This is a genomic window from Moorella sp. E306M (genome assembly GCF_006538385.1).
GTDB lineage: Bacteria > Bacillota > DSM-521 > Neomoorellales > Neomoorellaceae > Neomoorella.
Map to the genome: position 1 here is coordinate 831,583 of NZ_BJKO01000001.1, position 109,587 is coordinate 941,169.

Sequence of the window (109,587 nt, forward strand, 5' to 3'; positions counted from 1 at the left end):
AGCACCACCGGCGCCACATTGAATAGGGCGAAGTGAGATTTAATAAACTCGCAAAGGGTATATTTCTGCCAATCATCGCTGTAACCGAACTGCTTGACGGCCTCTTCATAGGTATAGCAGAGTACCGGCTTATTTACCGGCGCCGGTTCCGTCGCCAGGTTTACCGGGGCAGTCCCAAATACCACGGGCAATCCGGCGGTGGCCTGAACCGGAGGGGTAACGGAAGTAGGGATTTCCGTAGTGTAAACACCGTGCATGTAGGGCATTAATTATGCACCACCCTTCAAGATAAACTGCAAAGCTTCGTTAAAGAAGGCATTTTCCGGGGTCCCTCTGGTTGCAATTGCCTTCTCTATCCGGGCCAGTTCAGTCACCGGGACGAATAGCCTTTTGATTGCCGGGCACTTTGCAAAAAGATCCCCCAGGTGCGCCGGCAGCCCACCCTTATAGACGGTATAGCGCTGCAGCACACCGCCAGGAATATTAGGACCACAATAAATCAGCCGCTCCGGTTCTTTTGGAGCGGCCTTTGCAATTTTACTCATAGTCAATTCCCTCCAGTGCAGGTTCCAGTACCGGGTGAGCGACCGTCCAGGTGGTAGTCATTATACCCACCCAATGAGGATAAGGCTGGTCTTCCGGTATTTCAAACTTCATAGGGTACTCTACCCGGAATTTATTGCCTATTGTCCGCCTCTTGAACAGCTCCGTCCAGATGCGCTGAATAACATTGGCCACATCCTTCCATCCTTGCTGGCTGTCCCTGGAGTATGCACCTACGATTATATGAACCGTAATCGTCGCCCCATCCTGCTCATCGGTGCCGTCGGACAACCTCACAATTACAAAAGGAAAATCCGGATCCTCTTTGGTCGGGTCCTTGGGCGGTAAATAACCGGTAATAACCTGGGGTGGCTTGCTTGTCCCCATATTAGTCTCCAGCCAGTAGTTCTGGACAATTGGCTCAATAAAATCTCGCAGTTCGTCTACCAGCAAAACTGGTGTAATCATTTACCCACACCTCTTAGTAGCCTTTCGATTTCATGCTCCAGCCGGCTTTCCAAAAGTTCCTGCGCCCGTTCTTCGACATAGGTGACAACCGATTCATGCCCCAGCATTTGCGGTATCGAGGGGCCAAAGCGCTGGATAATCGGCAACCGCGCCCGGCCGGCCCGGTGGAAAACGCCAATGTGGCCGGACTGCATCTGAGCGACAAAGGCGCCCTTGACCGGACCGCCGCCACCCCGGACCACTCTGACAATAATGGGGTTTTTCCTACGCTTTGCCGGCGGTTTAGCAGGTGTGACGCGAAACTTTGATAGGGGTACCGGTTCCCCGGTGGCGTGGATAATCGCGGCCTGGTTATCAAGGGTAGCTTTGGTGATTTTGATCTCGGACCTTACATCCTGAGCCTTAATATAGTACCGTTCCCGCACCTTTCTAACAGCATCGGCCCTGGCGCTCTCAGCCGCCCGATTTAAGGCGGAAACGACGGCCTTAGAAACGCCATTTGGGACGTTTTTCAGCAGTACTTCGGCCCGGGCAAGCTGTTCGGCGCTTATTGTAATCACGATTCATTCGCCCCTAAAACAATCTCCAGGACGCCCATCTCTTCGTTACATTCGTCCACTAAGTAAGCTTTACCATCTAGCAGAATTTCCTGACCGAAAACCGGACGCATCGGCAGGTCGTCAGCCCTAACATAAACCGCAATTTCACTCCTATAAACACCGTCATATTGCTCCGTTTTATCGTTGCTCCGGGTCTTGAGGATATTGCTGTCTATTACGGCGGGAATTTTAAGCCCGTTGATATCATGGACATCGGCAAACTCCCCTAGGTTAAGGAAAATGCCGATGTCCTGCTGGATCGTATCTTTGAAGGTCATTTTTTCTTCTTACCGCCCTGGACTAAGGGATGGTCGGTTGCCGGCCCTTCTTCCTCCGGTGCAACAGGATTTTCGGTTGGACCGGCATCGGGAGCAGAGGCTTCCTCTACTCGAACCGCAACCGGGTATTCGCAAAACCCTTCTGCGACGAGTTTTTGTTCCACCTTGGGGTCCAGTCCTTTAATAGTTTCGCCGGGGAAATAAGTCTTTTCCCCGGCGCGAACACGAAAGGCTTTTACAATGACAGCCATGCTATCACCCCTTACAGGACCTTGGCGACAAACCAGTCGTCTACATCTTCCGGTTTGGGAACAGGGCGGCTGCTCAGCCGCAGCATACGCTGTTCGTTTTGATTATCTGCCCAGCTCTTAGGCACCCGGGCACCCTCAATGGTCACAAACTGGTCGCCTTCTAATTGAGTAATTGCACCATATAGAAACTCGCCCATGCCAGGCCGGGCTAGGAGGACATGATCGGTCGGCACCATGGGATACTCATTGCCATCGTCATCCAGGAACCAATCGTTATAGGTGTAGAGGTCAAGGCCCAATTCAGGCAGCCGGCCGATATAAGTTACAGCATCGCTCTGGATAACAGGATTGATCTGGCCGAGATACAGGTTGCGAAGGTCCATCTTCTTCTGGATGTCGGCGTCGTTCAGGAAAGCATCACAGGCTTCCTGGCCAAGGACGCAGATCGTAGGAGCCCGCCCGGACTTTTGGATGACTTCCAGGCGCCAGCGTTTTAGGTCGGCATAAATAGTGGCCCCGGACTCATTCCAGAGAGAACCCGTAGTGAGGACCTCTTTATTGGTGAAACCATAATCCAGTACTTGCTCAATATAAGACTGATTGTTCCTGTCGATGAAGCCCTTCATAACGATTTTCCCGTTGAAAAGCAGTTCCCGGCACATCCATTCTTCCCGGCGAGTAATCATCTCGTCCAATTCGGCCAGGTCGCGGCCTAAAAGCTCTGCCTGCCGATCGGCCGGGGTACGCTGGCTGAAAATGTTTTCGCCCATACCACGGATAACAAGGTCATCCACGGTCAGGGCACGCTGGGGGGCAATCTTAGGTGCCGTGTACTTATCAGTGCGGTAACCCTGCCGGTCCATTGTGATACCGCCTACCCGTGGGGCGACAAAGGGCGCCATCTTGCGCTTGCCCTTTTTATAGTCGAGCATTACTTCTTCGGTGACAAAAGTCAGGCTACCGGGAAAGAATGTGGAACGGAAAAATGTATGGACAGGCATTAACCTTTCAACGGCAGCGATAAGGGTCTGGGTGCGGTAAATATTGATGTTCAATTGCCTTACCTCCCTGTCAATTAGTACGGGATATTATCCTTGAGGAAAATCCCAAGCTCGCGCAGCCGGGTTTCATGGTTGGCAGCGGTGTCCGTACCGCCGAAGATCAGGGCCTTACGGTTGAACAAACCGGAACTGTAAGCAGTGGCAACGACATTGGTAGTAGCCCCAGCATCGCCGGTATCCACATCATCCGTTAGGATGCAGTCTGCCGACTGGCTGCCGTCGGTATTGGCGCTGTTAACCGGGACGGCCAATCCCGAGGCAGCGATGATGCCCAGGACGGTCCCGCGTTTGAGGATGCCCTGGCCGGCTTTAAGCGTTACAGACTTGATTTCCAAAGGGATGCTGGTCCCGGCGATTAAATTATCATAGGTGACGGAATCTGCCTGTTTGGTATAGAGATCCATTATTTCTTAACCTCCTTGGCACGTTTTTGGTTGGCTGCGGCAACAATCTTATCAATAAGGCTTTTTTCATCTTCGCCCCCAATTGGGCCTTCCGAAATTGCGGCAATGACCTTATCTGCACCGGAAGCCTTAATTTCATGGTCCCGGTCAATCAGGTACTTCCTCCCTTTGGCGGCATCTGCTTTCAGAGCCTCATACGCCAATTCCTGGGCCGTCATGGGTTCTTCGTACTTAGCCTTAGCTACCAGTACCGGGTCAATGGTGGCGGCAATTTCATCAATGGACTTAATGCGCTCCCGTTCACTGGCCTTGGCCTCAGTTACAAGCTGGTTACAAAGTTCGGGATACTGCTGTTTGAGTTCGTCAACGGTCTTGATTTCCAAGGTGTCATCACCCTCCTTAATAATTTCTTTTGACGCTTGTTTATTTGCTGCCAGGATAACCGGTTTAACACTTGCGGCAACGGTAATCCCCTTACCCAAAGAGGGCCTGGTCTGATAACGGCTTAGATCATGAAGCACCGAATTGACCACGAGGTAGCGCCCATCGTTTGTCGCCGAAGCATCAACACTTTCCTCGAAAAGGATCTCATCCACAAAACCCTCTGCCTTGGCCTCTTCTGCAGTCATCCATGTCTCGCGGTCCATCATTTTGGAAAGTTCCTTGCGGTCACGCTTGGTCTTGGCTACATAAGCATTTATAATGCTTTCCTTGACCGTATCCAGGACCTCGGACATTTTTTCAAGTTCCTCTGCTGAATAATAGCCAAAAAGGACTAAAAGAGGGTTATGGATCATCAATAAAGCGTTAGCCGGAGCTTTAATTATATCGCCTGCCATAGCCACAACGGTGGCTGCACTTAAAGCAGCCCCGTCTATCTTGACAGTAACATTAGCCGGGTGGTCCTTTAACATAGTGTAAATGGCGTTTGCCGCAAAGACGTCGCCGCCGGCAGAGTTAATCCGCACGGTAAGATTGCTGATATTACCGAGCGCCTTCAGGTCCTCGGCAAATTGCTTTGGGGTAACCTCATCCCCCAACCAGCTGGTCTCGGAGATGGGACCATAAAGCAAAAGTTCCGGTTCATCCCCGCCAATGTTTTTAAACCGCCAGAACTTATTCAAGCGGTTCACCTCCTGTTTCTATAATCCCGGCCTGCTGCATTTGGGTAGTCTCGCGGGCTAACTGCTTAATATTGCGGTCAAAATCGCCGCCGGTAATTTCAATGGTCTCGCGCTCCCGGGTAGATAGTCCCAGCTTGATGCGCTCGCCGGCCGCCTGGACTTCTTTCAGAGGATCAACCTGACCCGGGGCCGGCCCGTTCCATTCTGCGCTTGACCAGGCCCGCCGGATAGCCGGGTCGGAGAAAAAGCCTGGGGCCCGGATCCGGCCGATTGCCACGGCCTCCGCCAGCCACTCCTCATATACCGGCTGGCAGAAATCCTTGGCTATCCAGCTCCGCCGAGTACGGAACATCTTCCAGGCCTCCAGGAGGGCCGCACGGCTGGCGCTGTAACTCGACTGGAAGGATTTCTGTAAAAGCTCCTGGGGGATTTCTAGAGCAGCGCCGATATGGCGGCACAAGGCGTTGACAAAGGCATCGAAAGAACTGTTTGGCCTCTTAGGGTCGGCAACTTCAATATCCTCGCCCGGGTTTAATACGTTAATTGCCCCAACCCCCAGCTCATAAACAGTCTGATCGTCGGCGGCAATCTTCTGGTCATCAGGGATCATACTTCCCAAAGGCATGTCGCTCGATGGCCCTTGAGACTTAATAAATACGGTAAACATGCCGGCGATGACGGCAGCCATCAGCTCGGCTTCGGTATAACGGGTCAGTTGCTTCAGCGACTCTATGACCGGGGCCAGGTAAGGCACGCCGCGCCGCTGTTCGGCCCGTTCCGCATCCATCAGGTGCAGGACATTAGGCCGGCCAGTCTCGCTACCATAGGCCTCCACTCGCACCCACTCTTTACGTTTTGCGGCGTCCAATCCCGTTGTAATGGGGTAAGAATTACATATCCAGTAAGCGACGACCATCCCCTTATCGTCGATTTCAACGCCCGAGATAATTTGATTACCGTTCTCGGGATTTACCCCCTCAATGCTACCCAGGAGAACATTGGCCCAGGGTGTAGATACCCTGTCCGCCTCGATTAAATGCAGGCGGAGGGTATACGGCATCCAGGCTGTCGGCTGGTTTCTTTTAAAAAGAACAAAGGCATCGCCGTTCATCAGGCAGCCTAAAAAGGCAATACCCTGCAGGTCGTAGAAATCCGATATCCGCAACGCGTCACAATATTTACTTTCAGCCCACAGCGCAAATTCCCGCTCCACCTGGCGCTCCCAGGCGTCGGCCTGCTCTTCGGTAAGTCCCAGATATTCCGCATCAATACGCGCCTTCAGGCGCAGGCCAGGGCCAATAACGTTCGTCTTGGGCGTCTTCAGCGCGGCAGCACCCAGGGGAGTATTCATGAACAGGTCTCTGGACCGGGCTCGCAAGGTATTTAGATTAAGGTCAATATCGTCTTTAGGACTACCGGCCGCGGCCGTCCAGCCGCGCATGCTCTTCTTCTTGGTGGAAGCCCCGCCCTCGCTGTACCCGGCGGCAAGGATTTGGAGCATTTTACGCGCAGCAATACGCCGGACAGCAGCCTGGGGAGAAAAATAAGCTATAGTCCTATCTATCAGGTTCATCCCTCACCCCCTCCTCACAGGTCCCGGGGAACAACTCCAATGGTGCGGTTCCTGCCGCCGCCCGCCAATTTAGCCTGCTCGTTAGCAATTTCTTGCTCCAAATAACGGATCATATTGCCTATTTCACGGAGATTGGCTCTGGTAAGCCTTCTGGAGCCGATCATGTATTCCTGGGCGCCCGATAAAATAGCCGCCTCGCAGTTTAAATACTGTTGCAGGCGGCTCTGTAGCGTTTCAAGCCGGGTAGACAATAAAAATCACCCCGTTTTCGCCTATATTTCAATGCCTTTATATACTAATCCGGCCTTCTTTTTGGTGATTTTGGGTCCATTTTCGACGCTTTTTCCTGTAATTTCTAGTTGTTTTTTGAGTACTTCTAAAGGTGGATTGAGTATTTCAAAGGCCGCAGTAGCGTAATTCCGGATATCAAAAGGTTCGTTTCTGGCTCCAGAAGTCCGCTTTTCCCAGTGAATAACCGCTTTGCCTTTTGAGTACCGGACAACCCGGTGTTCGGCTGTCAGCCCCTCAAAATACGCCTGATCATAGCCTTTCTCGGGTTCGGCGGGGAAATGGCAGTATCCTGGTCCTTCAAATTGTACTTTTAGCCGGGATGAAACCATGTCTTTTCCTACATCCACGCCCACCCCGAAGAGCCAGACGCCGGCATCGTTACGCCTTTTGGGCCGCTGAATATAGGGCACCCCACTCCCGCCCTGGCCTTTTATCGCCCATACGCGCTGGAACTCGCGTTCCTTGCAAAATTCATAGACTTTCTTGGTATGGTGACCGCCTGAGTCAATGCAGGTTGTCATTATCTGCAGTATTTGGCCGTCTTTACGGATATAAGTCTTGTTTAATACGGCATCGAGCATTTCCCAGACATGCTCTTGACCGGGATCGCCCATAATGACCCCGTACTGGATACCCCAGCTTTCACGTTCCAGTCCCCAGCCGACTATTTCATATTCCAAGCGGTTATCCTGCACGTCCACGCCGCAGGTAAGGACCAGAACACCATTAGGTACCTCACAGTCATACCGCTCGCGGCGCTTAATTAAATCCTCAGCTTCAATCCCTTCCCCTTCTTCTTCCCAGGTTTCACCCAAGGTAGTATTGACCCAGGCTTTTAGCATTTCAATGTTGCCCTTCTTTTTTTCGTTGTAAGCTTCCTTGAATTCTTCGATAATCTTCTCCCACCGCTTCCATGGAGAAGCAAGCTCGTTCAGGTGGAAACCGCGTGTCTTTGCAGTAGGTTCCTTAGCTACCCATTTGCCCTGGCCGCCCTTCCATTCAAATTCCCCATGCCGGGCGCCGCAGTACAGGCACTCATGTGTGACGTCCTCAAACCGGATCTGTGCCCAGGTCAGAGGCTGGTACCGGCCGCAGCTGGGACACGGTAAGCACCATTCTTCTTGAGTAGAATTTAAAAAAGCCGCTTCTATGCGGCTTACACCTTTGATGGTAGGGGTGGATACGAATACTTTTTTCCGGTTCCAGAACGTCGTTGTACGCTTTTCGGCTAAAGTTAGGGGATCACCTTCAGTTCCGGCGCTGGCCGGGAAACGGTCCACCTCGTCGGCCAGGAGAATCCGGATGGGCCGGCTGGCAAGACTGGAAGGAGAGTTGGCCCCTACTAAGGTAATATGGCCACCAGGGAACTTCTTGTGTAACAGGGTATTGTTGCTGTCGCGGCTGCGAACATCCTTTACTTTCCCCCGTAGCGTGGGAGTATCCCTTATCATTGGAGCTAGCCTGTCTTTTGAAAACGCTTCGGCTAGCTTTTCCGTCGGCATGACCAACATGATTGGCGCTGGATCGTAGTCTATGTGGTAACCGATAATATTCAAAAGTATTTCTGTCTTGCCAACCTGAGAGCTGGTCATAACTACAACCGTTTCTACGGCCGGATCATTAACTGCATCCATTATTTCACGCTGGTATGGGGCCCGGTCTGTCCGCCATTGTCCAGGTTCTGCGGATGATTCTGGAGACAGCCGGCGGTAAAGGTCAGCCCATTGCGAAACCGTTAATTCCGGTGGCGGCGCTACAACCCGGGCAATCTCTTTAAATAGACCCAGAGTGTCATTTTTTGGCTTTCTGACGGCCACGCCGCGGCGTCTCCTTCGCTGGAGGCTCTTCTTTGTTATCTACTTCATCCTCGATTGCCAGTTTGTCTTTACTCCGGGCGTAGAACACCTCCGGGTCATAGTCTGATAGTTCCATTAGGGCCTCGTAAACTTCTTTTTTGATTATATCCTGGATAACCGCCAAGTCTGTTTGGCCCTGTAGACGCGGCGCCGCTTTAGTCGGTATGGCCAGGCACCGGGCCCTGAAAGCCCCCAGCATATCATTCATGACGCGCCGGACGTCCTCTGACCGGTGCAGCTCGCCGCGCATGATCTGCAGCTCCAGTTCTACTTTCTGGCGGTTGGCCCGGGTGAGAAGGGTCTTCTCTTTTTTGAGGTCTAGCTCTTCATCGGATTCGGTACTGCTGGCCTTTATCCAGGCTATGTATTGTTTCACAGATGCCGCCAGGTCAAATTTCCCGCGGGATAATTTACTAATAATCCCCGCCTGCTCAAGTTGGCGGATACGCCGGTCGGTCAAGCCAAGTATTTCCGCTAATTCAGATGTACTGTATATCCTTTTTCCTCCTTCACCCATGACTGCACCACCTTAATTTTTAATAGCGTAAACGGAAGCGGAAGCGTAATTTTTTTCGCTGTCGCTAGAAAATTTTCGGGGCTCGCGAGACCCGTGACCGCCGCTCCCTCCAGAAGGACCCGTGCTAAAAAGGCAAAAAAGAAAAGAGCTCGGCGGCTCTTTCTTTGCTCTAAGTAAGCGATGCAAACATATATTCTGTAATAGTATCATACACCTTAAAAAGGAGCTCTTCCATACGTTTATCTTTCATAAATTGTAGCTCTACTTTGTAACCCCCAGCTAAATTAAGTTTTATTTCGGCATCTAAATCAAAAGTACCAGCCGTTTCAATTGAGTACGTGACAATTGATTTATAAGGAATTGTGCAGTACTCAATCTTTTTCCCTGTAATTCCTTGCTTATCAGCAATTAAAATTCTCTTGTCGGTGAAAATCGCAACATCCCGGATAGTTTTTACCGCAAAAAGTGGCTTTTCTTGAGTGATTAACATTTTATTCAGGTGTTCTGGAATAGGTACTTCTTGGTAAAAACAATATTTAGTTGATAACGCATCAGCCATAAAATATGTCCCCCTTTTGCCTTTTTATCTACCATTATTCGGCAAAAGGAAGATAAATTCCTGTAATGACCTATAGAACTCGTTGGCATTATTATTCGCTATACTTCTCTATAAGTTCCTTAAGAGTATCGGGCAAGTAAGGCCAAACCTCGTTAGCACCATCAAAGAAACCATCTTGTTCTGCCAGTTCCCAATATAATCTTGCCTCTTCATAATAAGGGGTTTGTAATCTTCTAACAAAATTTACCCATTTGCGTATATTACTCGCTCTCGGTTTATCCAGTTTCGGATTTATATGTTGCCCTACGTCAATTAAACTTAATAGCCTTACTAAGCCTTTTTCTCCAAGGAAATGTTTTAAATCTAAATCAAGATCGTATCTGTAACAACCTTTTTCAAATTTTCCCTTTAAAGGCGAGGCGCTATAGTGATGTACTATAATAAAGTCATCATAATTACCATTTTCATCTTGATGAAACTGCACATACCCATCCTCTGGTTTTTGGATAACTTCTCCACAGGTATCACAAATCCACTGTCTTAATGGAGTTAACTTCATAAGTTTTCCCCCTTCCACCTACTACTATTCGGCAAAAGGGGATAATTTCCTGCAAACTAAACAGCCGCCCTCCCGGACGGCTCCACAGTTAGAGCATAACACATTTTAGGCTATTTTTTGTCCGCTTTTTGTTCGCTCTAAAAACTGGGCTGGCAGACAATCAAAGAAAGCCTTGACCACATATTGACGCATCTCATAGAATTTAGTTTTGCCAACAAACAGCATCGTTTCCCAAATAACCCAGTCCGGACGTACCTTTTCAATATACTTTGCTTTCACTAACTGAGCATACTGGCCATTCTCTGCCCTAAGCATTTCCATTACTTTTTCAAAATGGGCCAGCTGCTGTTCCCGGTCCCGGATTTGCTGTAATATCTCCTGCCGGCGTAAAGGATACTCATCCATAAATTCCAGCCACTTTTCTTGCTTGCTGTCCAAATTTCCGCCACGTACCGGTATCGCATTAGGATTACTCATCCAGGTAGGAGGTGAGGCTGCTTTCGTATCAAGCTTTTCTAGCTCCGATTTTAGATTTTCAATCGCTATTCTCATTCGTGGAATAGAGTATAACCATGCTTCGACCCTGCGAAATTCCTGTTTTGTCAACCTAACTACCTCCCTTTAAACAGCCTTCTCCCCCGGCAACAATCCACCCAAACCCGGTTTAGGCCGCTCTTCCATCAACCGTTTCAAAACCCCAAACCTCAGCCTGCCCATCACCCGGGCGCGGGCCACCGAAAATAACTCCCTAGACTCCCAGCACACTAATTCACCATATACTGCCGGCTGCTTAATCGCGATATACTCACCAATCGTTATCATATCGCACCTTCTTTCAGTGCCCAACGTCCATTACTGCACCAAAAACTTCTGATACTGCTCTTTGCGCCGCTCATTGGACAAATGAGCATAGACCTGGGTCGTAGCCGGATTGGCATGTCCCAACAACGACTGCACGGCAACTAAATCCGCCCCCTGGTTTAACGTAAGGGTAGCAAAGGTATGGCGATAAACGTGAGGATGTACGTTCTTCTGGATCCCGGCCCGTTCCCCAATCAACTTAATTTCCCGCTGGATAGCCCGCCGACTCAACCGCCGGATCGGTTTTCTCTCGGTCACAAACAGCGCTGGGTGGGCATCGTCCCGGCTCTGTAAATACTTTTTGAGGTAATGGATTGCTTTCCAGCTGAAAAATACCTCTCTTTCTTTGGAGCCCTTCCCGACCACCCTGCATGACCTCTGCTCCCAGTTAATATCCTGGCGGTTCAGCTGATGAATTTCGCCCAGCCGGCAGCCGGTAGAATACAGTACTTCCACCAGGGCCCTTTCCCGCGGCGTCCGGCAGGCCTCGCGAATCATTTCTAGTTCTTCAATACCCAAAGCCTTAGGTAATCTTTTCTCAGCCTTGGGCGGCTTAATCTTCCTCGTCGGGTCCCGGGGGATTATTTCCTCCTCAACCAGCCAGCCGAAAAAGCTTTTAAGGACGGACAGCTTCTTTGCTATCGAGCTCATTTTAAGGTGCTCAAACTGCCCCAGGAACACCCGGATATCGGCAGTAGTGATGGCTTCAACCGGTTTTTGCACATAGTTCCCGAAAATCTTTAAATCAAGGGCGTAACCATCAAGAGTATACTGGCTTAAGCCTTCTAGTTTTTTAGCTGCCAAAAATAACCTGGCCTTTTCAGCTATATCCGGATGCCCGGCCGTTATTACCGCTGGCTTAATATCGTATGCGGCTAATAACCCTGCCAATCTTACCCTAACCTGCATAGGGTCTATATTCGGGCAAAACTCCGTCATTACTTGGACAAGTTGATTTAATAATTGTTCCATGTTTCTCCAATCCTCCTTTGCAGGTAGAAGGTAGATTGGAGACCGGTCTCCTTTATTTATTTCCCGGGGTGATCAGGCCCGGGGGATATTACCCTGTTTTTTCTTCCTCCCTGATTACCGTCACCACGTCCCAGCCGCCAAACAAACTGGGCACGCATATTGCCACCAAGCCATCTTCGACGGGTACCTTCACCCCCAGCCGCTCGTTTGGCTTGACGCCTACCCTGAGCATCCCCTGCAGCCGGCGGGCAACTTTGTTACCGAGTTTTTTAGGGTTTTTCCCGCCGCGAATTTCTACCCGGTCCGCGGCGTGCCTAGTCATTCGTACTCGCTGGCTCATGGCGACCACACCCGGGTAAGCTCGTCACCTACCAGCTGCCATTCGGGCTCGGCGAAAAGCCTCTCGCAATTCATACACCGCCAACGGCGGATCTCATCGCCGAAAAACACCTCATGTACCGGGCCGCCGCAGCGAGGACAGATCAACGTTGCCCCATGTGGACCGCCTCCTCTTTCGCACTTTCTTTGAAATGCGCACTTAACAAATTATTCTAGCGTATTATATGCCCGCATTTCCCATCCACACTCTAAACACCGCCACCGTCGCCACCACGTAGGAAATTCACACACATCCACCTTGGTACTTCCACACTGAGGACATTTCCTAATGTCCTCTTCATCTTTACATGAGGAACATGCTTCGCTTATATAAACCATACTTGCTTCCTTCTTCGCAGTTTCTTTAGAATGCGTAATTAATCAGCCACTACAATTTTTGCTTCTTTCACTTCAATATGACCCCAAGACAACTTTCCTGTGAGAAGTTCTTCAAAGTCGTTCTTAATTTTTTCTTTTGTGCCATTGTCGTCTGTGAAAATTGATATTGTAACCAAATAAATTTTTGACATTTTTCTTCACCTCTCCCTTCGCATTCTAAACATACTGCCTAATAAGCCCTCTCCCGGCTTCTTTCCTCGCTGAATCCTTCAGGATACCTCTTCTTCAGCTTCTCGATATTCCGATCGGCAATCCTGTCTAAGTAAAGGTCGGCCGTATTAGCGATAGTGGCTATATACCAGAGCAAATCCCCCAACTCCTCGGCCAACTTATTCTTGTCCAGCGGGTGGCCGTGGAAGCAAACCTTTTTGAGGTAGTCCACCACCTCACCGGTTTCGCCGGCAAGGCCCATCGCGAAATTAACGTATCGCTGTTCCTTTGGTATTTGTTTAGCCGTCCGCTCGGCAGCCAGCTGGTACTGATAAAAATTCATAAATCCATCAATCCTTTCTAGGAAATTGGACCCGGCGCCGGGATTTGAACCCGGCCTCCCCCGCCGTGCTACGGAGACGCGTCCCCAGCGCCGCCGGGTCAATCTAATCAAAACAACGCTAACTGCTCGGATACTTGTTCTTCGTAGGTCTATTTTTTACACCGCCTCCCGACATGTCTGGCGATATTCGCAATCCCCTTCCTCATTCATACCCGGCACTTTCAGCCGCAGGAGTACATCACGGAGTTCGCACCCCTCCGCCTTATCCCTGCACTGCCTACACCAGCCGCCGATCGCGAAGTCGGCTAGTAGGTAGACGTCCTCCAGGTTGCTGCTCTTCGCAACGCCTTTCGGCGCCAAGACGACATCGCACTGCCCCGCCTGCTTCAGTATCCTTTGCCACGCCTCCGGCGGGATTTCTTTCGCCAGGGCATCGGTCACTTTCCACACGAAAGACTTCGCCGTTTTGAGCCACTTTCGATGTTCTTTATCCCGCATCTCATTCGCCTGGCACTCGAGCCACTCTGCCGTGCCAGCAAGCATAATAAACAACTCTCTCTGTGCACGATTAAGGTAATTTTTCATTATCCCGCCTTCCTCTCCAGCCGTCGTACCTTCACGCTGCCTTCCTTTAACTCCCAGGGGCTCACCGTTACCCGGTATTTCTCAAGCTGCACTATGGTGAACCTGGGATACACTTCCAGCACTGTGCCCCGGTGCCACTTTGTCGTATTAGCTTCTCCCCGCCCATAAGGCAGGCCTACCTCAAGTCTTTCTCCGGGGCTAAATTCAAGGTTATTTGCTATTGCAGGCCCGTTCGGGGGCAATCCTCTTATATTTCGCCAATCCCGGATACTACCCGGATGGCAGCCAACCACTTTAGCAATCTCGCTGTCCGTCAGGCCCTGGCGCCAAAGCTTTAAACGTCTTTCGTTTTCTTCGGGCGATAAAGGAGACTTGCGCTTGTTGACGATATTCAGTCCGGCCACTATATCACCACCCTCGTTTGCGATAGCGCCTGCTCTATCCTGGTCGCTTCAGTAGTGTATTTTGAACGCAGTTCTTCCAAGTTTGCAATTACTTCTCGCGTAAAAAATCGTTCACAAGCTACATCCTCCAGCAATTCTGTCAAGCACTTTACATTTTCCCTGGCCGCCTGAAGCCGTTGAAGAGCTTCGCTGACAGTAATGCCTTCCTGTTTTTCTGATTCTGATGGTTCTGCTTCTGCCGGTTCGGCCGGCCGCGCAGCTTCCTGGCCGGCAACGCCAGGTTTTTCTTGCCCCTTTTTGTGCAGCCCCCATTTCGTCAGCCGGTAATAAAAGGTGCCGACACTCATAAACCCATATAGCTTCATCATCTGTTTCTTGGAAATCCCAGCTGCTAACAACTTTTCTGCAACCTCTTTGGTCAGGTCTTCCGGTCGCATCTGCCGGCACTGATCTAGGGGGATACCTTTTTCCAGGGCTTCCAGGGGCGTAGGTTTTTTGCCTGCACTTCTACCTGTACTTCTGGGATTCCAGTGGACTCGATAGTTTCGGTCACGGTTTCTTCCTCCCTCCATATTGCCGGCGCAGCTATGCCGTGCCGGACCATTTCCGCTAAAAAATGCTTCCGACTTACCTTAAGCAGTCTGGCCGCCCCGGTCGGGCTTGTACTATGTTCCACCGCATAGATAACCGCCTTCCGGCTTAAAGGCCGTTCTCTAATTTTGACCGGCGGGCCGTACTTTGCCGCTATCTCCTCCGGATCGAGCCGATAGGTAACCACCGGCCCCGGGGAAGCGTAGCCGTCGCCCACAGCCGCGCTTTCATATGGCAGCCGGCAGCCCAGACGGCTTTTAGCTATGCTGGTGTTGTGGCCGCTCTGGCCCATACCTCCTCACCTCTATGCGGCCGTTTCTTTCGCTTTTTTAATGGCCTTTATGAGTTTCACCTGCTCCTGGGTCAGTCCCTTGATATCCCCCAGGACAGCCTGGCCGACTCTAGCCAGCACAAAGGCGTCCGCTTCGTCGCTGTTGTCAAACTCTATTCCCCACCTCTTGTAGACATCCCGGAGAATAAGTTCTTTGGCCGCGTTCCCCTTCCCCGTGGCAAACTTCTTTACCTGCGTCGGCGCCACTTCAATCCAGGGTACCTGCTTCTGCGTCAACAGCATCCGGATCATCCCGCCCAGTTCGCCCATCTGGTGGGCCTGGTTACTCCGGGCGAAGGCATATCCTTCGACTACTACCAGATCCGGTTTATATGCGACTAATCTCTCTTCCAGGATGTTTTGCAAGGTTAACAGTCTTGCAATTCCTTTTTCTTTTACCTCCAGGGTTTCGTGTAAGATAAGGTTTCCGTTTTCCAGGATCACCAGGCCGGTGCTGGTCAAACTGGGGTCTATACCCATGACGATGGTCAAGATTGAAACCCTCCCTATTTTCGGTTAAAACAACTTCCCTTGTTCTATTTCAGGTTTTAATCCCAGCCATTCCCTCACCTCTGCCGGCAAATCTTTTATTTTCACTTCTGTTGCCTGCGCCAGCATTAAAATCGCCTTTACCTCTTCCTTATACGGCCCCAGGTATTTTGCTGTCACTTGCCTCCACTCATCCTCCTTCCATTCTCCGGGTAGCAGCTTCAAATTTCCTGTAGGCATTTCTTGCACCCTGGCTCCACCGCACCGTATCCCATGCAGGGTACTATAAAGCTGCTCCAGCTTGGGGTCGCCCTGGCAGTACCAGTAGGCTTCGGTCAGCACCCTGATCCATAGTTCGTGGTCCTCGGCCAGGTCCGGGCGTGGGTCATGCCAGTAAGTCTCGCAATCCGGCGGCGGTTTGAGAGGGATAAACTTGAATTTGGGCGGCTGGCCGGCCGGGGTGTTATTGCTGCTGGGACCGGGGCCGGTATTGGTTTGCCCGGCGGACTGGCCCTGGAGAATCTGACTGTAGCGCCCCATACCTATACCCCCTATCATTTATTAATGGTAATTTTTAGGTGTTACCTGGACTTCATAAATTACCGGCCTTCTTATTGCTATGTTTTTGGGGTGCACGTTACCTCTGTGGATAACCAGGTAACGCTCGAGGTAACAGTAGCTTAGGCCTTGAAATCGCTCGTTTTAGTTACCCCATGAGGGTATTTTTGTTACCTCGTTACCTCTACAGCGGGAGGTAACATATTTTGGAGTGAGAAGATTTATTGAGGTAATCGGAGGGGAACCTGGTATACGCCCCTCTTTTTATCTCAAAAATTTTTTCTACCCTAATTCCAGGTAACAAGGTAACATGCCCTTAAAAAAACTAGTAATTTCAAGGTCTGAAGGGTGTTACCTGGGGCGTTACCTTTGCGTTACCTTAGAGGTAACGGAGGTAACGCCTTTTAAAAAGCTGGAGCCTGTTCCAGTGGTTTTTCTTTGGCTCTGATAGTTTCCACAAGGTCTAGTAAGACTTCTGGCATTTGAGCTATTTCAAGCATATGAACCTTCCGCGGCGTTCCATTTAATCTTTTATTGATTACTCCATCTTTCACATAATAGGGTTCCTTCTGCAGATACCCTAAAATAGATTGCTTATCAAATGCCTCCCGGCCCGTTTTTTGCCGGAAGTATTTCGCCCAGGCGTCATACAGACCCCTGAGATAAACCCCCAAGCGACCTGCTTCCCCTTCGTCTTCATACAACCCGAAGAAATTCAGGTAGTTTATTTCCCCGTCAAGCACCAAATAGTTGACATCGCTCCAGAACTGGTTCAGCATGTGTTCTTCCTCGCCGGCTTGTTTGATCTGCTTGCACGTCTCACCCACCCACCGGATAAATTCCTCATCCTGCAATACGACGGTATCAAAGGCCCCGGCGCAGATGGCCCAGTTCTCCGCTGTCCGGTCGCTGACGTCCAGAGCCAGCAATGCTTGCTTCAACTCTGCTATGTTGGCCAGGATCTGCGGCTTCAATCTTTCATAATTTGTAATCAGCCAGTACACAAATCCTGAAAATCGCTCTTTATTAGTGTTGAGCCAGTCGTACCAGGTCCGGTCGCGTTTATAAGCTGAAATCTGCAACGGTATGCACCGGGTAAATAAACCGTTGTCCTTTGGAAGTTCCTCGCCGCTGATCGCCACCGTAGCATGTACTGCAAACCCCCTTGCTTGGAAGGCTGTCGCCGTACCTTTGCCTGAAAGCTGTCGGTTGTAGGCCGACCTAAAGAAACCATCTTTCTGGGTTATCCTGGCCTCATTCCGGTACTCGTCGAACCATACCCCCAGGCTGCTGTAGTAGCTGAGCGCCCGGGCGATGTAATTTTGACTCGTCTCACTTAACCCCACGCCGTCATTTTCGATACCGAAGAAAGCCATGATCCACCGCATGAAGGTCGATTTGCCGCTTTCCCGCTTGCCGTGCGGGAATAGTATCGGCAGGCATTTATACTGCTGGAATATATCCTCGCTGAAGATAGTAGCTATCACCCAGCCTATCCCCATGTACGCCTCGTACCCGCCTATCGACTGCCGGAGCTTCTGGGCAATATCGACAATATCTACCGGCGTTTCCCGCAGGGCCGGGATGGCATCTTCGATGCTTTCTCCCCTGGCGCCGATCTGCAGGGATTGAGGTTTGTACCCCTTGCCGTCAATCCAGATGATGCCGTCGTTGTCTGGCCGGTAGACCTTGCCTTTGTGGATGGCCAGGTTGCCGAAAAGCCATAAATCTTTATTTATCCGGCCTATTCGGTCCGGCATGTAAATTAACTCTCCGCTGTCACGCAGAAACTCTAACTTCCACACATTTAACAAATCCTGGCTTGTCCCCTCAAAGACGTAATTTCCCTTGCTGAAACAGAACTTCTTAAACTCGTTCACCCCTGCCATGTTTTGCGGCTCCAGGGGGAATACTGCTGAAACTTCGCCGTACTCGTTAACCAGTTCTACGTTGCGTATAACGCCGTCTGGCGTGAAGAAAGAGGACTTGATATTAATTACGAAATTAGAAATCGTTTCTTCATAAGTCTCACTCCCCTTGTGCCTGGTAGCAACGTATTTATTAAATTCCCGGCGCACCGGCACCCTGGTAAAATGCCGGGTTATCTTGCGCCGGACAATCCTTTTTGCTTCTTCTGACAGGCTGTCCAGGTATTCCTCTGGTGGCAGTGCCCTGGCGATGACCTGCTCAATTTCCTGCCGGGTACGGCCCTGGGCCAGGGCGCCGTCAAAGTCGATCTTACCGTTAACCCGCCACTCGTCCGGCAGCCAGCCGACCCGGGCAATAAACCCCGCCCGGCCCAGCTTGTAGGCCATTATGTAGGACCAAAATTGAGTGTCGTAGCGGTCCTCGACTTTTTCTTTGAAGTTCGGGAAGGCCGGGTTATCTTTTATCTCGTTGTCAAAGATCACCGTAACCCTTTTAACCTGGAACTCCCGTAGCAGTTCTACCAGGCGATCCAAGTTTTTGCCGCCGAAGCTGCTTATTCCCGGAACAGCCAGGGCTGCGAAGCCCCACTGGTGCAGGGCAACCGCCTTGAATTCGCCCTCAGTCAAGATTATATGTTCCGGGTTACCGACCAGGAGTAGCCGGCAGTAAGGCTGGATGGGCAGACCTTCAAACCCTATCTTATGTGGCCGCAGGTGGTATACTATGCTGGTTTCGTCTAAGTAGGGTATTAGCACCAGGTCGTCCAGAAGTTGGTTGTTTGTTGCCAGGCTACCGTTAACCTCTACCAGGATGCCGCTGGTCTTAAGTTCTTCTTCAGGGAATTCTTCTCGGAGTTTTTCTACCGCCCCCTGCACCTGGGGACCACCGGAACGAAACATAAATCTATCTATAGTTTCATCCGTGAAACCGCGCTGGCTTTTTAGCTTGTTCCGGTGGGCCCCCGTCAGGGTTGTTAGCTCGATAAACCGCTGGTAAATGAAGGTGTTAACCTGGGATGGCCGGTCCTGGGTTGCCGGAGGGTTTTCCTCCTGCTTCCCATCTTTGCTGTTCTTGGAGTTTTTTTTATTACTCTTGCCTCTTACCAGGGTTAAACCAGGTTTTTGTGAAGAAGCCTCAGCCTTTTGTGCAGGCTTCTTGACCTCCCATTTGAGCCCGGCCATTTCAGCAAGTTCTTTAAATGCTTCCTTCCCGCTTATCCCCCTGGCCCTGGCCAGAAAGGAAGTAATGCCGCCTTTCTCGTTGCACTTATAGCAGAGCCACTTCCCGGTTCTTCTGTTGAAGTAAAAGTGTTTTTCTTCCCGGCAGAAAGGGCAGTCCGCTTCCCATTCGTCACCGTGCTGCTTGCGCAGGTTGACGCCGTTACCCCGGAAAACTTCTTCTACGTTTACGTTTGCAAGGATCTCGTCTATAGTAGCCAATATGGTTTCACCTCTCCCCGGGAATGGGGATTATCTCTTGGCGGCAGAAATTAATATCGTTAAACAGCTTTCTTTTGTTGTTCCTTGTCAGTGATAACTTCAAATTTGATTACGGCAAATCTGCCATAAGTGGGACGATAATCGCCAATCCCGATAAGTCTTCCTGCTTGCTGAATAACTTCATTTAATAACTGTGGCGTAATATATTCAGGCAATAATACTTGCATTAAAAACGTTGCCTTCCAGCCTGCCAGCATGGCAGGGCGAATCCGCGTAACCGCATTTCTTTGAATGACTACCCTGCTTTTGTCAAGGTAATCCCATTCTTTAACGCCTAAACTGGCCAGGGGGGTCAATGGAGCTATCCCAGCTTTAAAAAGGTCTTGCGCGCTTTTCCGTGGGCTTCTAGGGTCTTGCTTAAATTTGGCTGCTCCTATAATTGCCCCGTGAAGATACTTGCCAGGAATACAAATTTCTCCTTTTTCATTGCGATAAACATAAGCTTCCAAGTTGTCTGTTTTCTTAGCGGTACTGTTTTTAGCTGCATTGGCTTTAGCTTCTACATCTTCGTTACTCCAGCGGTGAAATAAAATATCCGCAGTTCCCTGGATGGTGACTTCGACTAAATAAGGTTCCATGATAGCCGCTGCTCCATCATTAGAAACATTATTGACGGCTGTAACTTTTTGGGTAGCCATGTTATGCTGCTCCTTTCTTTTAAATTAAATAAACCCTGCCACGCCGAGCCTGGCCTGGCCATGCCACACCAAGCCCCGCCCTGCTGCACCAAGCCCTGTCGCGCCACGTCCAGCCAAACCATTCCTGAGCCTGCCGCGCCACGCCAAGCCTGCCCCCACCCCACCGCTCCAGATCATGCCTCAACATATCAAACCTTGCCGTGCCAAGACATACCTTGCTTTACCTCGCCAGACCATGCCACATCTAGCCTGACCCCGCCCGACCGTACCAGGCCACGTCACACCATGCCACTGACTACATAACTTCGATTTATCCCGCTTTCAACAACTCTACCAACCTGCTGTTCCGCTTTATTGCTCTGTTATTCTTTACAGCTCTATCAACGGCGTCCTCCTGACAGACCAGTACCAGCTTCTTTTTTGCCCGGCTTACCGCTGTATAAAGCAGATTTCTTTCTAACATTATCCAATGCCCTCTGCTTAACGTTACAATGGCCACCGGCGCTTCACCGCCCTGGGCTTTATGCACCGTACTAGCATACGCCAAGGTAAGCAGGTCGGCGCTTTCATCATCGTCGCTAAAAAACACCGGCTCATCCGTGCCGTCAATATCCACCAGGATACCCCGCTCTTTGCAGGTTACTATTTCCCGTACTATTCCCAGGTCACCGTTGAATACTCCCAGGCGGTAGTCATTTTTAACTACCATTATTTTGTCGCCCTGCCGGTATTCTCCGCTGCTCAGCCGTATCGCGGGTTTATCTTCCCCGGCCGGATTCAGGGTTTCTCGTACCACCGCGTTCAAGTTAGCCACGCCGTCAACGCCCTTTTTCATTGGGGCCATGACCAGTACCCCCATCAGGCCGTACTGTTTAACTGCCGCCAGGGTTTTATTCCGCACAATCTCCGGTATTCGGTCTCGGTCCTCAACCATAATAACCTCCACGTCCGGTAGGCGCGTCCAGTTGGCCGGCAACCTGCCCTGCCGTACCGCATCGGCCAACAGAGCGATACCGCTACCCTCGGCTTGACGGTAGACGTAATTTAAGCGGGTGGTGGGCACTATGCCCGAGGTTATCAGGTCGCGGAGGACACTGCCAGGACCTACACTGGGGAGCTGGTCTACGTCGCCGATAAGGACGGTCTGCAGGTTGTCTGGTATGGCTCTGAATAAATCCCTGGCCAGCAGGAGGTCCATCATGCTTACTTCGTCTACAATCAGCAGGCCGGGGCCAGGCAAGGGATTTAGTTCGTCGTGCTCAAAACAGTCGTATTGCGGCTGGTAGCGTAATAAACGGTGAATAGTAGAGGCATAATGCCCGGTCACCTCCGCCAGCCGCTTTGCGGCCCGGCCCGTAGGGCTGGCAAGGTAAATATAATGATCCGGGTGAAGCTGCTTGTAGGCGGCCAGGATCCCCCGGGTAACGGTTGTTTTACCCGTACCGGGACCACCTGTAACAATGCTGAGATTGTAGGTTAAGGCCTTTAATATAGCCTCGCGTTGAGCATCGGCGTAGGTAATACCCAAGTTGCTTTCAGTGGCTGCAATCAAACCGGAAAAGTCCACTATTATTTGCCCCCTGTTCGGCTATTTCACCGCCCTGAGCCTCGGCTGTTCAAGGTTATCAGGTTCAAGGTTATTAAACAAACTTGGCCCGGTTATACTGTCCCAGTCAACGCCTTCATCCAGCAGATTAGGAATCCCCCGCATGGTGCTGGCCCAATCAGGGCCTAGTTTGTAGTGCATATTGGCCCAATCTTCAATGTCGTGTAAGATAATGTCCCCATCCGCCCCGATATGCCGCAGTTCATGGTAGACAAGGGCGATTATCTGCTCACGGCTCATTGTTTCGATGTTGCGCTTGTAAAACTCCATAATGTAGCTAAAACTCCGGCCGGTTAACTGCGTTATTATCTCCCGGTACTTTTCGGGGATTTTTCCGATCTGGGCGTTCTTGTACTTGTTTTTCTGCTTGCCTTTGTCCTCGGTATTGTCTACAAAGAGAATTTCATCCACCAGCTTAAACCGCAGTTCCGGGTACTTCTTCACCAGGGCCTCCGCGATAGGCCGGTAGGCTTCGTTGATGACGTACTTGCCGCCCCACTCGGGGAGCACTAACAAGCGGCTGGTATCAATGTCCATGATTATCCCCTCCGGTTTAAATAACTACCTTTAATCTAATACTTTAACTCTTACCATCTTTCGGCCCCACTCTAAGGCCTTCATCTTATCCGGGATATACAGGTCGGCCTTATACCCTTTTATCGCCCTGCCCACGTCGAGAGCTACTGTATACCCCACTTCCGGGATCCAGACCACCGAACCCAGGGGAATAACTCGCGGGTCTACCGCCAGGGCACCGCGGTCTACCGGCAGGCCGGTAAACATGATGCCCCTGCCGTCCATGCCCGGGTCGTTCGCAGTATAAGCCGTTATCTCCAAGACTAGTTCCCGGCTTTTTATCCCGCGGGAGGTTTCAAACTGATACCTTTTCACCCGGGCAGCTTCCTGCATAGCCTTTTCTAATGCTTTGGAGGCCTCATCGGCCGCTTGCGGGGAAGAATATACTGGTCCCACAGGTTCGCTCAATTCACCGTTCGTATCTGGGATAGTGATGATATCCCCCGGATTGAGCTCCTGTCCGGGTTCCAGGCCGTTGAGATCTTCCAGTTCCTTTAAAGCTTTCTGGTTGTCCAGCTTCGGCAATACTCTGCCGGCAATATCCCGCAATGTATCTCCGGGCTGGATTACATAAAGCGAATATCTTTTCGGTTCCTTTTCTTCTATCTCCAACCTGCCCGCAGCCGAGTAATTGCAGATTGCTACCAAAGCCACCACGATAATCGTCACAAATAGAAACCGACTACGGTGTTTCATTCCTGTGCCGCCTCGCTTCCAGATAGTCTTTCCGCCATCCCCCTCACCCTGCCTGCAAACTCCTTTTCCGCCTCGTACATGCCGGCATAGTAAATGCAGTCGCCCTCCCGGACAACCTCTCCCCGTTCCTGCAGGGCCTTTACTGCTTCCGCCACCGGGGCCACCTCTACCCTCGTTCCCAGGGCCTCCGGCAGCCTGGCTAAAATCTCAGAGGGCCGCAGGTAGCAGTGGCCGTCGTTGCCGGCTTCAGACAGCAGCCACTTTACCGCTGCCTCAAGCCGGTACGGGCTGTCTTCCGGAATCCCCACCGCCCGGGCAATACGGTCGGCCGTCTTAAAGCCCACGCCAAACATCTCGTCGGCCAGGACGTAGGGGTTGGATTTAACTATATCCAGGCTTTCCGCCCCGTACTGCTGGTATATTTTCGCCGCCAGCCTGGGAGTGATGCCCTGGCCGCAGATAAGGGAAGTAAGCTCAGCCAGGACGCGGTTCTCTGTTAGAGCCTTATGGATTTCCTCAGCCTGTTCCGGGGTAACGCCGGGCACCTTTTCCAGCACCCTGGGGTCAGCCTGGATTTTATCCAGGCAGTCATCCCCCAGGGTGTCCACGATGCGCCCGGCCTTAACCGGGCCGATGCCGGTAGCTACGGAACAAAGGTACTGTATAATCCCCTGCTTGCTGGAAGGCATAATTACCTCGTATCCAGAGAAAGCAAACTGTTTGCCAAACTTGGGGTGGCTTTTCCACGTGCCGGTGAACTCGTATTCGTCTTCAACCCTGACGGACGGCATGTAGCCTACAGCCGTAACATCCTGGCCGGGACAACGGACGGAAAGGACGCAGTACCCGTTGGCAGGGTTACTGAAAATGATCCGCATGACGCGGCCTTTTAGTTTTTCCATGCTCACCTCTTCTCTAGCTATTGCCGAAATCACCGATCTAGGCCCCCTCTAATCTGGCAAGCAGTTTATCTCGTTTCCTTTCAATCTCGATAAAGGTTTTGCAATATCCTTTATGAGGGCAGTCCCCGGCCGGCCAATCTTCAGGTTCATTCTGCGTGTCATCGACAAGGCAGCAGTAATCGCCACCGCAGTCTGGTATAAATCGTAATTCCTTTTTCAAAAAGCCGCGCACTTCCGCTACTTGATATTGAAGTTTGGCCAGTTCGTCAAGCACAGTAGAAACTGCAGCCACATCTCTTCGGGACCACATATAAAAACCAGGCAATACGTTCCCGTGAGGAAGTTTAAACTTATCTAGTCTATTATTGAGATGCTGGATAGCTTCAGTTTGTGTCATGTATTTCTCCCTCCCAGGGCTTCCCTGGCCCGGCCAATGCGGTTCAGGGCCTCCTTGACCACTGCTGCCGGCAGTTCCTCCCGTTTGGCAATGTCGTCGATAATCTCCTGGATCTCCAGGAACTTCGCTTCTCCTTCGGCGGCCAGGAGACCCAGGAAGCGGTTGATGCGTTCTTCCCGTTCCTGTTCGGCTTCGAGGTGATCGCGGGAAAGAACTTCGTAACCCGGCCGGGCTGATTGCAGGGGAATAAACTGGCATGTCATACCTGGCTTATCTTCGATTCCCGTATTGAATATTTCTGCCAGGACTACCCCGATAGGTCGGTCCATTTCCGCCGGAGTGGCCGCCAGCCGGCATAGGGCGCCGGGGTTGATAAACATTACTCCATCATCCCGGTCAACGCACATTGCCGGATGCTCAGGGAAACCCAGGTGGTAATGCCCGGATATGATTACATCAGCAGTTGTTTTGACATTTCTCACCAGAGTATGCCGCATATCAAACCCCGGTGGCTTTTCCAAAAGCATTGAGTGGACAACGTGTATTTTAAATCTAATTTCAGGATAATCGTCCGGCGGGGGGGTAAACTGCCCCATATCAACATCTGTTTCGGTATTGTAACCGTGACCAGTAATAGTAATAATCAGGTTATACTCCGGCGAAAATTCGTACGGTTCCATCTGTAAATCCCGGATTAATCCTAACCTTGCCAACAGGCCGTAAGGCGTCCGCCGCACCGTCTCCTGATTGCCCCCGGCTATATCGTGGTTACCCATGACTGTAAGTACCGGACAAGGTTGCTCGGTCAATAAAGATGCTAGGTCCGCTACTACGCTCCAGGAAGTATTGAAACTGTCGAATATGTCGCCGGGGATAATGATTGCCGTTGCTTCCTTGTCCCTGGCAACATGAAATACTTCTCGCAACTTGGCATCCAGGGCCTCCTGAAAATTGTCCAGCCGTCCTCGGGGATTACTTCCGCGGTAATGGAGATCTCCGCAGATTACTAGCGTAGCGCTCATACCCGCCGCACCTCGCTTATACCGTCCCGCTGGCTCACCTGGTAGCTCACATCGGCTACCTCGGCCAGCGCCGCCTGGTGTGTGATTAAAATTACCTGCCGTCCCGTCTTCCGGGCATATTCTTTCAAGAAGACCGCCACGTTCGGGGCATAATTGGCGGACACGTGCTTCCCTACCTCGTCCAGCAGTACCGGACCGCCGGGCTTCGGCCTGGCCAGTTCCATAAGCGCTAACCGCAGGGCCAGGCTCACCACGTCGGTTATGCCGCCTCCACGGCCGTCCTCGGGGCTGGCCGCTACAACCGTATCCCCATACCTGCTCACCACCTGCCAGTCGGCCGCCGGCTGGCCGGCCACGGTGCGCATCTCGATCCGGAACTCCAGGTCATCGTCGGCAAAAACGGCCTGTAGGGCTGCAGTGACGGTCTGTTCAACCCGGCGTTTCAGCTGCTCCCGGGCATAATCGGAAACCTTAGTAAACAACGCCTGTACAAGCTGCCAGACCCGGATATCTTCCTGGGCCTGTTCCAGGTCCTGAAGTTTTGCTTCTTTCTGCTTCTGCAGGAGGGTAAGCTGGCCGGCGGCCTGCTGGTATTGAGACCGCAGGGCCGCCAGGCCGGTTTCTATCCGGGCTAAGGAGGCGATGTCCATCTGCTTTGCTCCTCCTATCCCCGGAGCAATTCTTCCGCCCGGGCCAGGTTTTCGGTGATCTCCTGGTCCAGCCGGGCGATTTCCGCGTCCAGGTTTTCAGGGGTGACACCTAGTTCTGCCAGCTGGGCGATAATTTCATCCCGTTGTCTGGTATAACTTTCCAGGTTTGCCTCGGCGCGGGCCTTCTCCATTTTGCCGCGCTCGATCTGGGCTTTCAGGTTGTTTAAGCGGTTGGTGATATCGATGGAAGGCGCATTAACTGCCATTTCATATAGCCTCCTTGCATTTTTGGTTCCCTTGATTGGGGCAGTATTCAGGGTTTATCAAGCATTTCCAGCAAGCTAAAATGGGACACTTCAAACATGGGCAAGCCTCGTCACAATTTCTGTATGCCATCAGACAGCCTCCCGTAGTCTTTCCGGGTCTATGTCTCCACCACACAGCGGACACTTGCCAACCTTAATTAACTGTTCCTGGTAAGCAGCTTCTAGATTTACGATTTGCTGTCCCCACAGGACTACCGCTTCTTTAGCCTTCTTCTCTTCAGTTTCTGCCTGCCGCAGCCGGCCGACCAGTTCGGCAATTTTTTCCCGGCGCCCGTGGGCGTTTTGTGCCCTGGTCAGGAGTTCCTCAGCTTCATTCACTCCGGCCAGCCGGCGTACTGCTGTAGCCGCCTGGTTACGGGCCGCTTCTGCCTGGCGGTATAGGGCGCCGATACGGGCCAGGGTTGCCCGACGTTCTATTGCCGTGGTTACCTGCTCAGTTATTTTTTCTGCCTCGGATAGGCGAGCATGTTTTTCAATTGTTTTTCTAGCCAGACATAAGGTGTGTTCTATCCCGGCTAAGGAAGTATTATAAGACGCAATCTTATACAACCGTACGATTTCGGCCTCCATCTGCTGGGCGATTTCCCCTGCCAGCTCTAGTCCGGCAAGCCTAGCTATGGTATTTTCGGCCTGCCAAATCTCCCTGGTAACCAGTTGGAGCTTGCCGGCCAGCTGATGCAGCAGTTTTTTCTGTGCCTGGGCCTTCTCGGCCATGGCGAGGGCATACTCCGCCAGGTCAAGGTATTGCCAGCGCTGGATGGTAAGTCTCGCCGCGGTTATCCCCGCGGTCACCTGGCGGAGTGCTTCTTTTTTCTCGGCCAACTGCCGGCGGCGCTCCTGGGCCGCTTTTATCCCTGCGACGATCTGCTCTAAAGCTCCAATTCTAGCTGCCAGGGCAGGCAGGTAATCATACTGCTTCATTTGCTCGTCCAGGGTGGCGATTTCAGCAGTCAGCCGTTTCTCGTCCTGCCCCCGGCGATAAAGGTCCGTGGCCAGCTGCTTGGCAGCATAGTCTACCTCTTCGGTGCCGGCGAGCTTGCCCAGGACCTTGGCCCGGGCCCCGGCACTGATTGATTTTCCCAGAAAGGGGGCATCTAGTTGTTCCGACAGGTTGAGGGTCAATTCCAGGTCGCCGATCCGCGTTGGTCTTACTCCGGTTGTTTTCTGTATCTCTAGAGGGGGTGTATTGCCGAAGCCGGCAAAGACTTGCGGCTCTTTACTAACAGGCGAAACTATGCTATAAGTATTTCTGGATTTAGTTCTTTCGCGGATAACTTTGGTGCCATCTTCCAGGGTCAGGGTCACGCGGGAGAAGCTGCAACCCACACGGATAAAGTCGGTGCCCTGGGGAACGTTGTAGTAGAGCCAGCGGAGCGCCCTAATTATTGCGGTCTTGCCAGAGTCGCTGGGGCCTACGATGACGGTCAGCTGCCCTGGCGGCGCCGGCTCAATGGCTGTTTTTTGGTGGCTCTGGAAGTTTTCTATTGTCAGCAACTTGATATGCATTTCAATCACCCCTTCGGGGGGCCGGGCCGGTGAGGCCCGGCCTTTTTTGTGGTTAGAAGGGCTCATCGGCGCCAGTGGCTTCGGAAGTGGTAAAGTTTTCGCCGGTGTCATAGTAATCCTCGGCGTCAATGCCAGCCTTACGGGCCGCCGTAACGACAGCTTCACGCATCCGGATTAACTCCGGGATTTTCTGCAGAGGTGTATCCCCGATAACCTCCGGTTGGGCTAATGCTGAGTACCGGAAGCCCCGGCTTTCTGCAGTTTCTAATGATAGTTTGACTACCTTTTGGATAGGAGCCATCCGCTTCTGAGCTAGGGCTGTTACAAAGGCATCAAATTTCCCCAGGCTTGTGGGCGGCAAGCTAATCCTGGAGGGAATTATTTCATTTTCTTGCAGCAGGTAAATCCAGCGCATCTCCTTACAAGCTTTGCCGTGACCGTCTTTACCACTGCCAAAAACGTTTTTAGGGCATTTGGCGCAGGGATGCTCAATTCCATTTGCATCGATGCCGGTTTTACCGTCCATGGAGCTGCAGGTAGGTACCTGCTGCCCCTCGGTCTCCCAGTATCCCCTGGCTTTGTGATGGTACACTATAATCCCGGTTAGACTTTTCGCTGTTGAACCGTCCGGCATAAGGAATGACTGGGTTTCCCGTGAAATCTTTACCCGAGGCGGCCGGGGGTCAATGTTCTCCAGGGCCGTCTGGACCTCGTTTTGCAGCAACTGTGCAATTTGCTGCTCGTCCACTTCGGTTAACTGGAGATCCGAATTGTGGAGCACCAGATTGCTTTCCGGTATTGCCATTAGGAATCACACTCCTTAAGGTTTTATTAAAAGGGTTCTTTGGTCAGTTCTTCCTGGTCCTCATTAGCGCCGGCCGCCAGGAGGGCCAGTTCGCGGGCGGTAAGGTCAACAATGTAGCGGTAAGCCTTAAACTGGTCCTGCAGCTGCTCCAGGTCAAATTGCGCAGCGTTTAGCTTGGCTTCAGCATCGCGGACGGCCATGTCCGCAACTTGGTAATCAGGGTCCAGCTTTTTACGCCGGGTCAGTTCGGCTGCCCTGGCCTCAGCGTTGCTGTAAGCCGGCTTGCCGTTGTTAGGGTTCACTTCGGCAGCAATGGCGGCGATTAGCAGAGCTTCAGCTTCTACCCGGACTTTTTCCGCGTCGGCCAGTTCCCGCCGAGCCTGGGCAACCTTATCTTTCTGTGCCCGGATTAGGGCCGGAAATTCCAGGAGTTTTGCCTTAAGTATTTTCGTCTCGTACTGGGCCAGCAGGCCTTCTATTGATGTAAGCACTTAGTCCCCCTCCTATTGCAGGTATAACCGCATCATCAGCAGGAATAACCGGAAGTCCCGGACCTTACCACGATAGGCGAGTATTTTCATGCCGTTTCTTCCTCCCGTTTTAGTTCTTCCATCAAGTCTTTACATAATGCTTGAAAGCTTTGGGAGACACTGTTTAATCTGTTGATTAACTCGTCCATCCGCCGGGCAGCATAGTCCCAGTCCCTGACGGCGAAGCGAAATCTTTCAGCTGCATGTTGTGCATATCCCAGTTCCTCATGAACTATCTGTGCCAGCTTCTTAATTTCAGTCATTGTCACTTGCTTGCCCCTCCGATTGACGCCCCATTTTTTGCTGTGCTAAAATGAGGGTGTAGCTTAATTCTGGTTGCCGGCTTTAGAGGCCGGTCTTTTTATTTGTTGCTTGTTGTTTCATGGCTTTCTCACAAGCGGGACACAACCGACTGGGTTCCATTGGAGTATTGGATTCCCCTTGCCAAAGACCGCAGTTCCAGCATAAATACAATCTTCGCACCCCCTTTCTGATCTGGACTTTCAAATACGGCCTCCTTACATACCAAAAGTCATTGCCTGGAGATAAAGTTCACGCAGTACAAACTCGGTGAATCCGCGTTCGTTTTTTGCGTGGATTAACTCTGCCAGTTTCCTCCAGTCCCGTTCAGCCACTACCTCAATCGCTTCTCTTTCCTGGTCACAGGTCAACTGGATTATCACCTCCTTGCAATGATAGACAATCAATTTTTCTATAGTCCTCACAAAATTTTATAAAATGCGGATTACCGGTAAGAGCTTTTGCAAATATTCGTCCAAAGTCTTCTAATATCAAACTGGGATTATCGGATGTAATTTTTATGTTTTCTTCTATGACCTCTCCCCGATAATTTTTGCGGATCCGTACAACGGCAACGCTTAACATTAGGGTTTTCCCCTTTTCCCTAAAACCTCTAATAACCTGGCTCGCCCTTTTTCGTTGTACCGGAACGTTGCTACCTGTTTGTTGCTATACCTGGATTTATCCAAGATGCTTATCCCATACTCGGCAGTTTTGAGCCCATACTGATTGGCAATCCTACCAACTTTGTTAGCGCTAACGCCTGCTTCTCGGGCGATATCTTCAGCGCTATACGTTTTTTCAATTTCAGTTATGGGAAGAATAGGCTTGCCATGGGCAACGGCGGCGGCCAGGCCGACCAACTGCTGGATGGACTGTTCTGAAAGCTGCTTCCGAAATTCTTTGGCCAATCTGCGGTAGAGGTTAGCTTCCCTTACCCGGGCGTTTCGGGCTTTGGTCTCTAGTTCAAGTTGGATCTGTTCTGGAGTTTTGAACGGGCGAATTTGTTTGCCGGCATGGGTTAATTGGGTCTGTCCAGTTCGTAGACTTTCTAAGATGTCGTATACGAAGTCATAAAAGGCATCGGCTTTGGGTTGGCGTGACCAGCGGCAGATTTCGTAGACGCCTCTGGCGGAGTAAAGATATGTATCATAGAGTTTTCCGTCAGTACCGGACAGTTTGACCGTTACTGAAAATCTGTCTAACCTATCCCTATTCCTTTCGTGAATTTTTCTAATGGCGTCACCAGGATCGGCATACTCTAAAGCCCTTCCTATTTGCTCCCTGGTCATCCAGATCTCTTTGTTGTCACTGTAGAAATCACATTGTACGTTACCGAAGTTCGCTGATTTAATTAGAACGAGATTACTCACGTGATTACCCTTCCTCATTAACAAGATTACTCTTAATGCGTAATTATTTCCTAAAAAAAATATCGTCTAGAGAAATATCTAGCTCTTTAGCTATGGCAATTAGCGTATCTATACTGGGCTTTTTCCTTCCCGATTCAATGTCACATATTAATTGCGGGCTTCTACCAATTCTCGTAGCAAGCCTGGTTTGCGAAATTCCTTTTTCTCCTCGTTTTCTCCTTATAATAGAGCCAATGGTAGCTTCCATCTTTTATCCTCCGCCCTTAATTGTTACGCCTGATGAGTAAATCATACTACGCATTAAGCGTAATAACAAAGTCCAAAAATAACCATATTGTACGCTATAGGCAGATTAAATTAGCTATATCCTGCTATTCTATGTTTTTCGCATTATCTCTGTTTTTTACGCCCTAAGTGAACATTTACACTGATAGCGTAAAAAGTTATAATGGAACTAATCATCAACGGGAAGGGGGGTATACATGGAAATAGGGCTGAAAATAAAGCATCTACGAACTAAAAATAATTACACCCTAAAACAACTTGCCGAAAAAACAGGCCTTTCCATTTCGTTTATATCAGACATTGAAAATGGCCGAAGAAATCCTAGTATAGATAACCTATATAAGCTAAGCAAGGCGTTGGGGGTTTCTGTTGATATCTTATTAAAAAACCAAACAGGAATTCCCGACGATGAAGCTAATCTCATTAGGGAAGCTCAGGAACTAATTAAGGATCCCCAAATTCGAGCTATTGCTCGAGCCAGTCGCAAATTATCATTTGATAAAAAAGATCTTCTACAAAAACTCGCGGAATCCATGGCTGAAGAGGCAAAAAAGGATGCCAGTAAAAATAAATAAAGTACGTTATGATTATATTCGTCCTAAAATAGCTGAATTTATAGCTAAACAAAAAATCAATAGATTACCAGTTGACCCCATGCAAATAATAGCTCGCAATAAATGGACGGTACGAACTTATGATTACTACGCCAAGAAACATGGGGTGATGTTAAAAGACGTCATAGAGGCTTATGGAAGCGAAGATGCATTTACGATCTATCAAAACGGACTTTATTCAATTGCCTATAATGACAAAATCCGTTCTCCTGGAAGAATAAGGTTTTCTTTAATGCATGAAATTGGGCATATATATTTAAAGCATTTGGAAGAATTTGACCAAACCATTCTCGCCCGTGGTGGTCTTACCGATGAGGAGTATGATATCCTTGAAACAGAAGCAGATATTTTTGCTTCGGAAACCCTCGCCCCCTCTGAGGTACTATTAAGCCTCGGGTGGACTAACTATTCTGTTATAGAAAAGCGATGTAAACTATCCAGGAAGGCCGCCAAATTTAAGGCTTCAAGGCTCTTCGATTTAATATTTAATTGGGTTTACGTTGATCCAAGATCGCCGATTATAGCTAATTTTTATGATTTTATCTATCAAAAGAAATGTAATCACTGTGGATACGGCTTTATATCTTCTAAAGCAAAGTACTGTCCCATCTGTGGGAATAAGCTTATTTGGGGGGAAGGCAAAATGATCTATAATGATGGATATGATTTGGACGAAAATGGACGAGCTATAAAATGCCCCAGGTGTGACAATGAGGAGATTAATTATAAAGGTGATTACTGTACGATCTGCGGTACATACCTGATTAATAAATGTATTGATAAGACAGAAGTCGATATTAATGGCAATGAGTTTATTATAAAGGGAAGTTGCGGCCCCGTTCCTGGCAATGCTCGATACTGTCCCATATGCGGTAGCGAAACTACCTTTTACCGGATGAAGCTCCTGGCTCCATGGGAAAAAGCTAAGGAGATTCTTGAGACTCAAAGTAAAACAGCTGCTACAAAAGAAGATATTGAAATAGATGAGGATGACCTACCCTTTTAAGGAGGACGGCATAATGAAGAAAGCGGTCGCTTACGCCCGCTATAGCAGCGATAATCAACGGTCAGAAAGCATTGACGCCCAGCTCCATGATATCCGGGAATGGGCATCCAAGAACGGCTATCAGATTATCCGAGTCTATACAGACGAAGCCGAAACTGGCACCAGCGATGACCGGGATGGGTTTCTTCAGATGATTGCTGATAGCCGAAACGGCGACTTTGAGGCCGTACTGGTCCATAAATCAGATAGGTTTGCACGCAATAAATGGGATGCAGCTATCTATAAAAAAGCCTTACGGGAAAATGGGATTAGCATTATTTACGTCACTCAGCCCATGCTCTGTGATGATACCCCCGAAGGTTTTCTTATGGAAGGCATTTTTGAAAGCCTGGATCAATACTATAGCTTAAACCTGGGCCGCGAAGTTATGAAAGGTATGGCCGAAAACGCTCGTAACTGTAAACATAACGGCGGCCGGCCACCTCTAGGATACGATGTGGACCCTACTACCAGAACCTATATAATTAATGAAAAAGAAGCTCAGGCTGTAAGGCTTATCTTTGAAATGTATGACAAAGGCTTCAGTTATGACGCCATTGTTAAGGAACTCAATGCTAAGGGTTTTAAGACTAAAACTGGAGGCGCATTCTGTAAGAATTCTATCTCCGATATCCTTCGTAACGAAAAGTATGTGGGTGTATACATTTTTAACCGGGCTATTCATAAAGTAAAGGGCAAGCGTAATAACCGTAAGAGTAAGCCCGCGGATCAGATTATCCGCATCCCCGGCGGCATGCCGCAAATTATTGACAAGGAACTTTGGGACAGGGTACAGGCGAGGATTGAAAAAAGGCGTCGCGATCCAGGAGAACGGGCCCATAATAAGGCTATCTCCGAATACCTGCTGACTGGTAAGATAGAGTGCGGTCTTTGCGGCTTTAAAATGGTAGGTAAAAACGGCGGGACCTGGGGGAATAAGACCAGGTACGATTATTATATTTGCAATAACCGTGAACGCAAGCATGGATGCAAGGCCAAGATGATTCGCAAAGATATTATTGAGCGTCTGGTCTTGGAAGAACTGGAGAAGAAGGTTTTGAACCCGACGCTGTTCCCCGTGCTGGCCACTGAAATTCATAAAGGTATGAGCAGCCTGGGCAATGAGTCGGAAAAGGAACTGGTGTATCTCAAAGCAGAGTTAACTAAAGTGCAGGCGAAAATTAATAATATCCTGGACCTTATTGAAGAGGGAGCGGGCTCAGCAGAGTTAACTAACAGGCTGGCCCAGCGGGAAAATGAAAAAGCTATCCTGGTCAATAGGATTCAGGAGATTGAAAGGAAAACAAAAGCCAGCACCATCACTCGCGAGATGATACTGGCCTATCTTGAGCAGGAATATAAGAGCCTTAAGGCTGATGATACGCTTACTGCAAAGGCCCTCATAGATCGCTACGTCGACCGGGTTATTATCTATGAGAATGATTTTGAAGTAACCTTCAAAATCCTGCATACAGATGGTGGAGGCGGACCGTTCCAAGTAGTATGCAGAAATGATTTGCTATCCGCAAAAGAGCTATCAACATGGAATTCTTCTTTAATAGTTTAAGAAATCCCAGCATTTCCCAAAAGTCCAGAACCGGTATTGCAGGGCTTTGATGGTCCTGCTTTTCTCCTTGCCCCCCAATAACTCAGCAAATTCAGCCTGGGTATCTATCATCAGCTGGTGCCGCCAGTATTTTAACCTATTCCGCACCGCCACGCCTATCACTATCCTCTCAATATATTCCACGTGGTAGGCGGTTATTCCTGCCTGCTTTCTCCCAAATAAAGAATTAAAACGCCAACTAACTCTACTATAGTCGCAAATATAATTCCTGATTTTACTCTAAATACCGCTAAAAGCCTTGATATACTAAGCTTTTATGGATATTAGTTTGTCCTTCGGTTGTGCTCCCGGTTAGCCAGACAAACGTCACAACCGAAGGTATAACCGGGCAAAAACAAAACCCCCGGCCACCCTGGGCCGGGGTGGAACCGTGGATAATAGTGCATAATTTGTAGACGCCGGGAGGTGGGCTCCCGGATCGTGTACTCGTATGTTAACTTGGAATATCCGATAATTGTATGCCATTACCCGTTATTAATCCACAAATTATTTCAATGGCTTTTTGTATTAATTTTAAAGCCATAGGTGTAAGATAAGCAGCCGCTTTTACAGTTTCAGAGAAATCTTTTACCCTTTGAGCTAGTTTATTAAAACTAAACTTTTTCTTTTCTGGCGGGCAAGTATATGCTTCTGATAAACTTTCTAACAATTTATTAAGTTCGCTTTTAAGTTCCGTAATATCGGTTAACTGAGCCAATATACTGGCCAGTTCTGGACTATATGATTTAATAATTTCAATATGATAGGTACTTTGATCTAAGTAACCTACATTTTGGGAATTTAAATCTACGTTCTGAGGATTAATAATTTGTATTAATTGTATTACGCTGGCACCAGACTTTATTAGTTTTTGCCATGTTTCTCCATCGATTAACTGTGGCAATGATAAAGCTTGCGATTGCGACTGTAAGCCCCAAAAATTTTCTTGGGTTCGCCTGGATGTTTTTTTTTAGCGCTTTCTTTAATATAGGCTTTGTACTGCGGATTAATTTTAAATGCCGGGAAAACTATCTCCGGTGATGTTATAATTTCATCACCACAAAGATAACAGATACTGGCTTTTGATAAATCAAGGCTAGTTAATTCATTAATGGTTACTAAACACTCCGGACAACGCACTTCCCATATACATATTAACTTTTTTTGGTTAACTAATTCCTGCAGCTTAATAAATACTTCCTGTACAGGCAAACCCACATCTTTAGCAACCGCCGAGGGGTAAAACTTGGCAATAGGCAGTAATGCTACTTCATCAACCCATTTATCTACTTTATCTAAATCCCATTGCCTCATAGCCTTACCCCTTCTTCCTTTCTTAATTCTCAAGCAATATCTTCTTCCTTAGTAAATCAATAGCCTGTTCGGTAGCAAAAGTTCTAAAGCTAATACTATTAGTTTGTAACCCAACCCTTATAGTATGATATTCTACCACACCATTTTCATTTACAGGAAATCGAATAAATCCTCCTTGATATTGTAAATGGGGCCTTAAAGCATTTAGTAACGGCAAAGAACGCACATCTGCTAATTCTTTAACGCTTAAGCCTAATTTCTCCATCCCTGCTAGCAGGATGGCTAAAAACGGAACTCCTTCAAACACCGATAGGGTGTCAATACTCTCGTTTAATACATTTATAAGGCATTCAATATCTTGGTTTTCAAAATAATTATTAATACCGATAAGGACATTCGATATTGCAGAAATTTGTTCTTCAGTTAATTCTCCCTCGAAGAAAAGCTCCGGCCTTGATTCGAAACTAATAAGGTTACCGCCTAACGCATCGGCCATGTCCCCTATCTTACCACCAAAGGGCTCAATAAGGTCGGCAATCCTAAAGGAGTCTATAGCTTCACGACTTGTACCATCGAATAGTTGGGCAATTTCTCTTAAAATACGCGGAACATACTTAGGATCATCCCTAATTTCGAGAATGCAGTTTTCTAAATCTAATAATGCGCTGACAAGGCCACCTATAGTCCTAGTCGAAAACTGTAGCCCGAATGTACGTTGTACCCTAACTTTAACTAAATATCTTAATAAATATCGTCTACCCTCACCATATTGACAAGCACCTACTATCTGGGCTGTTGCTCCAAGGTTATCTGGATTTCTTTCGATTATACGTTCAAATGGGTTAATACCCAACCGCTCCCGCATAGCAGTAACAATATCTAATTCTCTTGCATGTTCGGGAAGTCTATGCCATGTAATGGCCCTTCTGCTTGCAAAGATTTTATCCTTAATATGCTCAAAAACTTTGTTTTTTACTTCTTCCTCGCCGTTCCTCAAGGTATCAAAAACAGCTTCTGCCAAACTAACATCTGGAGTATCATTGGGTATTCCGCAAATAACACATGCTTCTTCTAGCAAACTTTTTGGTAATTTTAATAAGTCTTCAGGAAACACCAAATTAATAGGCTGAAGCATTTAAACCATCACGCTCTTATTGACAAACTCTTATTTTTTTATAGGAAATATTCTCCATAGACCATAAAAATCCTGCAAGGTTACTAAAAAAAGCCCCCGGACCCGCGGTCAACCCGCAGGCCCAGGAGCTTCTCTCATTCCTTCCACCGCCGCAACCCGCACTCCCGGCAATACACCGCGCTCCCGGGCACAGTGCCGGCTCGGCCACGCCAGCGGAGATGTATGCTTGCGCTGAGGCGTCGTCGAGGGAGACGAGTTCGCCGGGGTAGTAGAGATCTTTGCCGGCGATCATCCTAACCAGCATTTTTCCTCAGTCCCTCAAGGGTGCCAAGGAAGTCATGCAGGAAGTTAGCTCCCCGGCTTACCAGCAGGCCGGACAGCACCATGCCAGCATAAGGGACGGCCAAAGGGACACCTACCATGCTGAAAAAGTCCACTCCCGCCGCTACGCATAAAAAAACGCCGAGTACAACGGCGCCAATGCGGTCGGCAGATACTTTCCCCTGCTGCCAGAACATCTTGCAGGTCTCCCACAGGGCCTCTAATACGGCGGCCACGACAAGGAGCTTATAAAAGTCCATTATTGTTTACCTCCCTGAGTAATATTAACGGTTCTGGTAGCCTCATCCCAATCTACTCGATAGTTGAGAGCATCGATAAGCGCCCTTACCGGCGCATAAACCTTACCGTCAACCATAATACCTTCTAGCTCAATGTTGCCAACGCGGATTTTCGGCGCCGGCGGCCGGATCAAAGCGGCCCTGATAGCGGCCACATCCAGGCTACCGGGACAATCCGTTTCGTTTACTTCCTTATGAGCCAGCACCCGGTCCGGAGTGATAGGATACCGCCGCATCAAATCCTTAATCAATCCGTACAGCGCCAGCATCTGGGCGCTGGTAGGCTTGCTCTGTGTAAAGTCTCCTACCAGGCAAATGCCTACCGAATCGTTATTCCTCCCGGGCGCATGGGCGCCGGCAAAGAGGATATTGCGGCCCTCTTGTACTTCGCCGTCCGGGCCGCCGTTACCATTGCAAATCACGTAATGATAACCCACATCCCCCCAGCCTAGCTGGTGGATATGATAATCGCGGAAGATAGCTACATTCCCGTTTGGGGTCCCAGAATGGTGGATAACGATGTAATGGATATCCTCCGGACTACGCCGGGCCATCATTACCGCTTCAGGGACGTTGGCAACGGTCACGGCCGATCACCTCCCAATAAGGCGCAAAAATAGATCTAGCGCCAGGCCGCCGCAAATGCCTATAATCCAAAAATAAAGCTTGTCAAACCTTTCTCCTATCTTATCAATCCGGGCCTCCATTTTCTGGATGGAGCCATTTTGTTTGCGTTGGTATTCTTCATGCCCGTCCACCCTTTCTTCCAGCCTCGCCACAGCCACTTCTAACGCCCCCAATCTTTCTTCGACATTCAATGGGGCACCCCCCTCTCTATCTGGTCAGCGTTATCTTTCGCTCCCCTTCGTTCCACACTACCTTCCAGCCAAGTATCTCGGCTAAAAAACGTAACGGTACCAGGGTCCGGTTGCTCTGCGGGTCAACTTCTGGTGGCTGATCCAGGATAACTTCTTCCCCGTCTACCAGGGCACGGGTACTGTCTATCCAAAGTTCCACTTTAGATGCCGGCTTAGGCGGGAGAATTACATCAACACTGCTCCAGGCCTCCATAAAGAAGGGTATCCCTAAGTCACGGTCTCGGTAGGTCAGAAAATCGTAAGGCAGGTAGCCATAACCGCTGTCACCCCATCCATCACCCCATGAATTGGCTAAACGGAGAAAACCTTTCCTGGTAACACCGCTTTTATAAGTATGGACGAGGTTATCATCCCAGCCATCAAGAAGGATCGCATGGCCACCGCGCCAGGAGCCTTCCGGCAGGTCGATAAATCCACCCGGCTCGCACTCGATAAAGTTATCGCAAACAAAGACGGCCGCCAGAACGGGGCCGTCGCGCATGATGGCAGTTTTTATCTCCTCCAGAGTCTGGATCCGGGCATAGGCGCCTATCTGGAACTGCTTAGCTTCGGTGACGGCGGCCTCCGGCACTGGCGGCAAAGGGCTCGCCATAAGGCTGTAAGGCAGGGTTTGCTCCTTGCAGGTACCAATATCCTTAAGTACAGCCATGGCCACCCGCGGATAAGTGCCCTCCTGGTTAGGAATCCCGTCTCTTTGTTTGCACTCAGCATAAATAAAAAGAGGGCTAAACCTGTAGCCCCTGGACGGATAGTTGACCGACTCCTGCCGGTCTTTGACGCCGGCCGCCGCCTGGCCGACGCAGGTGCCCCATTTACCCTGGTCCCGAACTGGCAGACGGGGCCAGAAGAATGATGCCAGCAATTCTGGCGCCGCAACCATCTGCGAGTAGATATAGTCCCGGGGATCCGGGGGCGACTGGATTGCGCCAGGCACAAACTGAAAACCCATGTTCTTCCCCTCCCAAAATTAAAGCCGCCCCGAGTGGGCGGCCTAGTTAACCCAAGTACTTATTTGCTATTAAATCTAATTTCGCCAAGAATTGCTTTTCCTTTTCGGTGAGATGTTCTTTATCCAAAAGCTCTTTACCAAGTTCAAGACAACTCGTAATAAACTCCTCCATTTCTATATCCATCGGAGCCCTCCTTTCCTTATTAGCCCATTTGCTGCGCATAAAAGTCCTAAGACGCCATTTGAGATGTTGATAGAATTGCCTCGGCTTGCTCCTGCGTTATAAAACCCTTGGTTACCGCATTTTGTACTTGATCAACGGTTATCTTCCGCATAATCCACATGTTTAATAGAAACGTATACATAAGCTGTCTCCTCCTACAACCTTACCTATAACCCTACCAAGGTTAACAATGCTTCTTCAAGTGCTGTTACTCGTTCCTCTAGAGTCGGTGGTTGTCCTGAATTCTTAATCGTATTTATTACTTCAAGAGGAATTCCTTTCTCGATTAACTTTTGTATAACTTCGAAGTCATCCAAGTCGAAATTTACATATTCAATGCCATTATACTTAAAAGAGTAAAGCATATCCAATCCTCCCTACGAGACTGTTGTATTAATCACGGGTACACCCTTAACTTTAGAAAAACCAGTAGGAGTAGAAGTATAGGTAACAGAGTATTCACCAAAGTAAACGGCACCACCATTATAATAAGGGTTTACCCCTCCCTGGCTACCTACAATAACAAAGTTACTGGTAGGATTAACAGTTACTATAGATAGAGTGACTGAAAAAAGTCCTGCCTCACTAAGCGTAGCTCCAGCACATTTTATAAAAGCCCTGGCATTATTCCAATACCATTGATTCCCTAAACCTGAACTAATGAGATCAGCATTCACTGTTAACGTGATGTTACGAATTATTAATAATGCAAAATGCCCAAGGTTAATAGGATATAGTATTCCTGTACCTACATTATTATTACTTGAATCATTTATCGTCCCTATTGGAATATATAGGGTATAACTAGACAACCCGTCTATTATAACCCGTTTAAATAATATGTTTAAAAGACTGTCCATCGTATAATTTGACTGCAAAACTATCCGACAAGTACCCCCTATTGGGGTGCGATTAATAGCTTCTTGGAGGGTTTTTAAAGGAGCCGAACTATCGCCATTATTAGTATCACTTCCGGTTGTTTGATTTACATAATAATCTCTACCAGTAAGTAAAATTTGATCTATGGTTTTTCCTCCCACACTATTAGCATCGCCTGTTATGCTTGCTGGTAGTTTACCGTTCCCATCTAACCGCAAAATTTTATTGGGTTGCGGTGTTGTCACAATCTCGGCCAAATGCGCAGCAAAATCCGCCTGGGCCGCCGCCCCTATATCCCCGGGGGCCAGGGCATCCGCGCCCCCGGTGGCGTGGGTATTTTTATGGGCGCTCGGCGTAAAGCTGGAAGGCTTGTCCGGGATGTCAGCCCAGGCAGGGAGTTGATCCGTCCTGCTGGTTTTCGCTAAATAATAACTCCCTGAGGCACCATGAGTTTGGATAGCCCCTCCGTGGGCATCAACTTTAGCTTGTGCACCGTTCGGTGTTTCAGCTCCTATGTCTGCTGGGGCCAGTGGATCAGCACCACCAGAGGCATGACGGCTGGCGTGTGATTCAAAATCAGCCTGAGTAACGTATATCTCCGATCCCAGAGTAGCAGATATATTGGATGCATTTCCCGTAAGGGTAATAACGTTAATATATCTTTCTACTACGTCAGGGCCTCCACCAGCAGGAATGTATTCAGCATTTGCACCAGCATTCCCGTAGCAGTAAAGTATTTCACCTTCTTGAGGATCCTGGGCGAAAACTCCAAGCTCCCGCCAATAAAAGCCCGTAGTAATGTCTGTATTAGAGAAGTAACTACGAAGTTTGGCCTTTCCTCCAGCCAGCGTTTGAAGGCCTAATATCGTCAGCTCTTTTTTTGTACTGATCAGGTCGGTTAAATCCACAATACTTTGCCCACTAAGGCTTCCGTCGCCTATTTTTATTTTGGTAAAGTTTAACTGCACACCGGTTTGAGCTTTCGCTTGCAAATTCCTTCCTTTGTTTGTAAGGATAAGGCCGCCGAAAGCACCCATTTAAACCACCTGCCTTATCTCTTGATAATCTGCAATGTGGACCGCATTACCAAAGTACATATTGAGCTCATCAGTTGCTGTAATTTCTATGGCCTCAAGAACAGATCGAGCATTCTTGACGGATTCAACAGCTCTTGTAAACCGTTGAACATCCGTGGTTGTTGCTGAAGTATTAGTGGTTAATACCTTAAAATGATACGGCTGGCCGCCGTATTCAAACCACTCCTGAATTTCCCCGTCCCCAAAAATGGCTGTAACCAGTTCTTCAACTGCCGCTGGTGTTCCCTTGCGACGGTGCCAGTCTAAAGTGCCCTTTACCAGGGAACGTTTCTGCTCCAATGGGAGATCCGGCTCGTAGAAGTCAACATGAAACTGCCAGGCCAGCTGATCGATTACCGGCTCAGGCAGCTCATCTATCCTGGCTAAAAGCAGACATTGATCCACTGCAGCTGTTACGGCTTGCAATTCACCGTCCAGGGCCTGAGCCGCGGCGCTTACTTTAGGGTCTTTAGCAATGTTTGGGGGTAGGATATCGGCCAGCCGAATATCCCTGATACTAGTCATCTTCCAGGCCCCCATAGGTGACTGTGATCGTTCCGACGATAGCTACTTGGGCAGGTGTAACCGCAGTAAAAGCGGGCGAGATGATATTTACCCGTTTTGCGCCGGCAGCCATCACCCTAGCAGTCAGTTCTGAGGGATTAATATCCCGGCCCAATTTAGACCTTTGCCAGGCCACGTAATCATCTACTGCCTTATTTACTGCTTCCTGTATGCCTGACGCTATGGCGGCATTTGCCTGGGCTATATAATAAATCAGTTCTATGTTATAGTAGACCACTTCAGGAGCTAAAACTACCACCTGGTCAGTAAGCGGCCTGATGCGCTTATCGTTGCAAACCGCAGCAACGGCGTCCAATATCTCCTGCCCGGGGATCTGGCCATTCTCTAGCAGGGGGCGGATTTCAATTTGCCCCGGTGCCGGCGAAGTAACCGAAACGTCAACAATAGACTGATGCGCCGTCCGGGCCCAATACCGGTATCCTTCCTCTGGTCCGGCGACGGAAAAGCCCTCGGGGGCCTGACGGATACGCTCACGGAAAGCATCGTCAGACTCGACGTCAGCGCCGCCCGAGCTTACGGTAATGTTCTCAACCCTTTGGATCCATGGCAGGGGGTCTACCAGCTTGTTTATCTGCCCTATCTGCCAGCCATTTCCGATTATACCCGGCGTCGTACAAGCCACCGGTATGTCGATTTGCGTGGTCCCGGCCGGCACTACTGTTGCCTGGATCGTTGCAAAAAATATCTGCCCCCCGGGTGTTACCCGGATACCGGCGGGTATAGTTACCGCCTGCGGTTGGGGAGCCGATAGAGTAAAACGGATTATAGTCTGAGCGGCTTTTTCGAGCAGCCTCTCTGTTTTGACCAGGGCCCCTATATGATCCAAATAGTCCCCAGCGGCATAAGCCAGGAGATTCTGCTTGGCGGCATAATTAATCAACACCCTTTGCTGAGAGATTATGGCTGCTATGGCTTGCAAAAAAAGGCGCACCGGATCCCCAGGGGCTAGCTTGCGCCCCGAAATACCCTCGTAGGTAGTAATGACATTAGCCTCAATTTGGCTAACATCTGTAGAAACAAACTCTATTTCAGGCAAGTTGCTCAAGCTGCTCAACCAGCCTCACCCTCACTTTCGGGCGAAGAATACCCTCCTGGGCGTCGCCTTCAAAGGTTACCTGGGTTACTCTTACCCGCGGCTCCCTCCGTTGAACCTCAGCTATTATTTCTGCCGTCAGCCTCGCCTGGGCCACCGGCAGAGGGTCATCCAGCCAGGTTGAAGTAACCCCAAATTCCCGGTTAAGTGGAACCGAATATTTAGGCGTAGTCAAGATAGTACGCACATTCTGCAGGATTTCAGCCAACGTAGATTGTGGGGCAAAGTCAATTTCACCGGGGGTAGCCAGGACCTCATATTCCATCTAAACCGTCACCTCCGGCGGCGGGGGCGGGACATATTCACTCAAGGTTAATTCTACTTCCGCAGCTAAAAGGCGCCCGCGGTTATCTATCTTAGTCCAGCTTTCATTGATAGTTTCAATGACCCATAAGCTTTCATAAGATACAGGCCGGCCATTTAGGACTAAAGGCACTGCAATTCCCTGGTCGCGCAGGAAACGCAAAACAAAAATCTCATCGGCAGGGTTTACCCCAAAGGCCACGTCGAACCGTACCGTAAAGCTTATTTGTTCATCCCCGGGACCTAAAAACTCCCTTTTGGGTTTTTGATGCATTATCTCATGCCTGGCCCAGCGACCGCTACCGGAGCGTTTAAAATTATCAAAGGTCCTTAGTTTTTCACTGGAAGTCTCAAACACCACAGGACCAAGGCTACCGATCATCAGCCTCCCTCCTTCGGCGGGCCAGTGTCGCTGGTGCCAGCCGTAACATCGCTGTGGACGTGGGTTTTTAAACTTATACCATCTGCTATAACGTCCCCCGTCACGTTAATATTGCCGGCAGCTACAATGTTTACTGGGCCGACGGCATTAATGGTCAAAGCATGTGTGCTCCGGTCATATTCAATCCTTGTCCCGTCCTCAAACTGGACTATCCTCTTATCCTGGCTGCTCGCTGGCGGCTGGTCCTCGTCGGAATAGATAGCCCCCAGGATAAACCCCTCAGCGTTGCCGGTGGGCAAAAAAATGCAGACCACATGCTCCCCCACATCAGGCAGGTAGTAATCTTTATTTCGCAGTGTCTGGCGCTGGAGGACCGGTAAATCGTAAGAAACTACACCCTGGGCCTCAAATACCACCCGGGCCGTAGCCGTTGCGGGATTCACCGATGATACTCGCCCTACACGAATTATGCTTTTATCCATCAATACCCCTCCAGCACCCGGCGCAGGTCCAGCTTAACCGTGTATCCCGGGCCGCTGTGTTCGGCTGTCTCCACAAAATATTTACCATCAAACTTACCCCAGCCCTGGAGCATTACCGTCACCCCGGCCACCAGGGCAATGTTGCCCATCATGGTCAGGCTAAACTTTACCTCTTCTTTGTTCTGCTGGCGCAAACGCTTCTTCGCTAAGCGCTCGGCCTCGGCAATGCTCGTAACCCGTTCATTGATTACCAAGGTTTTTCCCGTTGCCGGCCGGTTAGGGGGCCTGTAGGTATAAACAATACTTTCTTTCTTCGTGCCGCCCTGGTACTCAACCCGGCAGGCGGAATAGACCTCCCGGGTCGCAGAGGTAGCTTGATATGACTCTATAGATGATACGCCCCGAATGATCGTCATCACCGGAGCCATCTGTTCATATTTGCGGTCGTCGAAGATTACTATCTGCTGTCCCGTCACCTTGAGTGACAGCCCGGCGTCCTCACAGAGCTTCATCAAAAAGGCCAGATCCGATTGCTCCGTCTGATCTACCCGGTCGTATTCCGGGTCATCATCAGTATCATAAAATAACCCCAGGCCGGCTTTGCTGGCGATATCCCTGACAATAAGCGAAAGTCTCGTTTTTTCCCAGGCCCGGGTCTTATCTTCGCCGCGGAGAGAAGCGGATTCCGGTACAGAAAGGGCTTTTATCGTCACCGTTTCCGGCGGCCCGGCGCACTCTATTTCGTCAACCTCAAACGTTCCCAAAGGCAATACTTCAAATTGGCCGGCCAGGTCCCAATTCTGCACCTGGAGGGAGGCCTGCAGGGTAGCCCCTTTTTCCGGCATCCAATCGGCTTTCCATAATCCAGCCTTATCCTCCAAGTTTATTTGCAGGTCGTCGGCTTTGCCGCTGGCATGGTCGGTATAGGAGAAACCAAGGAGATATTGCGCCAGGTCCTTTGAAATGTCTTTGTTGTTGTAGGTTAAGCTAAGCTTTGCCCGGCGGGCAAACTGCATCAGCTCTCGCCTCGCTTCCAGGGCGGCAGGCTCGAAGGAATTGGAGTTGTAATCTCCGGAACGACCAGCTTAACGCCGGCAGAAAAAAAGACCGTTTTCCGGTATTGGGGATTGGCCTCAATCAGTTTAGTCATATATTTCTCGTTGCCGTAAACGCGCAGGGCAATCAAGTCCCAGGTATCGCCTTGCACCGTCACATACTCATTCATAGCTCAACCGCCTCTCCTGGCGCAGCATAGCCTGAAAACGTTCCATAAAATCGTCCCTGGAATCTTTTAACACTTGCCTGATGACGCCTGGATCACCGCCAGGCGCATGTATTACAGGAGCAAAAGTTATCTGTATAGTACTCCCGGCCGGACTAACACCTAACATCTCACCGGCCTGAGCCCATAAAGATAACGACCTGGAGGAGCCATCAAGGGGGATTGCCGCTTCGGGACCCCTTTCGGCAAACCAGGCGATATGTGGCTTGTCGTAGATACCGCCTGTGGCGTGGCCCTCAATGGCCCGAAAGCCACCAACACCTCCCGAACTTGCTACATCCCCACCACCAAATCCCAATTTTGAGCCTATCCATCTTACTACTTTGCCGACTTTTTCGTAGATCTTTTGGATAAAACTATCTAGAGCAGCTAAGGGGTCTTTCCAAAAGTTAATAAAGAATGTTTTTATCTTCTCCCAGTTCTTGACTAGTAAATATCCAGCCGTAATTAAACCCGAGACAGCAATAATCACTAGTCCTATGGGGTTAGCAGATAGGGCTGCATTCCATAGCCACTGAGCCGCCGCCCAAGCCTTTGTGGCAATGGCCCCCACTCTGCTGATTATCCCAAACTTTGTGGCCAACATATAAATAGTGGAAAATGGAGATATAAGGATACCAGCCGCATATCCCAATGCTGTAAATGCAATGCTTAATCCAAGTACTGCTGCTGTTCCGATGACTATTGCTTGGGTCAAGTTCGGATACCTTTCCGTAAATCCCTGGACTTTCTCCGCCAAATTTGCCGCCGCACCCATCAATTTATTTAAAGGAGGCAAAAGAATATTACCTATAGAAGTTCCTAAAGCCGTCGCCTGGTTCCTCAATAGTTGCAATCTGTTTTCCGAGGTCTCTGACCGGGATTCAAACTCCTTCTGCATACTGCCGGCATATTGCGTGGCATCACCGACCCGCTCAAAATTCTTTTTTAAGGCATCCAGGTTAGTTAAAAGCGGTGCAATAGCCCCGATGCTTTCTTTCCCGAACAGGTCAGAAAGGACCGCGGCTTGCCTATGCTTAGGAAGTTTCTGCAAGGCCTGAAGCACCTTCAAGATAGCTCCCTGGGCATCCTTCTGCATCATTACGGCCATATTTTTCGCATCGAGCCCCAATGCCTGGAAGGCCTCCGCCTGGCTCTTGGTCGCCGCTTCGCCTGCCGTAAGACCGAGGATCAGGTTTTTGATGCCGGTTGCCGCTATTTCTTCCTGAATACCAGCAGAAACCATGGTTGCGCCCAGGGCGGCAATCTGGGCAGCGGCGGCACCGCCAACCTCGCCCAGGGGGCCGATCCGGCGTACCACTTCGGCAATTTTAGGCGCCGAGGCCGCTGTCGTGTTGCCCAGGTAATTGATCTGGTCGGCTAGAGTGTTGACCTGCTCCTGGTTCATTTTAAAGGCCGAACGCCATTCGGCCATAGTCTGGCCGGCTTCTTCGGCGGTAATATCAAAGGCCACACCCATCTTAGCAGCTGCTTCTGCGTAGCTAAGGAGTTCGTCCCTGGCAATGCCGGCCTGCCCGCCGGCGGCGACAATCTGCGCCAGTCCATTTGCGGCCATAGGGATGCGTTTTGAAAGATTGAGGATATCCTTACCCATTGCTTTAAACTGTTGGGGTGTCTCAAAGTCTACAACCTTCCTGACGTCAGCCATGGCGGACTCAAATTGCATGGCCGCGTAGACAGGCGCCCCTATGGTAGTTGCCATCGCAGCTGCATCCAGCAGGTTGCCCCGCATCCTTACGCGGAAATCAGTGACTCTCTGTTGAAGATTAACAGCTTTAGCGAACCTTTTCTGAGCTTGTTCCGCCTTCTGTAACTGAGCAGTAAGTTTGGCATGAGCTGCAGCATATTCTTCGGTGCTGATGGCCCCTTTCTTCTGGTCCTGCTCCAGCTTCCTTATGTCTGCCCGTAGGGAAGATATATGCCGGTTCATTTCCTGCAGGCGCTCGCTGGATGTCATGAAGGCGCGCCCCAGGGAAGAGTTTATTTTCCCGGCAAGCTCAATAGCTATTTCAAATGTACGAGCCATCTTTTAGCGCGCCTCCTTCGGCCTCCGTTTCTTTATCTCGATAAGCGCCTGGATCCAGTCCATTAAATCATTTATCGGCAGAGACAGCCAGAAGGGAACCGGCGTACAGGTATCAATAGAAAGTCTTAAGCATATATCCATCAATTCAAGCCTGAACCGTCCAGGCCGGATGGATAATCGAATAAAAAATTCTGCACCGTCATGGTAACACTGGAAAAATCTTTAACAGGCAAACCTACGATTAAATCCAGTGGAACTTTAGCTGCCTTTGCAGCTAATACTGCTAAGTAAGCCTTAGAGGTTTCAGCTAAAGGAGGATTGTCTCGCAATAGAATTCTCGTTTCCTTCTCAGCCTCTATCATATCTTTGCCCGTTAAAGCTTCCAGGTCCAGGGTCAATTCCGTATACTCCTTGCCCTCAAAAGAATAGGGCCTGCTCAGAATAACCTTTTCCATGATTGTACTCTCCCTCCAAAGTGATTAAGCCCGCTGCTATTTCCCGGCAGCGGGCCTTTTAGTTATTCCAGTCCTAGGGCCTCTCTCACTTTCCTCATATAATCCACGCCGTTGATGATGCAGATATAATTGTACTTGTCGATTTCCACGATAGTTTTCCCATCGATAGAAACTTTCAAGTAAAGGACTTCAAATTCATTCGATGCATCGGCAGTAGTCCCAACGTCCAATTTACCTAATTCCGTAATTTTAGGGGTACACCTTACGGCCACTTTAAGGGCTTGTACACGGTATTCTCCCGAGCCGGCGTTATAAACCTGGGTTGCACCCCGGAAATCCAGGTTATGTGCCCGCGGTTCAGCCAGGTGGACGGTAGGCTTAACAACTGTACGCCAGTTAATGGTGCAAGTCATGCTGTTATAATGGCCCAATACCGGGCTCTCCACCTCTCCAGCGATGCCGGCGCCTTTCACCGTCTCGGTCATGGCCTCCAGGCTAGGGAGTTCCACGTCTGCTATGCCCAGGAGGTCAACCCCATCCTCATAAACACGGAAGTTAATCAGTTTTTCCGGTACCTGGTTCAAGCATCACACCTCCTTACGCGGCAAACAGCGATTTTAGATACTGCGGGTCATATTCGACGATGAAATCAATCTCCCGGGCCGGCGACGGCGGAGTCACGTAAACATGCAGCCTGATGATGCCGTCCATAAGGTCTGTAGTCGGGTTCTCATCCTGAATAAACTCCACCCGGCCACCGAGGATGAACCCCCGGGCTGCCAGGCCGTTGAGCCAGATGTTGGCCGAATCGACAACGGTATCGACCAGGCGCCGCGAAATCGGGTAATCGACCTTCTGCCAGAACATGAGGATCAGGGAGTTAGCGATCCAGTCAAACATGCGCCGCACCGGGAGGAAGGCGTCTTTAGGGTCAGTAATTGCCGGGTAAGCGCCGGTACGGTTGCCCCAGGCCTTCCAGCCACCGATGAAGTTCAGGGCCGTAATAATCCCCTGGCCGTTCAAGTAGGCGGCCTGGTCGGGGCCCAGGGTGATCTCCGTCCCGTCAGCCAGTACAGCGCCGTTGGCCTGGAGGGTCTTATTCGAGGGACTAGCATAGGGAACATCATCGTTTTCCGCATCGGTCCGGCAGATTACCCCGGCCAGCTGGGTTGACAGGTAAAATACCTCATCGCTGAGCTTCACCTTCGGCCAGCATACCGCCTGCCGCGGGGAAGTATAGGTATTGGTCTCTTTCCAATTGGGCACGTCAGTATATTTCTTAACTTCGCTTGTTGACACGTCGGTAAGGGCGATGCACTTGAAATGGCCGTTGATGTTACTGGCCTTGGCTACCATTACCGCGGCCACCGCCGGGTCATGAGACCAGCCGGGCGCCAGGACCATGCCGGGCACCAGCCGGAATAACGGAAATACCTGATTCAGCAATTCCAGGCCTTCATAGGCTCCAGTCGTTGCATCTACGCCGCCAATAATGTCACTACTGGTGACCATGCTCGGATCCAGGTGGTCATAATTGACCGTCAGGGTAGCCCCTGCGGCAATAGCACCGGTCGCCAACCGGGAGATTACTGCCCTCCCAGCATCATCGAAAGCAATCGTATAATCCGTATTAGCGACATAGGTAGTAGCACCATCCTGGCTCTTGACAACTACAGTATCCTTAAGTACTCCGTCATTGGCCAGCGTAGCCTGATCGTCCACCAGGGTAACGCTTTCTGCTGCTACGCTCTTCTTATGAGTTGCCGGATCCAGGATGTTCACCAGCACCACCGGCGCCACATTGAATAGGGCGAAGTGAGATTTAATAAACTCGCAAAGGGTATATTTCTGCCAATCATCGCTGTAACCGAACTGCTTGACGGCCTCTTCATAGGTATAGCAGAGTACCGGCTTATTTACCGGCGCCGGTTCCGTCGCCAGGTTTACCGGGGCAGTCCCAAATACCACGGGCAATCCGGCGGTGGCCTGAACCGGAGGGGTAACGGAAGTAGGGATTTCCGTAGTGTAAACACCGTGCATGTAGGGCATTAATTATGCACCACCCTTCAAGATAAACTGCAAAGCTTCGTTAAAGAAGGCATTTTCCGGGGTCCCTCTGGTTGCAATTGCCTTCTCTATCCGGGCCAGTTCAGTCACCGGGACGAATAGCCTTTTGATTGCCGGGCACTTTGCAAAAAGATCCCCCAGGTGCGCCGGCAGCCCACCCTTATAGACGGTATAGCGCTGCAGCACACCGCCAGGAATATTAGGACCACAATAAATCAGCCGCTCCGGTTCTTTTGGAGCGGCCTTTGCAATTTTACTCATAGTCAATTCCCTCCAGTGCAGGTTCCAGTACCGGGTGAGCGACCGTCCAGGTGGTAGTCATTATACCCACCCAATGAGGATAAGGCTGGTCTTCCGGTATTTCAAACTTCATAGGGTACTCTACCCGGAATTTATTGCCTATTGTCCGCCTCTTGAACAGCTCCGTCCAGATGCGCTGAATAACATTGGCCACATCCTTCCATCCTTGCTGGCTGTCCCTGGAGTATGCACCTACGATTATATGAACCGTAATCGTCGCCCCATCCTGCTCATCGGTGCCGTCGGACAACCTCACAATTACAAAAGGAAAATCCGGATCCTCTTTGGTCGGGTCCTTGGGCGGTAAATAACCGGTAATAACCTGGGGTGGCTTGCTTGTCCCCATATTAGTCTCCAGCCAGTAGTTCTGGACAATTGGCTCAATAAAATCTCGCAGTTCGTCTACCAGCAAAACTGGTGTAATCATTTACCCACACCTCTTAGTAGCCTTTCGATTTCATGCTCCAGCCGGCTTTCCAAAAGTTCCTGCGCCCGTTCTTCGACATAGGTGACAACCGATTCATGCCCCAGCATTTGCGGTATCGAGGGGCCAAAGCGCTGGATAATCGGCAACCGCGCCCGGCCGGCCCGGTGGAAAACGCCAATGTGGCCGGACTGCATCTGAGCGACAAAGGCGCCCTTGACCGGACCGCCGCCACCCCGGACCACTCTGACAATAATGGGGTTTTTCCTACGCTTTGCCGGCGGTTTAGCAGGTGTGACGCGAAACTTTGATAGGGGTACCGGTTCCCCGGTGGCGTGGATAATCGCGGCCTGGTTATCAAGGGTAGCTTTGGTGATTTTGATCTCGGACCTTACATCCTGAGCCTTAATATAGTACCGTTCCCGCACCTTTCTAACAGCATCGGCCCTGGCGCTCTCAGCCGCCCGATTTAAGGCGGAAACGACGGCCTTAGAAACGCCATTTGGGACGTTTTTCAGCAGTACTTCGGCCCGGGCAAGCTGTTCGGCGCTTATTGTAATCACGATTCATTCGCCCCTAAAACAATCTCCAGGACGCCCATCTCTTCGTTACATTCGTCCACTAAGTAAGCTTTACCATCTAGCAGAATTTCCTGACCGAAAACCGGACGCATCGGCAGGTCGTCAGCCCTAACATAAACCGCAATTTCACTCCTATAAACACCGTCATATTGCTCCGTTTTATCGTTGCTCCGGGTCTTGAGGATATTGCTGTCTATTACGGCGGGAATTTTAAGCCCGTTGATATCATGGACATCGGCAAACTCCCCTAGGTTAAGGAAAATGCCGATGTCCTGCTGGATCGTATCTTTGAAGGTCATTTTTTCTTCTTACCGCCCTGGACTAAGGGATGGTCGGTTGCCGGCCCTTCTTCCTCCGGTGCAACAGGATTTTCGGTTGGACCGGCATCGGGAGCAGAGGCTTCCTCTACTCGAACCGCAACCGGGTATTCGCAAAACCCTTCTGCGACGAGTTTTTGTTCCACCTTGGGGTCCAGTCCTTTAATAGTTTCGCCGGGGAAATAAGTCTTTTCCCCGGCGCGAACACGAAAGGCTTTTACAATGACAGCCATGCTATCACCCCTTACAGGACCTTGGCGACAAACCAGTCGTCTACATCTTCCGGTTTGGGAACAGGGCGGCTGCTCAGCCGCAGCATACGCTGTTCGTTTTGATTATCTGCCCAGCTCTTAGGCACCCGGGCACCCTCAATGGTCACAAACTGGTCGCCTTCTAATTGAGTAATTGCACCATATAGAAACTCGCCCATGCCAGGCCGGGCTAGGAGGACATGATCGGTCGGCACCATGGGATACTCATTGCCATCGTCATCCAGGAACCAATCGTTATAGGTGTAGAGGTCAAGGCCCAATTCAGGCAGCCGGCCGATATAAGTTACAGCATCGCTCTGGATAACAGGATTGATCTGGCCGAGATACAGGTTGCGAAGGTCCATCTTCTTCTGGATGTCGGCGTCGTTCAGGAAAGCATCACAGGCTTCCTGGCCAAGGACGCAGATCGTAGGAGCCCGCCCGGACTTTTGGATGACTTCCAGGCGCCAGCGTTTTAGGTCGGCATAAATAGTGGCCCCGGACTCATTCCAGAGAGAACCCGTAGTGAGGACCTCTTTATTGGTGAAACCATAATCCAGTACTTGCTCAATATAAGACTGATTGTTCCTGTCGATGAAGCCCTTCATAACGATTTTCCCGTTGAAAAGCAGTTCCCGGCACATCCATTCTTCCCGGCGAGTAATCATCTCGTCCAATTCGGCCAGGTCGCGGCCTAAAAGCTCTGCCTGCCGATCGGCCGGGGTACGCTGGCTGAAAATGTTTTCGCCCATACCACGGATAACAAGGTCATCCACGGTCAGGGCACGCTGGGGGGCAATCTTAGGTGCCGTGTACTTATCAGTGCGGTAACCCTGCCGGTCCATTGTGATACCGCCTACCCGTGGGGCGACAAAGGGCGCCATCTTGCGCTTGCCCTTTTTATAGTCGAGCATTACTTCTTCGGTGACAAAAGTCAGGCTACCGGGAAAGAATGTGGAACGGAAAAATGTATGGACAGGCATTAACCTTTCAACGGCAGCGATAAGGGTCTGGGTGCGGTAAATATTGATGTTCAATTGCCTTACCTCCCTGTCAATTAGTACGGGATATTATCCTTGAGGAAAATCCCAAGCTCGCGCAGCCGGGTTTCATGGTTGGCAGCGGTGTCCGTACCGCCGAAGATCAGGGCCTTACGGTTGAACAAACCGGAACTGTAAGCAGTGGCAACGACATTGGTAGTAGCCCCAGCATCGCCGGTATCCACATCATCCGTTAGGATGCAGTCTGCCGACTGGCTGCCGTCGGTATTGGCGCTGTTAACCGGGACGGCCAATCCCGAGGCAGCGATGATGCCCAGGACGGTCCCGCGTTTGAGGATGCCCTGGCCGGCTTTAAGCGTTACAGACTTGATTTCCAAAGGGATGCTGGTCCCGGCGATTAAATTATCATAGGTGACGGAATCTGCCTGTTTGGTATAGAGATCCATTATTTCTTAACCTCCTTGGCACGTTTTTGGTTGGCTGCGGCAACAATCTTATCAATAAGGCTTTTTTCATCTTCGCCCCCAATTGGGCCTTCCGAAATTGCGGCAATGACCTTATCTGCACCGGAAGCCTTAATTTCATGGTCCCGGTCAATCAGGTACTTCCTCCCTTTGGCGGCATCTGCTTTCAGAGCCTCATACGCCAATTCCTGGGCCGTCATGGGTTCTTCGTACTTAGCCTTAGCTACCAGTACCGGGTCAATGGTGGCGGCAATTTCATCAATGGACTTAATGCGCTCCCGTTCACTGGCCTTGGCCTCAGTTACAAGCTGGTTACAAAGTTCGGGATACTGCTGTTTGAGTTCGTCAACGGTCTTGATTTCCAAGGTGTCATCACCCTCCTTAATAATTTCTTTTGACGCTTGTTTATTTGCTGCCAGGATAACCGGTTTAACACTTGCGGCAACGGTAATCCCCTTACCCAAAGAGGGCCTGGTCTGATAACGGCTTAGATCATGAAGCACCGAATTGACCACGAGGTAGCGCCCATCGTTTGTCGCCGAAGCATCAACACTTTCCTCGAAAAGGATCTCATCCACAAAACCCTCTGCCTTGGCCTCTTCTGCAGTCATCCATGTCTCGCGGTCCATCATTTTGGAAAGTTCCTTGCGGTCACGCTTGGTCTTGGCTACATAAGCATTTATAATGCTTTCCTTGACCGTATCCAGGACCTCGGACATTTTTTCAAGTTCCTCTGCTGAATAATAGCCAAAAAGGACTAAAAGAGGGTTATGGATCATCAATAAAGCGTTAGCCGGAGCTTTAATTATATCGCCTGCCATAGCCACAACGGTGGCTGCACTTAAAGCAGCCCCGTCTATCTTGACAGTAACATTAGCCGGGTGGTCCTTTAACATAGTGTAAATGGCGTTTGCCGCAAAGACGTCGCCGCCGGCAGAGTTAATCCGCACGGTAAGATTGCTGATATTACCGAGCGCCTTCAGGTCCTCGGCAAATTGCTTTGGGGTAACCTCATCCCCCAACCAGCTGGTCTCGGAGATGGGACCATAAAGCAAAAGTTCCGGTTCATCCCCGCCAATGTTTTTAAACCGCCAGAACTTATTCAAGCGGTTCACCTCCTGTTTCTATAATCCCGGCCTGCTGCATTTGGGTAGTCTCGCGGGCTAACTGCTTAATATTGCGGTCAAAATCGCCGCCGGTAATTTCAATGGTCTCGCGCTCCCGGGTAGATAGTCCCAGCTTGATGCGCTCGCCGGCCGCCTGGACTTCTTTCAGAGGATCAACCTGACCCGGGGCCGGCCCGTTCCATTCTGCGCTTGACCAGGCCCGCCGGATAGCCGGGTCGGAGAAAAAGCCTGGGGCCCGGATCCGGCCGATTGCCACGGCCTCCGCCAGCCACTCCTCATATACCGGCTGGCAGAAATCCTTGGCTATCCAGCTCCGCCGAGTACGGAACATCTTCCAGGCCTCCAGGAGGGCCGCACGGCTGGCGCTGTAACTCGACTGGAAGGATTTCTGTAAAAGCTCCTGGGGGATTTCTAGAGCAGCGCCGATATGGCGGCACAAGGCGTTGACAAAGGCATCGAAAGAACTGTTTGGCCTCTTAGGGTCGGCAACTTCAATATCCTCGCCCGGGTTTAATACGTTAATTGCCCCAACCCCCAGCTCATAAACAGTCTGATCGTCGGCGGCAATCTTCTGGTCATCAGGGATCATACTTCCCAAAGGCATGTCGCTCGATGGCCCTTGAGACTTAATAAATACGGTAAACATGCCGGCGATGACGGCAGCCATCAGCTCGGCTTCGGTATAACGGGTCAGTTGCTTCAGCGACTCTATGACCGGGGCCAGGTAAGGCACGCCGCGCCGCTGTTCGGCCCGTTCCGCATCCATCAGGTGCAGGACATTAGGCCGGCCAGTCTCGCTACCATAGGCCTCCACTCGCACCCACTCTTTACGTTTTGCGGCGTCCAATCCCGTTGTAATGGGGTAAGAATTACATATCCAGTAAGCGACGACCATCCCCTTATCGTCGATTTCAACGCCCGAGATAATTTGATTACCGTTCTCGGGATTTACCCCCTCAATGCTACCCAGGAGAACATTGGCCCAGGGTGTAGATACCCTGTCCGCCTCGATTAAATGCAGGCGGAGGGTATACGGCATCCAGGCTGTCGGCTGGTTTCTTTTAAAAAGAACAAAGGCATCGCCGTTCATCAGGCAGCCTAAAAAGGCAATACCCTGCAGGTCGTAGAAATCCGATATCCGCAACGCGTCACAATATTTACTTTCAGCCCACAGCGCAAATTCCCGCTCCACCTGGCGCTCCCAGGCGTCGGCCTGCTCTTCGGTAAGTCCCAGATATTCCGCATCAATACGCGCCTTCAGGCGCAGGCCAGGGCCAATAACGTTCGTCTTGGGCGTCTTCAGCGCGGCAGCACCCAGGGGAGTATTCATGAACAGGTCTCTGGACCGGGCTCGCAAGGTATTTAGATTAAGGTCAATATCGTCTTTAGGACTACCGGCCGCGGCCGTCCAGCCGCGCATGCTCTTCTTCTTGGTGGAAGCCCCGCCCTCGCTGTACCCGGCGGCAAGGATTTGGAGCATTTTACGCGCAGCAATACGCCGGACAGCAGCCTGGGGAGAAAAATAAGCTATAGTCCTATCTATCAGGTTCATCCCTCACCCCCTCCTCACAGGTCCCGGGGAACAACTCCAATGGTGCGGTTCCTGCCGCCGCCCGCCAATTTAGCCTGCTCGTTAGCAATTTCTTGCTCCAAATAACGGATCATATTGCCTATTTCACGGAGATTGGCTCTGGTAAGCCTTCTGGAGCCGATCATGTATTCCTGGGCGCCCGATAAAATAGCCGCCTCGCAGTTTAAATACTGTTGCAGGCGGCTCTGTAGCGTTTCAAGCCGGGTAGACAATAAAAATCACCCCGTTTTCGCCTATATTTCAATGCCTTTATATACTAATCCGGCCTTCTTTTTGGTGATTTTGGGTCCATTTTCGACGCTTTTTCCTGTAATTTCTAGTTGTTTTTTGAGTACTTCTAAAGGTGGATTGAGTATTTCAAAGGCCGCAGTAGCGTAATTCCGGATATCAAAAGGTTCGTTTCTGGCTCCAGAAGTCCGCTTTTCCCAGTGAATAACCGCTTTGCCTTTTGAGTACCGGACAACCCGGTGTTCGGCTGTCAGCCCCTCAAAATACGCCTGATCATAGCCTTTCTCGGGTTCGGCGGGGAAATGGCAGTATCCTGGTCCTTCAAATTGTACTTTTAGCCGGGATGAAACCATGTCTTTTCCTACATCCACGCCCACCCCGAAGAGCCAGACGCCGGCATCGTTACGCCTTTTGGGCCGCTGAATATAGGGCACCCCACTCCCGCCCTGGCCTTTTATCGCCCATACGCGCTGGAACTCGCGTTCCTTGCAAAATTCATAGACTTTCTTGGTATGGTGACCGCCTGAGTCAATGCAGGTTGTCATTATCTGCAGTATTTGGCCGTCTTTACGGATATAAGTCTTGTTTAATACGGCATCGAGCATTTCCCAGACATGCTCTTGACCGGGATCGCCCATAATGACCCCGTACTGGATACCCCAGCTTTCACGTTCCAGTCCCCAGCCGACTATTTCATATTCCAAGCGGTTATCCTGCACGTCCACGCCGCAGGTAAGGACCAGAACACCATTAGGTACCTCACAGTCATACCGCTCGCGGCGCTTAATTAAATCCTCAGCTTCAATCCCTTCCCCTTCTTCTTCCCAGGTTTCACCCAAGGTAGTATTGACCCAGGCTTTTAGCATTTCAATGTTGCCCTTCTTTTTTTCGTTGTAAGCTTCCTTGAATTCTTCGATAATCTTCTCCCACCGCTTCCATGGAGAAGCAAGCTCGTTCAGGTGGAAACCGCGTGTCTTTGCAGTAGGTTCCTTAGCTACCCATTTGCCCTGGCCGCCCTTCCATTCAAATTCCCCATGCCGGGCGCCGCAGTACAGGCACTCATGTGTGACGTCCTCAAACCGGATCTGTGCCCAGGTCAGAGGCTGGTACCGGCCGCAGCTGGGACACGGTAAGCACCATTCTTCTTGAGTAGAATTTAAAAAAGCCGCTTCTATGCGGCTTACACCTTTGATGGTAGGGGTGGATACGAATACTTTTTTCCGGTTCCAGAACGTCGTTGTACGCTTTTCGGCTAAAGTTAGGGGATCACCTTCAGTTCCGGCGCTGGCCGGGAAACGGTCCACCTCGTCGGCCAGGAGAATCCGGATGGGCCGGCTGGCAAGACTGGAAGGAGAGTTGGCCCCTACTAAGGTAATATGGCCACCAGGGAACTTCTTGTGTAACAGGGTATTGTTGCTGTCGCGGCTGCGAACATCCTTTACTTTCCCCCGTAGCGTGGGAGTATCCCTTATCATTGGAGCTAGCCTGTCTTTTGAAAACGCTTCGGCTAGCTTTTCCGTCGGCATGACCAACATGATTGGCGCTGGATCGTAGTCTATGTGGTAACCGATAATATTCAAAAGTATTTCTGTCTTGCCAACCTGAGAGCTGGTCATAACTACAACCGTTTCTACGGCCGGATCATTAACTGCATCCATTATTTCACGCTGGTATGGGGCCCGGTCTGTCCGCCATTGTCCAGGTTCTGCGGATGATTCTGGAGACAGCCGGCGGTAAAGGTCAGCCCATTGCGAAACCGTTAATTCCGGTGGCGGCGCTACAACCCGGGCAATCTCTTTAAATAGACCCAGAGTGTCATTTTTTGGCTTTCTGACGGCCACGCCGCGGCGTCTCCTTCGCTGGAGGCTCTTCTTTGTTATCTACTTCATCCTCGATTGCCAGTTTGTCTTTACTCCGGGCGTAGAACACCTCCGGGTCATAGTCTGATAGTTCCATTAGGGCCTCGTAAACTTCTTTTTTGATTATATCCTGGATAACCGCCAAGTCTGTTTGGCCCTGTAGACGCGGCGCCGCTTTAGTCGGTATGGCCAGGCACCGGGCCCTGAAAGCCCCCAGCATATCATTCATGACGCGCCGGACGTCCTCTGACCGGTGCAGCTCGCCGCGCATGATCTGCAGCTCCAGTTCTACTTTCTGGCGGTTGGCCCGGGTGAGAAGGGTCTTCTCTTTTTTGAGGTCTAGCTCTTCATCGGATTCGGTACTGCTGGCCTTTATCCAGGCTATGTATTGTTTCACAGATGCCGCCAGGTCAAATTTCCCGCGGGATAATTTACTAATAATCCCCGCCTGCTCAAGTTGGCGGATACGCCGGTCGGTCAAGCCAAGTATTTCCGCTAATTCAGATGTACTGTATATCCTTTTTCCTCCTTCACCCATGACTGCACCACCTTAATTTTTAATAGCGTAAACGGAAGCGGAAGCGTAATTTTTTTCGCTGTCGCTAGAAAATTTTCGGGGCTCGCGAGACCCGTGACCGCCGCTCCCTCCAGAAGGACCCGTGCTAAAAAGGCAAAAAAGAAAAGAGCTCGGCGGCTCTTTCTTTGCTCTAAGTAAGCGATGCAAACATATATTCTGTAATAGTATCATACACCTTAAAAAGGAGCTCTTCCATACGTTTATCTTTCATAAATTGTAGCTCTACTTTGTAACCCCCAGCTAAATTAAGTTTTATTTCGGCATCTAAATCAAAAGTACCAGCCGTTTCAATTGAGTACGTGACAATTGATTTATAAGGAATTGTGCAGTACTCAATCTTTTTCCCTGTAATTCCTTGCTTATCAGCAATTAAAATTCTCTTGTCGGTGAAAATCGCAACATCCCGGATAGTTTTTACCGCAAAAAGTGGCTTTTCTTGAGTGATTAACATTTTATTCAGGTGTTCTGGAATAGGTACTTCTTGGTAAAAACAATATTTAGTTGATAACGCATCAGCCATAAAATATGTCCCCCTTTTGCCTTTTTATCTACCATTATTCGGCAAAAGGAAGATAAATTCCTGTAATGACCTATAGAACTCGTTGGCATTATTATTCGCTATACTTCTCTATAAGTTCCTTAAGAGTATCGGGCAAGTAAGGCCAAACCTCGTTAGCACCATCAAAGAAACCATCTTGTTCTGCCAGTTCCCAATATAATCTTGCCTCTTCATAATAAGGGGTTTGTAATCTTCTAACAAAATTTACCCATTTGCGTATATTACTCGCTCTCGGTTTATCCAGTTTCGGATTTATATGTTGCCCTACGTCAATTAAACTTAATAGCCTTACTAAGCCTTTTTCTCCAAGGAAATGTTTTAAATCTAAATCAAGATCGTATCTGTAACAACCTTTTTCAAATTTTCCCTTTAAAGGCGAGGCGCTATAGTGATGTACTATAATAAAGTCATCATAATTACCATTTTCATCTTGATGAAACTGCACATACCCATCCTCTGGTTTTTGGATAACTTCTCCACAGGTATCACAAATCCACTGTCTTAATGGAGTTAACTTCATAAGTTTTCCCCCTTCCACCTACTACTATTCGGCAAAAGGGGATAATTTCCTGCAAACTAAACAGCCGCCCTCCCGGACGGCTCCACAGTTAGAGCATAACACATTTTAGGCTATTTTTTGTCCGCTTTTTGTTCGCTCTAAAAACTGGGCTGGCAGACAATCAAAGAAAGCCTTGACCACATATTGACGCATCTCATAGAATTTAGTTTTGCCAACAAACAGCATCGTTTCCCAAATAACCCAGTCCGGACGTACCTTTTCAATATACTTTGCTTTCACTAACTGAGCATACTGGCCATTCTCTGCCCTAAGCATTTCCATTACTTTTTCAAAATGGGCCAGCTGCTGTTCCCGGTCCCGGATTTGCTGTAATATCTCCTGCCGGCGTAAAGGATACTCATCCATAAATTCCAGCCACTTTTCTTGCTTGCTGTCCAAATTTCCGCCACGTACCGGTATCGCATTAGGATTACTCATCCAGGTAGGAGGTGAGGCTGCTTTCGTATCAAGCTTTTCTAGCTCCGATTTTAGATTTTCAATCGCTATTCTCATTCGTGGAATAGAGTATAACCATGCTTCGACCCTGCGAAATTCCTGTTTTGTCAACCTAACTACCTCCCTTTAAACAGCCTTCTCCCCCGGCAACAATCCACCCAAACCCGGTTTAGGCCGCTCTTCCATCAACCGTTTCAAAACCCCAAACCTCAGCCTGCCCATCACCCGGGCGCGGGCCACCGAAAATAACTCCCTAGACTCCCAGCACACTAATTCACCATATACTGCCGGCTGCTTAATCGCGATATACTCACCAATCGTTATCATATCGCACCTTCTTTCAGTGCCCAACGTCCATTACTGCACCAAAAACTTCTGATACTGCTCTTTGCGCCGCTCATTGGACAAATGAGCATAGACCTGGGTCGTAGCCGGATTGGCATGTCCCAACAACGACTGCACGGCAACTAAATCCGCCCCCTGGTTTAACGTAAGGGTAGCAAAGGTATGGCGATAAACGTGAGGATGTACGTTCTTCTGGATCCCGGCCCGTTCCCCAATCAACTTAATTTCCCGCTGGATAGCCCGCCGACTCAACCGCCGGATCGGTTTTCTCTCGGTCACAAACAGCGCTGGGTGGGCATCGTCCCGGCTCTGTAAATACTTTTTGAGGTAATGGATTGCTTTCCAGCTGAAAAATACCTCTCTTTCTTTGGAGCCCTTCCCGACCACCCTGCATGACCTCTGCTCCCAGTTAATATCCTGGCGGTTCAGCTGATGAATTTCGCCCAGCCGGCAGCCGGTAGAATACAGTACTTCCACCAGGGCCCTTTCCCGCGGCGTCCGGCAGGCCTCGCGAATCATTTCTAGTTCTTCAATACCCAAAGCCTTAGGTAATCTTTTCTCAGCCTTGGGCGGCTTAATCTTCCTCGTCGGGTCCCGGGGGATTATTTCCTCCTCAACCAGCCAGCCGAAAAAGCTTTTAAGGACGGACAGCTTCTTTGCTATCGAGCTCATTTTAAGGTGCTCAAACTGCCCCAGGAACACCCGGATATCGGCAGTAGTGATGGCTTCAACCGGTTTTTGCACATAGTTCCCGAAAATCTTTAAATCAAGGGCGTAACCATCAAGAGTATACTGGCTTAAGCCTTCTAGTTTTTTAGCTGCCAAAAATAACCTGGCCTTTTCAGCTATATCCGGATGCCCGGCCGTTATTACCGCTGGCTTAATATCGTATGCGGCTAATAACCCTGCCAATCTTACCCTAACCTGCATAGGGTCTATATTCGGGCAAAACTCCGTCATTACTTGGACAAGTTGATTTAATAATTGTTCCATGTTTCTCCAATCCTCCTTTGCAGGTAGAAGGTAGATTGGAGACCGGTCTCCTTTATTTATTTCCCGGGGTGATCAGGCCCGGGGGATATTACCCTGTTTTTTCTTCCTCCCTGATTACCGTCACCACGTCCCAGCCGCCAAACAAACTGGGCACGCATATTGCCACCAAGCCATCTTCGACGGGTACCTTCACCCCCAGCCGCTCGTTTGGCTTGACGCCTACCCTGAGCATCCCCTGCAGCCGGCGGGCAACTTTGTTACCGAGTTTTTTAGGGTTTTTCCCGCCGCGAATTTCTACCCGGTCCGCGGCGTGCCTAGTCATTCGTACTCGCTGGCTCATGGCGACCACACCCGGGTAAGCTCGTCACCTACCAGCTGCCATTCGGGCTCGGCGAAAAGCCTCTCGCAATTCATACACCGCCAACGGCGGATCTCATCGCCGAAAAACACCTCATGTACCGGGCCGCCGCAGCGAGGACAGATCAACGTTGCCCCATGTGGACCGCCTCCTCTTTCGCACTTTCTTTGAAATGCGCACTTAACAAATTATTCTAGCGTATTATATGCCCGCATTTCCCATCCACACTCTAAACACCGCCACCGTCGCCACCACGTAGGAAATTCACACACATCCACCTTGGTACTTCCACACTGAGGACATTTCCTAATGTCCTCTTCATCTTTACATGAGGAACATGCTTCGCTTATATAAACCATACTTGCTTCCTTCTTCGCAGTTTCTTTAGAATGCGTAATTAATCAGCCACTACAATTTTTGCTTCTTTCACTTCAATATGACCCCAAGACAACTTTCCTGTGAGAAGTTCTTCAAAGTCGTTCTTAATTTTTTCTTTTGTGCCATTGTCGTCTGTGAAAATTGATATTGTAACCAAATAAATTTTTGACATTTTTCTTCACCTCTCCCTTCGCATTCTAAACATACTGCCTAATAAGCCCTCTCCCGGCTTCTTTCCTCGCTGAATCCTTCAGGATACCTCTTCTTCAGCTTCTCGATATTCCGATCGGCAATCCTGTCTAAGTAAAGGTCGGCCGTATTAGCGATAGTGGCTATATACCAGAGCAAATCCCCCAACTCCTCGGCCAACTTATTCTTGTCCAGCGGGTGGCCGTGGAAGCAAACCTTTTTGAGGTAGTCCACCACCTCACCGGTTTCGCCGGCAAGGCCCATCGCGAAATTAACGTATCGCTGTTCCTTTGGTATTTGTTTAGCCGTCCGCTCGGCAGCCAGCTGGTACTGATAAAAATTCATAAATCCATCAATCCTTTCTAGGAAATTGGACCCGGCGCCGGGATTTGAACCCGGCCTCCCCCGCCGTGCTACGGAGACGCGTCCCCAGCGCCGCCGGGTCAATCTAATCAAAACAACGCTAACTGCTCGGATACTTGTTCTTCGTAGGTCTATTTTTTACACCGCCTCCCGACATGTCTGGCGATATTCGCAATCCCCTTCCTCATTCATACCCGGCACTTTCAGCCGCAGGAGTACATCACGGAGTTCGCACCCCTCCGCCTTATCCCTGCACTGCCTACACCAGCCGCCGATCGCGAAGTCGGCTAGTAGGTAGACGTCCTCCAGGTTGCTGCTCTTCGCAACGCCTTTCGGCGCCAAGACGACATCGCACTGCCCCGCCTGCTTCAGTATCCTTTGCCACGCCTCCGGCGGGATTTCTTTCGCCAGGGCATCGGTCACTTTCCACACGAAAGACTTCGCCGTTTTGAGCCACTTTCGATGTTCTTTATCCCGCATCTCATTCGCCTGGCACTCGAGCCACTCTGCCGTGCCAGCAAGCATAATAAACAACTCTCTCTGTGCACGATTAAGGTAATTTTTCATTATCCCGCCTTCCTCTCCAGCCGTCGTACCTTCACGCTGCCTTCCTTTAACTCCCAGGGGCTCACCGTTACCCGGTATTTCTCAAGCTGCACTATGGTGAACCTGGGATACACTTCCAGCACTGTGCCCCGGTGCCACTTTGTCGTATTAGCTTCTCCCCGCCCATAAGGCAGGCCTACCTCAAGTCTTTCTCCGGGGCTAAATTCAAGGTTATTTGCTATTGCAGGCCCGTTCGGGGGCAATCCTCTTATATTTCGCCAATCCCGGATACTACCCGGATGGCAGCCAACCACTTTAGCAATCTCGCTGTCCGTCAGGCCCTGGCGCCAAAGCTTTAAACGTCTTTCGTTTTCTTCGGGCGATAAAGGAGACTTGCGCTTGTTGACGATATTCAGTCCGGCCACTATATCACCACCCTCGTTTGCGATAGCGCCTGCTCTATCCTGGTCGCTTCAGTAGTGTATTTTGAACGCAGTTCTTCCAAGTTTGCAATTACTTCTCGCGTAAAAAATCGTTCACAAGCTACATCCTCCAGCAATTCTGTCAAGCACTTTACATTTTCCCTGGCCGCCTGAAGCCGTTGAAGAGCTTCGCTGACAGTAATGCCTTCCTGTTTTTCTGATTCTGATGGTTCTGCTTCTGCCGGTTCGGCCGGCCGCGCAGCTTCCTGGCCGGCAACGCCAGGTTTTTCTTGCCCCTTTTTGTGCAGCCCCCATTTCGTCAGCCGGTAATAAAAGGTGCCGACACTCATAAACCCATATAGCTTCATCATCTGTTTCTTGGAAATCCCAGCTGCTAACAACTTTTCTGCAACCTCTTTGGTCAGGTCTTCCGGTCGCATCTGCCGGCACTGATCTAGGGGGATACCTTTTTCCAGGGCTTCCAGGGGCGTAGGTTTTTTGCCTGCACTTCTACCTGTACTTCTGGGATTCCAGTGGACTCGATAGTTTCGGTCACGGTTTCTTCCTCCCTCCATATTGCCGGCGCAGCTATGCCGTGCCGGACCATTTCCGCTAAAAAATGCTTCCGACTTACCTTAAGCAGTCTGGCCGCCCCGGTCGGGCTTGTACTATGTTCCACCGCATAGATAACCGCCTTCCGGCTTAAAGGCCGTTCTCTAATTTTGACCGGCGGGCCGTACTTTGCCGCTATCTCCTCCGGATCGAGCCGATAGGTAACCACCGGCCCCGGGGAAGCGTAGCCGTCGCCCACAGCCGCGCTTTCATATGGCAGCCGGCAGCCCAGACGGCTTTTAGCTATGCTGGTGTTGTGGCCGCTCTGGCCCATACCTCCTCACCTCTATGCGGCCGTTTCTTTCGCTTTTTTAATGGCCTTTATGAGTTTCACCTGCTCCTGGGTCAGTCCCTTGATATCCCCCAGGACAGCCTGGCCGACTCTAGCCAGCACAAAGGCGTCCGCTTCGTCGCTGTTGTCAAACTCTATTCCCCACCTCTTGTAGACATCCCGGAGAATAAGTTCTTTGGCCGCGTTCCCCTTCCCCGTGGCAAACTTCTTTACCTGCGTCGGCGCCACTTCAATCCAGGGTACCTGCTTCTGCGTCAACAGCATCCGGATCATCCCGCCCAGTTCGCCCATCTGGTGGGCCTGGTTACTCCGGGCGAAGGCATATCCTTCGACTACTACCAGATCCGGTTTATATGCGACTAATCTCTCTTCCAGGATGTTTTGCAAGGTTAACAGTCTTGCAATTCCTTTTTCTTTTACCTCCAGGGTTTCGTGTAAGATAAGGTTTCCGTTTTCCAGGATCACCAGGCCGGTGCTGGTCAAACTGGGGTCTATACCCATGACGATGGTCAAGATTGAAACCCTCCCTATTTTCGGTTAAAACAACTTCCCTTGTTCTATTTCAGGTTTTAATCCCAGCCATTCCCTCACCTCTGCCGGCAAATCTTTTATTTTCACTTCTGTTGCCTGCGCCAGCATTAAAATCGCCTTTACCTCTTCCTTATACGGCCCCAGGTATTTTGCTGTCACTTGCCTCCACTCATCCTCCTTCCATTCTCCGGGTAGCAGCTTCAAATTTCCTGTAGGCATTTCTTGCACCCTGGCTCCACCGCACCGTATCCCATGCAGGGTACTATAAAGCTGCTCCAGCTTGGGGTCGCCCTGGCAGTACCAGTAGGCTTCGGTCAGCACCCTGATCCATAGTTCGTGGTCCTCGGCCAGGTCCGGGCGTGGGTCATGCCAGTAAGTCTCGCAATCCGGCGGCGGTTTGAGAGGGATAAACTTGAATTTGGGCGGCTGGCCGGCCGGGGTGTTATTGCTGCTGGGACCGGGGCCGGTATTGGTTTGCCCGGCGGACTGGCCCTGGAGAATCTGACTGTAGCGCCCCATACCTATACCCCCTATCATTTATTAATGGTAATTTTTAGGTGTTACCTGGACTTCATAAATTACCGGCCTTCTTATTGCTATGTTTTTGGGGTGCACGTTACCTCTGTGGATAACCAGGTAACGCTCGAGGTAACAGTAGCTTAGGCCTTGAAATCGCTCGTTTTAGTTACCCCATGAGGGTATTTTTGTTACCTCGTTACCTCTACAGCGGGAGGTAACATATTTTGGAGTGAGAAGATTTATTGAGGTAATCGGAGGGGAACCTGGTATACGCCCCTCTTTTTATCTCAAAAATTTTTTCTACCCTAATTCCAGGTAACAAGGTAACATGCCCTTAAAAAAACTAGTAATTTCAAGGTCTGAAGGGTGTTACCTGGGGCGTTACCTTTGCGTTACCTTAGAGGTAACGGAGGTAACGCCTTTTAAAAAGCTGGAGCCTGTTCCAGTGGTTTTTCTTTGGCTCTGATAGTTTCCACAAGGTCTAGTAAGACTTCTGGCATTTGAGCTATTTCAAGCATATGAACCTTCCGCGGCGTTCCATTTAATCTTTTATTGATTACTCCATCTTTCACATAATAGGGTTCCTTCTGCAGATACCCTAAAATAGATTGCTTATCAAATGCCTCCCGGCCCGTTTTTTGCCGGAAGTATTTCGCCCAGGCGTCATACAGACCCCTGAGATAAACCCCCAAGCGACCTGCTTCCCCTTCGTCTTCATACAACCCGAAGAAATTCAGGTAGTTTATTTCCCCGTCAAGCACCAAATAGTTGACATCGCTCCAGAACTGGTTCAGCATGTGTTCTTCCTCGCCGGCTTGTTTGATCTGCTTGCACGTCTCACCCACCCACCGGATAAATTCCTCATCCTGCAATACGACGGTATCAAAGGCCCCGGCGCAGATGGCCCAGTTCTCCGCTGTCCGGTCGCTGACGTCCAGAGCCAGCAATGCTTGCTTCAACTCTGCTATGTTGGCCAGGATCTGCGGCTTCAATCTTTCATAATTTGTAATCAGCCAGTACACAAATCCTGAAAATCGCTCTTTATTAGTGTTGAGCCAGTCGTACCAGGTCCGGTCGCGTTTATAAGCTGAAATCTGCAACGGTATGCACCGGGTAAATAAACCGTTGTCCTTTGGAAGTTCCTCGCCGCTGATCGCCACCGTAGCATGTACTGCAAACCCCCTTGCTTGGAAGGCTGTCGCCGTACCTTTGCCTGAAAGCTGTCGGTTGTAGGCCGACCTAAAGAAACCATCTTTCTGGGTTATCCTGGCCTCATTCCGGTACTCGTCGAACCATACCCCCAGGCTGCTGTAGTAGCTGAGCGCCCGGGCGATGTAATTTTGACTCGTCTCACTTAACCCCACGCCGTCATTTTCGATACCGAAGAAAGCCATGATCCACCGCATGAAGGTCGATTTGCCGCTTTCCCGCTTGCCGTGCGGGAATAGTATCGGCAGGCATTTATACTGCTGGAATATATCCTCGCTGAAGATAGTAGCTATCACCCAGCCTATCCCCATGTACGCCTCGTACCCGCCTATCGACTGCCGGAGCTTCTGGGCAATATCGACAATATCTACCGGCGTTTCCCGCAGGGCCGGGATGGCATCTTCGATGCTTTCTCCCCTGGCGCCGATCTGCAGGGATTGAGGTTTGTACCCCTTGCCGTCAATCCAGATGATGCCGTCGTTGTCTGGCCGGTAGACCTTGCCTTTGTGGATGGCCAGGTTGCCGAAAAGCCATAAATCTTTATTTATCCGGCCTATTCGGTCCGGCATGTAAATTAACTCTCCGCTGTCACGCAGAAACTCTAACTTCCACACATTTAACAAATCCTGGCTTGTCCCCTCAAAGACGTAATTTCCCTTGCTGAAACAGAACTTCTTAAACTCGTTCACCCCTGCCATGTTTTGCGGCTCCAGGGGGAATACTGCTGAAACTTCGCCGTACTCGTTAACCAGTTCTACGTTGCGTATAACGCCGTCTGGCGTGAAGAAAGAGGACTTGATATTAATTACGAAATTAGAAATCGTTTCTTCATAAGTCTCACTCCCCTTGTGCCTGGTAGCAACGTATTTATTAAATTCCCGGCGCACCGGCACCCTGGTAAAATGCCGGGTTATCTTGCGCCGGACAATCCTTTTTGCTTCTTCTGACAGGCTGTCCAGGTATTCCTCTGGTGGCAGTGCCCTGGCGATGACCTGCTCAATTTCCTGCCGGGTACGGCCCTGGGCCAGGGCGCCGTCAAAGTCGATCTTACCGTTAACCCGCCACTCGTCCGGCAGCCAGCCGACCCGGGCAATAAACCCCGCCCGGCCCAGCTTGTAGGCCATTATGTAGGACCAAAATTGAGTGTCGTAGCGGTCCTCGACTTTTTCTTTGAAGTTCGGGAAGGCCGGGTTATCTTTTATCTCGTTGTCAAAGATCACCGTAACCCTTTTAACCTGGAACTCCCGTAGCAGTTCTACCAGGCGATCCAAGTTTTTGCCGCCGAAGCTGCTTATTCCCGGAACAGCCAGGGCTGCGAAGCCCCACTGGTGCAGGGCAACCGCCTTGAATTCGCCCTCAGTCAAGATTATATGTTCCGGGTTACCGACCAGGAGTAGCCGGCAGTAAGGCTGGATGGGCAGACCTTCAAACCCTATCTTATGTGGCCGCAGGTGGTATACTATGCTGGTTTCGTCTAAGTAGGGTATTAGCACCAGGTCGTCCAGAAGTTGGTTGTTTGTTGCCAGGCTACCGTTAACCTCTACCAGGATGCCGCTGGTCTTAAGTTCTTCTTCAGGGAATTCTTCTCGGAGTTTTTCTACCGCCCCCTGCACCTGGGGACCACCGGAACGAAACATAAATCTATCTATAGTTTCATCCGTGAAACCGCGCTGGCTTTTTAGCTTGTTCCGGTGGGCCCCCGTCAGGGTTGTTAGCTCGATAAACCGCTGGTAAATGAAGGTGTTAACCTGGGATGGCCGGTCCTGGGTTGCCGGAGGGTTTTCCTCCTGCTTCCCATCTTTGCTGTTCTTGGAGTTTTTTTTATTACTCTTGCCTCTTACCAGGGTTAAACCAGGTTTTTGTGAAGAAGCCTCAGCCTTTTGTGCAGGCTTCTTGACCTCCCATTTGAGCCCGGCCATTTCAGCAAGTTCTTTAAATGCTTCCTTCCCGCTTATCCCCCTGGCCCTGGCCAGAAAGGAAGTAATGCCGCCTTTCTCGTTGCACTTATAGCAGAGCCACTTCCCGGTTCTTCTGTTGAAGTAAAAGTGTTTTTCTTCCCGGCAGAAAGGGCAGTCCGCTTCCCATTCGTCACCGTGCTGCTTGCGCAGGTTGACGCCGTTACCCCGGAAAACTTCTTCTACGTTTACGTTTGCAAGGATCTCGTCTATAGTAGCCAATATGGTTTCACCTCTCCCCGGGAATGGGGATTATCTCTTGGCGGCAGAAATTAATATCGTTAAACAGCTTTCTTTTGTTGTTCCTTGTCAGTGATAACTTCAAATTTGATTACGGCAAATCTGCCATAAGTGGGACGATAATCGCCAATCCCGATAAGTCTTCCTGCTTGCTGAATAACTTCATTTAATAACTGTGGCGTAATATATTCAGGCAATAATACTTGCATTAAAAACGTTGCCTTCCAGCCTGCCAGCATGGCAGGGCGAATCCGCGTAACCGCATTTCTTTGAATGACTACCCTGCTTTTGTCAAGGTAATCCCATTCTTTAACGCCTAAACTGGCCAGGGGGGTCAATGGAGCTATCCCAGCTTTAAAAAGGTCTTGCGCGCTTTTCCGTGGGCTTCTAGGGTCTTGCTTAAATTTGGCTGCTCCTATAATTGCCCCGTGAAGATACTTGCCAGGAATACAAATTTCTCCTTTTTCATTGCGATAAACATAAGCTTCCAAGTTGTCTGTTTTCTTAGCGGTACTGTTTTTAGCTGCATTGGCTTTAGCTTCTACATCTTCGTTACTCCAGCGGTGAAATAAAATATCCGCAGTTCCCTGGATGGTGACTTCGACTAAATAAGGTTCCATGATAGCCGCTGCTCCATCATTAGAAACATTATTGACGGCTGTAACTTTTTGGGTAGCCATGTTATGCTGCTCCTTTCTTTTAAATTAAATAAACCCTGCCACGCCGAGCCTGGCCTGGCCATGCCACACCAAGCCCCGCCCTGCTGCACCAAGCCCTGTCGCGCCACGTCCAGCCAAACCATTCCTGAGCCTGCCGCGCCACGCCAAGCCTGCCCCCACCCCACCGCTCCAGATCATGCCTCAACATATCAAACCTTGCCGTGCCAAGACATACCTTGCTTTACCTCGCCAGACCATGCCACATCTAGCCTGACCCCGCCCGACCGTACCAGGCCACGTCACACCATGCCACTGACTACATAACTTCGATTTATCCCGCTTTCAACAACTCTACCAACCTGCTGTTCCGCTTTATTGCTCTGTTATTCTTTACAGCTCTATCAACGGCGTCCTCCTGACAGACCAGTACCAGCTTCTTTTTTGCCCGGCTTACCGCTGTATAAAGCAGATTTCTTTCTAACATTATCCAATGCCCTCTGCTTAACGTTACAATGGCCACCGGCGCTTCACCGCCCTGGGCTTTATGCACCGTACTAGCATACGCCAAGGTAAGCAGGTCGGCGCTTTCATCATCGTCGCTAAAAAACACCGGCTCATCCGTGCCGTCAATATCCACCAGGATACCCCGCTCTTTGCAGGTTACTATTTCCCGTACTATTCCCAGGTCACCGTTGAATACTCCCAGGCGGTAGTCATTTTTAACTACCATTATTTTGTCGCCCTGCCGGTATTCTCCGCTGCTCAGCCGTATCGCGGGTTTATCTTCCCCGGCCGGATTCAGGGTTTCTCGTACCACCGCGTTCAAGTTAGCCACGCCGTCAACGCCCTTTTTCATTGGGGCCATGACCAGTACCCCCATCAGGCCGTACTGTTTAACTGCCGCCAGGGTTTTATTCCGCACAATCTCCGGTATTCGGTCTCGGTCCTCAACCATAATAACCTCCACGTCCGGTAGGCGCGTCCAGTTGGCCGGCAACCTGCCCTGCCGTACCGCATCGGCCAACAGAGCGATACCGCTACCCTCGGCTTGACGGTAGACGTAATTTAAGCGGGTGGTGGGCACTATGCCCGAGGTTATCAGGTCGCGGAGGACACTGCCAGGACCTACACTGGGGAGCTGGTCTACGTCGCCGATAAGGACGGTCTGCAGGTTGTCTGGTATGGCTCTGAATAAATCCCTGGCCAGCAGGAGGTCCATCATGCTTACTTCGTCTACAATCAGCAGGCCGGGGCCAGGCAAGGGATTTAGTTCGTCGTGCTCAAAACAGTCGTATTGCGGCTGGTAGCGTAATAAACGGTGAATAGTAGAGGCATAATGCCCGGTCACCTCCGCCAGCCGCTTTGCGGCCCGGCCCGTAGGGCTGGCAAGGTAAATATAATGATCCGGGTGAAGCTGCTTGTAGGCGGCCAGGATCCCCCGGGTAACGGTTGTTTTACCCGTACCGGGACCACCTGTAACAATGCTGAGATTGTAGGTTAAGGCCTTTAATATAGCCTCGCGTTGAGCATCGGCGTAGGTAATACCCAAGTTGCTTTCAGTGGCTGCAATCAAACCGGAAAAGTCCACTATTATTTGCCCCCTGTTCGGCTATTTCACCGCCCTGAGCCTCGGCTGTTCAAGGTTATCAGGTTCAAGGTTATTAAACAAACTTGGCCCGGTTATACTGTCCCAGTCAACGCCTTCATCCAGCAGATTAGGAATCCCCCGCATGGTGCTGGCCCAATCAGGGCCTAGTTTGTAGTGCATATTGGCCCAATCTTCAATGTCGTGTAAGATAATGTCCCCATCCGCCCCGATATGCCGCAGTTCATGGTAGACAAGGGCGATTATCTGCTCACGGCTCATTGTTTCGATGTTGCGCTTGTAAAACTCCATAATGTAGCTAAAACTCCGGCCGGTTAACTGCGTTATTATCTCCCGGTACTTTTCGGGGATTTTTCCGATCTGGGCGTTCTTGTACTTGTTTTTCTGCTTGCCTTTGTCCTCGGTATTGTCTACAAAGAGAATTTCATCCACCAGCTTAAACCGCAGTTCCGGGTACTTCTTCACCAGGGCCTCCGCGATAGGCCGGTAGGCTTCGTTGATGACGTACTTGCCGCCCCACTCGGGGAGCACTAACAAGCGGCTGGTATCAATGTCCATGATTATCCCCTCCGGTTTAAATAACTACCTTTAATCTAATACTTTAACTCTTACCATCTTTCGGCCCCACTCTAAGGCCTTCATCTTATCCGGGATATACAGGTCGGCCTTATACCCTTTTATCGCCCTGCCCACGTCGAGAGCTACTGTATACCCCACTTCCGGGATCCAGACCACCGAACCCAGGGGAATAACTCGCGGGTCTACCGCCAGGGCACCGCGGTCTACCGGCAGGCCGGTAAACATGATGCCCCTGCCGTCCATGCCCGGGTCGTTCGCAGTATAAGCCGTTATCTCCAAGACTAGTTCCCGGCTTTTTATCCCGCGGGAGGTTTCAAACTGATACCTTTTCACCCGGGCAGCTTCCTGCATAGCCTTTTCTAATGCTTTGGAGGCCTCATCGGCCGCTTGCGGGGAAGAATATACTGGTCCCACAGGTTCGCTCAATTCACCGTTCGTATCTGGGATAGTGATGATATCCCCCGGATTGAGCTCCTGTCCGGGTTCCAGGCCGTTGAGATCTTCCAGTTCCTTTAAAGCTTTCTGGTTGTCCAGCTTCGGCAATACTCTGCCGGCAATATCCCGCAATGTATCTCCGGGCTGGATTACATAAAGCGAATATCTTTTCGGTTCCTTTTCTTCTATCTCCAACCTGCCCGCAGCCGAGTAATTGCAGATTGCTACCAAAGCCACCACGATAATCGTCACAAATAGAAACCGACTACGGTGTTTCATTCCTGTGCCGCCTCGCTTCCAGATAGTCTTTCCGCCATCCCCCTCACCCTGCCTGCAAACTCCTTTTCCGCCTCGTACATGCCGGCATAGTAAATGCAGTCGCCCTCCCGGACAACCTCTCCCCGTTCCTGCAGGGCCTTTACTGCTTCCGCCACCGGGGCCACCTCTACCCTCGTTCCCAGGGCCTCCGGCAGCCTGGCTAAAATCTCAGAGGGCCGCAGGTAGCAGTGGCCGTCGTTGCCGGCTTCAGACAGCAGCCACTTTACCGCTGCCTCAAGCCGGTACGGGCTGTCTTCCGGAATCCCCACCGCCCGGGCAATACGGTCGGCCGTCTTAAAGCCCACGCCAAACATCTCGTCGGCCAGGACGTAGGGGTTGGATTTAACTATATCCAGGCTTTCCGCCCCGTACTGCTGGTATATTTTCGCCGCCAGCCTGGGAGTGATGCCCTGGCCGCAGATAAGGGAAGTAAGCTCAGCCAGGACGCGGTTCTCTGTTAGAGCCTTATGGATTTCCTCAGCCTGTTCCGGGGTAACGCCGGGCACCTTTTCCAGCACCCTGGGGTCAGCCTGGATTTTATCCAGGCAGTCATCCCCCAGGGTGTCCACGATGCGCCCGGCCTTAACCGGGCCGATGCCGGTAGCTACGGAACAAAGGTACTGTATAATCCCCTGCTTGCTGGAAGGCATAATTACCTCGTATCCAGAGAAAGCAAACTGTTTGCCAAACTTGGGGTGGCTTTTCCACGTGCCGGTGAACTCGTATTCGTCTTCAACCCTGACGGACGGCATGTAGCCTACAGCCGTAACATCCTGGCCGGGACAACGGACGGAAAGGACGCAGTACCCGTTGGCAGGGTTACTGAAAATGATCCGCATGACGCGGCCTTTTAGTTTTTCCATGCTCACCTCTTCTCTAGCTATTGCCGAAATCACCGATCTAGGCCCCCTCTAATCTGGCAAGCAGTTTATCTCGTTTCCTTTCAATCTCGATAAAGGTTTTGCAATATCCTTTATGAGGGCAGTCCCCGGCCGGCCAATCTTCAGGTTCATTCTGCGTGTCATCGACAAGGCAGCAGTAATCGCCACCGCAGTCTGGTATAAATCGTAATTCCTTTTTCAAAAAGCCGCGCACTTCCGCTACTTGATATTGAAGTTTGGCCAGTTCGTCAAGCACAGTAGAAACTGCAGCCACATCTCTTCGGGACCACATATAAAAACCAGGCAATACGTTCCCGTGAGGAAGTTTAAACTTATCTAGTCTATTATTGAGATGCTGGATAGCTTCAGTTTGTGTCATGTATTTCTCCCTCCCAGGGCTTCCCTGGCCCGGCCAATGCGGTTCAGGGCCTCCTTGACCACTGCTGCCGGCAGTTCCTCCCGTTTGGCAATGTCGTCGATAATCTCCTGGATCTCCAGGAACTTCGCTTCTCCTTCGGCGGCCAGGAGACCCAGGAAGCGGTTGATGCGTTCTTCCCGTTCCTGTTCGGCTTCGAGGTGATCGCGGGAAAGAACTTCGTAACCCGGCCGGGCTGATTGCAGGGGAATAAACTGGCATGTCATACCTGGCTTATCTTCGATTCCCGTATTGAATATTTCTGCCAGGACTACCCCGATAGGTCGGTCCATTTCCGCCGGAGTGGCCGCCAGCCGGCATAGGGCGCCGGGGTTGATAAACATTACTCCATCATCCCGGTCAACGCACATTGCCGGATGCTCAGGGAAACCCAGGTGGTAATGCCCGGATATGATTACATCAGCAGTTGTTTTGACATTTCTCACCAGAGTATGCCGCATATCAAACCCCGGTGGCTTTTCCAAAAGCATTGAGTGGACAACGTGTATTTTAAATCTAATTTCAGGATAATCGTCCGGCGGGGGGGTAAACTGCCCCATATCAACATCTGTTTCGGTATTGTAACCGTGACCAGTAATAGTAATAATCAGGTTATACTCCGGCGAAAATTCGTACGGTTCCATCTGTAAATCCCGGATTAATCCTAACCTTGCCAACAGGCCGTAAGGCGTCCGCCGCACCGTCTCCTGATTGCCCCCGGCTATATCGTGGTTACCCATGACTGTAAGTACCGGACAAGGTTGCTCGGTCAATAAAGATGCTAGGTCCGCTACTACGCTCCAGGAAGTATTGAAACTGTCGAATATGTCGCCGGGGATAATGATTGCCGTTGCTTCCTTGTCCCTGGCAACATGAAATACTTCTCGCAACTTGGCATCCAGGGCCTCCTGAAAATTGTCCAGCCGTCCTCGGGGATTACTTCCGCGGTAATGGAGATCTCCGCAGATTACTAGCGTAGCGCTCATACCCGCCGCACCTCGCTTATACCGTCCCGCTGGCTCACCTGGTAGCTCACATCGGCTACCTCGGCCAGCGCCGCCTGGTGTGTGATTAAAATTACCTGCCGTCCCGTCTTCCGGGCATATTCTTTCAAGAAGACCGCCACGTTCGGGGCATAATTGGCGGACACGTGCTTCCCTACCTCGTCCAGCAGTACCGGACCGCCGGGCTTCGGCCTGGCCAGTTCCATAAGCGCTAACCGCAGGGCCAGGCTCACCACGTCGGTTATGCCGCCTCCACGGCCGTCCTCGGGGCTGGCCGCTACAACCGTATCCCCATACCTGCTCACCACCTGCCAGTCGGCCGCCGGCTGGCCGGCCACGGTGCGCATCTCGATCCGGAACTCCAGGTCATCGTCGGCAAAAACGGCCTGTAGGGCTGCAGTGACGGTCTGTTCAACCCGGCGTTTCAGCTGCTCCCGGGCATAATCGGAAACCTTAGTAAACAACGCCTGTACAAGCTGCCAGACCCGGATATCTTCCTGGGCCTGTTCCAGGTCCTGAAGTTTTGCTTCTTTCTGCTTCTGCAGGAGGGTAAGCTGGCCGGCGGCCTGCTGGTATTGAGACCGCAGGGCCGCCAGGCCGGTTTCTATCCGGGCTAAGGAGGCGATGTCCATCTGCTTTGCTCCTCCTATCCCCGGAGCAATTCTTCCGCCCGGGCCAGGTTTTCGGTGATCTCCTGGTCCAGCCGGGCGATTTCCGCGTCCAGGTTTTCAGGGGTGACACCTAGTTCTGCCAGCTGGGCGATAATTTCATCCCGTTGTCTGGTATAACTTTCCAGGTTTGCCTCGGCGCGGGCCTTCTCCATTTTGCCGCGCTCGATCTGGGCTTTCAGGTTGTTTAAGCGGTTGGTGATATCGATGGAAGGCGCATTAACTGCCATTTCATATAGCCTCCTTGCATTTTTGGTTCCCTTGATTGGGGCAGTATTCAGGGTTTATCAAGCATTTCCAGCAAGCTAAAATGGGACACTTCAAACATGGGCAAGCCTCGTCACAATTTCTGTATGCCATCAGACAGCCTCCCGTAGTCTTTCCGGGTCTATGTCTCCACCACACAGCGGACACTTGCCAACCTTAATTAACTGTTCCTGGTAAGCAGCTTCTAGATTTACGATTTGCTGTCCCCACAGGACTACCGCTTCTTTAGCCTTCTTCTCTTCAGTTTCTGCCTGCCGCAGCCGGCCGACCAGTTCGGCAATTTTTTCCCGGCGCCCGTGGGCGTTTTGTGCCCTGGTCAGGAGTTCCTCAGCTTCATTCACTCCGGCCAGCCGGCGTACTGCTGTAGCCGCCTGGTTACGGGCCGCTTCTGCCTGGCGGTATAGGGCGCCGATACGGGCCAGGGTTGCCCGACGTTCTATTGCCGTGGTTACCTGCTCAGTTATTTTTTCTGCCTCGGATAGGCGAGCATGTTTTTCAATTGTTTTTCTAGCCAGACATAAGGTGTGTTCTATCCCGGCTAAGGAAGTATTATAAGACGCAATCTTATACAACCGTACGATTTCGGCCTCCATCTGCTGGGCGATTTCCCCTGCCAGCTCTAGTCCGGCAAGCCTAGCTATGGTATTTTCGGCCTGCCAAATCTCCCTGGTAACCAGTTGGAGCTTGCCGGCCAGCTGATGCAGCAGTTTTTTCTGTGCCTGGGCCTTCTCGGCCATGGCGAGGGCATACTCCGCCAGGTCAAGGTATTGCCAGCGCTGGATGGTAAGTCTCGCCGCGGTTATCCCCGCGGTCACCTGGCGGAGTGCTTCTTTTTTCTCGGCCAACTGCCGGCGGCGCTCCTGGGCCGCTTTTATCCCTGCGACGATCTGCTCTAAAGCTCCAATTCTAGCTGCCAGGGCAGGCAGGTAATCATACTGCTTCATTTGCTCGTCCAGGGTGGCGATTTCAGCAGTCAGCCGTTTCTCGTCCTGCCCCCGGCGATAAAGGTCCGTGGCCAGCTGCTTGGCAGCATAGTCTACCTCTTCGGTGCCGGCGAGCTTGCCCAGGACCTTGGCCCGGGCCCCGGCACTGATTGATTTTCCCAGAAAGGGGGCATCTAGTTGTTCCGACAGGTTGAGGGTCAATTCCAGGTCGCCGATCCGCGTTGGTCTTACTCCGGTTGTTTTCTGTATCTCTAGAGGGGGTGTATTGCCGAAGCCGGCAAAGACTTGCGGCTCTTTACTAACAGGCGAAACTATGCTATAAGTATTTCTGGATTTAGTTCTTTCGCGGATAACTTTGGTGCCATCTTCCAGGGTCAGGGTCACGCGGGAGAAGCTGCAACCCACACGGATAAAGTCGGTGCCCTGGGGAACGTTGTAGTAGAGCCAGCGGAGCGCCCTAATTATTGCGGTCTTGCCAGAGTCGCTGGGGCCTACGATGACGGTCAGCTGCCCTGGCGGCGCCGGCTCAATGGCTGTTTTTTGGTGGCTCTGGAAGTTTTCTATTGTCAGCAACTTGATATGCATTTCAATCACCCCTTCGGGGGGCCGGGCCGGTGAGGCCCGGCCTTTTTTGTGGTTAGAAGGGCTCATCGGCGCCAGTGGCTTCGGAAGTGGTAAAGTTTTCGCCGGTGTCATAGTAATCCTCGGCGTCAATGCCAGCCTTACGGGCCGCCGTAACGACAGCTTCACGCATCCGGATTAACTCCGGGATTTTCTGCAGAGGTGTATCCCCGATAACCTCCGGTTGGGCTAATGCTGAGTACCGGAAGCCCCGGCTTTCTGCAGTTTCTAATGATAGTTTGACTACCTTTTGGATAGGAGCCATCCGCTTCTGAGCTAGGGCTGTTACAAAGGCATCAAATTTCCCCAGGCTTGTGGGCGGCAAGCTAATCCTGGAGGGAATTATTTCATTTTCTTGCAGCAGGTAAATCCAGCGCATCTCCTTACAAGCTTTGCCGTGACCGTCTTTACCACTGCCAAAAACGTTTTTAGGGCATTTGGCGCAGGGATGCTCAATTCCATTTGCATCGATGCCGGTTTTACCGTCCATGGAGCTGCAGGTAGGTACCTGCTGCCCCTCGGTCTCCCAGTATCCCCTGGCTTTGTGATGGTACACTATAATCCCGGTTAGACTTTTCGCTGTTGAACCGTCCGGCATAAGGAATGACTGGGTTTCCCGTGAAATCTTTACCCGAGGCGGCCGGGGGTCAATGTTCTCCAGGGCCGTCTGGACCTCGTTTTGCAGCAACTGTGCAATTTGCTGCTCGTCCACTTCGGTTAACTGGAGATCCGAATTGTGGAGCACCAGATTGCTTTCCGGTATTGCCATTAGGAATCACACTCCTTAAGGTTTTATTAAAAGGGTTCTTTGGTCAGTTCTTCCTGGTCCTCATTAGCGCCGGCCGCCAGGAGGGCCAGTTCGCGGGCGGTAAGGTCAACAATGTAGCGGTAAGCCTTAAACTGGTCCTGCAGCTGCTCCAGGTCAAATTGCGCAGCGTTTAGCTTGGCTTCAGCATCGCGGACGGCCATGTCCGCAACTTGGTAATCAGGGTCCAGCTTTTTACGCCGGGTCAGTTCGGCTGCCCTGGCCTCAGCGTTGCTGTAAGCCGGCTTGCCGTTGTTAGGGTTCACTTCGGCAGCAATGGCGGCGATTAGCAGAGCTTCAGCTTCTACCCGGACTTTTTCCGCGTCGGCCAGTTCCCGCCGAGCCTGGGCAACCTTATCTTTCTGTGCCCGGATTAGGGCCGGAAATTCCAGGAGTTTTGCCTTAAGTATTTTCGTCTCGTACTGGGCCAGCAGGCCTTCTATTGATGTAAGCACTTAGTCCCCCTCCTATTGCAGGTATAACCGCATCATCAGCAGGAATAACCGGAAGTCCCGGACCTTACCACGATAGGCGAGTATTTTCATGCCGTTTCTTCCTCCCGTTTTAGTTCTTCCATCAAGTCTTTACATAATGCTTGAAAGCTTTGGGAGACACTGTTTAATCTGTTGATTAACTCGTCCATCCGCCGGGCAGCATAGTCCCAGTCCCTGACGGCGAAGCGAAATCTTTCAGCTGCATGTTGTGCATATCCCAGTTCCTCATGAACTATCTGTGCCAGCTTCTTAATTTCAGTCATTGTCACTTGCTTGCCCCTCCGATTGACGCCCCATTTTTTGCTGTGCTAAAATGAGGGTGTAGCTTAATTCTGGTTGCCGGCTTTAGAGGCCGGTCTTTTTATTTGTTGCTTGTTGTTTCATGGCTTTCTCACAAGCGGGACACAACCGACTGGGTTCCATTGGAGTATTGGATTCCCCTTGCCAAAGACCGCAGTTCCAGCATAAATACAATCTTCGCACCCCCTTTCTGATCTGGACTTTCAAATACGGCCTCCTTACATACCAAAAGTCATTGCCTGGAGATAAAGTTCACGCAGTACAAACTCGGTGAATCCGCGTTCGTTTTTTGCGTGGATTAACTCTGCCAGTTTCCTCCAGTCCCGTTCAGCCACTACCTCAATCGCTTCTCTTTCCTGGTCACAGGTCAACTGGATTATCACCTCCTTGCAATGATAGACAATCAATTTTTCTATAGTCCTCACAAAATTTTATAAAATGCGGATTACCGGTAAGAGCTTTTGCAAATATTCGTCCAAAGTCTTCTAATATCAAACTGGGATTATCGGATGTAATTTTTATGTTTTCTTCTATGACCTCTCCCCGATAATTTTTGCGGATCCGTACAACGGCAACGCTTAACATTAGGGTTTTCCCCTTTTCCCTAAAACCTCTAATAACCTGGCTCGCCCTTTTTCGTTGTACCGGAACGTTGCTACCTGTTTGTTGCTATACCTGGATTTATCCAAGATGCTTATCCCATACTCGGCAGTTTTGAGCCCATACTGATTGGCAATCCTACCAACTTTGTTAGCGCTAACGCCTGCTTCTCGGGCGATATCTTCAGCGCTATACGTTTTTTCAATTTCAGTTATGGGAAGAATAGGCTTGCCATGGGCAACGGCGGCGGCCAGGCCGACCAACTGCTGGATGGACTGTTCTGAAAGCTGCTTCCGAAATTCTTTGGCCAATCTGCGGTAGAGGTTAGCTTCCCTTACCCGGGCGTTTCGGGCTTTGGTCTCTAGTTCAAGTTGGATCTGTTCTGGAGTTTTGAACGGGCGAATTTGTTTGCCGGCATGGGTTAATTGGGTCTGTCCAGTTCGTAGACTTTCTAAGATGTCGTATACGAAGTCATAAAAGGCATCGGCTTTGGGTTGGCGTGACCAGCGGCAGATTTCGTAGACGCCTCTGGCGGAGTAAAGATATGTATCATAGAGTTTTCCGTCAGTACCGGACAGTTTGACCGTTACTGAAAATCTGTCTAACCTATCCCTATTCCTTTCGTGAATTTTTCTAATGGCGTCACCAGGATCGGCATACTCTAAAGCCCTTCCTATTTGCTCCCTGGTCATCCAGATCTCTTTGTTGTCACTGTAGAAATCACATTGTACGTTACCGAAGTTCGCTGATTTAATTAGAACGAGATTACTCACGTGATTACCCTTCCTCATTAACAAGATTACTCTTAATGCGTAATTATTTCCTAAAAAAAATATCGTCTAGAGAAATATCTAGCTCTTTAGCTATGGCAATTAGCGTATCTATACTGGGCTTTTTCCTTCCCGATTCAATGTCACATATTAATTGCGGGCTTCTACCAATTCTCGTAGCAAGCCTGGTTTGCGAAATTCCTTTTTCTCCTCGTTTTCTCCTTATAATAGAGCCAATGGTAGCTTCCATCTTTTATCCTCCGCCCTTAATTGTTACGCCTGATGAGTAAATCATACTACGCATTAAGCGTAATAACAAAGTCCAAAAATAACCATATTGTACGCTATAGGCAGATTAAATTAGCTATATCCTGCTATTCTATGTTTTTCGCATTATCTCTGTTTTTTACGCCCTAAGTGAACATTTACACTGATAGCGTAAAAAGTTATAATGGAACTAATCATCAACGGGAAGGGGGGTATACATGGAAATAGGGCTGAAAATAAAGCATCTACGAACTAAAAATAATTACACCCTAAAACAACTTGCCGAAAAAACAGGCCTTTCCATTTCGTTTATATCAGACATTGAAAATGGCCGAAGAAATCCTAGTATAGATAACCTATATAAGCTAAGCAAGGCGTTGGGGGTTTCTGTTGATATCTTATTAAAAAACCAAACAGGAATTCCCGACGATGAAGCTAATCTCATTAGGGAAGCTCAGGAACTAATTAAGGATCCCCAAATTCGAGCTATTGCTCGAGCCAGTCGCAAATTATCATTTGATAAAAAAGATCTTCTACAAAAACTCGCGGAATCCATGGCTGAAGAGGCAAAAAAGGATGCCAGTAAAAATAAATAAAGTACGTTATGATTATATTCGTCCTAAAATAGCTGAATTTATAGCTAAACAAAAAATCAATAGATTACCAGTTGACCCCATGCAAATAATAGCTCGCAATAAATGGACGGTACGAACTTATGATTACTACGCCAAGAAACATGGGGTGATGTTAAAAGACGTCATAGAGGCTTATGGAAGCGAAGATGCATTTACGATCTATCAAAACGGACTTTATTCAATTGCCTATAATGACAAAATCCGTTCTCCTGGAAGAATAAGGTTTTCTTTAATGCATGAAATTGGGCATATATATTTAAAGCATTTGGAAGAATTTGACCAAACCATTCTCGCCCGTGGTGGTCTTACCGATGAGGAGTATGATATCCTTGAAACAGAAGCAGATATTTTTGCTTCGGAAACCCTCGCCCCCTCTGAGGTACTATTAAGCCTCGGGTGGACTAACTATTCTGTTATAGAAAAGCGATGTAAACTATCCAGGAAGGCCGCCAAATTTAAGGCTTCAAGGCTCTTCGATTTAATATTTAATTGGGTTTACGTTGATCCAAGATCGCCGATTATAGCTAATTTTTATGATTTTATCTATCAAAAGAAATGTAATCACTGTGGATACGGCTTTATATCTTCTAAAGCAAAGTACTGTCCCATCTGTGGGAATAAGCTTATTTGGGGGGAAGGCAAAATGATCTATAATGATGGATATGATTTGGACGAAAATGGACGAGCTATAAAATGCCCCAGGTGTGACAATGAGGAGATTAATTATAAAGGTGATTACTGTACGATCTGCGGTACATACCTGATTAATAAATGTATTGATAAGACAGAAGTCGATATTAATGGCAATGAGTTTATTATAAAGGGAAGTTGCGGCCCCGTTCCTGGCAATGCTCGATACTGTCCCATATGCGGTAGCGAAACTACCTTTTACCGGATGAAGCTCCTGGCTCCATGGGAAAAAGCTAAGGAGATTCTTGAGACTCAAAGTAAAACAGCTGCTACAAAAGAAGATATTGAAATAGATGAGGATGACCTACCCTTTTAAGGAGGACGGCATAATGAAGAAAGCGGTCGCTTACGCCCGCTATAGCAGCGATAATCAACGGTCAGAAAGCATTGACGCCCAGCTCCATGATATCCGGGAATGGGCATCCAAGAACGGCTATCAGATTATCCGAGTCTATACAGACGAAGCCGAAACTGGCACCAGCGATGACCGGGATGGGTTTCTTCAGATGATTGCTGATAGCCGAAACGGCGACTTTGAGGCCGTACTGGTCCATAAATCAGATAGGTTTGCACGCAATAAATGGGATGCAGCTATCTATAAAAAAGCCTTACGGGAAAATGGGATTAGCATTATTTACGTCACTCAGCCCATGCTCTGTGATGATACCCCCGAAGGTTTTCTTATGGAAGGCATTTTTGAAAGCCTGGATCAATACTATAGCTTAAACCTGGGCCGCGAAGTTATGAAAGGTATGGCCGAAAACGCTCGTAACTGTAAACATAACGGCGGCCGGCCACCTCTAGGATACGATGTGGACCCTACTACCAGAACCTATATAATTAATGAAAAAGAAGCTCAGGCTGTAAGGCTTATCTTTGAAATGTATGACAAAGGCTTCAGTTATGACGCCATTGTTAAGGAACTCAATGCTAAGGGTTTTAAGACTAAAACTGGAGGCGCATTCTGTAAGAATTCTATCTCCGATATCCTTCGTAACGAAAAGTATGTGGGTGTATACATTTTTAACCGGGCTATTCATAAAGTAAAGGGCAAGCGTAATAACCGTAAGAGTAAGCCCGCGGATCAGATTATCCGCATCCCCGGCGGCATGCCGCAAATTATTGACAAGGAACTTTGGGACAGGGTACAGGCGAGGATTGAAAAAAGGCGTCGCGATCCAGGAGAACGGGCCCATAATAAGGCTATCTCCGAATACCTGCTGACTGGTAAGATAGAGTGCGGTCTTTGCGGCTTTAAAATGGTAGGTAAAAACGGCGGGACCTGGGGGAATAAGACCAGGTACGATTATTATATTTGCAATAACCGTGAACGCAAGCATGGATGCAAGGCCAAGATGATTCGCAAAGATATTATTGAGCGTCTGGTCTTGGAAGAACTGGAGAAGAAGGTTTTGAACCCGACGCTGTTCCCCGTGCTGGCCACTGAAATTCATAAAGGTATGAGCAGCCTGGGCAATGAGTCGGAAAAGGAACTGGTGTATCTCAAAGCAGAGTTAACTAAAGTGCAGGCGAAAATTAATAATATCCTGGACCTTATTGAAGAGGGAGCGGGCTCAGCAGAGTTAACTAACAGGCTGGCCCAGCGGGAAAATGAAAAAGCTATCCTGGTCAATAGGATTCAGGAGATTGAAAGGAAAACAAAAGCCAGCACCATCACTCGCGAGATGATACTGGCCTATCTTGAGCAGGAATATAAGAGCCTTAAGGCTGATGATACGCTTACTGCAAAGGCCCTCATAGATCGCTACGTCGACCGGGTTATTATCTATGAGAATGATTTTGAAGTAACCTTCAAAATCCTGCATACAGATGGTGGAGGCGGGGGGAGTCGAACCCCCGTCCGAAGGTGCACCCACAGTAGCTTCTACCAGGATAGTTTCCGTTTTACATCTCGCCATCGGGCCTCCCGGAAACCGGATGCCCTCAGGCCAGCCTGATTAGGATTTCCCTTGAGGCCCCCAGGCCGGGGCCCTGCCGGTAGCCTGCTAAATTTGACACCCGGCACTGGTCCCCGCAGGCCGGGACCAGGCGGATGGGCTGCTTTAAATTAAGCAGCCAGAGCTAAATTATCTTCGGCACTTATAGCCTTTCCACCGTTTAACGAGCAGGTGGGATCTCGCCTGGCTACTACTGCCAATGCTACCCCCGTCGAAACCATTACGCCCCCCCGTTAAAACTTCTGCCGTTCGCGGAAGGCTTTAGCGATTTCCCGCTGGGCATCGCGGGCGGCGATAGCTTCCCTTTTATCGTAGAGGCGCTTACCTTTGGCCAGGGCCAGCTCAACCTTGGCCCGGCCGCGTTCATTAAAATACACCTTTAACGGTATCAGGGTCAAGCCCTTTTCCCTGATCTTGCCGTACAGGCGCTGAATCTCGTAACGGTGCATGAGCAGGCGCCGCGGCCGGCGCGGTTCGTGGTTAAAGCGGTTCCCCTGTTCATAGGGGCTAATGTGCATATCATGGAGAATCAGTTCGCCATTTTCGACACGGGCGTAGCTATCTTTGATATTGGCCTTGCCGCTACGCAGAGATTTAACCTCCGTACCGGTAAGGGCAATACCGGCTTCATAGGTCTCTAAGATAAAATAATCGTGACGGGCGCGACGGTTGTCCGTCACAATTTTTACCTGGCGGCCCATCGATGTCACTCCTGCTTTCCCGCCTGCTTTATTATAACACACCAAACAGGGGTAACGTCAAGGGGCCGCCCCAGTTTCTACCTAATCTTGCAGCTGCAGGCGTTCTTTCACCATGGCCGTAATCTCATCCGCGGTCTTGCCTGCGGCTTCAATTACCGGCACTTTTGCTTTTATATCTTCCATGCCCATAAAGTTGGTTGTCTGCCCGCTGATAACGACGGCCCCGTAGCCCTGCAAGCGGGACGGCGTCAGGTCGGTCATTTCCACCCGCTCGACCTCGAGTCCGTTTTCTGCCAGGTGATCGCCAATAGCGCTGAGATCCTTTTCCACTGCTACACGCCGGGGCATAACCCTGCCTCCTTTGCTAGAAAGAGTAATATCTACGGCTATTATAAACGGCCCCGGGAGGCTTTATTCCGTTTACGCCGTTTCTGGCCGATAATTTTACTCCCGGTTTTGCTCCCGACCGGGACAGTTTCCTTTCTTCGCGTTTTATCCTTCCGCCGGCCTTTTATTGCGGCTACCGGCCCGCGCCCGGTCTCTACCGCAGCTTCCGGTTTGACCAGCTCAAAATCCACCTGCCTGGCCTCAACGTTGGCCCTGGCCACCACCACTTCCACCGGCTGGCCGATGCGGAATACCCTGCCGGTGTGCTCGCCTACCAGGGCTAGCTGGTCTTCCTGATAATGGTAATAATCGTCAGTCAGGGTAGATACATGGACCAGGCCTTCGACGGTATTTTCCAATTCCACAAAGAAGCCATAAGGTACCACACCGCTGATAACTCCGGGGAAAGTGGCTCCCACATGGCGTTCCATATACTGGACCTTCTTCATATCCAGGGCTTCCCGCTCGGCTTCCTCAGCCACCTTTTCCCTTTCCGAAGCCCGGGCCGCAGCCAGGGCCACAAAGGCGTCGAGTTTCGCCATGCGGTCCGCCGTTAAACCTGCCGGGGACCAGGTCTCCCGCAAAATGCGGTGCACAACCAGATCCGGGTAGCGGCGGATGGGCGAGGTAAAATGGCAGTAGTAAGGCGAGGCCAAACCAAAGTGTCCCAGGCACTGGCCGGCGTAACGGGCGTGCATCATGGAACGCAGCATTACGGTACTGATGACTCGCTCCTCCGGCCGCCCTTTGACGTTAAGGAGGATTTCCTGGAAAGCCCGGGGTTTAACGCGCCCCTCCCGCCCGGGCCTGATCTGCAGCCCGAAGAAGGCCAGAAACTTATTCAGTTCTTCCATCTTATCCGTTGCCGGTTCCTCGTGGACCCGGTAAACGGCAGGAACGGCCAGCTCGTACAGGTGCCGGGCCACCACTTCATTGGCGGCAATCATAAATTCTTCAATAATCCCTTCGGCTACCGAACGCCGACGCGGGATAACGGCCACCGGCAGGCCCTGGTCGTCAAGTTCCACTTTGGCCTCCGGGAAATCAAAATCAATAGCCCCCCGTTTCTCCCGCCGCTGCCGCAAAATTGCCGCCAGCCTGGCCATGAGCCGGAAATCCGGCACCAGTTCCCGGTAACGCTCCAGGAGTTCCGGATCGCCGTCTTGTAGGATGCGCCGGACAGCGTCGTAGGTCATGCGCTCGCGCACGCGGATAATTGAAGGGAAAAGCTCGTAACTTTTTACTGTGCCCCGCGGCGTGATAGTCATCAGGGCCGTCACGGCCAGGCGGTCTTCCCCGGCATTTAACGAACAGATGTCATTGGATAACCGGGGCGGCAGCATGGGGATAACCCGGTCCACAAAGTAGACGCTCGTCCCCCGGTTGAAGGCCTCCCGGTCCAGGGCACTGCCTTCCCGGACGTAAAAGCTGACGTCGGCAATATGTACTCCCAGGAGGTAATTACCATCGGGTAAAAGCTCCACGGACACGGCGTCATCAAGGTCGCGGGCGTCAGCACCGTCAATGGTTACCAGGCGCCATTCCCGCAGGTCACGGCGCCCGGCCAGCTCCCGGGGGCCAAAATTCTTGCTTAAACCGTCGGCTTCGCGTAAAAACTCAGGGGGAAATTCAGGCTCCAGGTCGTACTTTTTGATAATGCTTAAAACGTCCACTCCCGGCTGGCCCGCCTGGCCCAGGATTTCCACCACCCGGCCCTCGGGATTGCGCCGGGCCTCCGGCCAGCGGGTAATTTCCACGACGACTTTATCCTTTTCCCTGGCACCCTGAGAATTACCGGGAGGAATAAGGATATCCTGGTTTAACCGGGCATCATCGGGCACTACAAAACTCAAACGACCGGCAGCCGTAAAGGTTCCCACTACTCGCTTGTTGGCCCGCTGCAGGACGCGGATGATTTCTCCCTCCCGCCTGCGCCCCGTAGTACCGGGTAAAATCCTGGCCAGAACGAGATCCCCGTGCATGGCCCCGTTGAGATTAAGGGCGCTAATATAAACATCGGCCTGCTCTTTTTCCCGGGGCACGACAAAGGCATAACCTTTGGTTGAAGCCTGGAGGAGGCCGCTGACCAGGCCCATCTTTTCCGGCAGGCCGTATTTATCCTTGCGGGTGCGGACAATATAACCCTCCTGTTCCAGGGAATGGAGCAATTCCCGGAAGGCTTCCTCATCCTTTGCTCCCAGGGCGGCCATGAGCTCCGCCGCCGTCATAGGCCGGTAGGAACGGGTACGCATGAGGGACAATAATTCTTCTTTGTCCATACAGGCTTCCTTTCTCAATGTTTCATGGATGAGATATATTTCCTCGCTATATTATTTCCTGCTGTACAGGTAAAAAGATACCCGGTTGCTTACCGGGTATCCTGTCTAAAGGCCCAGTTCGCCGGCAATTTCCTTCATGGCTTCCAGGCCGATATGCATGAAGTCTTCCAGGGAGAGACCAAGCTCGCTGCAGGCGGCTATAGTCTCCCGGCTGGCCCCGCGGGCAAAGGATTTCTCATGGTAACGGTTCATTAAAAATGGAACGTCCACGATAGCCAGTTTCTTTTCGGGGCGAATGAGGGCCGCGGCTACAATCAAGCCCGTCAGGGGGTCGGTAGCATACAGGGCCTTGCTCATCAAGTCCGTCCTGGGCAGGCCGTGGCGCTCGTTATGAGCCTTAACGGCGTAAACCACCTCTTCAGGCAAACCTTCCCGGGCCAGCATTTCCGCCCCCACCAGGCTGTGCCGGTCGGGATCGTCTTTGGTGCTCTCGTAGTCGATATCATGGAGCAAACCGGCCAGGCCCCATTTTTCCTCATCCTCGCCAAAGTGCCGGGCCAGGGCGCGCATTACTGCCTCCACAGCGAGGGCGTGCTTGCGCAGGTTTTTATTTTTTACGTGCTTCTCCATTAGTTGCAACGCTTCCTGCCGGTTCATTAAAAATCAACCTCCATGAAAAAAATTGGGCGCCGCCGCCCATACAGTTTCATTTCGCCAAGGAATGTACCTGGTAAAATAAATCTCCTGCAAATATGGTAAATTAACCTCCCAGGGTGTTTGGTCAATTAAATAACCGAGAGGAGCAGAGTCAATAGCAGGAACAAACCGGCCAGGACTGCTGAAACCTTGTTGAGAAAGGTATCAAGCCCCTTTTTCTTGCCAAAGATGGCTTCCGCGCCGCCGGCAATGGCGCCAGAAATACCGGCACTCCGGCCGGATTGTAAAAGGACCGCAGCGATCAGTCCCAGGGCTACCAGTATATCAATAATCAGGATAATGGTATGCAGCAACAACTTCACCTCCCTGCTGCGCTGCCGTGACGTCATAATTTTAACAAATAATTGCCCGGTTAAGCAAGGAAAAACGTAAATCTTCCTGCGCGACCAAAACATCAACCTGCGGGCCGGAAAACCCAACTAATCATGGTAAAATAAACTATAAAAGCATTTGGGGATTTAGTGTATACATGATACAATATGCTTAGGATAGGGAGGGGAGAAAGGGCGATGCTCCAGGAGGTTTATGGTAATAGCGGTAAAGAAATCTTTCGCGAGGGACAAAAGGTTATGAGGGCTCTTACCCAAAGCAGTAAAAGTATACCGTGTGAAATGACAGAATGTATACACTGCTTAGACAACAACTGCTGTGGCCTCATTTACCCGCCCCGCAACGAGGATGGTTATTGTAAAGACTTTGTCTCCATTAACGATTAGTGCCGGGAGGCACTTTTTTATGCCCTCCGGTAATTTCCCCCTGCGAATGTAAATATGTTAAAATAATGCAGTAGCGCTGTTACCACTATACCGGAAAGGAAAACTAGCAGGGTGGAACTGGTAAAAATTCATGGCCATACCTACTATGTCCCCGGCGCCACCAATGCAGGCGTGTATAGTACTAAAAGCGGTTACTGCCTGTTGATCGATTCGGGAATCAACAATACCATTGCCCACAAAATCAAGGACGCTCTGGCGGCCAGCGGCCTCAAACCCAAATACCTCCTGACCACCCACGGCCACGCCGATCACTGTGGCGCCCACCGGCTGTTAAAGGAATTTTATCCCGGCCTGAAAATCCTGGCTTCCACCGGGGAAAAAATATTTATGGAAGATAACCTGCTGGGAGTAAAAACCCTGTACGGTGCTCAGCCTTTGGAGGAAATTAAAATCCCCCTTTTAGTCGCCCGGCCGGTGGAGGTCGACGGTACCATTGCTCCCGGCCCTTTGAAGCTCCTGGACCAGCGCCTCCAGGCCATCGCCACCCCGGGGCATACCGCCGGCCACCTGGCTTTCCTGACCCCCGATGGTGTCCTTTTTAGCGGCGATGCTGTCTTTCATCCGGCCATCCTGGCCAAATATCCTTTACCCTACCTGCAGGACATCAAGGCCCAGCTGACCACCCTGGAGTGTCTCACCGACCTGGAGATTAAGTATTTACTGCCGGCCCACAGCCCGGAGGTTATTACCGACCCGGCCCCCGTCCTGGCGGAAAACCGCCGGCAAATTCATGCCTGCCTGGACATGATTACCGAACTCCTGGCCCGGCCCCTGACCCGGGAAGACCTGCTGGCAGAGCTGGCCGTCCAGGTGAATATCTCTATGGACATTCCCCAGTACTTCCTCAACCTGACCAGCGTGTCGGCATTTTTAAGCTATCTGAAGGACCAGGACCGGGTTGCCTGCACCCTGGAAAAGGGGAGGCTTTACTTTTACATCCTTTAAACCCCGGCCAGTAATTCCTTCAGCATCCTGGCGTTGGTTACTGCCTGGGAGTGGTAGTGGTTGTTAAAGGCCACAAAGACCTGGCGCGCCCGGCCGGCCAGGTAAGCTATGCCCGGTAACCATTCTTTTAGCTCTGCTTCTTTATAAAGGTAATCATAGCGCTCGTAGGCCTCTTTATGCCGCCACCACTTTTCCGCATTGCGGCCGTGAAAACGGACGTAGGCCACTGCCGCCGTACAGCGGACCACCGGCCCCACCAATCCCGGCAAGGCCGGTTCATCGACACAGGTATAGGCTAGTTCGTGACGCTGTAAGAAATCCCAAACGGCGTCATTCACCCAGCTGTTGTGGCGAAATTCCACCACCAGGGGGAGGTCGGGTAAAAGTTCTTTCAGCCTGGTTAAATGCTCGCGGTTGGCCTGGTTATTGCGGAAAGAAAAGGGGAACTGGAGCAGGACGGCCCCCAGCTGGCCCCGGTCCACCAGGGGCTGGAGAGCCTGGCGCAACTGCCGGCTGTCGCTGGCCAGGCTGACGCCCCGTTCATGGGTCAGGGTACGGTAGGCCTTGACGGCAAAGATGAACCCCTGCGGCACCCTGCGGGCCATCTGCTCCAGGTTCTGGGGCCGCGGCAGGGCATAAAAGGAGGAATTGACCTCGGTAAAGTTAAATTCCCGGGCGTAATAAGGCAGCATATCTTTCGCCGCCAGCCCTGGCGGGTAAAAATAGCCCACCCAGTCGCGGTAGCTGTAGCCGGAGGTGCCGATGTATATGGATGTAGCTACTTTTTTTGCCGCCATGCTTCAACTTCCGCCCAAAATAAGTAAATAATTCCCACTGCCAGGGCTATTTTAGCCCAGCCAGCAAGGCCGGGAGCTGTATAGCCGAGCATAGAACGGAATAGATCTTTACTCCAGGATGATACTCCCGAAGCGAAGATGGCGGCCGCCAGGTAGTGAATCCCATGGAGAAAAGCGGCAATAGCCAGTAAGCTTATACCCGCAGTACGTTTGGACAATAGCTTCTCTTCCCCGTGATTTTAATTACCCCTGCTACCATTTTAACACCCTCTCCCCCGCCGGAACAATATTGTCAGGGAAAATATTTCAGTAACCCGGTACTTGTCAGCCGCTCCTGTGGTAAACTAAAGAAAACCCGGCTACAGGTGATTTGCATGCAGCGCCTCTTAATTTTTCACCCGCAACAGGGACTGAGGAAAAATCTGCCCTCTGGTTTCCAGCCCCGGCAGAGCGAGGAGTTTACCTGGCTGGACCTGGTACAGCCGGCCCCGGCGGAACTGGACCTCTTGACGGACCTCTTCCATTTTCACCCCCTGGCCGTAGAAGATTGCCGTCACCCCCACTACCGGCCCGGAATCGCCCAGTATGATGAATATGCCTTCCTCACCCTGCGCTGCGTAAAGGCCGGCCAGCGTTCCCTGACTACGGCTCTCAATGTCTTCCTGGGGCCCAGGTATATCGTTACCGTCCACCAGGAAGAACTGGAGTTCGTAACTAAACTCTGGCGCCAGTACAGCCAGGACCCGCAGCTTTTCCAGAAAGGCACCGACTTTATCCTTTACAGCCTGCTCGAACCCCTGACAGAAACCTTTTTTACCTTTTTTGACCGCACCGAAGGCAAAATCGAATACCTGGAGGAGGAAGTCTTCCGCCGGCCCACCCGGCAGATTCTCAATCAAGTCTTTACCTTAAGGCGCCAGGCCATTAAACTGCGCAAAATTCTTGGCGCCCAGCGGGATATTTTGAACCTCCTGGCCTATCCCGAGTTCAAGCTGGTAAAACCGGAAAACCGGGTCTTTTTCCTGGATATCTACAACGAAATGCTGCGCCTCATCGACCAGGTGGAAACCTTCCATGACCTGGCCAGCTCCACCCTGGAAATCTACCTTTCCCTGACCTCCAACCGCCTCAATGAAATCATGAAGGTCCTGACGGTGATCACCACAATCATGATGCCTTTAACCCTCATCGCCGGCATCTACGGCATGAATTTCCGCTATATGCCGGAGCTGGAATGGCGCTACGGCTATTTTACCGTCCTAGGGGTCATGGCCATGCTGGCCGGGGTAATGCTCTTTTTCTTCCGGCGCAAGGGCTGGTTCTGAGGATATATTAAACCCCGGTCATGGCTTACCACGCCGGGGTTTCTTTTTCCTAAAGGAAGCTACTTCCTCAGGTTGTAGAAGGCCTTCAGGCCCGGGTAGAGGGCGGCGGCGTCCAGCTCTTCTTCAATACGCAGGAGCTGGTTGTACTTGGCCACCCGGTCGGTGCGGGAGGGAGCGCCGGTCTTGATCTGGCCGGCGTTTACGGCCACTACAATGTCGGCGATGGTGGTATCTTCCGTTTCTCCGGAACGGTGGGAGACAACGGCCGTGTAGCCGGCTTTCTTGGCCATCTCAATGGCTTCCAGGGTTTCCGTCAGGGTACCGATCTGGTTGACCTTGATGAGTATGGCATTGGCCGCACCCGTCTCTATGCCGCGGTGCAGGCGTTCCGTATTGGTAACAAAGAGGTCGTCGCCCACCAGCTGGACTTTATGGCCCAGGCGTTTGGTAAGCTCCTGCCAGCCCTCCCAGTCGTCCTCGGCCAGGCCGTCTTCGATGGAGATAATGGGGTACTTCTCTACCAGATCGGCCCAGAAGTCGATCATCTCCGCGCTGGTGCGGGTGACGCCTTCGCCGGCAAAGACATATTTGCCGTCCCGGTAAAGCTCCGTGGAAGCCGGGTCCAGGGCAATAAAGCAGTCTTTACCCGGCTCATAGCCGGCTTTGGTTATGGCTTCCAGGATTACTTCGATAGCTTCCACATTGGAACGCAAATCGGGGGCAAAGCCGCCTTCATCGCCGACAGCCGTACCCAGCCCTTTAGCCTTCAAGACGGCCTTCAGGCTGTGGAAGACCTCGGCGCCCATGCGAAGCGCTTCAGCAAAAGTGCTGGCACCGGCCGGCATGACCATGAACTCCTGGATGTCGACGTTGTTATCAGCGTGCTTGCCGCCGTTTAAAATGTTCATCATGGGCACCGGCAGGGTATGGGCATTGACCCCGCCCAGGTAACGGTACAGGGGCAGGCCCAGGGCATCGGCTGCCGCTTTGGCCACGGCCAGGGAAACCCCGAGTATGGCATTGGCCCCCAGCTTGCTCTTGTTGGGGGTGCCGTCCAGCTCGATGAGCTGCCGGTCTACTTCCCGCTGGTCCAGGGCATCCATGCCCACCAGTTCCGGGGCGATGATGGCATTGACGTTGTTGACGGCGTCCAGGACACCTTTACCAAAGTAGCGTTTTTCGTCTTTATCCCGGAGCTCTACGGCTTCATAGGCCCCCGTGGAAGCCCCCGAGGGCACGGCCGCCCGGCCCCATCCGCCGCCTTCCAGGAATACCTCCACCTCTACGGTGGGGTTGCCGCGGGAATCGAGGATCTCCCGCGCGTAGATATCGTTGATAATGGTCACTAAGAAGCACCTCCGTATTAACTTGCTTTTTCTATCAAACTTTTCCCTGTCATCTCCACCGGCTGGGGCAGCCCCAGAATGTCCAGTACCGTTGGGGCCACGTCCTCCAGAGCCCCTTCCCTTAAGGTAGCGTCCCGGTAGCCGGCATCGACCAGGATAAAGGGTACAAGATTGCTGGTGTGGGCCGTATGGGGCTCGCCGTTGGGTTCCCGCATTTCTTCGGCGTTGCCGTGGTCGGCCGTCACCAGGAGCGGCGCCCGGCGTTCCTCCATGGCCGCGGCAATGCGGCCGATACACTCGTCCACCGTTTCCACGGCAGCAATGGCCGCTGCCAGGTCGCCGGTATGGCCGACCATATCGGGATTGGCAAAGTTTAAGACGATAAAGTCGTACCTGTCCAGGCGTTCCAGGACAGCATCCGTAACTTCCCGGGCGCTCATGGAAGGTTTTTGATCATAGGTGGCCACTTTGGGTGAAGGAATGAGCAAGCGGTCTTCGCCGGGGAAGGGTTCTTCCACGCCACCGTTAAAGAAGAAGGTGACGTGGGCGTACTTTTCCGTCTCGGCAATGCGTAGCTGCTTCAGTCCGTTATTGGCTATGACCTCGCCCAGGACGTTGGTCAAAACCTGGGGCGGGAAGGCTACCGGCGCCGGGATGGTGACGTCGTACTGGGTCAGGCAGACAAACTGGATGTCCAGGCGCCCGCCGGGGCGGTCAAAGGGTTCAAACTCCCCGTCCACAAAGGCCCGGGTCAGCTGCCGCGCCCGGTCGGCGCGGAAGTTAAAGAAAATCACGCTGTCTTTATCCCGGACCAGCGCCAGGGGCCTGCCTTCGCGGGTGATTACGGAAGGTTCCACGAATTCATCGGTAATGTCCCGGTCATAGGAAGCCTGGATGGCCGCCGCCGCCGAAGGGAACCGGTGCCCTTCCCCCAACACCAGGGCCCGGTAGGCGCGCTCCGTCCGCTCCCAGCGCCGGTCCCGGTCCATGGCATAATAACGGCCCATGATGCTAGCGATAGCCCCTATCCCCCGTTCCCGGCACTCGGCCTCCACCTGCTCCAGGTACCCGGCGGCACTGGCCGGGGGTACATCGCGGCCGTCCAGGAAGGCATGGATGTAGACTTGCTCCACTCCCTCCCTTTGGGCCAGTTCCAGGAGGGCATAAAGGTGCTCCAGGTGGCTGTGGACGCCGCCGTCTGAGACCAGGCCCATCAGGTGCAGGGCACCGTCCCGTTCCTTCGCCGCCCGCACGGCCTTGAGGAGCACTTCATTGGTAAAAAAGGAACCGTCGCGGATGGCCCGGCTTATGCGGGTTAATTCCTGGTAGACAATGCGGCCGGCGCCGATATTCAGGTGTCCTACTTCGGAATTGCCCATCTGGCCTGCCGGCAGGCCCACGGCTTCCCCGGAAGCCTGGAGGCGGGTATGGGGGTATGCGGCCAGCAGCCGGCGGTAATTGGGCAAGCGGCCCCGGCTGATGGCATTGCCTTCCCCCGGGTGACCCAGACCGAAACCGTCGAGGATCATTAACATTAAAGGACGATTAACATTTACCAAGATAACTTCTCCTGTTCCCTACTTTTATTGGGGAGTTACGGGATAGGCGGCACCACGGGCACCGCCCGGTCCTCCCTCTTCAGGCTAGTGTTCCTTGTAGTTGACTATGGCTGCAAAGGATATGGCGTCCAGGCTGGCGCCCCCTACCAGGGCGCCGTCAATATCCGGCTGGGCCATGAGTTCGGCAATATTTTCCGGCTTGACGCTGCCCCCGTACTGGATGCGGGTGGCCTGCGCCTTTTCGCCATACATGGCCCGTAAAGTCTCTCGGATAAAGGCGATGACCTCCTGGGCGTCGGCTGCCGTAGCCGTCCGGCCGGTACCAATGGCCCAGACGGGTTCATAGGCCACCACCAGGGTTGCCACCTGGTCCGGTTCCAGCCCCTTCAAACCCTCCTGGACCTGGCGGCGGACCACGTCCAGGGTTTTACCGGCTTCCCTTTCGGCCAGGGTTTCGCCGACGCACACGATGGGGACCAGACCGTGGCGCAGGGCGGCATGGAGCTTTTTATTGACGGTGGCATCAGTCTCGCCAAAATACTGGCGGCGCTCCGAATGGCCGATAATCACATAACGGCAACCCAGATCCTTCAGCATGGGGCCGGACACTTCACCGGTATAGGCGCCCCAGTCTTCCCAGAAAAGGTCCTGGGCGCCTACCGAGATATTGGAACCGGCAGCGGCATTGACTGTTGCCGCTATGGCCGTGAAGGGCGGGCAGACGACTACTTCCACGTCGGTGGCTCCTACCAAGGGCCTTAGCAGGGTAACCAGCTCCCTGGCCTTTTCAGTCGTATTATGCATCTTCCAGTTGCCGGCAATAATTGGTCGGCGCAAGTTAATCACTCCCTCACCCTATTTTTCCGTTAGGGCCACTACCCCGGGAAGGGCCTTGCCTTCCAGGAATTCCAGGGAGGCGCCGCCGCCGGTGGAAATGTGTCCTATTTTTGCCGCCACGCCTACCTTTTCTACCGCAGCCACCGAGTCCCCGCCGCCGACGATGGTCATGCCGTCCACGGCCGCCACAGCCCGGGCCACAGCCTCGGTGCCGTGAGCAAAGGGTTCCATTTCAAAGACGCCCATGGGCCCGTTCCAGACGACGGTCCGGGCACCGGTCAAAGCATTGGCAAAATCCTGCGCCGTTTCGGGGCCGATGTCCAGGGCCATCCAGCCGTCGGGGACGGCGCTGGCAGCCACTACCTGGTGGGGGGCATCGGCCTTGAACTCCTGGGCCACCACCAGGTCCCGGGGCAACAGCATTTTTACCCCCTGCTGCTCTGCCGTGGCCATAAGCTCCTGCGCCAGGGGGACCTGATCCTCTTCCACCAGGGACCTGCCCATGGCATAACCTTTCGCCCGCAGGAAGGTATTGGCCATGCCGCCGCCGATAATCAGGGTATCCACTTTGGTAAGGAGGTTACGGATAACGCTGATCTTGTCGGATACCTTGGCCCCGCCGATAATGGCCACAAAGGGCCGTTCCGGGTCGGCCAAGGCCTTGCCCAGGGTTTCGATTTCCTTCTGCAGCAGGAACCCGGCCGCCGCCGGCAGGTAGTGGGCCACCCCTTCCGTGGAAGCATGGGCGCGGTGGGCGGCGCCGAAGGCGTCGTTGACGTAAAGGTCGGCCAGGGAGGCCAGCTTCCTGGCAAATTCAGGGTCGTTTTTCTCTTCTTCCGGGTAAAAGCGCAGGTTTTCCAGGAGGAGAACCTCGCCGGGTTTTAAAGCCGCTACCGCGGCCTCCACTTCAGGGCCAATACAATCGTTGACCTTATGTACCGGCCGGCCGAGGAGGCCTTCCAGCTCTCTGGCCACCGGGTCCAGACGCAGCTCTTCCTTGACTTTGCCCTTGGGGCGCCCCAGGTGGGACATGAGGATTACCCGGGCGCCGTGGTCAATAAGATACTGGATGGTCGGCAGGGCCGCCCGGATGCGGGTGTTATCCGTTACCCGGCCTGCCTCCAGGGGAACGTTGAAGTCGACCCGTACCAGGACGCGTTTATTATGGAGTTCCAGGTCTTTCAGGGTTAACTTGGCCACCAGTCAAACCTCCTCGGAAAATAATATTCTACAATTCATGGTTCGATGGCGGGGGCGCCAGCCCCCATGAGGGGCTGGCACCGGGGAGAGGGGATTGTGCCCTCCTACTTCTTCATTATGCTACCCTAATTGCCCCGGCATGCGAAACGGCCGCCTTGCGGCGACCGTCCCTTTACAGCCCTTTAGCAGCCATAAAGGCCGCCAGGTCGACGACCCGTTTGGAGTAGGCCCATTCGTTGTCGTACCAGGCCACCACCTTGGCCAGGGTGCCATCGATAACCATGGTGGACAGGGCATCGACAATGGAGGAACGCGGATCGCCGTTGAAGTCGCGGGAAACCAGGGGTTCTTCGCAGTAACCCAGAATGCCCTGCAGGGGACCCTCGGCGGCGGCCTTCAGGGCGGCATTGATGCTTTCAACTGTAGCTGGTTTTTCCAGGTCCACTACCAGGTCCACGACGGAAACGTTGGGGGTCGGCACCCGCATGGCCAGGCCGTTCAGCTTACCCTTCAGTTCGGGTAAAACCAGGCCAATAGCCTTGGCAGCGCCGGTGGTGGTGGGAATTATGGAAAGGGCACCGGCCCGCGCCCGCCGCAGGTCCTTATGGGTCAGGTCAAGGATGCGCTGGTCGTTGGTATAGGAATGGGCGGTAGTCATCAGGCCCCGCAGGATAGTAAAGTTTTCGTGGAGCACCTTGGCCACCGGGGCCAGACAGTTGGTGGTGCAGGAGGCATTGGAAACAATATGGTGCTGGGCGGGATCGTACTTGTCATTGTTGACACCCATGACGATGGTGATATCTTCGTTTTTGGCCGGGGCGGTAATAATGACCTTTTTGGCCCCTGCCTGGCGGTGGGCCGCCGCTTTGGTGGCATCGGTAAAGACACCGGTAGATTCAATGACAATGTCTACACCTAGTTCCTTCCAGGGGAGTTTGGCCGGATCCCGTTCGGCTGTGACCTTAATGGAGCGGCCGTTGACAACAATGCTGTCTTCCCGGGCCTCAACGGAGGCATTGAGGCGACCATGGACGGAGTCATACTTCAACAGGTGGGCATTGGTCTGGACGTCGGTGATGTCATTGATGGCTACAACTTCCAGTTCGGGTTTCTCCAGGGAAGCCCGAAACACCAGGCGGCCGATACGCCCGAAGCCGTTAATACCTACCCTTACTGCCATTATGTATTATTCCTCCTTCTAGTATTATTGCAAGAATGGCTCCTCAGGAGCAATCAATCCTTGCCACTTTTTCCAGCTAAACCAACGTTATTATACCATAGGTAAGGAGAATTTATGATTATAACACGGCTTGTAACTTTAGTCACTATTCAACACAAATCGCTAAAATCCTCCTCTGAAAATAGACACAATTAAAGTTTCAAGGAGCGCCTGTCCCCTGAAAGTTCTAATAACGTTTTCTTTTGGCTGCCGCCGGGATACCCAGCTCGTCGCGGTACTTGGCTACCGTCCGCCGGGAAATCTTGATACCCTGCTGCTGCAGCAGTTCCTGCAACTGTATGTCCGTAAGGGGATTGGTGGTATCCTCCCGGCTGATGGCTTCAGCAATTATTCTTTTGATACTTTCGGCGGCGGCAGCACCGCCTTTTTTTGCTACACCGCTGGCAAAGAAAAATTTTAATTCAAACACTCCCCATGGCGTCTGGACATACTTATTCGCCGTCGCGCGGCTGACGGTCGATTCATGGATGCCTAAGGAGGCGGCTACCTGGCGCATGGTCAGAGGTTTCAGGTATTTTAAGCCTTTATCCAGGAATTCCCGCTGCTCCTGCACCAGGCAGTTGACCACCCGGTAAAGGGTCAGCCGGCGCTGTTCCAGGCTGCGAATAAGCCAGGCCGCGGCATTGAGCTTGCTTTCTATAAAACGCCGGGTTGCCTGGTCGCAGCTTCCATCCTGGCGCATTAAGGCCTGGTAAAGAGGGTTGATGCCCAGCCGCGGCATGGCCAGGTCATTGACCAGAACCACGTAATCCCCGCCGACCCGCTCAATGATTACATCGGGTACAATATAGCGGTTCTCCTGGCCGCCGCCAAAGGAGCGGCCGGGCTTGGGGTCCAGGGTACGAATATAATCTACCACCGCCTGGACTTCCGGGAGACTCAAGTTCAGGCGCCGGGCAATCCGCTTCAGCCGTCCTCCAGCGACATCGGTTAAAAAATACCGGATAATTTTTTCTGCTGCCGGCGGAGCGTCTTTCCGCTGGCGCAGCTGGAGCAGGAGGCACTCCGTAAGATTCCTGGCTCCTACCCCCGGGGGGTCAAAACGCTGGATTAACTGCAGTACCCGCCAGACGGCCGCAGGGGAAACCTTTAAACAGGCGGCTGCTTCCTTGAGGCTAATCTTCAGGTAGCCGTTAGCGTCTAAATTGCCGATTAAAAAGGTGCCAATCTCCAGCTCGCGGGTTGAGGTGGCCGCTATTTTTAGCTGGAGCAGAAGATGATCCTGCAGGGTGGGCTGGCCGGTCAGGAAGTTCTGGTAATTCCATTCCGGACGTTCCTCCCTGGGAACGCTGACATAACCCAGGTCGCTGCCGTCCTGGAAATATTCCTGCCAGTCAATCTCAAAGGATTCCGGGTCATCTACCACTTCATCGGTTGCAGCAACTTCTTCTTCATCCCTTAATTCCAGTAATGGGTTTTCCTGTAGTTCCTGCTGGACGTATTCAGCCAGCTCCAGGGTGGAGAGCTGCAGGACAACAATGGCCTGGCGCAGTTCCGGTGTCATGATTAGCTTTTGCGTCTGTTCCAGGTTAAGGCCCAGGCGTTCGCGCACCGCTCTCCTCCTCCCGGCAAATATTTTTAATTTATACTATTCGTCCCTTACCGCTGTTTTTCCTGCCCGCGGGACCAATTTATTATCCAGGCCAAGTAAATGCTTAAAGCCAGGCTTAAGCCGGCGGCCGTTACCAGGGCCAGGCTTTCCTGGCCGGGGCTGAAGAGGTACGGGTGCATCCCCAGGCTATAGTCAACGAAGTCATTTATCCCCAGCCACAGGACCACCAGGGCCAGCTGCCAGGGAGCGACCGGCCAGTGCCGCAGGAAGAGGAAGCCTTCAACCATCATACCCAGGTGGGAGAGCCACAGGCCGGCCTCTACCAACGTCACCGGTGCCCCCGACAGCCAGTAGTCACTGATTATTACTACTGCCCACAGCCCGTATTTAATCACAGCCGCAGCTGCCACCACCCGCAGCAAGCCGCTTTCCCGGCGGTAGCAAGCCATGATGAGGGCCAGGCCGAAAAGGGTTGTCGCCAGGGGGCTGTCGGGGGTAAAGGGCCACCATATTAAAGGAGTACTGGCCAGCTGCTCCCGGTACCAGTAGTAACCATAAATCGATCCCAGGAGATTGACAACCGCCAGGGTTATCAAGAACCAGTTCTGGTAGGGTGCTTCCCAGAGAAGGCGCTTTAACCAGTTATTTCCCATTGTCTTCCTCCCCACCGGTCATCTCCTTCCAGGGAGCAGTTTCTACCCTGAAAATAACTTCGCTCCAGGCTGGCATTGTTTTTGCTCGCTCCAAACAAATGCCAGCCCGTTATTTTCATCCTTCTGATGGTGCCGCGTTAGCGGCATGAGGGTCTTGTTCCAGAGAAAAAGGCGGCCCCGGGCGAGATGCCCGGGTATCACCATCCACCCTGCCTATCACCCGCGCCGGGACGCCGCCGACCATGGTCCCTGCCGGGACATCCCGGGTAACTACCGCTCCGGCTCCGACAATAGCTCCGTCGCCAATGCGCACCCCTGGTAAAATGGTGGCATTGGCGCCAATGAGAACCCAGGCGCCAATTTCCACTGCCCCCAGGCGGAAGGCGCGGGGCAAAAACTCATGGGTCAGAATAGTGACATTATAACCAATAATACTCTCGGGGCCAATATGAATGAGATCCGGCCTTAAGATATCCGGCATGGCCATAACCCCTATGGCAGCCGTCGGCGCTACATCCATCCCCACCAGGTGGCGTAATAGCCAGTTTTTCAGACGCAAAAAGGGTAAAAAGCGGCTGAGTTCAATCCAAAAAAAATTCCAGGCTACGCGCCAAAAAGGGGCAACCTGGCGCCAGGTGGCCATGGCGTTATGCCCGCTAACAGGGCAGGTTGTCGTTCGCCGCATCTGTCCTCCCCCTCCGGGCCCGCACCTGCCTGGTTAAATATTCCAGGCGACGCAGGCGGTGGTTGACCCCTGACTTCCCTACCGGTGGTACCAGCATTTCCCCCAGCTCCTTTAAACTTGCTTCCGGGTGCTGGAGACGTAACGCAGCTATCTCCTGCAGGCCGGCAGGTAATCCCTCCCAGCCCAGGGTAGCCACCAGGTAGCGAATATTTTCTGCCTGGCGTAAACCCGTCTCTACGGTCTTGCTCAAGTTGGCCGTCTCGCAGTTTACCAGGCGATTGACCCGGTTACGCATTTCTTTAAAAATGAGGACGTTCTCATAAGCCAGGACGGCACTATGAGCCCCCATCAGGCTTAAAGCCCGGACAATTTGCTCGCTGTCTTTGAGGTAAAGGACCAGCCCGCGCTGGCGGCGGCTGAGACGGGGCTGGAGCTCCAGCTGCTGCATAATGTCCTGGAGGCGGGCAGCTTCCTCGTCCCCTTCGACGAGAAATTCCAGGTGATGGGTTGCCGACGGTTTATTGACAGAGCCGGCTACCAGGAAGGTACCCCGGAGGTAAGCGACCCGGCAACATTGGTGCGCCGGCACCCAGTTCCTGGCGGCCAGCCAGGCCTTTAATGCTTCTTTGCCGGCCGGAGTTATGACCTTAAAAACCGGCCGGCCTTTACCACTCCGGCGCTCGGTATTTACCTGGACCGGCAGGCCCAGCACCGCCCTGGCCAGGGAGTAAACCCTCCTGGCTATGGCCGCGTGGGTGGTTGCCAGCAGGATTCCCTCTTCTCCTGGTAAAGGGGCCGGTTTACCCAGGCGTAAAATGGCTACCAATTCAGCCTCAGCACAACAGGGCCGTTGTTTTTTCACCCGGGCCAGTTCTTCTTTAGTTTCATGGGAGAAAGATATGGCCATAAGCCCCACTCCGTAATTGCGAGGTTAGCAATGTGAGCCAGGAAGGGAAAAGGAGGCAGTGAGCATAAGGCACTGCTTAAACGCCCAGGTTACGAAACTTCTCCCGGATCAGATAACCAAAACGCTGCCGGCGCCGGGAATGGTGGCGGTAAAACTCTTCCATAATCAGGCCGGCCAGGCGTTCAGGGTGGTGCCGGACCAAATGGGTCTCGTCCACCAGCCAGCCCGTACGCAGCTCAACACCCATCCTGGCCACCGCCGGTCCATTGATCGGGACCGGGCGCGCCCCCTTTTCGCCGTAGCGCCTTAAGGCGCCGCGGGAAATAGGGCCGCGATGGGCAATAACTACATCCACCAGGCCGGGGCCGCAGTGATCAATAATAGCCTGCAGGTGATCGGCAACTGTATAGCCGTCAGTTTCCCCCGGCTGGGTCATGATATTGCAAACATAAAACACCGGTGCCCGGGCCTGGCGCAGGGCCTCCGTCAAATCGCGCACCAGTAAATTGGGCAGGACACTAGTGTAGAGACTCCCAGGGCCGATAATAATGGCATCAGCCCTGGCGATGGCTTCCAGGGCGGCGGCCGGCGGCCGGCAGGTGGACGGCTGTAAAAACACCCTTTTAATCTGCTTGCCGGCCCGGGGGATATTGCTTTCCCCCAGGATGGTAGTACCATCAGCCATTTCGGCTCCCAGGACGACGTAGCTGGTAGTGGAGGGAATAACCCGGCCGCCAACCGCCAGCACCCGGGCCAGTTCCTGGATGGCCCGGTCAAAATCGCCGGCCATATCCGTCATGGCCGCCAAGAGAAGATTTCCCAGGCTGTGACCGGCCAGGCCCTCGCCCTGGCGGAAGCGGTAACTGAACAGTTCCTCCATAAGGCTTTCGGTATCGGCCAGGGCCACCAGGCAGTTGCGAATATCCCCCGGTGGCGGGATTTTTAACTCCTGGCGCAGGCGGCCGGAGCTGCCGCCGTCGTCGGCCACCGTTACAATGGCCGTGAGATTCCGGGTGTACTTTTTCAGCCCCCGCAGGAGGACGGCCAGCCCCGTGCCCCCGCCGATAGCTACTATATGGGGGCCTTTCGCCAGGTACTGGCGCCGGTAAAAAAGTTGCCAGGGATTACCGGTATTGCCGGGCAGCAGGACCTTAAAAACCGAGCCGGCCAGGCGCTGGAGCCCCAGAACGATAAGGGCCACGCCCAGACCGGCAGCCGCCACCCCTCCCAGTAAAGGTGATCCCAGGGCCCCCAGGGTATGGAGGATAAACCAGGTAACGCCCCTTTCCGCCGAGGCTAATAAAGTAACCCCCAGGATAACTGTCAACCCGGAAACCAACAAAAATAGGCCCACGGCAGCCAGCAGCAGCCAGCGTTTAATTTTTAAACCCGGGTAAAGCCATTTTAAACCCTCCACCTTTCACCCCTCCCAAATATTATACGGGCCCGGCCTTTTTGTCCCTCGCTACCTTTACCCTTGCCAGGCAGCCCGGGGTCTGGCTCCTGCGCCGCCTTCCTACCTCCTGCTACCACTGCTCAGATAACGCACTACATCCCGGTGCTTGACTACTACGTCGTAATTATCGCCCCGGAGTATTTCTCCCAGTTTATTGGCCAGGGTTACCGAGCGGTGCTGACCGCCGGTACAGCCAATGGCAATGACCAGGTGGGACTTGCCCTCCTGCTGGTAATAGGGGATCAGGAAGCGCAGGAGGGCGGCAAACTGTTCGATAAACTGCCGCGCCTCCGGGGCCGACATGACAAACTCGGCCACACAGCGATCATGACCGGTAAAGGGGCGTAAGGCGGGGTTATAAAAAGGATTGGGCAAAAAGCGCACATCCATAACCAGATCGGCATCCAGGGGGATGCCGTATTTATAGCCAAAGGAAATAATATTAATCACCAGCTGCCGCCGGCTGTCGCCGAAAAGTTCGCTTACCTGCTCTTTAAGCTGGCGCGGCGTCAGTTCGGAAGTATCGATGATCTTGCTGGCCCGACCCCGCAGCTCTTCCAGGCGCCGCCGTTCGGCAATAATGCCTTCTAAAATCTGGCCGCCGCTGGAGAGGGGGTGACGGCGCCGGGTTTCTTTATAGCGCCGCACCAGGATTTCATCGGCCGCCTCCAGGAAAAGGATCTCGTAGGGAATACCCCGGCCGTCCAGGTAAGCCAGGGCTTCCTCCAGGCCGTCAAAAAACTGGCCGCCGCGGATGTCCATAACCAGGGCTACCTTGTTTATCCCTTCCCCTTCTTTGGCGGGTTGCCCCAGGAGATCAACCAGCCCTGGTATCAGGGAGGGGGGCAGGTTGTCAACGCAGAAAAAGCCCAGGTCTTCCAGGCAGCGCACAGCCTGGGTCTTGCCGGCGCCGGAAAGGCCGGTTACAATGACGAGACGAGGATAGTTGCTTGCCGTCACTAATCTCCCCTCCCTTAAAAGCATCAATGACGCAAGTTTATTACCTGCTCCGGGGGTACCCCGGCGGCGCGCAGGAGTTGCCACCCCTCTTCCAGGCGGCCCACAGTGGCGGGCTGGTGGGCGTCGCTGTTGACGACAAATTTCACCCCGCAGCGGGCGGCCCGGGCCAGCTCTTGCGGCCGCTGGTAAAGGTGGCCGGTATTTACCTCCCACAGGGTACCGGTACGGGCACAGGCGCGGGCCAGGGGCTCAATATCCACCGGCATCCCCAGGCCCGGGTGGGTGAGGCAAAAGACAGGGTGCTTTTCCATGGCCGCCATTAAAGCCCGCGTGTTGGCCTCCACGGCCCTTTCCCGCCAGCGGCGGCTGCGTCCCTGGAGCTGGTTGGCCAGCACCAGGTCGCGGGCTGCCGGCCAGTCCCGGGGCAGGACATAGGGATGGAGCCCCACCAGCAGGAGGTCCAGCTGCCGGTAAACGACGGCCGGGATGTCTATTTCCCCGTTTATACCGACAATATTGGCCTCGGCACCCACCAGCACCCGGATACCCGGGGACTCCCAGGTCGCCACTTTCCTTTTCAGGCGTAGGAATACGCCGGCGGCATTGACGCCCACCCCGATATTACGCGGGCCGTGGTCGGTCAGGGCCACTTCCTCCAGCCCGGCCCGGCGGGCCGCCGCCACCATAGCCCGGGTGCTCGCCCGGCCGTCGCTGCGCCGGGTATGTACATGGTAATCAGCCCGGAAGGACTGGAGCAAAGGTCAACCTCCCAGGATAAATTTCTCCAGAGCCCGGGCCACACCGCCGTCGTTATTGCTGCCGGTGACATAATCGGCGGCCGCCCGGACTTTCGCCGGAGCGTTGGCCATGGCCACCGCCAGGCCGGCATAGCGGAACATCTGGAGATCGTTGTAGCTGTCACCAAATACCATGATCTCTTCCGGCCGGATATCTTCCCGGTCCGCCAGGGCCTGGAGTCCCCGGGCCTTATTGGCCTCGGGGTTGAGCATTTCCAGGTAATGGGGCAGTGACCGGGTGAGGTAGACCCCCTCCCCCACGTCCCGCCGGATGGCGGCTTCCAGGGGATCCAGTTCCGGGCCGTCACGGAGGACGACGATCTTCAGGGGCCTTCTTTTCTCCTCCTGGAGAAAGGTTAGCATATCCTCTACCTGGTGTAAATCCACCCCGGCCCGCCAGGCATATTCTTCATTCTCGGCCTGAACCTTATCTACATAGAGCCGGTCATCCAGGTAAACGTTATAGGCATAACCAAACTGGCGAATGTGCGTGATTAGACACCGGGCCAGGTCCAAAGGAATGGTGCGCTCAAAAAGGATTGCCCCCGTCCCTGAGTGGCGCACCTGGGCGCCGTGGTAAACAATGAGCGGTAAATCCAGGCCCAGCTCCACGGCGTAGGGCCTGGCCGAGCTGAACATGCGCCCCGTAGCCAGGGTTACAGTTATGCCCTTTTCCCGGACTCTCTTTATGGCTTCTTTAGCCCGCGGCTCAATAACCAAATCGTCAGTTAACAGCGTCCCGTCCAGGTCAAGGGCTACCAGCCGGATTCTCCCCATTATTTTTCCTCCCCAGGCCTTCCAGGATGCGGGCCGCTACTGCCCGGTTCATCCCCTCTACGGCCAGCAGTTCTTCTAAAGTTGCCTGGCTTATCCTGGCAACAGACCCAAAATGGCGCAGCAGGGCTCTTTTGCGTTTGGGACCTACGCCGGGAATGTCATCCAGCACCGAGCGGTAGGCGCCCTTTTCCCGTTTCTGGCGGTGGTAGGTAATGGCAAAGCGGTGCACCTCATCCCGCAGGTGCTGCAAGAGCTGCAGGGCGCGGCTATCCCGGGGCAGGCGTACCGGTTCGGGGCTGCCCTCCCGGAACAGCAGTTCCTCTTCCTTGGCCAGGGCAAAGGTAGGAATGGCCGCCACACCCATGGCCGCCATCACCTCCCGGGCGGCGTGAAGCTGGCCCAGGCCACCATCAATCAGGACGAAATCAGGCAACTCGGCAAAACGCGGGTCCTGCCCGGCGGCGCGGCGGAAACGCCGGCTTAAAACCTCCTGGAGGGAGGCAAAGTCATTGGGGCCTTTGACCGTCTTGATCTGGAAGCGGCGGTAGGCCGACGTCAACGGCCGGCCGTCCACAAAGACAGCCATGGCCCCCACCGGGCTGCTCCCCTGGAAGTTGGAAATATCATAGGCTTCCATGCGCCGCGGCAACCGCGGCAGGCCAAGGGCCTGTTGCAGTTCCATCAGGGCCGCCTTGCCACCTTCCTCCTGGCGCTGGCGGGCCAGGAGGTGCTCCTGGAGGAGGCTGACGGCATTTTCATGGACCAGCTGCAAAAGCTTTAACTTCCTGCCCCGTTTGGGTACCTTCAACTCGACCCGGCCGCCGCGCAGCCGGCCCAGCCAGCTGGCGATGGTGGCGGCGTCATCCGGTTCGTCATGGAGGAGGATTTGCGGGGGAATTTCCACCCCCCGGCTGTAATATTCTTTCAGCAGGGCTGCCATAATTTCGCCCCGGGATAAGCCCTCTGTCCCCGTAAGGAAAAAATGGTCGCGGCCGATAACCTTACCCCCCCGGCTGAAGAAGATGAGGCCCAGGGCCGCTTCCCCTTCCCGGGCGAAAGCTACGGCATCGGCATCATCGCCGCCGGCGTCAGTAATTTTCTGGCGGGCACAGACTTCCTGCACCGCCCGCAGCTGGTCCCTGAGCCTAGCTGCCTTTTCAAATTCCAGCCGTTCGGCGGCGGCTTCCATCTTTTCCTTTAATTCCTTTACCAGGGTGGTATGCTTCCCCTCCAGGAACAGGACAATATTGTCTACCGCTTCCCGGTAGGCCTCCGGGTTGACCTTACCGCTGCAGGGAGCCAGGCAGCGGTTAATATGGGCGTTGAGGCAGGGCCGGCTGCGCTGCTGCAGGGGCGTCTCCCGGCAGGTGCGTACCGGAAAAAGGCCGCGCAGGAGTTTTAAGGTTTCCCGCAAAGCCCCCACGTTGGTATAGGGGCCGAAGTAGCGGGAGCCGTCCCGGACCAGGGAGCGGGTGATCTGCAGCCGGGGAAACTGTTCCTGGGTGGTAATTTTGATATAAGGGTAGCTTTTGTCGTCCTTTAAACTGACGTTGTACCGCGGCCTGTGTTCTTTAATCAGGTTGCACTCTAAAATCAGGGCCTCGACTTCGTTATCCGTCAGGATATACTCAAAGTCGGCAATATGGCTGACTAAGACCTGCGTCCGCGGCGGGTGCTGGCCGCGGAAATAGGAGCGCACCCGGTTTTTCAGGGAAGCGGCCTTGCCGACATAAATGATCTCGCCTTTGGCATCGCGCATGAGGTAGACGCCGGGGTGATCCGGCAAGCGCGCCAGTTTCTCCTCCAGGTCCATGGTATCCCTTCCTCATCTACTCCTGCCCTACTACCCGGGGCAGGTCCTGATGCCCGCCCGGAGGCCGGTGCTCCGGGCTTCCTTCCAGGTCCCGGCCCGCCTGCCTCTCTTTATCCCGCTCCAGGACAGGGGCCAGGAACTGGCCGGTATAGGATTCCGCCACCCGGCAGACCTCTTCCGGAGTGCCGGCGGCCACCACCCGGCCGCCGCCCTCGCCGCCCTCGGGGCCCAGGTCGATGATATAGTCCACCGACTTGATGACATCCAGGTTGTGCTCGATAACCACCACCGTATTGCCGGCATCCACCAGGCGCTGCAGGACGTTCAGCAACCGCTCGATGTCGGCCATGTGCAAACCAGTGGTGGGCTCGTCCAGGATGTACATGGTCCGGCCGGTGCTGCGCCGGGCCAGTTCCGCCGCCAGCTTCACCCGCTGGGCTTCCCCGCCGGAAAGGGTGGTGGCCGGTTGGCCCAGGGTTATATAGCCCAGGCCCACGTCCTGGAGGGTGGCGAGGCGCCGGTGCAGGCGGGGAATGGCGGCAAAGAATTCCGCCGCCTCGTCCACTGTCATAGCCAGGACGTCGGCAATGGATTTGCCCTTGTATTTTATGGCCAGGGTCTCCCGGTTATAACGCTTCCCCTGGCAGACTTCACAGGGTACATAAACGTCGGGCAGAAAATGCATCTCAATCTTTATAATGCCATCGCCGCCGCAGGCCTCGCAGCGGCCGCCCTTGACATTAAAGCTAAAGCGCCCCGGTTTGTAGCCCCGGGCACGGGCTTCCGGGGTGGCCGCGAAAAGGGCGCGGATATCGTCAAAGATACCGGTATAGGTGGCCGGGTTAGAGCGCGGCGTCCGGCCGATGGGCGACTGGTCCACCTCGATGACCTTGTCCAGGTGCTCGGTGCCGGTAATGGCCGCAAAGGCCCCCGGGTTAGTCCGGGCACCGTTCAAGCGCTGGGCCAGGGCCCGGTAGAGGATCTCGTTGACCAGGGTGCTCTTGCCGGAGCCGGAAACACCGGTAACGCCGATAAACAGGCCCAGGGGAAAGCTGACGTCGATATTTTTCAGGTTGTGCTCGCGGGCGCCTTTAACGGTCAACCATTTGTCGCCCGGCCGGCGCCGCCTTGCCGGCACCGGGATACGCCGCCGGCCGCTTAAATACTGGCCGGTGAGGGAGCGGTGATTGGCCATTACCTCTGCCGGGGTACCGGCCGCCACCACCCGGCCGCCCTGCTCGCCGGCCCCGGGACCGATGTCGATGATATAGTCGGCGGCCCGCATGGTATCCTCGTCGTGCTCGACGACGATGACCGTGTTGCCCAGATCCCGCAAGCGTTTCAAGGTGGCAATGAGGCGGGCGTTGTCCCGCTGGTGCAGGCCGATGCTGGGCTCGTCCAGGATGTACAGGACCCCCATGAGCTGCGACCCGATCTGGGTGGCCAGGCGGATGCGCTGGGCTTCTCCCCCGGAGAGGGTGGCCGCCGCCCGGTCCAGGGTCAGGTAGTCCAGGCCAA

At 52.0% G+C, this 109,587-nt stretch carries 141 protein-coding genes, 1 other RNA gene and 1 pseudogene (2 of these 143 cut by a window edge); 8 read left to right on the forward strand and 135 right to left on the reverse strand.

Annotated elements, in window-relative coordinates:
* From FLZ89_RS04360 to FLZ89_RS04570, 45 genes are all read right to left on the reverse strand, one after another.
* Positions 1–266: the 5' portion of a phage tail sheath family protein gene (locus FLZ89_RS04360; RefSeq protein ID WP_141304495.1), read on the reverse strand. 1,186 nt of this gene lie to the left of the window's left edge; the window shows 266 of its 1,452 coding nt (coding positions 1–266); the start codon lies at positions 264–266; its stop codon lies beyond the left edge, outside the window.
* A gap of 3 nt (positions 267–269) precedes the next feature.
* The gene (locus tag FLZ89_RS04365) at positions 270–545 is read right to left on the reverse strand and encodes a hypothetical protein (protein ID WP_141304496.1); all 276 of its coding nucleotides are present in this window, start codon (positions 543–545) and stop codon (positions 270–272) included.
* Positions 538–1,011 (reverse strand): hypothetical protein, encoded by a 474-nt coding sequence (locus FLZ89_RS04370; protein ID WP_141304497.1) that lies wholly within the window; start codon positions 1,009–1,011, stop codon positions 538–540. The genes FLZ89_RS04365 and FLZ89_RS04370 overlap by 8 nt, the downstream gene beginning before the upstream one ends.
* Positions 1,008–1,571: a phage tail protein gene (locus tag FLZ89_RS04375; protein WP_172613443.1), complete on the reverse strand. Its 564-nt coding sequence runs from the start codon at positions 1,569–1,571 to the stop codon at positions 1,008–1,010. The genes FLZ89_RS04370 and FLZ89_RS04375 overlap by 4 nt, the downstream gene beginning before the upstream one ends.
* Positions 1,568–1,888 carry a hypothetical protein gene (locus FLZ89_RS04380; protein ID WP_141304499.1) on the reverse strand — a complete coding sequence of 107 codons (321 nt, stop codon included), beginning with the start codon at positions 1,886–1,888 and terminating at the stop codon, positions 1,568–1,570. The genes FLZ89_RS04375 and FLZ89_RS04380 overlap by 4 nt, the downstream gene beginning before the upstream one ends.
* Complete coding sequence (locus FLZ89_RS04385) at positions 1,885–2,139, reverse strand: hypothetical protein (protein WP_141304500.1); 255 nt, start codon at positions 2,137–2,139, stop codon at positions 1,885–1,887. The genes FLZ89_RS04380 and FLZ89_RS04385 overlap by 4 nt, the downstream gene beginning before the upstream one ends.
* A gap of 11 nt (positions 2,140–2,150) precedes the next feature.
* The gene (locus FLZ89_RS04390) at positions 2,151–3,194 is read right to left on the reverse strand and encodes a major capsid protein (protein WP_141304501.1); all 1,044 of its coding nucleotides are present in this window, start codon (positions 3,192–3,194) and stop codon (positions 2,151–2,153) included.
* 20 nt (positions 3,195–3,214) lie between these two features.
* Positions 3,215–3,604 (reverse strand): head decoration protein, encoded by a 390-nt coding sequence (locus tag FLZ89_RS04395; RefSeq protein WP_141304502.1) that lies wholly within the window; start codon positions 3,602–3,604, stop codon positions 3,215–3,217.
* Positions 3,604–4,728 carry a head maturation protease, ClpP-related gene (locus FLZ89_RS04400; RefSeq protein WP_172613444.1) on the reverse strand — a complete coding sequence of 375 codons (1,125 nt, stop codon included), beginning with the start codon at positions 4,726–4,728 and terminating at the stop codon, positions 3,604–3,606. Before FLZ89_RS04400 ends, FLZ89_RS04395 begins: the two co-directional genes overlap by 1 nt.
* Complete coding sequence (locus FLZ89_RS04405; RefSeq protein ID WP_141304504.1) at positions 4,721–6,301, reverse strand: phage portal protein; 1,581 nt, start codon at positions 6,299–6,301, stop codon at positions 4,721–4,723. The genes FLZ89_RS04400 and FLZ89_RS04405 overlap by 8 nt, the downstream gene beginning before the upstream one ends.
* Before the next feature lie 14 nt (positions 6,302–6,315).
* Positions 6,316–6,552, reverse strand: coding sequence for a DUF6148 family protein (locus FLZ89_RS04410; RefSeq protein WP_141304505.1), 237 nt, complete (start codon positions 6,550–6,552; stop codon positions 6,316–6,318).
* Between the two features lie 21 nt (positions 6,553–6,573).
* The gene (locus FLZ89_RS04415; RefSeq protein ID WP_141304506.1) at positions 6,574–8,409 is read right to left on the reverse strand and encodes a phage terminase large subunit family protein; all 1,836 of its coding nucleotides are present in this window, start codon (positions 8,407–8,409) and stop codon (positions 6,574–6,576) included.
* Complete coding sequence (locus FLZ89_RS04420) at positions 8,384–8,965, reverse strand: hypothetical protein (protein ID WP_141304507.1); 582 nt, start codon at positions 8,963–8,965, stop codon at positions 8,384–8,386. Before FLZ89_RS04420 ends, FLZ89_RS04415 begins: the two co-directional genes overlap by 26 nt.
* A gap of 169 nt (positions 8,966–9,134) precedes the next feature.
* Complete coding sequence (locus FLZ89_RS04425) at positions 9,135–9,524, reverse strand: PH domain-containing protein (protein WP_141304508.1); 390 nt, start codon at positions 9,522–9,524, stop codon at positions 9,135–9,137.
* 91 nt (positions 9,525–9,615) lie between these two features.
* The gene (locus tag FLZ89_RS04430) at positions 9,616–10,083 is read right to left on the reverse strand and encodes a hypothetical protein (protein WP_141304509.1); all 468 of its coding nucleotides are present in this window, start codon (positions 10,081–10,083) and stop codon (positions 9,616–9,618) included.
* A 105-nt stretch (positions 10,084–10,188) separates the two neighbouring features.
* On the reverse strand, positions 10,189–10,689 hold the full coding sequence (locus FLZ89_RS04435; protein ID WP_141304510.1) for a hypothetical protein: 501 nt from the start codon (positions 10,687–10,689) through the stop codon (positions 10,189–10,191).
* Positions 10,690–10,935: 246 nt separating this feature from the next.
* Positions 10,936–11,916 (reverse strand): site-specific tyrosine recombinase/integron integrase, encoded by a 981-nt coding sequence (gene xerA, locus FLZ89_RS04440; protein ID WP_141304511.1) that lies wholly within the window; start codon positions 11,914–11,916, stop codon positions 10,936–10,938.
* 88 nt (positions 11,917–12,004) lie between these two features.
* Positions 12,005–12,238, reverse strand: coding sequence for a hypothetical protein (locus FLZ89_RS04445; protein WP_141304512.1), 234 nt, complete (start codon positions 12,236–12,238; stop codon positions 12,005–12,007).
* A 14-nt stretch (positions 12,239–12,252) separates the two neighbouring features.
* Positions 12,253–12,402, reverse strand: coding sequence for a hypothetical protein (locus FLZ89_RS15600; RefSeq protein ID WP_172613445.1), 150 nt, complete (start codon positions 12,400–12,402; stop codon positions 12,253–12,255).
* Between the two features lie 269 nt (positions 12,403–12,671).
* A complete protein-coding gene (locus FLZ89_RS15605) occupies positions 12,672–12,824 on the reverse strand; it encodes a hypothetical protein (protein ID WP_172613446.1) in 153 nt (50 codons plus the stop codon).
* A 38-nt stretch (positions 12,825–12,862) separates the two neighbouring features.
* Positions 12,863–13,186 carry a nucleoside triphosphate pyrophosphohydrolase family protein gene (locus FLZ89_RS04450; protein WP_054937047.1) on the reverse strand — a complete coding sequence of 108 codons (324 nt, stop codon included), beginning with the start codon at positions 13,184–13,186 and terminating at the stop codon, positions 12,863–12,865.
* A gap of 156 nt (positions 13,187–13,342) precedes the next feature.
* Positions 13,343–13,771, reverse strand: a complete 429-nt coding sequence (locus FLZ89_RS04455; RefSeq protein ID WP_141304513.1) for a DUF5651 domain-containing protein — start codon at positions 13,769–13,771, stop codon at positions 13,343–13,345.
* Positions 13,771–14,175, reverse strand: coding sequence for a helix-turn-helix domain-containing protein (locus tag FLZ89_RS04460; protein WP_141304514.1), 405 nt, complete (start codon positions 14,173–14,175; stop codon positions 13,771–13,773). The genes FLZ89_RS04455 and FLZ89_RS04460 overlap by 1 nt, the downstream gene beginning before the upstream one ends.
* Entirely contained in the window at positions 14,175–14,612 is a 438-nt protein-coding gene (locus tag FLZ89_RS04465; RefSeq protein ID WP_141304515.1) for a hypothetical protein, read from the reverse strand. Before FLZ89_RS04465 ends, FLZ89_RS04460 begins: the two co-directional genes overlap by 1 nt.
* Positions 14,613–14,626: 14 nt before the next feature.
* The gene (locus FLZ89_RS04470) at positions 14,627–15,058 is read right to left on the reverse strand and encodes a hypothetical protein (RefSeq protein ID WP_141304516.1); all 432 of its coding nucleotides are present in this window, start codon (positions 15,056–15,058) and stop codon (positions 14,627–14,629) included.
* Positions 15,059–15,070: 12 nt separating this feature from the next.
* Positions 15,071–15,589, reverse strand: coding sequence for a crossover junction endodeoxyribonuclease RuvC (locus FLZ89_RS04475; protein ID WP_141304517.1), 519 nt, complete (start codon positions 15,587–15,589; stop codon positions 15,071–15,073).
* A gap of 24 nt (positions 15,590–15,613) precedes the next feature.
* Positions 15,614–16,126 carry a hypothetical protein gene (locus FLZ89_RS04480; RefSeq protein ID WP_141304518.1) on the reverse strand — a complete coding sequence of 171 codons (513 nt, stop codon included), beginning with the start codon at positions 16,124–16,126 and terminating at the stop codon, positions 15,614–15,616.
* A gap of 422 nt (positions 16,127–16,548) precedes the next feature.
* Positions 16,549–19,512 carry a CHC2 zinc finger domain-containing protein gene (locus FLZ89_RS04485; protein ID WP_141304519.1) on the reverse strand — a complete coding sequence of 988 codons (2,964 nt, stop codon included), beginning with the start codon at positions 19,510–19,512 and terminating at the stop codon, positions 16,549–16,551.
* A gap of 59 nt (positions 19,513–19,571) precedes the next feature.
* Positions 19,572–20,210: a hypothetical protein gene (locus FLZ89_RS04490; protein ID WP_141304520.1), complete on the reverse strand. Its 639-nt coding sequence runs from the start codon at positions 20,208–20,210 to the stop codon at positions 19,572–19,574.
* Positions 20,211–20,520: 310 nt separating this feature from the next.
* Complete coding sequence (locus FLZ89_RS04500; RefSeq protein WP_141304522.1) at positions 20,521–21,777, reverse strand: ATP-dependent DNA helicase; 1,257 nt, start codon at positions 21,775–21,777, stop codon at positions 20,521–20,523.
* A gap of 21 nt (positions 21,778–21,798) precedes the next feature.
* Positions 21,799–22,353: a putative metallopeptidase gene (locus FLZ89_RS04505; protein ID WP_141304523.1), complete on the reverse strand. Its 555-nt coding sequence runs from the start codon at positions 22,351–22,353 to the stop codon at positions 21,799–21,801.
* A gap of 30 nt (positions 22,354–22,383) precedes the next feature.
* On the reverse strand, positions 22,384–23,088 hold the full coding sequence (locus tag FLZ89_RS04510; protein WP_141304524.1) for a 3D domain-containing protein: 705 nt from the start codon (positions 23,086–23,088) through the stop codon (positions 22,384–22,386).
* Entirely contained in the window at positions 23,085–24,023 is a 939-nt protein-coding gene (locus tag FLZ89_RS04515; RefSeq protein ID WP_141304525.1) for a helix-hairpin-helix domain-containing protein, read from the reverse strand. The genes FLZ89_RS04510 and FLZ89_RS04515 overlap by 4 nt, the downstream gene beginning before the upstream one ends.
* A gap of 4 nt (positions 24,024–24,027) precedes the next feature.
* Positions 24,028–24,387 (reverse strand): hypothetical protein, encoded by a 360-nt coding sequence (locus FLZ89_RS04520; protein ID WP_141304526.1) that lies wholly within the window; start codon positions 24,385–24,387, stop codon positions 24,028–24,030.
* On the reverse strand, positions 24,384–25,409 hold the full coding sequence (locus FLZ89_RS04525) for a metallophosphoesterase (RefSeq protein ID WP_141304527.1): 1,026 nt from the start codon (positions 25,407–25,409) through the stop codon (positions 24,384–24,386). The genes FLZ89_RS04520 and FLZ89_RS04525 overlap by 4 nt, the downstream gene beginning before the upstream one ends.
* Positions 25,406–26,059, reverse strand: coding sequence for an ATP-binding protein (locus tag FLZ89_RS04530; RefSeq protein ID WP_216363841.1), 654 nt, complete (start codon positions 26,057–26,059; stop codon positions 25,406–25,408). Before FLZ89_RS04530 ends, FLZ89_RS04525 begins: the two co-directional genes overlap by 4 nt.
* A gap of 14 nt (positions 26,060–26,073) precedes the next feature.
* The gene (locus tag FLZ89_RS04535; protein ID WP_373995615.1) at positions 26,074–26,376 is read right to left on the reverse strand and encodes a hypothetical protein; all 303 of its coding nucleotides are present in this window, start codon (positions 26,374–26,376) and stop codon (positions 26,074–26,076) included.
* A 78-nt stretch (positions 26,377–26,454) separates the two neighbouring features.
* Positions 26,455–27,957: an AAA family ATPase gene (locus FLZ89_RS04540; protein ID WP_172613447.1), complete on the reverse strand. Its 1,503-nt coding sequence runs from the start codon at positions 27,955–27,957 to the stop codon at positions 26,455–26,457.
* Entirely contained in the window at positions 27,944–28,696 is a 753-nt protein-coding gene (locus FLZ89_RS04545; RefSeq protein ID WP_141304530.1) for a hypothetical protein, read from the reverse strand. The genes FLZ89_RS04540 and FLZ89_RS04545 overlap by 14 nt, the downstream gene beginning before the upstream one ends.
* Before the next feature lie 26 nt (positions 28,697–28,722).
* Positions 28,723–29,187, reverse strand: a complete 465-nt coding sequence (locus FLZ89_RS04550; protein WP_141304531.1) for a hypothetical protein — start codon at positions 29,185–29,187, stop codon at positions 28,723–28,725.
* Between the two features lie 86 nt (positions 29,188–29,273).
* The gene (locus FLZ89_RS04555) at positions 29,274–29,495 is read right to left on the reverse strand and encodes a hypothetical protein (RefSeq protein ID WP_141304532.1); all 222 of its coding nucleotides are present in this window, start codon (positions 29,493–29,495) and stop codon (positions 29,274–29,276) included.
* A gap of 249 nt (positions 29,496–29,744) precedes the next feature.
* On the reverse strand, positions 29,745–29,897 hold the full coding sequence (locus FLZ89_RS15610) for a hypothetical protein (RefSeq protein WP_172613448.1): 153 nt from the start codon (positions 29,895–29,897) through the stop codon (positions 29,745–29,747).
* A complete protein-coding gene (locus FLZ89_RS04560; protein WP_141304533.1) occupies positions 29,887–30,111 on the reverse strand; it encodes a hypothetical protein in 225 nt (74 codons plus the stop codon). Before FLZ89_RS04560 ends, FLZ89_RS15610 begins: the two co-directional genes overlap by 11 nt.
* Positions 30,111–30,899: a BRO-N domain-containing protein gene (locus tag FLZ89_RS04565; RefSeq protein ID WP_216363842.1), complete on the reverse strand. Its 789-nt coding sequence runs from the start codon at positions 30,897–30,899 to the stop codon at positions 30,111–30,113. The genes FLZ89_RS04560 and FLZ89_RS04565 overlap by 1 nt, the downstream gene beginning before the upstream one ends.
* Before the next feature lie 43 nt (positions 30,900–30,942).
* The gene (locus tag FLZ89_RS04570; RefSeq protein ID WP_141304535.1) at positions 30,943–31,146 is read right to left on the reverse strand and encodes a helix-turn-helix transcriptional regulator; all 204 of its coding nucleotides are present in this window, start codon (positions 31,144–31,146) and stop codon (positions 30,943–30,945) included.
* Between the two features lie 235 nt (positions 31,147–31,381).
* Here FLZ89_RS04570 and FLZ89_RS04575 point away from each other — a divergent pair, with 235 nt between their 5' ends.
* From FLZ89_RS04575 to FLZ89_RS04585, 3 genes are read left to right on the forward strand one after another with little or no spacing between them, the layout of a single operon-like run.
* The gene (locus FLZ89_RS04575) at positions 31,382–31,759 is read left to right on the forward strand and encodes a helix-turn-helix domain-containing protein (RefSeq protein WP_141304536.1); all 378 of its coding nucleotides are present in this window, start codon (positions 31,382–31,384) and stop codon (positions 31,757–31,759) included.
* Complete coding sequence (locus tag FLZ89_RS04580) at positions 31,740–32,804, forward strand: ImmA/IrrE family metallo-endopeptidase (RefSeq protein WP_141304537.1); 1,065 nt, start codon at positions 31,740–31,742, stop codon at positions 32,802–32,804. Before FLZ89_RS04575 ends, FLZ89_RS04580 begins: the two co-directional genes overlap by 20 nt.
* 13 nt (positions 32,805–32,817) lie before the next feature.
* On the forward strand, positions 32,818–34,410 hold the full coding sequence (locus tag FLZ89_RS04585) for a recombinase family protein (RefSeq protein WP_172613449.1): 1,593 nt from the start codon (positions 32,818–32,820) through the stop codon (positions 34,408–34,410).
* On the opposite strand, the gene FLZ89_RS04590 is transcribed toward FLZ89_RS04585, so the two are convergent.
* The 66 genes from FLZ89_RS04590 to FLZ89_RS04900 all read right to left on the reverse strand — a co-directional run bounded on the left by FLZ89_RS04590 (position 34,399) and on the right by FLZ89_RS04900 (position 81,060).
* Entirely contained in the window at positions 34,399–34,593 is a 195-nt protein-coding gene (locus tag FLZ89_RS04590; RefSeq protein ID WP_141304476.1) for a hypothetical protein, read from the reverse strand. The genes FLZ89_RS04585 and FLZ89_RS04590 overlap by 12 nt on opposite strands.
* A gap of 310 nt (positions 34,594–34,903) precedes the next feature.
* Positions 34,904–35,353 carry a hypothetical protein gene (locus FLZ89_RS04595; protein WP_141304477.1) on the reverse strand — a complete coding sequence of 150 codons (450 nt, stop codon included), beginning with the start codon at positions 35,351–35,353 and terminating at the stop codon, positions 34,904–34,906.
* Positions 35,341–35,763: a hypothetical protein gene (locus tag FLZ89_RS04600; protein ID WP_141304478.1), complete on the reverse strand. Its 423-nt coding sequence runs from the start codon at positions 35,761–35,763 to the stop codon at positions 35,341–35,343. Before FLZ89_RS04600 ends, FLZ89_RS04595 begins: the two co-directional genes overlap by 13 nt.
* 22 nt (positions 35,764–35,785) lie before the next feature.
* Positions 35,786–36,898 (reverse strand): hypothetical protein, encoded by a 1,113-nt coding sequence (locus FLZ89_RS04605; protein ID WP_141304479.1) that lies wholly within the window; start codon positions 36,896–36,898, stop codon positions 35,786–35,788.
* A gap of 293 nt (positions 36,899–37,191) precedes the next feature.
* Positions 37,192–37,479: a hypothetical protein gene (locus FLZ89_RS04610; RefSeq protein ID WP_141304480.1), complete on the reverse strand. Its 288-nt coding sequence runs from the start codon at positions 37,477–37,479 to the stop codon at positions 37,192–37,194.
* Positions 37,479–38,105, reverse strand: a complete 627-nt coding sequence (locus FLZ89_RS04615) for an N-acetylmuramoyl-L-alanine amidase (RefSeq protein WP_141304481.1) — start codon at positions 38,103–38,105, stop codon at positions 37,479–37,481. The genes FLZ89_RS04610 and FLZ89_RS04615 overlap by 1 nt, the downstream gene beginning before the upstream one ends.
* A 6-nt stretch (positions 38,106–38,111) precedes the next feature.
* Entirely contained in the window at positions 38,112–38,336 is a 225-nt protein-coding gene (locus FLZ89_RS04620) for a hypothetical protein (RefSeq protein ID WP_141304482.1), read from the reverse strand.
* A 16-nt stretch (positions 38,337–38,352) separates the two neighbouring features.
* The gene (locus FLZ89_RS04625; RefSeq protein WP_141304483.1) at positions 38,353–39,345 is read right to left on the reverse strand and encodes a C1 family peptidase; all 993 of its coding nucleotides are present in this window, start codon (positions 39,343–39,345) and stop codon (positions 38,353–38,355) included.
* 46 nt (positions 39,346–39,391) lie between these two features.
* A complete protein-coding gene (locus tag FLZ89_RS15615) occupies positions 39,392–39,529 on the reverse strand; it encodes a hypothetical protein (protein ID WP_172613442.1) in 138 nt (45 codons plus the stop codon).
* 206 nt (positions 39,530–39,735) lie between these two features.
* Positions 39,736–39,933, reverse strand: a complete 198-nt coding sequence (locus FLZ89_RS04630; RefSeq protein ID WP_141304484.1) for a hypothetical protein — start codon at positions 39,931–39,933, stop codon at positions 39,736–39,738.
* 12 nt (positions 39,934–39,945) lie between these two features.
* Positions 39,946–41,484 (reverse strand): hypothetical protein, encoded by a 1,539-nt coding sequence (locus FLZ89_RS04635; RefSeq protein WP_141304485.1) that lies wholly within the window; start codon positions 41,482–41,484, stop codon positions 39,946–39,948.
* Positions 41,485–42,048 carry a phage tail protein I gene (locus FLZ89_RS04640; RefSeq protein ID WP_141304486.1) on the reverse strand — a complete coding sequence of 188 codons (564 nt, stop codon included), beginning with the start codon at positions 42,046–42,048 and terminating at the stop codon, positions 41,485–41,487.
* Positions 42,041–43,153, reverse strand: coding sequence for a baseplate assembly protein (locus tag FLZ89_RS04645; protein ID WP_216363839.1), 1,113 nt, complete (start codon positions 43,151–43,153; stop codon positions 42,041–42,043). Before FLZ89_RS04645 ends, FLZ89_RS04640 begins: the two co-directional genes overlap by 8 nt.
* Positions 43,137–43,466, reverse strand: a complete 330-nt coding sequence (locus FLZ89_RS04650; protein ID WP_141304488.1) for a GPW/gp25 family protein — start codon at positions 43,464–43,466, stop codon at positions 43,137–43,139. Before FLZ89_RS04650 ends, FLZ89_RS04645 begins: the two co-directional genes overlap by 17 nt.
* Positions 43,467–43,886 carry a phage tail protein gene (locus FLZ89_RS04655; RefSeq protein ID WP_141304489.1) on the reverse strand — a complete coding sequence of 140 codons (420 nt, stop codon included), beginning with the start codon at positions 43,884–43,886 and terminating at the stop codon, positions 43,467–43,469. It lies immediately after the preceding gene.
* Positions 43,886–44,368 carry a phage baseplate assembly protein V gene (locus FLZ89_RS04660; RefSeq protein WP_141304490.1) on the reverse strand — a complete coding sequence of 161 codons (483 nt, stop codon included), beginning with the start codon at positions 44,366–44,368 and terminating at the stop codon, positions 43,886–43,888. Before FLZ89_RS04660 ends, FLZ89_RS04655 begins: the two co-directional genes overlap by 1 nt.
* A complete protein-coding gene (locus FLZ89_RS04665; protein ID WP_141304491.1) occupies positions 44,368–45,384 on the reverse strand; it encodes a phage late control D family protein in 1,017 nt (338 codons plus the stop codon). The genes FLZ89_RS04660 and FLZ89_RS04665 overlap by 1 nt, the downstream gene beginning before the upstream one ends.
* Positions 45,384–45,593, reverse strand: coding sequence for a tail protein X (locus FLZ89_RS04670; protein ID WP_141304492.1), 210 nt, complete (start codon positions 45,591–45,593; stop codon positions 45,384–45,386). The genes FLZ89_RS04665 and FLZ89_RS04670 overlap by 1 nt, the downstream gene beginning before the upstream one ends.
* Positions 45,586–47,382, reverse strand: a complete 1,797-nt coding sequence (locus FLZ89_RS04675) for a phage tail tape measure protein (protein WP_141305283.1) — start codon at positions 47,380–47,382, stop codon at positions 45,586–45,588. Before FLZ89_RS04675 ends, FLZ89_RS04670 begins: the two co-directional genes overlap by 8 nt.
* Positions 47,383–47,816: 434 nt before the next feature.
* Positions 47,817–48,131 (reverse strand): phage tail assembly protein, encoded by a 315-nt coding sequence (locus tag FLZ89_RS04680; protein ID WP_141304493.1) that lies wholly within the window; start codon positions 48,129–48,131, stop codon positions 47,817–47,819.
* A gap of 62 nt (positions 48,132–48,193) precedes the next feature.
* Positions 48,194–48,715, reverse strand: a complete 522-nt coding sequence (locus tag FLZ89_RS04685; protein WP_141304494.1) for a phage major tail tube protein — start codon at positions 48,713–48,715, stop codon at positions 48,194–48,196.
* 13 nt (positions 48,716–48,728) lie between these two features.
* Positions 48,729–50,180 carry a phage tail sheath family protein gene (locus tag FLZ89_RS04690; RefSeq protein WP_141304495.1) on the reverse strand — a complete coding sequence of 484 codons (1,452 nt, stop codon included), beginning with the start codon at positions 50,178–50,180 and terminating at the stop codon, positions 48,729–48,731.
* Between the two features lie 3 nt (positions 50,181–50,183).
* Positions 50,184–50,459, reverse strand: coding sequence for a hypothetical protein (locus tag FLZ89_RS04695; protein WP_141304496.1), 276 nt, complete (start codon positions 50,457–50,459; stop codon positions 50,184–50,186).
* Positions 50,452–50,925, reverse strand: coding sequence for a hypothetical protein (locus FLZ89_RS04700; protein WP_141304497.1), 474 nt, complete (start codon positions 50,923–50,925; stop codon positions 50,452–50,454). The genes FLZ89_RS04695 and FLZ89_RS04700 overlap by 8 nt, the downstream gene beginning before the upstream one ends.
* Positions 50,922–51,485 (reverse strand): phage tail protein, encoded by a 564-nt coding sequence (locus FLZ89_RS04705; RefSeq protein WP_172613443.1) that lies wholly within the window; start codon positions 51,483–51,485, stop codon positions 50,922–50,924. Before FLZ89_RS04705 ends, FLZ89_RS04700 begins: the two co-directional genes overlap by 4 nt.
* A complete protein-coding gene (locus FLZ89_RS04710; protein WP_141304499.1) occupies positions 51,482–51,802 on the reverse strand; it encodes a hypothetical protein in 321 nt (106 codons plus the stop codon). Before FLZ89_RS04710 ends, FLZ89_RS04705 begins: the two co-directional genes overlap by 4 nt.
* Positions 51,799–52,053, reverse strand: a complete 255-nt coding sequence (locus FLZ89_RS04715; protein ID WP_141304500.1) for a hypothetical protein — start codon at positions 52,051–52,053, stop codon at positions 51,799–51,801. The genes FLZ89_RS04710 and FLZ89_RS04715 overlap by 4 nt, the downstream gene beginning before the upstream one ends.
* A gap of 11 nt (positions 52,054–52,064) precedes the next feature.
* The gene (locus FLZ89_RS04720; protein WP_141304501.1) at positions 52,065–53,108 is read right to left on the reverse strand and encodes a major capsid protein; all 1,044 of its coding nucleotides are present in this window, start codon (positions 53,106–53,108) and stop codon (positions 52,065–52,067) included.
* A gap of 20 nt (positions 53,109–53,128) precedes the next feature.
* Positions 53,129–53,518, reverse strand: a complete 390-nt coding sequence (locus FLZ89_RS04725) for a head decoration protein (protein WP_141304502.1) — start codon at positions 53,516–53,518, stop codon at positions 53,129–53,131.
* Entirely contained in the window at positions 53,518–54,642 is a 1,125-nt protein-coding gene (locus FLZ89_RS04730; protein WP_172613444.1) for a head maturation protease, ClpP-related, read from the reverse strand. Before FLZ89_RS04730 ends, FLZ89_RS04725 begins: the two co-directional genes overlap by 1 nt.
* Complete coding sequence (locus FLZ89_RS04735; RefSeq protein ID WP_141304504.1) at positions 54,635–56,215, reverse strand: phage portal protein; 1,581 nt, start codon at positions 56,213–56,215, stop codon at positions 54,635–54,637. The genes FLZ89_RS04730 and FLZ89_RS04735 overlap by 8 nt, the downstream gene beginning before the upstream one ends.
* A 14-nt stretch (positions 56,216–56,229) precedes the next feature.
* Positions 56,230–56,466 (reverse strand): DUF6148 family protein, encoded by a 237-nt coding sequence (locus tag FLZ89_RS04740; RefSeq protein ID WP_141304505.1) that lies wholly within the window; start codon positions 56,464–56,466, stop codon positions 56,230–56,232.
* Between the two features lie 21 nt (positions 56,467–56,487).
* Positions 56,488–58,323: a phage terminase large subunit family protein gene (locus FLZ89_RS04745; protein WP_141304506.1), complete on the reverse strand. Its 1,836-nt coding sequence runs from the start codon at positions 58,321–58,323 to the stop codon at positions 56,488–56,490.
* Positions 58,298–58,879: a hypothetical protein gene (locus FLZ89_RS04750; protein WP_141304507.1), complete on the reverse strand. Its 582-nt coding sequence runs from the start codon at positions 58,877–58,879 to the stop codon at positions 58,298–58,300. The genes FLZ89_RS04745 and FLZ89_RS04750 overlap by 26 nt, the downstream gene beginning before the upstream one ends.
* A 169-nt stretch (positions 58,880–59,048) precedes the next feature.
* Positions 59,049–59,438: a PH domain-containing protein gene (locus FLZ89_RS04755; RefSeq protein ID WP_141304508.1), complete on the reverse strand. Its 390-nt coding sequence runs from the start codon at positions 59,436–59,438 to the stop codon at positions 59,049–59,051.
* A 91-nt stretch (positions 59,439–59,529) separates the two neighbouring features.
* Positions 59,530–59,997, reverse strand: a complete 468-nt coding sequence (locus tag FLZ89_RS04760) for a hypothetical protein (RefSeq protein WP_141304509.1) — start codon at positions 59,995–59,997, stop codon at positions 59,530–59,532.
* A gap of 105 nt (positions 59,998–60,102) precedes the next feature.
* Positions 60,103–60,603 (reverse strand): hypothetical protein, encoded by a 501-nt coding sequence (locus tag FLZ89_RS04765; protein WP_141304510.1) that lies wholly within the window; start codon positions 60,601–60,603, stop codon positions 60,103–60,105.
* A 246-nt stretch (positions 60,604–60,849) separates the two neighbouring features.
* Positions 60,850–61,830 (reverse strand): site-specific tyrosine recombinase/integron integrase, encoded by a 981-nt coding sequence (gene xerA / locus FLZ89_RS04770; RefSeq protein ID WP_141304511.1) that lies wholly within the window; start codon positions 61,828–61,830, stop codon positions 60,850–60,852.
* A gap of 88 nt (positions 61,831–61,918) precedes the next feature.
* Positions 61,919–62,152, reverse strand: a complete 234-nt coding sequence (locus FLZ89_RS04775) for a hypothetical protein (protein WP_141304512.1) — start codon at positions 62,150–62,152, stop codon at positions 61,919–61,921.
* Between the two features lie 14 nt (positions 62,153–62,166).
* Positions 62,167–62,316, reverse strand: coding sequence for a hypothetical protein (locus tag FLZ89_RS15620; protein WP_172613445.1), 150 nt, complete (start codon positions 62,314–62,316; stop codon positions 62,167–62,169).
* A 269-nt stretch (positions 62,317–62,585) separates the two neighbouring features.
* The gene (locus tag FLZ89_RS15625) at positions 62,586–62,738 is read right to left on the reverse strand and encodes a hypothetical protein (protein ID WP_172613446.1); all 153 of its coding nucleotides are present in this window, start codon (positions 62,736–62,738) and stop codon (positions 62,586–62,588) included.
* A 38-nt stretch (positions 62,739–62,776) separates the two neighbouring features.
* On the reverse strand, positions 62,777–63,100 hold the full coding sequence (locus FLZ89_RS04780; RefSeq protein WP_054937047.1) for a nucleoside triphosphate pyrophosphohydrolase family protein: 324 nt from the start codon (positions 63,098–63,100) through the stop codon (positions 62,777–62,779).
* A gap of 156 nt (positions 63,101–63,256) precedes the next feature.
* Positions 63,257–63,685 (reverse strand): DUF5651 domain-containing protein, encoded by a 429-nt coding sequence (locus FLZ89_RS04785; RefSeq protein ID WP_141304513.1) that lies wholly within the window; start codon positions 63,683–63,685, stop codon positions 63,257–63,259.
* Positions 63,685–64,089 (reverse strand): helix-turn-helix domain-containing protein, encoded by a 405-nt coding sequence (locus FLZ89_RS04790; RefSeq protein ID WP_141304514.1) that lies wholly within the window; start codon positions 64,087–64,089, stop codon positions 63,685–63,687. The genes FLZ89_RS04785 and FLZ89_RS04790 overlap by 1 nt, the downstream gene beginning before the upstream one ends.
* Complete coding sequence (locus tag FLZ89_RS04795) at positions 64,089–64,526, reverse strand: hypothetical protein (RefSeq protein ID WP_141304515.1); 438 nt, start codon at positions 64,524–64,526, stop codon at positions 64,089–64,091. Before FLZ89_RS04795 ends, FLZ89_RS04790 begins: the two co-directional genes overlap by 1 nt.
* 14 nt (positions 64,527–64,540) lie before the next feature.
* Positions 64,541–64,972 (reverse strand): hypothetical protein, encoded by a 432-nt coding sequence (locus FLZ89_RS04800; protein ID WP_141304516.1) that lies wholly within the window; start codon positions 64,970–64,972, stop codon positions 64,541–64,543.
* A 12-nt stretch (positions 64,973–64,984) separates the two neighbouring features.
* Positions 64,985–65,503: a crossover junction endodeoxyribonuclease RuvC gene (locus FLZ89_RS04805; RefSeq protein ID WP_141304517.1), complete on the reverse strand. Its 519-nt coding sequence runs from the start codon at positions 65,501–65,503 to the stop codon at positions 64,985–64,987.
* Between the two features lie 24 nt (positions 65,504–65,527).
* Positions 65,528–66,040, reverse strand: coding sequence for a hypothetical protein (locus FLZ89_RS04810; protein ID WP_141304518.1), 513 nt, complete (start codon positions 66,038–66,040; stop codon positions 65,528–65,530).
* Positions 66,041–66,462: 422 nt separating this feature from the next.
* The gene (locus FLZ89_RS04815; protein ID WP_141304519.1) at positions 66,463–69,426 is read right to left on the reverse strand and encodes a CHC2 zinc finger domain-containing protein; all 2,964 of its coding nucleotides are present in this window, start codon (positions 69,424–69,426) and stop codon (positions 66,463–66,465) included.
* A 59-nt stretch (positions 69,427–69,485) separates the two neighbouring features.
* Entirely contained in the window at positions 69,486–70,124 is a 639-nt protein-coding gene (locus FLZ89_RS04820; RefSeq protein WP_141304520.1) for a hypothetical protein, read from the reverse strand.
* A 310-nt stretch (positions 70,125–70,434) separates the two neighbouring features.
* Positions 70,435–71,691, reverse strand: coding sequence for an ATP-dependent DNA helicase (locus FLZ89_RS04830; RefSeq protein ID WP_141304522.1), 1,257 nt, complete (start codon positions 71,689–71,691; stop codon positions 70,435–70,437).
* A 21-nt stretch (positions 71,692–71,712) separates the two neighbouring features.
* Positions 71,713–72,267: a putative metallopeptidase gene (locus FLZ89_RS04835; RefSeq protein ID WP_141304523.1), complete on the reverse strand. Its 555-nt coding sequence runs from the start codon at positions 72,265–72,267 to the stop codon at positions 71,713–71,715.
* A gap of 30 nt (positions 72,268–72,297) precedes the next feature.
* A complete protein-coding gene (locus FLZ89_RS04840; RefSeq protein WP_141304524.1) occupies positions 72,298–73,002 on the reverse strand; it encodes a 3D domain-containing protein in 705 nt (234 codons plus the stop codon).
* Entirely contained in the window at positions 72,999–73,937 is a 939-nt protein-coding gene (locus FLZ89_RS04845; RefSeq protein ID WP_141304525.1) for a helix-hairpin-helix domain-containing protein, read from the reverse strand. Before FLZ89_RS04845 ends, FLZ89_RS04840 begins: the two co-directional genes overlap by 4 nt.
* Positions 73,938–73,941: 4 nt before the next feature.
* On the reverse strand, positions 73,942–74,301 hold the full coding sequence (locus FLZ89_RS04850; RefSeq protein WP_141304526.1) for a hypothetical protein: 360 nt from the start codon (positions 74,299–74,301) through the stop codon (positions 73,942–73,944).
* Positions 74,298–75,323 carry a metallophosphoesterase gene (locus tag FLZ89_RS04855; RefSeq protein WP_141304527.1) on the reverse strand — a complete coding sequence of 342 codons (1,026 nt, stop codon included), beginning with the start codon at positions 75,321–75,323 and terminating at the stop codon, positions 74,298–74,300. Before FLZ89_RS04855 ends, FLZ89_RS04850 begins: the two co-directional genes overlap by 4 nt.
* Complete coding sequence (locus tag FLZ89_RS04860; RefSeq protein WP_216363841.1) at positions 75,320–75,973, reverse strand: ATP-binding protein; 654 nt, start codon at positions 75,971–75,973, stop codon at positions 75,320–75,322. The genes FLZ89_RS04855 and FLZ89_RS04860 overlap by 4 nt, the downstream gene beginning before the upstream one ends.
* Before the next feature lie 14 nt (positions 75,974–75,987).
* Positions 75,988–76,290 (reverse strand): hypothetical protein, encoded by a 303-nt coding sequence (locus FLZ89_RS04865; protein WP_373995615.1) that lies wholly within the window; start codon positions 76,288–76,290, stop codon positions 75,988–75,990.
* A 78-nt stretch (positions 76,291–76,368) separates the two neighbouring features.
* On the reverse strand, positions 76,369–77,871 hold the full coding sequence (locus FLZ89_RS04870; RefSeq protein WP_172613447.1) for an AAA family ATPase: 1,503 nt from the start codon (positions 77,869–77,871) through the stop codon (positions 76,369–76,371).
* On the reverse strand, positions 77,858–78,610 hold the full coding sequence (locus FLZ89_RS04875) for a hypothetical protein (RefSeq protein WP_141304530.1): 753 nt from the start codon (positions 78,608–78,610) through the stop codon (positions 77,858–77,860). Before FLZ89_RS04875 ends, FLZ89_RS04870 begins: the two co-directional genes overlap by 14 nt.
* A gap of 26 nt (positions 78,611–78,636) precedes the next feature.
* Positions 78,637–79,101 carry a hypothetical protein gene (locus FLZ89_RS04880; RefSeq protein ID WP_141304531.1) on the reverse strand — a complete coding sequence of 155 codons (465 nt, stop codon included), beginning with the start codon at positions 79,099–79,101 and terminating at the stop codon, positions 78,637–78,639.
* A gap of 86 nt (positions 79,102–79,187) precedes the next feature.
* Positions 79,188–79,409, reverse strand: coding sequence for a hypothetical protein (locus tag FLZ89_RS04885; RefSeq protein WP_141304532.1), 222 nt, complete (start codon positions 79,407–79,409; stop codon positions 79,188–79,190).
* A 249-nt stretch (positions 79,410–79,658) separates the two neighbouring features.
* On the reverse strand, positions 79,659–79,811 hold the full coding sequence (locus FLZ89_RS15630; RefSeq protein ID WP_172613448.1) for a hypothetical protein: 153 nt from the start codon (positions 79,809–79,811) through the stop codon (positions 79,659–79,661).
* Positions 79,801–80,025: a hypothetical protein gene (locus FLZ89_RS04890; RefSeq protein ID WP_141304533.1), complete on the reverse strand. Its 225-nt coding sequence runs from the start codon at positions 80,023–80,025 to the stop codon at positions 79,801–79,803. The genes FLZ89_RS15630 and FLZ89_RS04890 overlap by 11 nt, the downstream gene beginning before the upstream one ends.
* Complete coding sequence (locus tag FLZ89_RS04895; protein WP_216363842.1) at positions 80,025–80,813, reverse strand: BRO-N domain-containing protein; 789 nt, start codon at positions 80,811–80,813, stop codon at positions 80,025–80,027. The genes FLZ89_RS04890 and FLZ89_RS04895 overlap by 1 nt, the downstream gene beginning before the upstream one ends.
* A 43-nt stretch (positions 80,814–80,856) precedes the next feature.
* Positions 80,857–81,060 carry a helix-turn-helix transcriptional regulator gene (locus tag FLZ89_RS04900; RefSeq protein WP_141304535.1) on the reverse strand — a complete coding sequence of 68 codons (204 nt, stop codon included), beginning with the start codon at positions 81,058–81,060 and terminating at the stop codon, positions 80,857–80,859.
* Between the two features lie 235 nt (positions 81,061–81,295).
* On the opposite strand from FLZ89_RS04900, the gene FLZ89_RS04905 reads away from it, so the two are divergent.
* The 3 genes and pseudogenes from FLZ89_RS04905 to FLZ89_RS16540 form a co-directional block, all read left to right on the forward strand.
* Positions 81,296–81,673: a helix-turn-helix domain-containing protein gene (locus FLZ89_RS04905; RefSeq protein WP_141304536.1), complete on the forward strand. Its 378-nt coding sequence runs from the start codon at positions 81,296–81,298 to the stop codon at positions 81,671–81,673.
* Positions 81,654–82,718 (forward strand): ImmA/IrrE family metallo-endopeptidase, encoded by a 1,065-nt coding sequence (locus FLZ89_RS04910; protein ID WP_141304537.1) that lies wholly within the window; start codon positions 81,654–81,656, stop codon positions 82,716–82,718. The genes FLZ89_RS04905 and FLZ89_RS04910 overlap by 20 nt, the downstream gene beginning before the upstream one ends.
* 13 nt (positions 82,719–82,731) lie before the next feature.
* Positions 82,732–83,742: pseudogene (locus tag FLZ89_RS16540) on the forward strand (recombinase family protein); the annotation flags it as partial.
* 243 nt (positions 83,743–83,985) lie between these two features.
* On the opposite strand, the gene FLZ89_RS04925 reads toward FLZ89_RS16540, so the two are convergent.
* The 7 genes from FLZ89_RS04925 to secG form a co-directional block, all read right to left on the reverse strand.
* Positions 83,986–84,228, reverse strand: a complete 243-nt coding sequence (locus tag FLZ89_RS04925; protein WP_141304539.1) for a hypothetical protein — start codon at positions 84,226–84,228, stop codon at positions 83,986–83,988.
* A 5-nt stretch (positions 84,229–84,233) separates the two neighbouring features.
* Positions 84,234–84,590, reverse strand: a transfer-messenger RNA (tmRNA) gene (ssrA, locus tag FLZ89_RS04930).
* Positions 84,591–84,593: 3 nt separating this feature from the next.
* Positions 84,594–85,061 (reverse strand): SsrA-binding protein SmpB, encoded by a 468-nt coding sequence (smpB, locus tag FLZ89_RS04935; RefSeq protein ID WP_141263849.1) that lies wholly within the window; start codon positions 85,059–85,061, stop codon positions 84,594–84,596.
* Between the two features lie 81 nt (positions 85,062–85,142).
* Entirely contained in the window at positions 85,143–85,409 is a 267-nt protein-coding gene (locus FLZ89_RS04940; protein WP_141263848.1) for a YkuS family protein, read from the reverse strand.
* Between the two features lie 41 nt (positions 85,410–85,450).
* Positions 85,451–87,727 carry a ribonuclease R gene (gene rnr / locus FLZ89_RS04945; protein WP_141304540.1) on the reverse strand — a complete coding sequence of 759 codons (2,277 nt, stop codon included), beginning with the start codon at positions 87,725–87,727 and terminating at the stop codon, positions 85,451–85,453.
* Positions 87,728–87,832: 105 nt separating this feature from the next.
* The gene (locus FLZ89_RS04950; protein WP_141263846.1) at positions 87,833–88,384 is read right to left on the reverse strand and encodes an HDIG domain-containing metalloprotein; all 552 of its coding nucleotides are present in this window, start codon (positions 88,382–88,384) and stop codon (positions 87,833–87,835) included.
* A gap of 128 nt (positions 88,385–88,512) precedes the next feature.
* Complete coding sequence (secG, locus tag FLZ89_RS04955) at positions 88,513–88,737, reverse strand: preprotein translocase subunit SecG (RefSeq protein WP_141263845.1); 225 nt, start codon at positions 88,735–88,737, stop codon at positions 88,513–88,515.
* Between the two features lie 534 nt (positions 88,738–89,271).
* Here secG and FLZ89_RS04965 point away from each other — a divergent pair.
* Positions 89,272–90,165 (forward strand): MBL fold metallo-hydrolase, encoded by an 894-nt coding sequence (locus FLZ89_RS04965; protein ID WP_141304541.1) that lies wholly within the window; start codon positions 89,272–89,274, stop codon positions 90,163–90,165.
* On the opposite strand, the gene FLZ89_RS04970 is transcribed toward FLZ89_RS04965, so the two are convergent.
* Complete coding sequence (locus tag FLZ89_RS04970; RefSeq protein WP_141263843.1) at positions 90,162–90,962, reverse strand: DUF72 domain-containing protein; 801 nt, start codon at positions 90,960–90,962, stop codon at positions 90,162–90,164. The two genes, FLZ89_RS04965 and FLZ89_RS04970, sit on opposite strands and share 4 nt — an antisense overlap.
* A complete protein-coding gene (locus FLZ89_RS04975; RefSeq protein ID WP_141263842.1) occupies positions 90,944–91,180 on the reverse strand; it encodes a hypothetical protein in 237 nt (78 codons plus the stop codon). Before FLZ89_RS04975 ends, FLZ89_RS04970 begins: the two co-directional genes overlap by 19 nt.
* Before the next feature lie 156 nt (positions 91,181–91,336).
* On the opposite strand from FLZ89_RS04975, the gene corA reads away from it, so the two are divergent.
* Positions 91,337–92,287, forward strand: coding sequence for a magnesium/cobalt transporter CorA (gene corA, locus FLZ89_RS04980; protein ID WP_141304542.1), 951 nt, complete (start codon positions 91,337–91,339; stop codon positions 92,285–92,287).
* A gap of 59 nt (positions 92,288–92,346) precedes the next feature.
* Here corA and eno read toward each other — a convergent pair whose 3' ends face one another.
* From eno to uvrA, 15 genes are all read right to left on the reverse strand, one after another.
* Complete coding sequence (eno, locus tag FLZ89_RS04985) at positions 92,347–93,633, reverse strand: phosphopyruvate hydratase (RefSeq protein WP_141263840.1); 1,287 nt, start codon at positions 93,631–93,633, stop codon at positions 92,347–92,349.
* Between the two features lie 17 nt (positions 93,634–93,650).
* On the reverse strand, positions 93,651–95,168 hold the full coding sequence (gene gpmI, locus FLZ89_RS04990) for a 2,3-bisphosphoglycerate-independent phosphoglycerate mutase (RefSeq protein WP_172613677.1): 1,518 nt from the start codon (positions 95,166–95,168) through the stop codon (positions 93,651–93,653).
* A gap of 108 nt (positions 95,169–95,276) precedes the next feature.
* Positions 95,277–96,029 carry a triose-phosphate isomerase gene (gene tpiA / locus FLZ89_RS16115; protein WP_141263838.1) on the reverse strand — a complete coding sequence of 251 codons (753 nt, stop codon included), beginning with the start codon at positions 96,027–96,029 and terminating at the stop codon, positions 95,277–95,279.
* Between the two features lie 18 nt (positions 96,030–96,047).
* Positions 96,048–97,229 (reverse strand): phosphoglycerate kinase, encoded by a 1,182-nt coding sequence (locus FLZ89_RS16120; protein ID WP_141304543.1) that lies wholly within the window; start codon positions 97,227–97,229, stop codon positions 96,048–96,050.
* Positions 97,230–97,401: 172 nt separating this feature from the next.
* Positions 97,402–98,409: an ArsJ-associated glyceraldehyde-3-phosphate dehydrogenase gene (locus FLZ89_RS05005; protein WP_141263836.1), complete on the reverse strand. Its 1,008-nt coding sequence runs from the start codon at positions 98,407–98,409 to the stop codon at positions 97,402–97,404.
* Between the two features lie 226 nt (positions 98,410–98,635).
* Complete coding sequence (rpoN, locus tag FLZ89_RS05010) at positions 98,636–100,021, reverse strand: RNA polymerase factor sigma-54 (RefSeq protein WP_141263835.1); 1,386 nt, start codon at positions 100,019–100,021, stop codon at positions 98,636–98,638.
* A 47-nt stretch (positions 100,022–100,068) separates the two neighbouring features.
* Positions 100,069–100,674, reverse strand: a complete 606-nt coding sequence (locus FLZ89_RS05015) for a DUF1405 domain-containing protein (protein WP_141263834.1) — start codon at positions 100,672–100,674, stop codon at positions 100,069–100,071.
* A 115-nt stretch (positions 100,675–100,789) separates the two neighbouring features.
* Positions 100,790–101,359 (reverse strand): acyltransferase, encoded by a 570-nt coding sequence (locus tag FLZ89_RS05020; protein ID WP_141263833.1) that lies wholly within the window; start codon positions 101,357–101,359, stop codon positions 100,790–100,792.
* Positions 101,331–102,266 (reverse strand): DNA-binding protein WhiA, encoded by a 936-nt coding sequence (gene whiA, locus FLZ89_RS05025; protein ID WP_216363843.1) that lies wholly within the window; start codon positions 102,264–102,266, stop codon positions 101,331–101,333. Before whiA ends, FLZ89_RS05020 begins: the two co-directional genes overlap by 29 nt.
* A gap of 76 nt (positions 102,267–102,342) precedes the next feature.
* Entirely contained in the window at positions 102,343–103,683 is a 1,341-nt protein-coding gene (locus FLZ89_RS05030; protein ID WP_141304544.1) for a gluconeogenesis factor YvcK family protein, read from the reverse strand.
* A gap of 99 nt (positions 103,684–103,782) precedes the next feature.
* Positions 103,783–104,682 carry an RNase adapter RapZ gene (gene rapZ, locus FLZ89_RS05035; protein ID WP_141263831.1) on the reverse strand — a complete coding sequence of 300 codons (900 nt, stop codon included), beginning with the start codon at positions 104,680–104,682 and terminating at the stop codon, positions 103,783–103,785.
* Between the two features lie 23 nt (positions 104,683–104,705).
* Positions 104,706–105,440, reverse strand: coding sequence for a PHP domain-containing protein (locus FLZ89_RS05040; protein WP_141304545.1), 735 nt, complete (start codon positions 105,438–105,440; stop codon positions 104,706–104,708).
* Between the two features lie 3 nt (positions 105,441–105,443).
* A complete protein-coding gene (locus FLZ89_RS05045; protein WP_141304546.1) occupies positions 105,444–106,256 on the reverse strand; it encodes a Cof-type HAD-IIB family hydrolase in 813 nt (270 codons plus the stop codon).
* Positions 106,228–108,069 (reverse strand): excinuclease ABC subunit UvrC, encoded by a 1,842-nt coding sequence (gene uvrC, locus FLZ89_RS05050; protein WP_141304547.1) that lies wholly within the window; start codon positions 108,067–108,069, stop codon positions 106,228–106,230. The genes FLZ89_RS05045 and uvrC overlap by 29 nt, the downstream gene beginning before the upstream one ends.
* A 16-nt stretch (positions 108,070–108,085) precedes the next feature.
* Positions 108,086–109,587 carry the 3' portion of an excinuclease ABC subunit UvrA gene (uvrA, locus tag FLZ89_RS05055; protein ID WP_141304548.1) on the reverse strand. 1,414 nt of this gene lie beyond the right edge of the window, so 1,502 of the gene's 2,916 nt are visible here — the last part of the coding sequence; the start codon falls outside the window, past its right edge; its stop codon occupies positions 108,086–108,088.

What these genes read in the sequence shown, in the direction of transcription:
- FLZ89_RS04365 (WP_141304496.1), bottom strand. Translation starts at nt 545, where the DNA reads ATGAGTAAAATTGCAAAGGCCGCTCCAAAAGAACCGGAGCGGCTGATT.
- FLZ89_RS04370 (WP_141304497.1), bottom strand. Translation starts at nt 1,011, where the DNA reads ATGATTACACCAGTTTTGCTGGTAGACGAACTGCGAGATTTTATTGAG.
- FLZ89_RS04380 (WP_141304499.1), bottom strand. Translation starts at nt 1,888, where the DNA reads ATGACCTTCAAAGATACGATCCAGCAGGACATCGGCATTTTCCTTAAC.
- FLZ89_RS04385 (WP_141304500.1), bottom strand. Translation starts at nt 2,139, where the DNA reads ATGGCTGTCATTGTAAAAGCCTTTCGTGTTCGCGCCGGGGAAAAGACT.
- FLZ89_RS04395 (WP_141304502.1), bottom strand. Translation starts at nt 3,604, where the DNA reads ATGGATCTCTATACCAAACAGGCAGATTCCGTCACCTATGATAATTTA.
- FLZ89_RS04405 (WP_141304504.1), bottom strand. Translation starts at nt 6,301, where the DNA reads ATGAACCTGATAGATAGGACTATAGCTTATTTTTCTCCCCAGGCTGCT.
- FLZ89_RS04420 (WP_141304507.1), bottom strand. Translation starts at nt 8,965, where the DNA reads ATGGGTGAAGGAGGAAAAAGGATATACAGTACATCTGAATTAGCGGAA.
- FLZ89_RS04425 (WP_141304508.1), bottom strand. Translation starts at nt 9,524, where the DNA reads ATGGCTGATGCGTTATCAACTAAATATTGTTTTTACCAAGAAGTACCT.
- FLZ89_RS04430 (WP_141304509.1), bottom strand. Translation starts at nt 10,083, where the DNA reads ATGAAGTTAACTCCATTAAGACAGTGGATTTGTGATACCTGTGGAGAA.
- xerA (WP_141304511.1), bottom strand. Translation starts at nt 11,916, where the DNA reads ATGGAACAATTATTAAATCAACTTGTCCAAGTAATGACGGAGTTTTGC.
- FLZ89_RS04445 (WP_141304512.1), bottom strand. Translation starts at nt 12,238, where the DNA reads ATGACTAGGCACGCCGCGGACCGGGTAGAAATTCGCGGCGGGAAAAAC.
- FLZ89_RS15605 (WP_172613446.1), bottom strand. Translation starts at nt 12,824, where the DNA reads ATGTCAAAAATTTATTTGGTTACAATATCAATTTTCACAGACGACAAT.
- FLZ89_RS04450 (WP_054937047.1), bottom strand. Translation starts at nt 13,186, where the DNA reads ATGAATTTTTATCAGTACCAGCTGGCTGCCGAGCGGACGGCTAAACAA.
- FLZ89_RS04455 (WP_141304513.1), bottom strand. Translation starts at nt 13,771, where the DNA reads ATGAAAAATTACCTTAATCGTGCACAGAGAGAGTTGTTTATTATGCTT.
- FLZ89_RS04465 (WP_141304515.1), bottom strand. Translation starts at nt 14,612, where the DNA reads ATGCGACCGGAAGACCTGACCAAAGAGGTTGCAGAAAAGTTGTTAGCA.
- FLZ89_RS04470 (WP_141304516.1), bottom strand. Translation starts at nt 15,058, where the DNA reads ATGGGCCAGAGCGGCCACAACACCAGCATAGCTAAAAGCCGTCTGGGC.
- FLZ89_RS04480 (WP_141304518.1), bottom strand. Translation starts at nt 16,126, where the DNA reads ATGGGGCGCTACAGTCAGATTCTCCAGGGCCAGTCCGCCGGGCAAACC.
- FLZ89_RS04490 (WP_141304520.1), bottom strand. Translation starts at nt 20,210, where the DNA reads ATGGCTACCCAAAAAGTTACAGCCGTCAATAATGTTTCTAATGATGGA.
- FLZ89_RS04505 (WP_141304523.1), bottom strand. Translation starts at nt 22,353, where the DNA reads ATGGACATTGATACCAGCCGCTTGTTAGTGCTCCCCGAGTGGGGCGGC.
- FLZ89_RS04510 (WP_141304524.1), bottom strand. Translation starts at nt 23,088, where the DNA reads ATGAAACACCGTAGTCGGTTTCTATTTGTGACGATTATCGTGGTGGCT.
- FLZ89_RS04520 (WP_141304526.1), bottom strand. Translation starts at nt 24,387, where the DNA reads ATGACACAAACTGAAGCTATCCAGCATCTCAATAATAGACTAGATAAG.
- FLZ89_RS04525 (WP_141304527.1), bottom strand. Translation starts at nt 25,409, where the DNA reads ATGAGCGCTACGCTAGTAATCTGCGGAGATCTCCATTACCGCGGAAGT.
- FLZ89_RS04530 (WP_216363841.1), bottom strand. Translation starts at nt 26,059, where the DNA reads ATGGACATCGCCTCCTTAGCCCGGATAGAAACCGGCCTGGCGGCCCTG.
- FLZ89_RS04540 (WP_172613447.1), bottom strand. Translation starts at nt 27,957, where the DNA reads ATGAGCCCTTCTAACCACAAAAAAGGCCGGGCCTCACCGGCCCGGCCC.
- FLZ89_RS04545 (WP_141304530.1), bottom strand. Translation starts at nt 28,696, where the DNA reads ATGGCAATACCGGAAAGCAATCTGGTGCTCCACAATTCGGATCTCCAG.
- FLZ89_RS04560 (WP_141304533.1), bottom strand. Translation starts at nt 30,111, where the DNA reads ATGTTAAGCGTTGCCGTTGTACGGATCCGCAAAAATTATCGGGGAGAG.
- FLZ89_RS04570 (WP_141304535.1), bottom strand. Translation starts at nt 31,146, where the DNA reads ATGGAAGCTACCATTGGCTCTATTATAAGGAGAAAACGAGGAGAAAAA.
- FLZ89_RS04575 (WP_141304536.1), top strand. Translation starts at nt 31,382, where the DNA reads ATGGAAATAGGGCTGAAAATAAAGCATCTACGAACTAAAAATAATTAC.
- FLZ89_RS04580 (WP_141304537.1), top strand. Translation starts at nt 31,740, where the DNA reads ATGCCAGTAAAAATAAATAAAGTACGTTATGATTATATTCGTCCTAAA.
- FLZ89_RS04585 (WP_172613449.1), top strand. Translation starts at nt 32,818, where the DNA reads ATGAAGAAAGCGGTCGCTTACGCCCGCTATAGCAGCGATAATCAACGG.
- FLZ89_RS04600 (WP_141304478.1), bottom strand. Translation starts at nt 35,763, where the DNA reads ATGAGGCAATGGGATTTAGATAAAGTAGATAAATGGGTTGATGAAGTA.
- FLZ89_RS04605 (WP_141304479.1), bottom strand. Translation starts at nt 36,898, where the DNA reads ATGCTTCAGCCTATTAATTTGGTGTTTCCTGAAGACTTATTAAAATTA.
- FLZ89_RS04610 (WP_141304480.1), bottom strand. Translation starts at nt 37,479, where the DNA reads ATGGACTTTTATAAGCTCCTTGTCGTGGCCGCCGTATTAGAGGCCCTG.
- FLZ89_RS04625 (WP_141304483.1), bottom strand. Translation starts at nt 39,345, where the DNA reads ATGGGTTTTCAGTTTGTGCCTGGCGCAATCCAGTCGCCCCCGGATCCC.
- FLZ89_RS15615 (WP_172613442.1), bottom strand. Translation starts at nt 39,529, where the DNA reads ATGGATATAGAAATGGAGGAGTTTATTACGAGTTGTCTTGAACTTGGT.
- FLZ89_RS04630 (WP_141304484.1), bottom strand. Translation starts at nt 39,933, where the DNA reads ATGCTTTACTCTTTTAAGTATAATGGCATTGAATATGTAAATTTCGAC.
- FLZ89_RS04635 (WP_141304485.1), bottom strand. Translation starts at nt 41,484, where the DNA reads ATGGGTGCTTTCGGCGGCCTTATCCTTACAAACAAAGGAAGGAATTTG.
- FLZ89_RS04640 (WP_141304486.1), bottom strand. Translation starts at nt 42,048, where the DNA reads ATGACTAGTATCAGGGATATTCGGCTGGCCGATATCCTACCCCCAAAC.
- FLZ89_RS04650 (WP_141304488.1), bottom strand. Translation starts at nt 43,466, where the DNA reads ATGGAATATGAGGTCCTGGCTACCCCCGGTGAAATTGACTTTGCCCCA.
- FLZ89_RS04655 (WP_141304489.1), bottom strand. Translation starts at nt 43,886, where the DNA reads ATGATCGGTAGCCTTGGTCCTGTGGTGTTTGAGACTTCCAGTGAAAAA.
- FLZ89_RS04660 (WP_141304490.1), bottom strand. Translation starts at nt 44,368, where the DNA reads ATGGATAAAAGCATAATTCGTGTAGGGCGAGTATCATCGGTGAATCCC.
- FLZ89_RS04665 (WP_141304491.1), bottom strand. Translation starts at nt 45,384, where the DNA reads ATGCAGTTTGCCCGCCGGGCAAAGCTTAGCTTAACCTACAACAACAAA.
- FLZ89_RS04670 (WP_141304492.1), bottom strand. Translation starts at nt 45,593, where the DNA reads ATGAATGAGTATGTGACGGTGCAAGGCGATACCTGGGACTTGATTGCC.
- FLZ89_RS04675 (WP_141305283.1), bottom strand. Translation starts at nt 47,382, where the DNA reads ATGCGGGGCAACCTGCTGGATGCAGCTGCGATGGCAACTACCATAGGG.
- FLZ89_RS04680 (WP_141304493.1), bottom strand. Translation starts at nt 48,131, where the DNA reads ATGGAAAAGGTTATTCTGAGCAGGCCCTATTCTTTTGAGGGCAAGGAG.
- FLZ89_RS04690 (WP_141304495.1), bottom strand. Translation starts at nt 50,180, where the DNA reads ATGCCCTACATGCACGGTGTTTACACTACGGAAATCCCTACTTCCGTT.
- FLZ89_RS04695 (WP_141304496.1), bottom strand. Translation starts at nt 50,459, where the DNA reads ATGAGTAAAATTGCAAAGGCCGCTCCAAAAGAACCGGAGCGGCTGATT.
- FLZ89_RS04700 (WP_141304497.1), bottom strand. Translation starts at nt 50,925, where the DNA reads ATGATTACACCAGTTTTGCTGGTAGACGAACTGCGAGATTTTATTGAG.
- FLZ89_RS04710 (WP_141304499.1), bottom strand. Translation starts at nt 51,802, where the DNA reads ATGACCTTCAAAGATACGATCCAGCAGGACATCGGCATTTTCCTTAAC.
- FLZ89_RS04715 (WP_141304500.1), bottom strand. Translation starts at nt 52,053, where the DNA reads ATGGCTGTCATTGTAAAAGCCTTTCGTGTTCGCGCCGGGGAAAAGACT.
- FLZ89_RS04725 (WP_141304502.1), bottom strand. Translation starts at nt 53,518, where the DNA reads ATGGATCTCTATACCAAACAGGCAGATTCCGTCACCTATGATAATTTA.
- FLZ89_RS04735 (WP_141304504.1), bottom strand. Translation starts at nt 56,215, where the DNA reads ATGAACCTGATAGATAGGACTATAGCTTATTTTTCTCCCCAGGCTGCT.
- FLZ89_RS04750 (WP_141304507.1), bottom strand. Translation starts at nt 58,879, where the DNA reads ATGGGTGAAGGAGGAAAAAGGATATACAGTACATCTGAATTAGCGGAA.
- FLZ89_RS04755 (WP_141304508.1), bottom strand. Translation starts at nt 59,438, where the DNA reads ATGGCTGATGCGTTATCAACTAAATATTGTTTTTACCAAGAAGTACCT.
- FLZ89_RS04760 (WP_141304509.1), bottom strand. Translation starts at nt 59,997, where the DNA reads ATGAAGTTAACTCCATTAAGACAGTGGATTTGTGATACCTGTGGAGAA.
- xerA (WP_141304511.1), bottom strand. Translation starts at nt 61,830, where the DNA reads ATGGAACAATTATTAAATCAACTTGTCCAAGTAATGACGGAGTTTTGC.
- FLZ89_RS04775 (WP_141304512.1), bottom strand. Translation starts at nt 62,152, where the DNA reads ATGACTAGGCACGCCGCGGACCGGGTAGAAATTCGCGGCGGGAAAAAC.
- FLZ89_RS15625 (WP_172613446.1), bottom strand. Translation starts at nt 62,738, where the DNA reads ATGTCAAAAATTTATTTGGTTACAATATCAATTTTCACAGACGACAAT.
- FLZ89_RS04780 (WP_054937047.1), bottom strand. Translation starts at nt 63,100, where the DNA reads ATGAATTTTTATCAGTACCAGCTGGCTGCCGAGCGGACGGCTAAACAA.
- FLZ89_RS04785 (WP_141304513.1), bottom strand. Translation starts at nt 63,685, where the DNA reads ATGAAAAATTACCTTAATCGTGCACAGAGAGAGTTGTTTATTATGCTT.
- FLZ89_RS04795 (WP_141304515.1), bottom strand. Translation starts at nt 64,526, where the DNA reads ATGCGACCGGAAGACCTGACCAAAGAGGTTGCAGAAAAGTTGTTAGCA.
- FLZ89_RS04800 (WP_141304516.1), bottom strand. Translation starts at nt 64,972, where the DNA reads ATGGGCCAGAGCGGCCACAACACCAGCATAGCTAAAAGCCGTCTGGGC.
- FLZ89_RS04810 (WP_141304518.1), bottom strand. Translation starts at nt 66,040, where the DNA reads ATGGGGCGCTACAGTCAGATTCTCCAGGGCCAGTCCGCCGGGCAAACC.
- FLZ89_RS04820 (WP_141304520.1), bottom strand. Translation starts at nt 70,124, where the DNA reads ATGGCTACCCAAAAAGTTACAGCCGTCAATAATGTTTCTAATGATGGA.
- FLZ89_RS04835 (WP_141304523.1), bottom strand. Translation starts at nt 72,267, where the DNA reads ATGGACATTGATACCAGCCGCTTGTTAGTGCTCCCCGAGTGGGGCGGC.
- FLZ89_RS04840 (WP_141304524.1), bottom strand. Translation starts at nt 73,002, where the DNA reads ATGAAACACCGTAGTCGGTTTCTATTTGTGACGATTATCGTGGTGGCT.
- FLZ89_RS04850 (WP_141304526.1), bottom strand. Translation starts at nt 74,301, where the DNA reads ATGACACAAACTGAAGCTATCCAGCATCTCAATAATAGACTAGATAAG.
- FLZ89_RS04855 (WP_141304527.1), bottom strand. Translation starts at nt 75,323, where the DNA reads ATGAGCGCTACGCTAGTAATCTGCGGAGATCTCCATTACCGCGGAAGT.
- FLZ89_RS04860 (WP_216363841.1), bottom strand. Translation starts at nt 75,973, where the DNA reads ATGGACATCGCCTCCTTAGCCCGGATAGAAACCGGCCTGGCGGCCCTG.
- FLZ89_RS04870 (WP_172613447.1), bottom strand. Translation starts at nt 77,871, where the DNA reads ATGAGCCCTTCTAACCACAAAAAAGGCCGGGCCTCACCGGCCCGGCCC.
- FLZ89_RS04875 (WP_141304530.1), bottom strand. Translation starts at nt 78,610, where the DNA reads ATGGCAATACCGGAAAGCAATCTGGTGCTCCACAATTCGGATCTCCAG.
- FLZ89_RS04890 (WP_141304533.1), bottom strand. Translation starts at nt 80,025, where the DNA reads ATGTTAAGCGTTGCCGTTGTACGGATCCGCAAAAATTATCGGGGAGAG.
- FLZ89_RS04900 (WP_141304535.1), bottom strand. Translation starts at nt 81,060, where the DNA reads ATGGAAGCTACCATTGGCTCTATTATAAGGAGAAAACGAGGAGAAAAA.
- FLZ89_RS04905 (WP_141304536.1), top strand. Translation starts at nt 81,296, where the DNA reads ATGGAAATAGGGCTGAAAATAAAGCATCTACGAACTAAAAATAATTAC.
- FLZ89_RS04910 (WP_141304537.1), top strand. Translation starts at nt 81,654, where the DNA reads ATGCCAGTAAAAATAAATAAAGTACGTTATGATTATATTCGTCCTAAA.
- FLZ89_RS04925 (WP_141304539.1), bottom strand. Translation starts at nt 84,228, where the DNA reads ATGCAGGATTTTGAAGGTTACTTCAAAATCATTCTCATAGATAATAAC.
- smpB (WP_141263849.1), bottom strand. Translation starts at nt 85,061, where the DNA reads ATGGGCCGCCAGGTAAAAATTGTGACGGACAACCGTCGCGCCCGTCAC.
- FLZ89_RS04940 (WP_141263848.1), bottom strand. Translation starts at nt 85,409, where the DNA reads ATGCCCCGGCGTGTAGCAGTGGAAAAGGATCTCAGCGCTATTGGCGAT.
- rnr (WP_141304540.1), bottom strand. Translation starts at nt 87,727, where the DNA reads ATGGACAAAGAAGAATTATTGTCCCTCATGCGTACCCGTTCCTACCGG.
- FLZ89_RS04950 (WP_141263846.1), bottom strand. Translation starts at nt 88,384, where the DNA reads ATGAACCGGCAGGAAGCGTTGCAACTAATGGAGAAGCACGTAAAAAAT.
- FLZ89_RS04970 (WP_141263843.1), bottom strand. Translation starts at nt 90,962, where the DNA reads ATGGCGGCAAAAAAAGTAGCTACATCCATATACATCGGCACCTCCGGC.
- corA (WP_141304542.1), top strand. Translation starts at nt 91,337, where the DNA reads ATGCAGCGCCTCTTAATTTTTCACCCGCAACAGGGACTGAGGAAAAAT.
- gpmI (WP_172613677.1), bottom strand. Translation starts at nt 95,168, where the DNA reads ATGTTAATGATCCTCGACGGTTTCGGTCTGGGTCACCCGGGGGAAGGC.
- FLZ89_RS05005 (WP_141263836.1), bottom strand. Translation starts at nt 98,409, where the DNA reads ATGGCAGTAAGGGTAGGTATTAACGGCTTCGGGCGTATCGGCCGCCTG.
- FLZ89_RS05015 (WP_141263834.1), bottom strand. Translation starts at nt 100,674, where the DNA reads ATGGGAAATAACTGGTTAAAGCGCCTTCTCTGGGAAGCACCCTACCAG.
- FLZ89_RS05020 (WP_141263833.1), bottom strand. Translation starts at nt 101,359, where the DNA reads ATGCGGCGAACGACAACCTGCCCTGTTAGCGGGCATAACGCCATGGCC.
- whiA (WP_216363843.1), bottom strand. Translation starts at nt 102,266, where the DNA reads ATGGCCATATCTTTCTCCCATGAAACTAAAGAAGAACTGGCCCGGGTG.
- FLZ89_RS05045 (WP_141304546.1), bottom strand. Translation starts at nt 106,256, where the DNA reads ATGGGGAGAATCCGGCTGGTAGCCCTTGACCTGGACGGGACGCTGTTA.
- uvrC (WP_141304547.1), bottom strand. Translation starts at nt 108,069, where the DNA reads ATGGACCTGGAGGAGAAACTGGCGCGCTTGCCGGATCACCCCGGCGTC.